The organism is Streptomyces sp. NPDC044002 (assembly GCF_056434525.1).
Window position 1 is genome coordinate 55467 of sequence record NZ_JBWKEZ010000012.1, and the last position, 101246, is coordinate 156712.

The window sequence follows — 101246 nt, forward strand, 5'->3', positions numbered from 1 at the left end:
GGTCTTCACGCCCGGGCGGTGGAAGGCGCCCCGGTAGGCGGCCGGGGTCATGCCGATCTGGCGGTTCAGGTGCTGGCGGAGCGACTCGCCGGAGCCGAGGCCGCTGCGGCCCGCCACCTGGTCGACGGTGAGAGTCGTGGTCTCCAGCAGCTCGCGAGCCCGCAGCAGCCGCTGCTGGAGCAGCCACTGGAACGGGGTCACACCGGTCTCGGCCGTGAAGCGGCGGGTCAGGGTCCGCACGCTGACCCCGGCCTGACCGGCCAGGTCGCGCAGGGCGATCGGCTGGTCCAGGTGCTGCAGTGCCCAGATGCGGGCCGCGTCCAACGAGGAGTCGGTCCTGGCCGGAAGGGGGGTCTGTACGAACTGTGCCTGCCCGCCGTGGCGGACCGGGGTGACGACGGCGGCACGGGCCGCCGCGTTGGCCACGGCCGCGCCGTAGTCGGCGCTGATCAGGTGCAGGCACAGGTCGATCCCGGCGGCCGAGCCCGCACCGGTGATGACCGGTCCGTCCTCCGCGAACAGCCGGTCGGCGTCCACCTGCACCGAGGGGAAGGCTCGCCGCATTTCCTCGGCCAGGGCCCAGTGGGTGGTGGCGACACGGCCGTCGAGAAGTCCGGCCCGGGCGAGGACGAAGGCGCCGCTGCAGATCGAGGCGACGCGCTTGCCCGCGGCGGCCGCCTCCCGCAGGGCTTCCAGCACGGCCGGCTCGGCATCGTGCCGGCTGGCGGTCGAGGGGACGATCACCGTGTCCGCCGCCGCGACCGCCTCAAGGCCGTGCCGGACCACCACCTCGATGCCGCCGGACGCGGCGATCACGCCGGGCGTGGCGGTGCACACCGTCACCTCGTAGCCGGGGCGCCCGTCGAGTTCGGCGGCGCCGAGCAGCGCGGACGGCATGGACAGGTCGAAGGGTTTGACCGCCGGAACGGCCAGGACGGCGACACGGTGCATGGCTGGATCCTTGGAGGTCATGGCTTTCGTGCCACTAACCTACTCCGCGTCCGCACCGCAGAGTTGGGCGTGCGGACGGGCCCTCCGTGAACCACGTGTCCCCCTCCGGGGAGGCGTTCCATGTTTTTTTGACGGTGAACGGAGACAGGACCATGGGTGGATCAGTCGTCATCGGGGCAGGTGCGACCGGGGTCGCGACCGCCAGGCAACTGGCCGAGAGCGGCGAGCGGGTCCGCCTCATCACGCGCAGCGGCAGTGGTCCTGACCACCCCGCCGTCGAACGGGTCGCTCTGGACGCGGGCCGCACGGACGAGCTGGCCGAGGCTCTGGCCGGAGCGGCCACGGTCTTCAACGCCGCCATGACCGCCTACCACACCTGGCCGGAGACCATGCCGCCGCTGTTCGCCTCGATCCTCGCCGCGACCGAGCGGTCCGGGGCCGACTACGTGATGCTCGGCAATCACTACGGTTACCAGCAGACCACCGGGCCGGTCACCGAGCGCACCCCGATGGCCCCGCACACCCGGAAGGGCCGGGTGAGGGCCGAACTGTGGCAGCGAGCGAGGGACGCGCACGACGAAGGGCGGCTGCGGGTCACCGAAGTGCGGGCCGGCCAGTACCTGGGCCCGGGCGCGGTCTCACCGTTCACGCTGCTGGTCGCTCCCCGGGTCCGCGACGGTGAACTGGCTCTCGTCCCCGGCAACCCCGATGCGGCGCATTCGTTCTCCTACACCGAGGACGTCGCAGCGGCTCTGGTGGCGGTCGGCAGCGACGACCGGGCGTGGGGACGCGCCTGGCACGCCCCGGTCATCACCACGACCGTCCGTCAGGCCGCAGCCGACCTCGCCGAACTCCACGGAGCACCCGAACCGCGGTTGGAGCCGCTCACCGAACGGGACTTGGCGCTGCTGTCCTTCACCGACCCTCTGTGGCGGGAGTTCGCCGAGATGGGCTACATGTCCGAGCGTCCGTTCGTCGTGGACGACAGCGATGTCCGCGACACCTTCGGGCTCACGTCTTCGAAGCTCCGCGAAGCGCTGGCGGACTGATGCGGCGGTGGGCGGTGCGGGGGCCTCGGCGGGAGACGGCCACGCCCGCGAGGCAGATCGCGCCGCCCAGCAGGGTCAGCCAGGCCGGGACCTCGTCCAGCAGGGCCCAGGCGATGACGATGACCACGGCCGGCACCGCGTAGGTCGTGGCGCCCATCTTCCCGGCGGTGGTCCTGGAGAGGGCGTACGTCCAGGTGGTGAAGGCGAGGGCGGTCGGGAAGAGGCCCAGGTAGACCATGTTGAGGGTGGCGGACAGGGGTGCTTCGGGGAGCTGTCGCAGGAGCTGGCCGGCGAAGGGCAGGGTGCAGACGGTGCCGACGAAGCAGCCGTAGGTGGTCACCTGGAGCGGGTTCGCGTACTGCAGGGCGGGCTTCTGCGAGACCACCCCGGCGCCGTAGGCGAGCGCGGCCACCAGGCAGAGCAGCACACCGGTGAGGGACGAGCTGCCGCCCTTGGAGGTGGACATCCCCACGACGACCGCCCCCGCGAAGGAGACGCCCATCCCGGCGAGCAGCATCGGCGGGAAGCCCTCCTTGAGCATCCACCCGCTGAGCAGGGCGATCACGATGGGCCCGATGTTGACCACCATGGCGGCGGTGCCGGCGTCGACGCCCTGCTCGCCCCAGTTCAGCGCCACCATGTAGAGCCCGAACCACAGCACCCCGGAAGCCAGGATCCCGGGCCACGCCTGGCGCGGCGGCAGCGGTGTCCGCTTGACCAGCAGTACGGCGCCCAGTGCGAGCGAGGCCGTGAGGAGCCGGCCCAGCGCGAGCGCTCCGGGGCCGAAGTGTTCCGCGGAGGCGCGGATGGAGACGAACGCGGAGGCCCACATCACGACAGTGACGGCGGCGGCCGCGAGGGCACGTTGATCGAGACTGGTTCGGGAGGCACCGGTCGTTTGATCCATGCGGGCCAACGTACCGACGGGCATGGACGCTGCCTAGGTGGTCCCGGGCGTTCCGGCCAGGCCGCAAGGCGGGCGTCCGAGGGCCGTCAGCAGGCGGTCAGCGAGCCCTCAGCACCCCGTCAGAACAGCGCGCAGACGCTCCGCATAGGCCCGCGGGTGGCTGGTGTTGCCGTTGTGCCCGCCCGGGAAGACCCGTATCCCGGAACCCACCAGATCCGCCAGCGCGTGGGCACACGCGACGTCGAAGACGGTGGACGGCGTGGTGGCGCCGACGGCCGGGAGGATGCGGGTCGTGCTCGCGGCCACGGCGGCCGGGTCGAGCGTGTCCTGGAGGATCGCCGAGAAGTCGTGCTCGATGAAGTAGGCGAAATTGGCCCGGCGCTGCTCGCTCATCGGCTGCGGGGTGAGCCCCGGCTCGGAGTCCTTGCCGCTGGTGTCTATGCCGAGGACCCGGGCGGCCTCGCGGGCGGCCGCGGGCAGCCCCTCCTCCCGGAAGGTGTGCTGGAGTTCGACGAGTTCCTCCTCGTGCCGCTTGCGGTCGGCCGCGTCCGGCAGCAGGCGGGGCGCGACCGGCTCGTGTGCGACGAGGGCGGAGAGCTGCCCCGGGTGTCCGGCGGCCACGTGCAGTCCGATGACGGCGCCGAGGCTGCACCCGAGCATGAGGGCCGGCTCGTCGGTGACGGCGGCCAGCAGCCGGTGGACGTCATCGGCGTGCTCGGCGAGCGAGGTGGTCCGGCCGGGCTGCTCCAGGCGGCTGCGGGACAGGCCCCGGCGGTCGTAGGTCAGGACGGTGAAGGTGTCGGTGAGGTGCGGGACCAGGTCCATGGTGCGGTCCGCATCGCCCTCACCGCTCTGCGAGATGAGCAACAGCGGCCCGGAGCCCTGGAGTCGGTAGTGGAGGGTGGCACCGGGAACGGCGAGGCTGGACATGACGGCTCTCCTTCGGCTGGCTGGGCTTCCGGCGCCGGACCCCTCGTCCGCCGCCCTGCAACCAAGGTATTCCATCGATCCCGATACATCAATACCGATGGATCGATTTCGATGAATCGATGCTGATGTATTTTGGACCGGTGGATGGAATCGAACTGTTCCTGCTGGGCCGCGCCCTGATGAAGCTCGGCGAGGAGGCCCTGCCCGAACCCCCCGGCGGATCCGGGCAGTACGCGGGCGGCACCCGCTCCGTGGTGATCGTCGCCGGGGACGTCGCGGCGCACCCGGGCACCACCGTCGGCGAGACGGCGCAGCGCACGGGACTGCCGCAGAGCCAGGTCTCGGGCGCCGTGGCCCGGCTGCGCGAGGCCGGCTCGGTCGAGACGGCCCCCGACCCCGCCGACCGCCGCCGGACCCTGGTGCGCCAGTCCCCCACGGCCTCCGCGCGCGTGGCCGCCGTTCGGGCCGCCGGCAGCTCCAAGGTCGAGGAGGCGCTCGCCCGGGCACTGGGCGAGGCCGGCGCCGAGCGGCTGCCCGAGGTGACGCAGGCCCTGGAGGTACTGGCCCGGCACCTGGCGGTGCGCGGCGACGGGCCAACGGCCTGACCGCCCGACGGCCTGACGGCCTGACGGCCTGACGGTCTCACCGCCCGACGGCCCAACCGCCCCAGGGCCCGACGGCCTGACCGCCCCAGCAGGCCGGGACGGCGTCAGTCCGCCGTGAACCCCGCCAGGTCCTCCGCCACCGCCCGCACCACGGCCGCGTGCTGCCCGCCGGCCAGGTAGAAGTGCCCGCCGGGGAAGAGGCGGAAGCCGAACCCGGCCCCGGCCACGTCCCGCCAGCCCATCGCCTCCGCCACGCTCGCCCGCGGGTCGGAGTCCCCGCACAGCACGCTGACGGGGGTCCGCAGCGGCGGCCCCGGCTCGTGCCGCCAGGTCTCGACCGCCCGGTAGTCGCTGCGCAGCGCCGGCAGGATCAGCGCCCGGAACCCCGGATCGTCCAGCAGCCCGGGATCGGTCCCTGCGAGGGAGCGCACCCGGGCGATCAGGGTGTCGTCGTCCCGCGCGTGGAGGTGCTCCTCCTCCCGCTCGACGAGCGGAGACCGCCGCCCGGAGACGATCAGGCCGCGCGGCGTCCCGCCGGCCGCCTCCAGCCGCCGCGCCAGCTCGTAGGCGAGCACCGCGCCCATGCTGTGCCCGAACAGCACGAGGGGCCGGCCGCGCCAGGGCTCCAGCGCCCGCTCCACCCCGTCGGCCAGCCCGGCGATGGTGTCCGGGATCGGCTCCCCGAGCCGCTCCTGGCGGCCGGGGTACTGGACGGTGAGCACCTCGGCGTGCGCGGCGAGGTCGCGGGAGAGCGGGAAGTAGAAGGAGGCGCTGCCGCCCGCGTGCGGGAGGACGACGAGGACCGGCACGGGCTTCCCCGGCGGCACCGCGGGCGGGTGGAAGCGGCGGATCCAGGGGCTCTCCCCGCCGACGCCGCTCACCGCGCCTCCCCGGGGCCGCCCGCCGTGCCCGGGTCGCCGCCCAGCAGGAGCTTCTTCTGCGGTTTCCCCATGGCGTTGCGCGGGATCGCGGGCACGAAGCGGACTTCGCGGGGCCGCTTGTGCACCGAGAGGTGCGCGGCGACGAAGTCGGTGAGTTCGGGGCCGGTGACCCCGTCCGCGACGACGAAGGCGACGATCCGCTGCCCGAGGTCCGCGTCCGGGACCCCGACCACGGCCGCCTCGGCCACCCGGGGGTGGTCCAGCAGGGCGTTCTCGATCTCGCCCGCGCCGATGCGGTAGCCGCCGGACTTGATCATGTCGATGGAGGCCCGGCCGACGATGCGGTGGACCCCGTCCTGCGGGTCGACGGCGGCGATGTCGCCCGTACGGAACCACCCGTCCTCGGTGTACGCGGCCGCGGTCGCCTCGGGGCGGCCCAGGTAGCCGGAGAACAACGTGGGCCCGGTGAGCTGGAGTTCGCCGATCTCGGCGCCCGGCTCGGCGGCGATCCGGGTCCGGATGCCGGGCAGCGGGGTCCCGACGGTGCCGGGACGGACCTCGCCGCCCGCGCGGCCGCTGACGGTGATCAGGGTCTCGGTCATCCCGTAGCGCTCGACGGGGCGGTGGCCGGTGAGGCGCTCCAGGTCCCGGAAGACGGGTGCGGGCAGGGCGGCGCTGCCGGAGACGAGCAGGCGGGCCCCGGACAGCGCGGCCGCGTGCTCCGGTTCGGCGGCGACGCGGGACCACACGGTCGGCACCCCGAAGTACAGGCTGCCCCCGGCGGCGGCGTAGGCCTGCGGGGTCGGGCGGCCGGTGTGCACGAGGCGGCTCCCGGTGCGCAGCGCGCCGAGCACGCCGAGGACCAGGCCGTGCACGTGGAACAGCGGGAGCCCGTGCACCAGGGTGTCCTCGGCGCTCCACTGCCAGGCTCCGGCGAGGGCGTCGAGGTCGGCGGCGATGGCGCCGGCGGTCAGGACCACGCCCTTGGGCGGGCCGGTGGTGCCGGAGGTGTACAGCACCAGGGCGGGGTCGCCGGGTCCGGCGGCCCGGGCCGGCGCCCCGGCCCGGCGGGCGAAGTCGACGGGGACCTCGACGGCACCGGAGTCGCGCAGGATGTGCCCGCGTTCGGCGGGCCCGGCGTCGGGGGGCAGCGGCACGAAGGGCACACCGGCGAGGAGCCCGCCGACGGCCGCCGCGACGGTCTCCAGTGAGGCGGTCGCCGTCACGGCGAAGGCGGGGGCTCCGGCGACGTCGGCGGCCACGGCCCCCGCCGCGCCGAGCAGTTCCTCGTACGAGGCGGCACGGCCGGCGACGCGCACGGCGTCCGCGCGGTCGCCGTACGTCCCGTCAAGCGCGGTCAGCACGCGGCAACTCCCTGTCGATGGCGGACCCCCAGGCTACGCCGCCGCCCCTGAGCGCCGCCCGAGCGGCCGCCCCGCGCGCGCCCGCTCCCCGGGGTCCTCCCGGTCCTCGGCCGCGGGCCCGCGTTCCCGGTGGGCGGGGGCGCGGACCCGATGCCGACGACGGCGCCGACGACGGGGACGGGGACGGGGACGGGGGCTAGATCACGCCCTGGACCAGCATCGCGTCGGCGACGCGCTCGAAGCCGGCGATGTTGGCGCCCGTGACGTAGTCGCCCGGGGCGTCGTAGCGGGCGGCCGTTTCGTACGCGACCTCGTGGATCGAGCTCATGATGCCCGCCAGTTCCGACTCGACCCGGTCCCGGGTCCAGGCCGTGCGGCCCGCGTTCTGGGCCATCTCCAGCGCGCTGACCGCGACGCCGCCCGCGTTGGCGGCCTTGCCCGGGCCGAAGGCGACGCCCGCCGCCTGGAGGAGGTGGACCGCCTCGGGGGTGCTGGGCATGTTGGCGCCCTCCGAGACCGCCTTGACGCCGTTCCCGATGAGGGCGCGCGCGTCCTCGGCGCCCAGTTCGTTCTGGGTCGCGGACGGGAAGGCGACGTCGGCGGGGACCTCCCAGACGCGTCCGCCCGGCACGAAGCGGGCCGAGGAGCCGCGGCGGGCGGCGTACTCGCTGACGCGGCCCCGCTCGACCTCCTTGATCTGGCGGAGCAGGGCGAGGTCGATGCCCTTGTCGTCGACCACGTAGCCCTGGGAGTCGGAGCAGGTCAGCGGGTTGGCGCCGAGCTGCTGGAGCTTCTCGATGGTGTAGAGGGCGACGTTGCCGGAGCCGGAGACCACGGCCGTCAGGCCGTCCAGGGACTCGCCCCGGACCTTGAGCATCTCGGCGGCGAACAGGACGCTGCCGTAGCCGGTGGCCTCGGGCCGGATGGCGGAGCCGCCCCAGCCCTGGCCCTTGCCGGTGAGGACGCCGGCCTCCCAGCGGTTGGTGATGCGCCGGTACTGGCCGAACAGGTAGCCGATCTCACGGCCACCGACGCCGATGTCGCCGGCCGGGACGTCGGTGTGCTCGCCGATGTGGCGGTGGAGCTCGGTCATGAAGGACTGGCAGAAGCGCATGACCTCGGCGTCCGAGCGGCCGTGCGGGTCGAAGTCGCTGCCGCCCTTGCCGCCGCCGATACCCAGGCCGGTCAGCGCGTTCTTGAAGATCTGCTCGAAGCCGAGGAACTTCACCACGCCGATGTCCACGGACGGGTGAAAACGCAGACCGCCCTTGTACGGGCCGAGGGCGCTGTTGAACTCCACCCGGTAGCCGCGGTTGACGTGGACGTGCCCGTGGTCGTCCGTCCACGGCACCCGGAAGATGATCTGCCGCTCCGGTTCCACGAGCCGCTCCACGAGCCCGGCCTCGGCGTACTCGGGGCGCGCCGCGAAGACGGGGGCCAGGGTGTCCAGGACCTCCCGTACGGCCTGGTGGAACTCGGGCTGGGCGGGGTTGCGGCGCTCGATGTCGGTCCGCAGTGCGTCCAGCCTCTGCTTCGGGTCGGTCACGTCTTGATTCCTCTCCGGCGTCCTGGTGGGGGCGTGCGGGCCCAGCGGGAGGGTACCGCGCACGGGGGGTGCTCCCGGAATTGGTCATCCGGCCTGCGCAGCAAGGGTGTTGGGCCTGTGCAATGACACGGGAGATGGCCTGTGTACGACCGTAGTATCAGCTGGGGACTGCTTGGATCAGGCTCGGAACGGCCCTGGATGGGCGAGAATCCGGCCATCGCGGTGCGGCAGTCCTGCGGCACCCACGTAGGCGGGGGGAACCACGTGGAAACGGCAAGGTTCGCGTCTCTGATCGCTGCGACGATCACCATGGGCCTGGTGAGCGGCCTCTTCTACGGGTTCTCGGTGGCGGTGATGCCGGGGCTGCGCGCCTCGTCCGACCGCACGGTGATCGAGACGATGCAGCGGATCAACGTGGCGATCCTCAACGGCTGGTTCCTGCTCGGCTACATGGGCTCGCTGCTGTTCACCGCCCTGGCCCTGGGCCTGCACCTGCCGGGCGACGGGCGCCACGCGCTGGTGCCGCTGGCGGGCGCGCTCGTCGCGTACGTCCTGGCGATGATCGTCACCGCCCGGGTGAACATCCCGCTCAACAACGCCCTGGAGAAGGCGGGCCCGGTGGACCGGATCGCCGACCCCGGGGCCGTGCGCCGCGCGTTCGAGGGGACCTGGGTCCGCGCGAACACGTGGCGCACGCTGCTGTGCACGGTGGCCTTCGGGCTGCTGGCCTGGGCGCTGGTCCTGCACGGGCAGCACGCCTAGGCCGGCGGCCCGTCCGTCCCGGCGGCCCGTCCGGCGGCCCGCCGGCCGCGGACGGATCAGCGGGCGGTGGCGCGGCCGTGCAGGAGGAGGGCTCGGGCGAGGGCGGCGAGGGCGGCGGTGCAGAGCAGGGTGCGCAGGATGTTCGTGGTGACCCAGGTGCCCTTGAACTTTTCCACCACCGCGAAGTCGGTCAGCTTCGCCGCGTCGCCCGCGGCCGCGAGCTCGTTGTTCAGCGGGATGTTCACCGCGAAGGTGATCACCAGTACGACGAGGTAGGCGACGGCCGCCGCGGCCGCCCACACGGCGGTCCCGCGCCGGCCCTTGCGGTACTCGACGACGGCAGCGGCGGCGGTGGCGAGCAGGGCGAGGACGAAGGCGCTGCCGAAGAGGCCGTTGCCGTCGATGGCCGCGTTGAAGTTCTGCATGGCGGTGACGTAGGTGCGCTCGTCGCCGGCGGCCAGTCCCGGCATCACCGAGACGTCGAAGGCGAAGAACAGGCCCGCCATCAGACCGATGAGGACGGCGGAGAGGCCGAGGAGGAGGCCGGCCACCCTGTCGGTGCCGGTGCGGGCCGCGCCGTGCGGGCCGTGTGCCGGGTTGGTGCCGTATGCCGGGTTGGTGCCGTGTGCAAGGTTGGTGCCGTGTTCCGGGTTCATGGATACGTCCTCGCCTGATGGCCGGTTACCGGCGGGCCCCACGCCCGCGGCGCAGTGATCGTGGCATCCGGGCGGGTCGCGTACCAGCGATTTCACCGAAAACGGGGGAAGGGCCGGGGAGTTGCCCCGGCCCTTCCGAATGGCGGAATACCGACCGCCGGGTCCTGGCTCAGCCGTGGACGTGCAGCGGCTTCCCGGCGAGGGCGAGGTGGGCCTCGCCCAGGGCCTCGGTCTGGGTCGGGTGGGCGTGGATGAGGCTCGCCACCTCCGACGGGAGGGCCTGCCAGTTGAAGATGAGCTGGGCCTCGCCGATCTGCTCGCTGACCCGCGAGCCGATCATGTGGATGCCGATGACGGGGCCGTCGGCGACCTGGACGAGCTTCACGTCGCCCGCCGACTTGAGGATCTTGCTCTTGCCGGTGCTGCCGGCGTTGAACTTGCTGACGACGACCTTGTCCTCGCCGTAGACCTCCTTGGCCTTCGCCTCGCTGAGGCCGACGGAGGCGATCTCGGGCTCGCAGTAGGTGACCCGCGCGACGCCGTCGTAGTCGATCGGGCTCACGGGCAGGCCCGCGAGGCGCTCGGCGACGAGGATGCCCTCGGCGAAGCCGACGTGGGCCAGCTGGAGGGTCGGGATCAGGTCGCCGACGGCCGAGACGGTCGGCAGTCCGGTGCGCAGCAGCTCGTCGACGACGACGTGCCCGCGGTCGAGGGCGACGCCCGCCTCCTCGTAGCCGAGGCCTGCCGAGACCGGGCCGCGGCCGACGGCGACGAGCAGCAGCTCGGCCTCGATCTGCTTGCCGTTCTCCAGGGAGACCCGTACGCCGCTCTCGGTGTACTCGACGCCGGAGAAGCGGGAGCCCAGCTCGAACTTGATCTTCCGCTTGCGGAAGGCGCGTTCCAGGGACTTGGAGATGTCGACGTCCTCGGCCGGCACCAGGTGCGGCAGGCCCTCGACGACGGTGACGTCCACGCCGAAGGACTTCCAGGCCGAGGCGAACTCGACGCCGATGACGCCGCCGCCGAGCACGACCGCCGACTCGGGGATCCGGTCGAGGAACAGCGCGTGGTCGGAGGAGATCACCCGGTCGCCGTCGATGGCCAGGCCGGGCAGCGAACGCGGCTGGGAGCCGGTGGCGAGGACGACGTGGCGGCCCTTGTAGCGGACGCCGCCGGCCTCGACCTCGGTCGGGGAGACGAGACGGCCCTCGCCCTCCACCAGGGTGAGGTTCCTGCGCGACTTCAGCATGCCCTGGAGGCCCTTGTAGAGGCCGGCGATCACGCCGTCCTTGTACTCGTGCACCCCGGCTATGTCCACGCCCCCGAAGGTGGCCTTCACTCCGTAGGACTCGCTGCGGCGCAGCTCGTCGGCGACCTCGCCGGCGTGCAGCAGCGCCTTGGTCGGGATGCAGCCGTTGTGCAGGCAGGTGCCGCCCAGCTTGCCCTTCTCGATCAGGACGACGTCCAGGCCGAGCTGGGTCGCGCGCAGGGCGCAGGAGTAGCCCCCGCTGCCGCCACCGAGGATGACCACGTCGTACACACCGTCGGCGGAATTCTCCATTGCAGATGACCTCTCGTCTTTCGTGGCGTTACGGGCCCTTCCGGCATGCTCTCATCTCCCATCCAAGCAGGCGGATTTGGGGGCTCCCGGGACGCCTCCCACCTGCGGGGCGGCCGGATTCAGCCGTTCTTGAGCCCGCCTCCAGCCAGGGTGCGCACCATCTCCCCCGCATCACCTCGCGTGTCAGGACGGATGGGTGAGAAGAAATGCCTGAAGACGCTCGCGGTCCGCTCCCGGACGTCACCGTGCCCGCCGACCACCGGATCGCGGTCGTCGGCCTGTCCTGCCGCCTCCCGAAGGCCGCTGACCCGGACGCCCCGTGGCGGCTGCCGGACGACGCCGCCGACGCCTTCGACCCGGCCTTCTTCGGGATCTCCCCGCGCGAGGCCGCGTCGATGGGCCCGCGCCGGCGCCTGGTGCTGGAGCTGTGCTGGGAGGCCCTGGAGCACGCGGGGATCGTGCCGGGCTCGCTGCGCGGCGCGCGCGTCGGCGTGTTCGTGGGCGCGGTGCGGGACGGGCACGCCGCGCCCTCGTACCAGCAGGGCCCGGAGACCATCGGCCACCGCACCGGCGGGCTGCTGGGCCTGCGCGGCCCGAGCACGACCGTGTACGCCGGGCGTTCCTCCTCGCTCGTGGCCGTGCACCTGGCCTGCGAGAGCCTGCGCGGCGGCGAGTGCGACACCGCGCTGGTCGGCGGGCTCGGCCCCGAGCCGGTCCCGGGTGCGGCCGGCCCGGCCGCCGGGGCCCGCGGCCGCGGCGCCGTGCGCTGCGAGGGCGGCGGCGTCGTCGTCCTCAAGCCCCTCGCCCGGGCCCTGGCCGACGGCGACCGGGTGCTCGGCGTCATCGCGGGCAGCGGCGTCGACGAGGACGGCGGTACGGGTCCGGGCGCGCCCGGCGGCGGGGGCCGGGAGGAGGCGCTGCGCGGGGGCCGCGAGCGGGCCGGCGTCGGCCCGCGCGGGGTCCGGTACGTCGAACCGCGCGGCGCCGTGGGCATCACGGACCTGATCGGCGCGCTGCCGGGCCTGGGCCCCGACCGCCGGGAGCCGGCGCGGGGCGGGCACGCCGGGGAGTCCGCCCGGCGGCTCGTCGTGGGCCTCGGCTCCGGGGGTACGGGCGGCCCGGACTGCCACGTCGTCCTGGAGGAGGCGCCGCCTGCGGCCCCGGCCGCCGACGCCGGGGCCGACGCCGGGGCCGACGGCGCGGACGGGGCCGCGCACCCGCTGCCCTACACCGTCTCCGGCACCACCCCGGAGGCCCTGCGCGCCCAGGCCCGGCGGCTGCTGGACTGGCTGGGCCGGCACTCCGGTGCGCGGCCGGGGGAGCTGAGCCGGGCGCTGGCCACCACCCGTACGGCCTTCGCGCACCGGGCGGTGGTCGTCGCCGCGGACCGGGAGGAGCTGGCGCGGGGGCTGGAGGCCCTCGCCCGGGACCGGCGGGCCGCGGGTCTGGTGCGCGGGACCGCGGCGCGGCGGCGGGACCTGGCCGTCCTGTTCACGGGCGAGGGCGGGCAGCGGCCGGGGACGGGCCGCGGCCTGTACACGGCCTTCCCGGTGTTCGCCGCCGCCTTCGACGAGGTGTGCGCCGCGCTCGGCGGCGGGGTCCGGGAGGCCGTCTTCGGCGACGAAGCCGACGCCGCGGAGGCCCTGGGCCGCACCGGGACCGCGCAGGCGGCCCTGTTCGCCGTCGAGGTCGCGCTGTACCGGCTGGTCGAGTCGTGGGGGGTCGTGCCGAGGTTCGTCGGCGGGCACTCCGCGGGCGAGATCGCCGCCGCGCACGTGGCCGGGGTGCTGTCCCTGAAGGACGCGGCCGCGCTCGTCACGGCGCGCGGGCGGCTGATGGAGGCCCTGCCCGAGGCCGGGCTCATGGTCGCCGTCCGGACGGGCGCCGAGGAGGTCGTCCCGCTGCTGGTGCCCGGGACGGCGCTGGCCGCCGTCAACGGTCCCCGGGACGTCGTCGTCTCCGGCGCCCGCGAGGCCGTCCGGGCCGTCGTGGGGCGGCTGGCCGAGCAGGACGTCAAGTCCAAGACCCTGCGCGCGGGCCACGCCTTCCACTCGCCGCTGATGGACCCGATGCTGGAGGAGTTCCGGCGGGCCATCTCGGGCCTGGACTTCCGGCGGCCCCGGATCGCGTTCGTCTCCGCGCTCACCGGCGGCATCGTCACCGACGAGGTCGCACACCCCGACTACTGGGTCGGGCACGTCCGCGAGACCGTCCGCTTCCAGGACGCCGTCCGCACCCTGGAGTCCGAAGGCGCCAGCGCCGTACTGGAGTTGGGCCCCGAAGGGACGCTCGCGGCCATGGCCCGGCCCTGCCTCTCCGACGAGGGCGCCGTCGTCGTGCCCGCCCTGTGCCGCCGGGGCGACGAGGTCCGGGCGCTGCTGACCGCGACCGCGACCCTGTACGCCCACGGCGTCCTCGGCCGGCTGCCGCTCGGCATCCCCGCCGGGGCGCCGCTGTACGGCCTGCCCACGTACCCCTTCCGCCGCGAGGACCGCCGGCCGGGCCGGGGCCCCGCGGCCCGGGCCGGGCGGTACCCCGTCGGGGGGTCCGTACGGGCGCGGCGGTCGGACGGGGCCGGCGCCCCCGGGACGGCGGCGACCGGAACGGGCGGAGCGGGCACGGACGGAGCGGGGACGGCCGCGACGGGCACGGTCCCGACGGGCACGGCCGCGACGGGGATGACCGCGACGGGGCATCCGCTGGCCGCGTGGCGGCTGGACCTCCCGGAGGCGGGGGCCGTCCTGTTCACGGGCACGGTCTCGGCGCGCAGCCACCCGGAGTTCGCCGGGGCCGGCCGTGTGCCGGCGCAGGCGCTGGTGGAGGCGGCGCTCGCGGTGGGCGGCGCGATCGGCAGGCCGGAGGTCGAGGAGGCCGCCGCAGAGGCGGCCCTGACGCTGCCCGCACGGGGCGGGGTGCTGCTCCAGCTGCTGGCGCAGGCCCCCGACGAGGCCGGGCGGCGGCGGCTGACGGTGGTCTCGCGGGCCGAGGGCGCCGACCCGGAGGAGCCGTGGGTGCGGCACCTGACGGCCGTTCTGGCCCCGGGCCGGGCACCCTCCTTCGCCCTGGCCGAGTGGCCGCCGGCCGGCGCGGAGCCGCTGGAGGGGGCCGAGGAGCACCCGGCGGTGGAGCGGGCCTGGCGGCGGGGCGAGGAGTTCCTCGCGGAACTCCTGCTGCCGGCCGGGCTGCACGGGCAGCCGTACGCCCTGCACCCCGCACTGCTGGAGGCGGCGCTGCACCCCGTGCTGGCGGCGGCGCCGGAGCCGCTGTCGGCCGGGGAGTGGCGGGGTACGGCCCTGTACGCGACCGGGGCGACCTCCCTGCGGGTGCGTGCCGTGCGCGGTGCGTTCGGGGCGGTGGCCCTGGAGCTGGCCGACGCGGAGGGCGGTCCCGTGGCCGCGGCAACCGTGACCCTGTCCGAGCTGCCGGGCGGGCCGGGCCGGCAGCCCGTCACCCCGCTGGCGCTGGTGTGGGAGCGGGTGGCGGAGGCCGCGGAGCCCGTGCGGGGGCCGCGCCGGGCACTGCTCGGGGTGCCGGGCGGCGGGCCCGGCCCGTCACCGCTGCCGGAGTGCGACGGGGCGCCCGCTTACTCCGGGCCGGCCGAACTGCTCGCGGTCGCGGCGGACGGGCGGCCGGTGCCGGAGCTGGTCCTGGCCCGCCTCGCGGAGCCCGCCCCCGACGCGGAGCTGTACGGGCGGGGCGTGGCGGCGGCGGTGGACGAGGTGCGGGAGCTGGTGGGTGCCTGGCTCGCCGAGGAACGGCTGGCCGGTTCGGTGCTGGCCGTGGTCACGGGCGGCGCCGAGGAGGTGCTGCCCGGGGAGGGCGTCGCCGATCTCACGGGGGCTGCCGTACGCGGCTTCGTGCGCTCGGTGCAGGCGTGGCTCTCCGGTGCGGGCGGGGGCCGCATCATGCTGGTGGACGTGGACGACAGCGACGCGAGCCGCAAGGCCCTGGTGCGGGCGCTGGGCGGCGGGGAGCCGGACCTGGCCCTGCGCGACGGGGTCGCGTACGCGCGGCGGCTGGTGCGGGCGGAGTGCGTGGTGCCCGGGGCGGACGCGGGCGCGGGCGGGCCGGGAACGGTGCGGCTCAGCGGCGCCGTGGAGGGGCCGCGGGCGCAGGAGAGCGCCCGGCACCTGGTGGAGGCGTACGGCGTACGGCTGGTCGGGCCCGGCGAGGAGGCGGCCGCGGTCGTGCACCTGAGCGGTCCGGACGGGCCCTCGCTGGAGGCCTCGGTCGACGCCGCGCTCGCGCTGGACGGGCACCGGACGCCGCTGGCGTTCGTCACCACCGTCGGGGCCGCCGTCGGCTCGGGCGGACCGGAGTGCGACGCGGTCCTGGGCGCCTTCCTCACCGGGCTGGCCGCCCGCCGCCGCGCGGCCGGACTGCCCGCGGCCGTGCTGGGCTGGGGCGCCGGTGCCGAGGGCCTCCCGCAGGGGCTGGCGGTCCCGGCCGGCGGGGACGGGGCGGCCCTGCTGGGGCACGCGCTCGCGCGGAACCTGACCCTGGTGGCGGCCCGCGCCGACGCGGGCGGGCTGCGTGCCGCCGGGGATCCCGTGCCGGCGCTGCTGCGGAGCCTGGCGGTGCAGCGGCCGCGCCGGGCGGCCAACCGGCGGGCCGGTGAAGGGACTTCGCCGGCCGGACCGCTCGCGGTGCCGGGCGCGGAGGCCGGCCCGCCCCGGGCGCCGTCCGCGGCCGGGGCCACCTTCGCGGGGCTGCTGCGCGGGGCGCACGCGCAGGGCCGTACCGCCGAGGGCGCGGCGCTGCTGATGGCGGCGGCCGAGCTGCTGCCCGGCTACGACTCCCGGTCCGGGGTGGCGCGCTGGCCGGCCCCCGTGCGGCTGGCCGGCGGGCCGGAGGGGGCGGCGGGGCTGTTCGCGTTCCCCTCGCTGGGCGCGTCGTCCGGCCCGGAGGAGTTCCTCGCGCTGGCGGCGGCCCTGGAGGGCCGTCGGGGCCTGACGGTGCTGGCGCACCCCGGTTTCGCCGGTGACGCGGTGCTGCCGCGCAGCCGGCAGGCGCTGGTGCGGGCCCAGGCGGAGGCGGTGGCGGAGGCGGCGGGCGCGGCGCGGCCCGTGCTGCTGGGGCACTCGTCCGGCGGGTGGATCGCGCACGCCGTGGCCCGGGAGCTGCTGGAGATCGGCCGTGAGGCGGCGGCGGTGGTGCTGCTCGACACGTACGCGCGGGGCGGGAACCGGCGCGGGCCCGCGGCGCTGACGGAGCGTCTGTTCGACCCGGCCGGCCCGCCGGGGATGACCGACGACACGCGGCTGCTGGCGATGGGCGGCCACCTGAGGCTGTTCACCGAGTGGACGCCGGAGCCGGCTTCGGCGCCCACGCTGCTGGTGCGGGCCTCGGCGTCGGCGGCCTCGGCCACCGCGGGCTGGGAGTACGCGGACCATCTGGCGGAGGTGGCGGGCGACCACCTGTCGCTGCTGGGCGCGGACGCGGGCGCCGTCGCGGACACGGTGGACGGCTGGCTGCGGAAGGTGGCCGGCTGATGGCGGCGACGGCGGCCGGACGGCTGCTGGCCGTGTCCGACCTGCACGTGGTGCACCCGGAGAACCGCCGGCTGCTGGAGGAGGAGATCGTGCCCCGGTCGCCCGGGGACTGGCTGCTGGTGGCGGGGGACGTCAGCGAGACCGCGTCCGAGGTCGAGTGGGCGCTCGGGCTGCTGCGCGACCGGTTCGCGCGGGTGGTGTGGACCCCCGGCAACCACGACCTGTGGACTCCGGCCGACGATCCGGTGCAGCTGCGCGGGGAGCCCCGCTACCGGTACCTGGTGGACATGTGCCGGAGGCTGGGGGTGCTCACGCCGGAGGACCCGTATCCGGTGTGGCAGGGGCCCGGCGGGCCGGTGGTGGTGGCCCCGCTGTTCACGCACTACGACTACTCGTTCCGTGACCCGGCGCTGACGAAGGAACAGTCGCTGGCGGCCGCCCGCGAGTCGGGGGTGGTGTGCACGGACGAGTTCCTGCTGCACCCGGATCCGTATCCGGGCATGGACGGCTGGTGCCGGGCCAGGGTGGCGGAGACGGCGGCCCGCCTGGACGCCGTGGACCCGGCGCTGGGGACCGTGCTCGTCAACCACTACCCGCTGGTGCGGGAGCCCACCGACATCCTGCGCTACCCGCAGTTCGCGCAGTGGTGCGGGACGACGCTGACGGCGGACTGGCACCTGCGCTACCGGGCGGCGGCCGTGGTGTACGGACACCTGCACATCCCGCGTACGACGTACCACGACGGGGTGCGCTTCGACGAGGTGTCCATCGGCTACCCGCGCGAGCGCAGGGGGCGGGGCCTGCCGCGCGGGGTGCTGCGGGACGTCCTGCGGCCCCGGGAGGACGGGGCCTGAGGGGCAGGGCGGCCGTGTTCAGGCGGTGAGGGCGGTGATGTTGCCGTAGGAGGTGGTGGCCTGGATGTTCAGCACGGCGCCCTCACCGCTGTTGCGCAGGGCGTTGCTGATCCGGCCGTAGGACGTACCGGCGTCGAGCGAGGCCGCAGTCCCACGGGCGGCACCGACGCTGATGTCACCGTGCTCGGTCCGCAGGGTCACCGTCCCGCCGGTCGCCTCCGCGATGGTCAGGTCGCCCTTCTGCGTACGGATGTCGGCCGAGCCGCCCAGCCGGCCCACCACGATGTCACCCGCGGCCAGGACCAGCCGCACCCCGGCCGCCTCGTCCAGCTTCACCGTCCCGTGCGCGCTCTCCAGCGACACCTCCCCCAGCCGGCCCACACCCCGGAACTCGGCGCTGGCCGTCTTCGCCTCGACACTGGAGCCCGCCGGGAGCTGCACCGTCACCTCCACCGAACCCGAAGCCCCGAACACCTGGCTCTTCTTCGGCGCGCTGATCCGCAGCACACCGTCCCGGAACTCGACCGCAGTCTCCTGCGCGGCCTTCACATCACGGCTCTTGGAGGCGTTGGCCGGCAGCACCTCGACCGTGGTGTCGGCCCGGTCGGCGGCGATGAAGCGGATGTTCCCGGCGGGGACGTCCAGGACGGCGGCGATCGCGGCGGCGGTGGCGAACTTCTGCATGATGACTCTTCCTTCGGGCTTGTGTCGCTCGGTGTTTCCGATGACCTGAACGCTACGTCGCGTTCACACACCGAGCAACACACCCGTTGCGAAGAAGACACATCACCGCAGGTCACAGCCATACAATCGTTGCAACACCCCTGAATTCAACGCAACGAACACCCCGCCACCGTTGCAACAGACAAAGACTGAACGCTACGCGAAAGGGCCGCCGCGATCCGGTTTTCGGAATTCGGATCGCGGCGGCCCTTCGGGGCATCAGGTGCGGTTCAGCCGGCCTTGCGGCGGAAGGTCCGACCCTGGCCGCTAGGGCCGCTGCCGCCCTTGAGCTTCAGGCCGCCCGCGTTGTGCGCCTGCTGCGAGCGGGCGGCGCGGGCCTTGCGCTCCAGAGCCTCGCGGAACCTGGCCTTGTCGTCGGCCTCGACGGCTTCAGCGCCCTCAGCGGCTTCGACGGGTTCGACGGCTTCGTTCTCCGGCGTATCGGACACGGGGTACCTCCTGTTTCGTTCCGGAACGGACTTATTGTCGGTGTCAGGACCGGTGCCGGTCTTCCGGATTTCCGGCGTCGTGCACGAACAGCGCGATCTGGACCCGGTTGTTGAGGCCGAGCTTGGCCAGGATCGCGGAAACGTGGGTCTTGACCGTGGAGACGCCGAGGTAGAGCGACGCACCGATCTCCGCGTTCGACTTGCCCTGGCCGATGCCGAGGGCCATCGCCCGCTCGCGCTCGTTGAGGACCGCCAGCCGTTCCCCGGAGTCCTGCCCGTGCCCGTCCTCGGGCAGCGCCACGACCTCGTCGATGAGCCGCCGCATGACGGCGGGCGACAGCACCGGCTCGCCGTGCGCCGCCCGCCGGACGGCCTCGACGAGCTCCGCCGGCGGGGTGTCCTTCAACGCGAAGCCGGCGGCGCCCGCGCGCAGGGCGCGCAGCACGTACGTGTCGGCGTCGAAGGTGGTGAGCACGAGGACTTCGGGGGCATCGCTCATCGCGCGCACCGCCTCGGTGGCCGCCAGCCCGTCCATGACCGGCATCCGGACGTCCATCAGCACCACGTCGGGACGGTGGCGGCGGGCCAGCTCGACGGCCTCGGCGCCGTCACCGGCCTCGGCCACGATCCGCAGGTCCGGGGCTCCGCCGAGCATCACCGACAGCCCCATGCGCACGAGCGGGTCGTCGTCCGCGATCAGCACCTCGACCGTGGACCGCTCGCCTGTGATCATGCCGCGAGCATATCCGCAGCCGGGCCGCCGGTCAGCGGTGCGTTCGGCGCCAGTACTGGGACCCGTTCCGGTCGCGCACGACGAGGCCGAGGCGCTCCAGGTCGCGGCGCAGTTCCCCGAGTTCGCCGGCCGCGCCCCGCTGCCTGAGGAGCTGCCGACGGGCCTTGAACAGGGCGTGGGCCTCGGCCGGCAGGTGGGGGCCGTCCGGCACCCAGAGCCGGAACTCCGCCGCGTGGGGGTCCTCGTCCGCCCAGGTGTAGCCGTGCCCGGTGAAGGCCTCGGCGAGCCTGTGCCGGTCCTGGTCGCAGTCCTCGCGGGCGAGTTCCTCGGTGCCGTGGCCGAGCAGGACGAGCTGCTTGCCGTCGCGGAACGCCATGGCTATGCCGGCGCGCGCGAACTCCGCCGGCTCTCCGTTGCGGGTGAGCACCACCCGGGTGTCGGAGACGGTGACGGACAGTTCGGCGAACTTGACGAGGAACCCCCCGACCAGGCCGGCCAGGCCGCCCACGGCGACCGCCCCGATGGTGAGTCCGGGCTCGGGGATCGAGGAGACGAGTTCCGCCGGGCCCTGCATGGGCGCCCAGGGCAGGGTCACCACCCACGCGGCGAGCACCTTGGCGAGCCAGCAGGCCCCGGCTCCGACCAGCCCGAAGACGGCGCAGACGAGCAGTTGGCCCCAGAGCGGTTCCGAGACCTCGGTGGATGCGGCCGCGGCGGGGGTGGACTCGTTCGGCACTGCTGGGCTCTCCTGTCGTCGGGCGGGCGCCGGCCGGGCATACCGCGGCGCGGGGTTCGGTGTCTGCGTGCGTGCGGTGCGCGTGCGGTGCCGGGATCACGGCCAGGGCAGCCGGGCGGTGATCCCCCAGCCGCCGTCCCCGCCGGGGCCGTACTCCAGGCGTCCGCCGGCGAGCGCGACCCGCTCGGCGAGCCCCGCCAGTCCCTGTCCGGCGGGGGCGTGCCCGGGGGCCGCGGGCCGGGTGCCGGGGGCCGGGTTGGTCACCTCGACGGTGAGCCCCTCCCCCGCCCCGCCGGTCACGCGGACGTCGGCGGGGGCTCCGGGCGCGTGCTTGCGTACGTTGGTGAGGGCTTCCTGGACGACCCGGTAGGCCGTGCGGCCCACGAGGTCGGGCACGGCCGACGGGGTGTCCTTGACCAGCCGTACCCGCATCCCGGCCGTGCACGACTCCGAGACGAGCCGGTGCACGTCGGCCAGGGTGGGCTGGGGGCGTCCACCGGTCTCCGGCGCGCGGAGCACCGTCAGGACCTCGCGCAGTTCCTGCAGGGCCTGGTGGGCGCTCTCCCGGATCACCCCGGCGGCCCGGGCCACGTCCCCGGCCGGGGCGTCGGGCCGGTACTCCAGCGCCCCGGCGTGCAGGGCCAGCAGGGACAGCCGGTGTCCGAGTACGTCGTGCATCTCCCGGGCCACTTCCTCCCGGGCCTTCAGCTGCGCCTGCTCCGCCCGCAGCCGCGCCTCGGAGGCCACCCGCAGGAGGAGTTGCCGCCGGTGGTGGACGAACAGCCCCCAGCCGACGGCGCACCCCTGGACGACGGTGCCGAAGACGAAGTACTGGAGCCCGGACATGGACGGCTCCGGCCGCAGCAGCGGGTCGGTGGCCGCCGGCAGGAGACCGGCCGCGAAGACGATCAGGGTGGTGCGGGGCGGGCGGTGCACGGCCACGGAGAACAGCGCGGCGAGCATGGCGCCCGCGGCCGTCCCGAACGGCACCGAGAGGGCGATCAGCGCACAGGCGGTCCCGACGGGCCTGCTGCGGCGCAGCCACAGCAGGCCGCAGGCGAGCGCGCCGGCCACCGGCTCCGGCCGCGTCCAGTCGAGCCCCGGTTCCGGGACCGCCTGGGCGGAGCCGCTCGCGGTCGCCACCGCGTAGGCGACGGCGAGCAGGAACAGGAGGGTGTCCACGGTCCAGTCCCGCGGGCTCCTCCCGACGGGACCGGGCCGGGGAGCTGTCGTGAAGTGGGGCACGGTCCGGACGTTACCTTCGTGATCTCTTCCCGCCGCCGGTCCGGACGGCGGGCGGTACTTTGGTCGGACGGTCCGAGACCAAGGTCCCGGACGGCGCTGGGTGGTTCAGGCCGTCGCCTCGGCGGCGGCGCGGGTGCGGACGGTGCGGCGCAGCTCACCGCGTACGGGCTTGCCGACGGGGGTGCGCGGGACGGCGTCGATCGCCTCGACGCGGCGGATCCGCTCGTAGGGTGCCAGGCGGGTGTTGGCGCGGGCGGCGATCTCCTCCAGGACGGCGGGGCCTGCGGCGGCGCCGTCGCGGAGCACGATGCCGGCCCAGGTGACGGAGCCGTGCACGGAGTCGGGCCAGCCGACGACCGCGCACTCGGCGACCCGCGGGTCGGAGCCGAGGACCCGCTCGACCGCGCTGGGCGAGACGAGTTCGCCGTCGTGCAGGAACACGTCGCCGAGCCGGTCGACGAGGAACAGCTCTCCGCCGGGGCCGGTCCGGCCGACGTCCCCGGTGGAGAACCAGCCGTCCGCGCCGGCGGGCGGTCCGCTCTCGTCGAGGTAGCCGGCCATCAGCTGGGGTCCGCGCACCTGCACCTCGCCGGTCTCGCCGGGCCCCAGCGGCACCCCGGTCTCCGGGTGCACGATGCGGCAGCCGGTACCGGGCACGGGCGTGCCGACGGAGCCGGGCACCGGCCGGTCCGGGCTCTGCGAGTGGGTGAGCGGGGAGAGTTCGGCGAGGCCGTAGCCCTGGAGGACGGGTACGCGGAGCCGCTCGCCCAGGATCCGGGCGGCGTCCGGGGACAGGGCGCTGCCGCCGGACAGCACGGCGCGCAGCCGGGGCCCGGCGGGGACGCCGGGGAGGGCGCCGGGGCCGCACAGCCGCTCGTCGGCGGCGAGCCGGTGCAGGCGGGCGGGCAGCCCGTAGTAGTGGGTGGCCGCGGTGCTCTCGGCGAGCGCGAGCGAGGCCAGCGGCTCCGGGTCGGGGCACAGCACCTGGCAGGCGCCCGCGTACACGGCCGAGTTGAGGTGCATCGGCAGGTAGAGCGGCAGGTGGTTGAGGGTGACGGAGCCGGCGTCGAGCCGGTGCGCGGCGGCGGTCTGCGCGGCGTTGGCGACGAGGCTGCGGTGGGTCAGCCGGACCCCCTTGGGGCGGCCCGTGGTGCCGGTCGTGAACTGGACGCAGACCTCCGCGCCGGGGTCGAAGTCCGCGGGCTCGCCGGGGGCCGCGCGGCGGGTGGCGGCGGCGACGGCGTCCAGGACGAGGTCCACGGGGACGGTGTCCCCGGGGACGGGATCGTCGCCGGCGCCGGTGACGAGGACCAGCGACAGGCAGGGCGGCCGGCCGTCGGCGTCGGCGAGCAGTTCGGCGGTGGCGCGGGGGACGAAGGCGAGTTCCGCTCCGGCCGAGCCCAGCACCTTCACGAGGCGGGCCGGGGAGACGAGGGGGTTGAGCAGGACGACGGTGTTGCCGCTGCGGACGGTGCCGTAGTAGGCGGCGGCGAAGTCGGCGTCGAGGGTGTTGGCGACCCCGACCCGGGCTCCGCGCCGGCCGACCGAGCACTCCAGGAAGGCGGCGATCCGGTCGGCCCGGGCGTCGAGTTCGCCGAAGGTCAGCGTCCGGGCGCCCACGCGGATCGCGGGGGCGTCGGGGGCGCGTTCGGCGGCCCGGCGGAGGAGTCCGTCGAGGGGCAGGTGCGGGAGGTGCGGCGGATCCGGTTGGGCGAGGGCCGGCACGGCTCTGCTCCCCTCTGCGCTGGGCGCTCCCGGTGACAGGGCCCTACCAAGGTCGGCGCCGGCGCTGGAAGCTCCTTCAAGAACCGCTCGAACTCCGCCGGGAGGGTCCCGCGAGGGCCCGCGCGAGGGCGCGGTCGGAGCCGGCGACCAGCACCGGCGGGGCGCTCCAGCCGTACGCGGCCACCCGCCGGGCGGCCTCCCGCGCGAGGGTCCGCGCGCCCGGGTACCCGCCGACGGCGACGGGTTCCCCGGCGGCCAGGGCGGGGGCCAGCGCGGCCAGGACGGCGTCCGGGTCCGGGGCGCAGGTCAGCAGGGCCCGCGTCCCCCGGTGGCGTTCCGCGAGGCGGTCGTAGCAGTCCTCGGCGGCGCCGGGCGGCCGGATCAGGCAGACCGGCCCGGCCCCGGCCGCGGCGGCCGGGCGCAGCACCCGGGCGGCCGGGGCGGGGGCCGGGGCGACCCGGGGTGACGGCGCCCCGTGCAGCGGCACGAGCGCCTCGGCGACGGTGGTGTCGGGCCCGGCCTCCAGCGGCAGCCGCCGCAGCAGCAGGGCGGTCTGCCAGAGCAGTTCGGCGGCGTCCCCGTCCGTGATGCGCGTCCGGTCGTGCACGGCGGTCAGGGTGAGCCCGCCGTCGTGGTCGTGCCGGGCCGAGACGGCGACCGGCATCCCGGTGAGGGCGCCGGCGACCTCGGCGGGCCCGGGCCCCGGCGGCGCCTCGGGCGGGCTGCCGTCGTCCGGCGGGAGGAACGCCAGCACCGACTCCGTGCGCGGGCTGTCGGGGGCCCAGCTGCGGATCTGCCCCGGCGAGACCCATTCGTACGCCGCGAGGTCGACGGCCCGGCCGGCCAGTTCGCCCAGCAGCACCGCCACCGTCGCCCCGGGGTGCACGTCCACGGCCACCGGCAGTGCGTTCCCGAGGGGTCCGGGCAGCTGTCCGGCGCCTTCCAGCGGGATCATCCGCCCGGAGACGGCCGCCGAGAACGCCACCGGCACCGCGCCGGGTGCGCCCTGCGAGCCCGCGCGGTAGAGGAGCAGCGCCCACGCGGCGTGCAGGGCGGTGCTCTCGGCCGCGCCGAGCAGTGCGGCCCAGGCGCGCAGCCGGCCGGCCTCCGCCGGGGTGAGGCGCTGGCTGGTGCGGCCGTGTCCGCTCTGGTGGGTGGGGCCCCGGTCCAGGGCGGGCAGGGTGACGCTCCCGGCGGGCGGGGCGGCCCAGGTCCAGAACGCGCGGGCCGGGGCGGGGTCCTGGGCGCCGACCCAGCGCAGGTGGTCGCGCAGGTCGGGCCGGCGTTCGCCGCCGCGGGGCGGGCCGTCGGCGGCGTAGGCGCGCTGGAAGGAGCCCAGCAGCCGGCGGACGCCGACCGGGTCCAGCAGGGCGCGGTGGTAGGTGAGCAGCACCCGGGTGCCGCCGTCCGCCCCGCCGAGCAGGGCGATGCGCAGCGGGCCGGGCCGGGTCAGGTCGAACTCGCGCATCCGTTCGGTGGCGAGCAGCGCCTCCCAGGCCCGCGGACCGGTGCCGCCGGTGCCGTGGTGGGTGATCAGCGGGGCGGCGTACGCGTGGACGGCGAAGCGGGGCGCGGCTCCCGCGGCCGGCTCGGCGAGGCCGGTGCGCAGGACGGCCTCCTGGCCGGTGACGGTCTGCCAGGCGCGGGCGAACCGCTCGGTGTCGAGCGGGCCGTGCCAGTGCCAGTGCAGCTGCTCGGTGTACAGGCCCCGGCCGGGGTGGGCGAGGCCGTCGAGGAGGACGTCGAGCTGGAGGGGGGTGGCGGGGTGGGTCCACGGCCGGGGGACGGCGGTGGCGCGTGCGGTGGACGGCGGCGGACGGTCGCCGGGGGCGGCGTTCACCGCTGCGGGATCAGGGTGCGCACGGCCGTCTCCGCGTGCCGCCGGGCCAGGTGCAGGACGCGGGTGCTCGCGCCGCCGAGGGTGCGGCGTACGTGGTCGCGGGCCTGGGCGAGGTCGGCGCCGGGGCCGAGCACGGGCTCGATGTCCTCTTCGCGGAGCAGGACCTGGTGGGTGGCGACGGCGGTGACCCCGGTCTCGTCGGGGTTGACGGCCCATTCGCCGGTGTGCGCGGCCAGCAGGCGGGGGGTGCGGGTCTGCTTGAAGACGATCCGGCCGGCGTGCGGGAAGCAGACGCGGACCGATGTGCTGGTCTCGGTGACGCCGTCGGCGCCGAGGGTGTCCATGCCGACCAGCTGGACGCCCTGGCGGTCCTCGGCCACGTCGGCGCGGGTGATCTCGGGCAGGTGGGCGGGCCAGTCGCCGGCCCGGTACAGGAAGTCGTAGACGAGCTCGGAGGGGCCGTGGACGCGTACCGAGTCCTCGAAGGTCAGCAGGAGGCCGTCGAGCTTCGTCCAGAGTTCGGCGGTCTGCTTCAGCTGGTCCAGTTCGGCCCGGCTGTTGGTGTCGGTGGCCCGGGTGAGCCATTCGACGTCGGCCGGGTCGTCGTCGCGGACCTCGAACCGGTGCACGAGGTTCAGCCTGGAGCGGGCGGGGCCCAGTTCCTCGACGGTCCAGCGGCCGCCCATGGAGGTCGCCGGGGGTGCCGGGACCTCCTGGTGGAAGTCGATGGTCCGCAGCCGGGGGTCCAGGGAGCGCCGGGAGACCCAGGACGCGACCGTCCCGTTGGCGGTGGCCCACATGCCGAAGCGGTCCCGGGTCCCGTCGAAGTCCAGCCGCTCGACGTGGACGCTGGGCGGGACGAACAGCGGCCACTGGGTGGTGTCCGCGATCAGCGCGTAGACCACGCCCGCGGGGGCGGCGACGTCCACCGAATACGACGTGTGCTGCACACGCTCACCTGACATCGGATCACACCTCTCTCAACCTCTCTTCCGACCTTCGCGGGCGTCGGCGGAGGAGCACTCGAAGGGTCCTGGACCCCGGCTGCACCGGCCGTCCACGGCCCCTCGGGCGGGGCGGCCCGGCTCAGACGGCGGCTTCGGCCTCCGCCCGCCGGCGCAGGGCGCGGCGCAGCGAGCGGCGTTCCGGCTTGCCGGCGGGGGTGCGCGGGACGGCGTCCAGGACCTCCACGCGGCGGATCCGCTCGTGCGGGGCGAGCTGTTCGTTGGCGGTTTCGACGATCGAGTCGAGCACGTCGAGGAGTCCGGGCTCGGCCGGGTCGGCGAGGACGATGCCGAGCCAGGTGAGGGCGCCGTGGACGGGGTCGGGCCAGCCGACGACGACGCAGTCCTCGACGCGGACGTCGGAGGCGAGGACGGCTTCGACGGCGGTGGGCGAGACGAGTTCGCTGTCGTAGGAGAAGACGTCGTCGAGGCGGTCGGCGAGGTGGAGCTCCCCGTCGGGGCCGATGCGGCCCGCGTCGCCGGTGGAGAACCAGCCGTCGGCGTCGACCGGGGGGCCGCTCTCGCCGAGGTAGCCGGCCATCAGCTGGGGTCCGCGGACCTGTACCTGGCCGGTGTCGCCGGGGCCGAGCGGGACGCCGGTCTCCGGGTGCACGACGCGGCATTCGGTGCCGGGCACGGGCGCGCCGACGGTGCCGGCGCCGGTGCGGCCGTCGGGCCGCTGGGAGTGGGTGAGGGGGGAGAGTTCGACCAGTCCGTAGCCCTGGAGCACGGGTACGCCGATCCGTTCGGCCAGCAGCCGGGCGTCGGCGGGGGCGAGGGCGCTGCCGCCGGAGAGGACCACGGTGAGCCGGCCGGGCCGGCCGGGGACGGGGTGCGGCAGGCCGTCGCCGCGGGGGCCTTCGGCGAAGCGGACGTCGGCGGCGAGCTGGTGCAGGCGGGCCGGGAGCGTGTAGAGGTGGGTGGCTCCGGTGCGGTCGGCCAGTTCGAGGGCGGCGGTGGGGCGGGGGCAGGGGCACAGCACCTGGCGGGCGCCCGCGTAAACGGCCGAGTTGAGGTGCATCGGGTGGTAGACGGGCAGGTTGTTCAGGGTCACCGCGCCGGCGTCGAGGTGGTGGGCGGCGGCGGTCTGCGCGGCGTTGGCGACGAGGTTGCGGTGGGTCAGCCGGACGCCCTTGGGGCGGCCCGTGGTGCCGGTGGTGAACTGGATGCAGGCTTCGGTGTCGGGGTCGAAGGCCTCGGTGGCGCGGGGTGCGGGCCGTGGCGCGGAGTCCAGGGCGACGCAGAGCGGGACGGCGTCGGCGGGCACGATCCCGTCGGGGGCGTCGGTGACGACGACGGCGCGCAGCAGGGGCAGCCGGTCGGCGGTCTTGACGAGCAGTTCGGCGGTGGCGGTGGGGACGAAGGCGGTCTCGACGCGGGCGTCCTCGCACATGTGGCGGAGTCCGGCGGTGCGGACCAGCGGGTTGAGGAGGACGGCGGTGTTGCCGCTGCGCAGGGTGCCGTAGTAGGCGGCGGGGAACTCCTCGTCGAGGGTGTTGGCGATGCCGACGCGGGCTCCGCGCCTGCCGAGGGTGTGCTCCAGGTAGGCGGCGTAGCGGTCGGCGCGGGCGTCGAGTTCGGCGAAGGTGCGCGTGCCGTGGGGGGTGCGGAGGGCGCAGGCGGCGGGGTCGCGCAGCGCGGCCCGGCGCAGCAGCCCGTCGACGGGCGGTTCCGGGTATCTGAAGTTCGGCACGGCGCTGTCCTCCTGATCGCGGGCTGATCCCGGCGTACCACGGTCCTCATGCCCGGTTGAGGCCGCTTGGAAGGCCACTGGAACCGGGCGCGCCGACGGCCGCCGCCGGCCGGGTCCGCGCGTACGCGTGCCCGTGCCGGCGGCGGCCGTGGGTGTGGCGGGGTGTGCCGGGGCCGTGCGGGGGCGGTTCAGCGGCCCCGGAGCACCATGGCCGCGTTGAAGCCGCCCCGGCCGCGGGCCAGGACCAGGGCCGTGCGCAGCCGTTCGGGCCTGCGGACCTCGGTCACCAGGTCGATCGGGCAGTCCTCGGCGGGCGGGCCGGTGTGGACGGTCGGCGGGATGACCCCGTCGCGCAGGGAGAGCAGGGCGGCGGCCAGGTCGAGGGAGGAGCCGCCGGAGGCGAGCCGGCCCGTCATGGTCTTGGGGGCGGTGACGGGGACCGCGTACTCCCCGAAGAGGCCGGCGATGGCGCGGGCCTCGTCCCGGTCGGCGTCGCGGCGTCCGGCCGCGTCGGCGAAGACCACGTCGACGTCGGCGGGGGTGAGTCCGGCCTCGCGCAGGGCGAGCCCGGCGGCTGCGCCGAGGCGGGGGGCGCCGCCGGAGCCGGGCGGCGGGTCGAAGGTGGCGGCGTACCCGGCGACGGTGCCGTAGGGCTCGGCGCCGCGTTCCCGGGCGGCGTCGGCGTCCTCCAGGACGAGCAGGGCGCCGCCCTCGCCGACGACGTGTCCGTCGGCGTCGGCGGAGAAGGGCCGGTAGGCGCGAGCGGGGTCCTCGGCGGTGGTCAGCTCGCCGGTGGCCAGGTGGGCGGCCCAGCCCCAGGGGCAGAGCGAGGAGTCCATGCCGCCGGTGACGAGCAGCCGGATGCCCTTGCGGATCTGGCGGCGGGCCTGGGCGACCGCGTCGAGTCCGCCGGCCTGCTCGCTGACGATGACGCTGTTGGGTCCGCGCATGCCGTTCCTGATGGAGATCTGGCCGCTGTTGACGGCGTAGAACCAGGCGAAGGACTGGTAGGCGCTGACGTACTGGCCGCCCTTGCTCCACAGGGCCTGGAGTTCGCGCTGGCCGAACTCGTAGCCGCCGGCGGAGTTGGCGGTGATCACTCCGGCGGCGAAGTCCGGCAGCTGTGCCGGGTCCACGCCGGCGTCGGCGAGGGCCTCGTCGGCGGCGGTGAGGGCGAGCCGGGTGACCTGGTCGGTCTGCGGGAGCAGCCGGCCGGGGAGGTGCTCGGCGGGGTCGAAGCCGGGGACCTCGCCGGCGAGCTTGGCCGGGTACCGCGCGGCGTCGAAGCGGGTGAGGGGGCGGATGCCGGTCTCGCCGCGCAGGACGGCGGCCCACCAGGCCTCGGTGCCCAGGCCGTTCGGGGCGGCGACGCCGATGCCGGTGACGACCGGTGCGGCGGGGGCGGCGGGTCCGGCGGGGGCGGGGGCCGTGTCGGTGGCGGTGGCGGTGGCGGCGCTCATGCGGCATCTCCCGGACGCGGGCGGGTCAGGATCATGGCGCTCTGGAAGCCGCCGAAGCCGCTGCCGACGCTGAGCACGGTGTCGGTGCGGTGCTCGCGGGCGGTCAGCGGGATGTAGTCCAGGTCGCAGGTCGGGTCGGGGGTGTGCAGGTTCGCGGTCGGCGGGACGGTGTTGTGCTCGATGGCCAGGGCGCTGGCGGCGACCTCCAGGGAGCCGATGGCGCCGAGGGAGTGGCCGATCATCGACTTGATGGAGCTGACCGGGACCTCGTAGGCGTGCTGTCCGAGGCTGCGCTTGAAGGCGGCCGTCTCGTGCCGGTCGTTCTGCTTGGTGCCGGAGCCGTGCGCGTTGACGTAGTCGACGGCGGTGGCGGGCAGGCGGGCCTCGTCGAGGGCGACGGTGATGGCCTCGGCCATCTCGCGGCCCTCGGCCTTCAGGCCGGTCATGTGGTAGGCGTTGCCGCGGCTGGCGAAGCCGGCGATCTCGGCGTAGACGTGGGCGCCGCGCCGGCGGGCGCTCTCCAGCTCTTCCAGGACGAGGACGGCGGAGCCTTCGCCGAGGACGAAGCCGTTGCGGGTGGCGTCGAAGGGCCGGGAGGCGGTCCCGGGGTCGTCGTTGCGCGGCGAGGTGGCCTTGATGGCGTCGAAGCAGGCCACGGTGATGGGCGAGATGGGGGCCTCGGTGGCGCCGGTGACCATCACGTCGGCGCTGCCCTCGCGGATCAGCTCGACGGCGTGGCCGATGGAGTCGAGTCCGGAGGTGCAGCCGGTGGAGACGAGGGAGACGGGTCCCTGGGCGCCGACCCGCCAGGCGACTTCGGCCGCCAGCGAGCTGGGGACGAAGTAGTCGAACAGGTGGGGGACGGCGAGGGTGTGGTCGACCTCCCAGGTGGAGCCGCCCCGGCTGACCGCCTCGTACTCGACGTCCAGGCCGGTGGTGCAGCCCACCGCGCTGCCCAGGGTGACGCCCGTGCGCGTCGGGTCGAGGGCGGCCGGGTCGAGGCCGCTGTCGCGGATCGCCTCGTCTGCGCTGACCAGCGCGAACTGCGCGGCCCGGTCGAGGCGTGCGACGTCCTCGGGGGTGAATCCGTGGGCGAGCGGGTCGAAGTCGACCTCGGCGGCGATCCGGGAGCGGAAGCCCGAGGCGTCGAAGAGGCTGATGGCGCGGGTCGCGGTGCGGCCGGAGGTGAGCCGGGCCCAGTACGCCTTGGCGCCCACTCCCCCGGGTGCGACCACGCCGATCCCGGTGATGACGACGCGTCGGTTCATGGGGTGTCCTTCACGGTGAGTCCTTCTTCTGAGCCGGCTTCGGCGAGCCGTGTCCGCACGGCCCTGCGCAGGGAGCCGATGACGGCGGCCACGTCCTCGTCGCTGAGGCCGGGGTGCAGGGGCAGGCGTACGGTGCGGTCGACGGCCCAGTCACAGGCGGGCAGCCGGGGCGGCGCGTGCTCCCCGGTGGTGTCCTGGGGCCCGAACCGGTGGAGGGGCGCGTAGTGGGAGGTGGTGTCGATCTCCTCGGCGAGGAGGTCGCCGACGACCTTGTCCTTGATGGCGGGGTCGAGCTGCACCCAGTAGAGGCAGTGGGTGGTCTCCTGGCCCTCGGGCAGCGGCGGGGGCGTCAGCAGTCCCTCGGTGCCGGCCAGCTCCCGGTCGTAGCGCTCGGCGATGCGGGTGCGCCGTTCGACCATCTCGGGGAGGCGGCGCAGCTGTACCTGGCCGATGGCGGCGGTGAGGTCGTTGCCGACGATGCCGCGGCCGTACTCGGGCGGGGGCGTCCGGCCGGCCGCGGAGTCCACGGAGGCGTGGCCGAAGCTGGTGGCCCGGACCAGGCCGCGCTGGGCGAGGAGCCTGGTGCGCGCGGCCCGCTCGGGGTCCTTGGCGTACACCATGCCGCCGTCGCCGGTGACGATGACCCGGCCCGGGTCGAAGCTCCAGACGGCCAGGTCGCCGAAGGTGCCGGCGGGTACGCCGCCGACGCTGGAGGCGACGGAGCAGGCGCCGTCCTCGATCAGGAGGACGCCCAGTTCGCGGCAGCGGGCGGCGATGCGGACGACGTCGCCGGTGCGGCCGCCGTAGTGGAGGAGGAGGACCGCCCGGGTGCGTTCGGTGAGGACGGCCTCGATGTCCTCCAGGGACGGGTTGAGCGAGCGGCGGTCGACGTCGCAGAAGACCGGGCGGCCGCCGCGTCCGGCCACGGCCTCGGCGGTGGCGGGCAGGACGATGGAGGGCAGGACGACCTCGTCGCCCTCCCGGAGGTCGAGGGTCTCGACCGCCAGGTGGAGGGCGGTGGTGCCGGAGCTGGTGAAGACGACGTGGTCGGCGGGGATCCCCAGGTGTTCGGCGAAGGCCTCCTCGAAGGCCCTGGTGCGCCGCCCGTTGCCGAGCCGGCGGTCGTGGAACACCCCGGCGACCGCGTCGAGTTCCTCCGCCCCGACCTGGGGCTGAAACAGGTTGATCATGGTCGCCTCTCGCGTACGGGTGTCCGTCCGAGCTTGTGAACAGCCGCTCGACGGCCTCTGGAGCCCCGGTGGTCCCTTCCGCCGGGGTGCGGCCCAGGGCGTTTCGAGCCCCGCTCCATCGGGGTGCCGGAAGCTCCGCGTGCGTCGACATCCGAGATTCGCCGAGGAGTTCACATGCCGGAGCAGGACCAGGGCCAGGGCAAGCGCGTAGCCGTCGTCACGGGAGCGACCAGCGGCATCGGCCTGGAAGTGGCCCGCACGCTGGCCTCTTCGGGGCACCGGGTGTTCATCGGTGCCCGGGACGCGGACAACGTGGCCCGGACCGTGAAGGAGCTGGCCGCCGAGGGGCTGGAAGTCGACGGCGCGAGCCTGGACGTCCGCAGCGGTGAGGACGTGCGGGCCTGGATCGAGGCGGCGGTGGAGCGGTTCGGCACCATCGACGTGGTGGTCAACAACGCCGGCCGTTCGGGCGGCGGGGTCACCGCGGACATCGCCGACGAGCTGTGGAACGACGTCATCGAGACCAACCTCAACAGCGTCTTCCGCGTGACCCGCGAGGCCCTGAACGCGGGCGGCCTGCGGGCCAAGAACCGCGGCCGGATCATCAACATCGCCTCCACCGCCGGGAAGCAGGGCGTGGTCCTGGGCGCCCCGTACTCGGCGTCCAAGCACGGCGTGGTGGGCTTCACGAAGGCGCTGGGCAACGAGCTGGCCCCGACCGGCATCACGGTCAACGCCGTCTGCCCCGGCTACGTCGAGACGCCGATGGCCGAGCGCGTGCGCCAGGGCTACGCCGCCGCCTACGACACCACCGAGGAGGCCGTGCTGGAGAAGTTCCAGGCGAAGATCCCCCTCGGCCGGTACTCCACGCCGCAGGAGGTCGCCGGGCTGGTGGGCTACCTGGCCTCCGACACGGCCGCCTCGATCACCTCGCAGGCCCTCAACGTCTGCGGCGGCCTCGGCAACTTCTAGGCCCCCGGCCCCCGCCCGGCCGGCGCCGTCCGCCCCGTTTCAGGTGCGGGCCGGCGCCGGCTCCCTGCGGAGGGCCGTTCCGAGCAGGCCCGCCTGGAGCCGCTTGAGCTCGGCGGAGGGCTCCAGACCCAGTTCGTCGGCGAGCAGCCCGCGCACCTTCTGGTAGGCCTGGAGGGCTTCCGCGCGGCGGCCGGCGGCTCCGAGCGCGGCGATGAGCCGGCTGTGGAACCACTCGTGGAGCGGGTAGTCGTTGATGAGCTTGCGCAGTTCCGGGATGGACTCGCGGTGCCGTCCGAGGCGCTCCTGCGCCTCGATGCGGGTCTCGAAGGCCCGGATGCGCAGCTCCTCCAGGTGGACGACGTGTCCGGCGAGGACGTCGCCGGCGGGGAAGTTCGACAGGGCGGGCCCGCGCCAGAGGTCGAGTGCCTGGCGGACGGTGCGCAGCGCCCTGGACGGCTCGTCCTCGGCGAGTTCGTGACGGGCCCGGGTGACGAGCCGTTCGAAGATCCGGACGTCGACTTCGGAGTCGTCGACCTGGATGGCGTAGCCGGCCGGACTGGTGACGATCAGGCAGCGGTCGGCGGGGAGCAGCCGCTCCTGGGTGAGCATCCGGCGGGCGTGGTAGACGTACGTCTGGAGCGTGGTGACGGCGCTGCGCGGCGGGTTCTCGCCCCACAGCTCGCGGATGAGGGCCTCGGCCGTGACGATCTCGCCGGGGCGGGTGAGCAGCAGGGCGAGCGTCTGGCAGACCTTGGGGGTTCCGGGCTGGTAGGTCCTGCCGTCGTCGGTGACGATCTCGAAGGGGCCGATGAGATTGAAGCGCATGGAAGATGACTCCTCATCAGCGGGGACGGCTGCCGTCCGAAATTACGAAAAGTCTCTTGTGCGCTGAATATGCCCGTCAACCGCCGTTATGTCAGGACACGGTCAATCTGCGTCAGGTTTCAGCCACCCGCGGCCGGATCCGACCGCCCTCGGACGACGACAACGGCGGCGACGGCAACGCCGCCGCCACGCCGGATGGAGTCCAGCAGCTCCACCCGGCTCCGGACGCAGTCGGCGGGGTCAGGCCCTGTTCTCGGCGTAGGCCTTGGCGTGGCCGAGGGTGGCGCGGCTGTTCGCGCTCACCGCGGTGCGCACGTACTCCCTGGCGTCCTCGACGGTCGCCTGCTCGCCGAGGACCCTGGCGATGTTGGCGGTGTTGAGGGTGATGGTGTGCTGCGAGGACGCCGCCACGCCGTCCTCGTTCTCCGTGAAGGTCCAATAGCCGGTGTGCAGGGCCATCAGCCCGGGCAGGGTCGTCTGCTTGTAGGCGATCTTCCGGTGGGGGAAGGTGACCCGGTAGGACTTGGTGGTGTGCAGCGAGCCGTCCTTGGCCCGGGTGTCCATCTCCAGCTCCTGCAGCCCCGGCGTGTCCTCCACCAGCCGGACCGCCGCCACGTGCGGCAGGCGCTCCTCCCAGCGGTCGGCCTCGTTGACGAAGTCGTAGACGTCCTTCGCGGAGCCGTCGATCCGCACGGTGTCCTCGAAGGAGAACGTCAGTTCCTCCGCGGCGTGCGCCAGTTCGACGTTCGTCTTCAGCGCGGCCAGCTCGGACTTCGAGTTGCGGTCCACGGCCTCGTCGATCCACGCCAGGCCGTCGGCGTCGTCGTCCACGGCCCGGTAGTCGTGCAGCAGGCGCACGCGGGACTCGCCCGCACCGAGGGGCTCGATGATCCAGGTGCCGCCCATGGCGGCGATCGGCGGTGCCGTGACCTCCTGGCGGAAGGTGATCCGCAGGCCCTCGGGGTCCAGGGTGCGGCGGGAGGTCCAGTTCTTGGCCTCGCCGTTGGCCGTCGCCCAGATGCGGATGCGCTCCTCGTTGGGCCCGGTCGGGGTGTGGTCGACGTGGATCGTCGGCGGGAAGATCCGCGGCCAGTTCGTGACCTCGGCGATCAGGCGGTAGACGGCGGCGGCCGGAGCAGAGATCGTGATCTCGTGCTCGACCTCGCGCAGGCCGGGCTGCGGCATGCTCGTGGCTCCTTGGGAGTGGGAAGGGTTCGGACGGCCGCCGCGCCTGGGCTTCGGCGGCCACGGTGCTGCTCCGGTGTGACGCGTCAGGCGTCGACGGAGACCTTGAGGTGCTGGTGCTCGGACAAGGGGGATCCCTTCGCAGGGCAGGGAGAAGGAACCGGCTCGGGCCGTCAGTCGACGGCGCGCAGGAGGGCGGCGGAGTTGAAGCCGCCGTGGCCGCGGGCCAGGACGAGCGCGGTGCGCACGGATGCGGTCCGGGAAGGCCCGGTCACCAGGTCGAAGTCGTAGTGGGGCGAGAGCGGGGAGAGGTATCCGCCGGCCAGATGTGCGGCCCACCCGAACGATCAGACCGGGGCGTCGAAACCACCGGCGCTGCCCTCCCGCTGTGCTGCACCGGATTCCTCGTCCATCCTTGAACCGGGCTCCGGGAACAGCGCACCGGATCCTGATGACAAGGTTCTTCGGCCGCGAGCGACCGTTCAATGCCACCGGATTCAGGAGTAGGTCAGGTTCCACAAGGCCCCGTCCGGCGCCTCGGGAGGCGGCCAAGGAAAGGTCAAATGCCGGTAGAAGGGCCGCATCGGCCCCGGCCGGACGGACACTGCGGGAAGCAGAGCGCGCGGACGCGTCAACGGCGTCAACGGTGCCGCACCGTTAACGCCGTTAACGCCGTTGACGCGTACCCCGGTGGCCGGGCGGGCGGCCCCCACAGCGGGCAGGCGACGGTTCCGGCTTACCCGAAGCCGCTGGACTGGGCGAGGCCGCGGTAGGCGGGGCGGCGGACCCGGTAGACCTGCTCCGGGTCCGTGACGAGGCCCTTCATGGCGTCGAGGCCCCACTTGGCGAGGTCGCCGAAGGGGGCGACGGAGCGGGCGGCGTCCTCGATCAGGACGATGCCGAGCCGGCGGCAGCGTGCGGCGATGCGCTCGATGTAGCCCGGGTGGCCGCCGTCGTGGAGGGCGACGACGGCCCTGGTCCGCTCGGTGACGGCGGCCTCGATGTCCTCCCAGGTCGGGTTGAGCGTGCGCGGGTCCACGTCGCAGAAGACCGGCCGGCCGCCGTGGGCCAGGACGGCGTCGGCCGCGGCGAGGAAGCTCCGGGAGGGCAGGACGACCTCGTCGCCGTCCTGGAGGCCGAGCGCCCCGGCGGCGAGGAACAGGCCCGAGGTGGCCGAGTTGACGAAGGCGACGTGGCCCGGCGCGCCGAAGTGTTCGGCGAAGGCCGCCTCGAAGGACTTCGTCCGTGGTGCGTGCCCGAGCCGCCGCTCCTCGAAGACCCCGGCGACCGCTTCGAGCGCCTCGGCGCCGGCCTGGGGCTGGAATAGGTTGATCATGTGCTGCCTCTCCCGTCGGGTGTCACGGAGAGCCTGCGGACTTCTGCTCGACGTTCGGTCAAGTTCCGGTGGCGCCGCGCTATCCCGGCACTTGAGTCCGCAGCGCACGACAGCGCCCCCAGGGCCTCAGGGGCCTCAGGCGGCCGTGCTGCCGGACGGCGCCGTCTGCCGGGGCTGCGGCCGGGCGGCCGGCGCGGCCTGCCGTGCCGCCCCCGGCTTCAGGAACAGCAGCACGAGCAGCACCAGCGCGCACAGGGCTGCGGCGGCGACGAAGCCCACGGTGATGGAGGTGGCGCCGACCAGGGGGCCGACCACCACCGGCGCCGCGAACTGTCCGGCGAAGTTGGCCGTGCCGGAGAGCGCCATGGCCCGGCCGCGCATCGCGGCGGGCGCGGTCTCGCCGATCCACATGGCCAGGGCGGGTACGGAGATCCCGCTGCCGGCGCCGAAGAGCAGGGCCGCCAGGGCGAGCGGCACGGCGTGGCCCGCCGATGCGCCCACCACGAAGGCCAGGCCCCACAGGACGAGCGCGCAGCGCAGCAGGGCCACGTAGCCCATGGCGGCACGCAGCCGCCCGTAGAAGAGGCCCGATCCGCTGCCCGCCAGCGAGAGGCCCGCCGTGATCGCCGCGATGACGAGCGGGTCCTCCACGCCGATCTGGTCGAACCGCTGCGGCAGGAAGACGATCAGGACGTACAGCAGGAAGGAGGAGACCAGGGAGAGGGCGTACATGCCCAGCAGCCGGGGGGTGGTCCGGAACAGGCCCATGGTGCCGCCGCCCGGGGCGCCGCCGGTCGCGGGGATGCGCGGCATGGTGAACAGCATGGCGATGCCGACGGGGATGCCGACGAGGTAGATGGCGAACGGGCCGTGCCAGGACCGGACCGCGAGCACGCCGGCGATCAGCGGCCAGACCACGCCCCCGAGCCCGATGGCGGTGGAGCGCCATCCGGCGACCCTGTCGCGCTCCGGGCCCTCGAAGAGCGCCATCAGCGCCACCGTGGTGCCGGTGAACACCGCGGCCGCGCCGATGCCGAACACGAACCGGCTGGCGATCAGCACGGCGTACGAGTCGGCGAAGAGGCCCGCTCCGCCCGCGACCCCGTACAGCACCAGCCCGGCGGTCATCGGGGTGCGCAGGCCCCACCGGTCGACCGCCCAGCCGACGAAGGGGCTGGTGATCGCCAGGGACAGGCCGTGGGCGGTGAGGATCAGGCCGGCGGCGGTGCCGCTGACACCCAGGTCGGTGCGGATGGTGGCCACGACGGGGGCGAGCACGGTGCCGGCCATCACGGTGAGGGTGGAAGCGAGGAGGAGCGCGGAGAGCGTCATCGTGCGACGGCCCGCGCCGGGGAACGGCGTGGACGTGGTCGTGTCCAAGGCGGGTCCTCCGGATTTCAGGGTGGTGCGGAGCAGTGTCCCCATGCTTCAAGCTGAAGCACACTTGAGGTCAAGGCCGCCCCCGCGAGCGCCGCCGTGCCGGCCACGAGCCGAAAGCCCAAACCTCGACCATGCGCAGCGACGGTCGAGAAGCGCTCGAACTCCCCCCAACTCCCCCACCCGGATTGACAATTCGACGTCAAGGCGGGTTGTGCGCAGGCCGGGCATGAGTTCCGATGTCGACATTCGAGTCGAGACCGGCCATGACTGCGAGGGGAGAAGTTCCATGACGGCGCGCCTGGACGAGATCGCGGACGGCGTGTTCGCCTACGTCCAGCCCGACGGGGGCTGGTGCCTGAACAACGCCGGGTACATCGTCTCGGACGACCGGCCCGTGCTGATCGACACCGCCGCGACGCACGACCGCGCCCTGGCCCTGAAGCGGGCCGTCGCCGAGGTCGGCCCGGCGCCCCGGTTCGTCGTCAACACCCACTCGCACGGCGACCACACCTTCGGCAACTCCCTGTTCACGGACCGGGCCGTCGTGGTCGCCCACGAGACCACGCGCGTCGAGATGGAGACCGTGGGACTGCACCTGACGACCCTCTGGCCCGAGGTGTGCTGGGGCGACCTGTCGGTGGAGCTCCCCGGGCTGACCTTCCGCGACGGGCTGCGCCTGGACACCGGCACCGCGCAGGTCGAGCTGATCGCGCTCGGTCCCGCGCACACGGCCGTCGACACGGTCGCCTGGCTGCCCGGGCAGAGCGTGCTGTTCGCGGGGGACCTGCTGATGTCGGGGACCACCCCGTTCTGCCTGATGGGGTCGATCTCCGGTTCCCTCGAAGCGGTCGCGGCGATGCGGGCCCTCGGGCCGCGGACCATCGTGGCCGGGCACGGCCCGGTCGGGGGGCCGGAGCTGCTCGACACCGCCGAGCGCTACTTCCGGTGGCTCCAGGACCTGGCCCGCGACACCGCCGCCGCCGGACTGTCGCCGCTGGAGGCAGCGCGCGAGACCGACCTCGGCGAATGGGCGGGGCTGCTCGACTCCGAGCGGCTGGTGCCCAACCTCCACCGGGCGTACGCGGAGCTCCACGGCGCGGAGCCCGGAGCGGCCCTGGACATCGGGGAGATGTTCTCCGGCATGGTCGCCTTCCACGGCCGGCTCCCGGCCTGCCACGCCTGATCGGTGCCCGCGGCCCGAGACGAAGGAGAGCCGGCCATGAGCAGGCGAGCAGTGATCACCGGCATCGGCGTGCGGACGCCGGGCGGCAACGGCCGGAAGGAGTTCTGGGACCTGCTCACCGCGGGGCGCACCGCCACCAGGAGGATCTCGTTCTTCGACGCCTCGGGCTTCCGCTCCCAGGTCGCCGGCGAGGCCGACTTCGACGCCGCGGCCGAGGGGCTGACCCCCGACGAGATCCGCCGCATGGACCGCTCCACCCAGTTCGCGGTGGCGAGCACCCGCGAAGCCGTCGCCGACAGCGGACTCGCGTTCGGCGGCGTCGACCCCCACCGCATCGGCGTCAGCCTCGGCAGCGCCGTCGCCGCCACCAGCCTCGAGAACGAATACCTCGTCATGTCGGACCGCGGCCGCCGGCGGACCGTCGACCCCGACCACCTCTCCCCCCGCCCGCGGCGCCCGGCAGGTCTACGGCGAACTGACCGGCTACGCCGCCGGCTTCGACCCGGCCCCCGGCTCGGACCGCGGCCCCGCCCTGGGCCGGACCGCACGGGCGGCCGTCGCGGACGCCGGGCTCGGCCCGGCCGACATCGACGTGGTGTTCGCCGACGGGGCGGGCGTACCGCACCTGGACGCCGCCGAGGCCGGGGCCCTCACCGCCCTGTTCGGCCCGCGCGGGGTCCCCGTCACCGTGCCCAAGGCGCTCACCGGGCGCCTGTACGGGGGCGGCGGCCCGCTGGACGTCGCCACGGCACTGCTCGCACTGCGCGACGGGGTCATCCCGCCCACGCACGGCCTGTCCGGCCCGCCCGAGGCGTACGGCATCGACCTGGTCCGCGGCGAGGCACGGGAGCTGCCCCTGCGCCACGCGCTGGTCCTCGCCCGCGGCCGGCACGGCTTCAACTCTGCCGTCGTCCTGACGGCCTCCGACGGCTGATCACCCCCGCCCGCCCCCCTCCGACACCAGGAGACCCGACCATGACCACGAGCATGACCACGACCACGACCACGGCCGGCCACTCCGCCGTATCGGCCGACCTCTACCTGCGGGTCCAGCACTTCTACGCGCACCAGATGCAGCACCTCGACTCCGGCAGGTTCGAGGAGTACGCCGCCACCTTCACCGAGGACGGCGAGTTCCAGCATTCCCCGGGCGTCGAGCCGGCCCGGACCCGGCCGGGGATCGTCCGCGAGCTCGTCGCGTTCCACGAGCGGTTCGACAACGACCCGGTGCAGCGCCGCCACTGGTTCAACCACATCGCGCTGGAGCTCCAGGAGGACGGCACCGTCTCCTCCACCGCCTACGCGCTCGTGGTGAACGTCCGCCCCGGCGGCAAGCCCGAGATCACCCGCAGCTGCGTCGTCCACGACACCGTCGTCGACGGCCCGGAGGGCATCCTCCTGAAGTCCCGCCGCGTCACCCACGACGAGGGTTGACCTCAAGTTCACTTGAGGTCCTAAGTTGATCACGAAGGCCCCGACGGGCCGGCTGAACAGCACTTTCCCTGAGGAGCGTTGACGATGAAGGCTGCGGCATTCCACGCGTTCGGCGGACCGGAGGTCCTGGAACTGCTCGACCTGCCCACCCCGGTGGCGGGGCCCGGCGAGGTCCGGGTCCGGGTGAAGGCGGCGGGTACGCAGCCGACCGACTGCGCGGTGCGCACCGGATGGAACCCGCCCGGTGTCACGATCACGTTCCCGCACGTCACGGGCGGCGACTTCGCCGGCGTCGTGGACCAGGTCGGCGAGGGCGTCACGGGCCTCGCGGTGGGCGACGAGGTGCTCGGGTACCGCCTCCAGGGCACGTACGCCGAGTACCTGACCGTGCCGGCGGAGCAGGTCGTCGCCAAGCCGGCCGGTGTTCCGTGGGAGGTCGCCGGTTCCCTGTCCGCCTCGGGTCAGACGGCGCACACCGTCCTGGAGGACCTGAAGGTGTCCGCGGGCGAGACCGTGCTGATCAACGGTGCCTCGGGCGGCGTCGGCACCATCGCGGTGCAGCTGGCCGTGCTGCGGGGCGCCAAGGTCATCGCCACCGGCCGGGAGGACAACCACGCGTACCTGCGCGAGCTCGGCGCGGTGCCGGTGACGTACGGCGAGGGCCTCGCCGACCGCGTCCGGGCCCTCGCGCCGGAGGGCGTCGACGCCGCCCTGGACACGGCCAGCGCCGACGGCCTGCGGGTGGCGGCGGAGCTGGTGGAGGACAAGGACCGGGTCGGCACCATCTTCGCCTTCGGGGTCCACGAGGAGCTCGGCGTGCGGTGGCTGAACAGCCGGCGCAACGCGCAGCGGCTGGGCGAGCTGGCCGCCCTCGTCGACAGCGGGAAGCTGCGCGTCCACGTCCGCCGGACCCTCCCCCTGGCCCAGGCCGCCGAGGCGCACCGCGAGCTGGAGACCGGCCACGGCCGCGGCAAGATCGTCCTGCTCACCGACTGAGCCGGCCGCCCTCCCCGCCCTGCCCCCACCCCCACCCCCACCCCCCTTCGTCATCCCAGCAACGGAAAGAGGTACCCCCATGTCCGGCAGCCCCCTCAAGGTCGGTGTCCTGGTCGGCAGCGTCCGCACCGGCCGTTTCGCCGACAAGGTCTCCCGCTGGTTCGTGTCCGAGGCCGCCCAGCGCGACGACATGGAGATCCACGTCATCGACCTGTCGGAGCCGGCGCTCGTCGAGGAGCTGAAGCTCAGCCTCGACCCGCTCGGCACCTCCACCGCAACGCCCGGCCTGGCGGCCCGGATCGACGCCCTCGACGCGTTCGTCGTCATCACCCCGGAGTACAACCACGGCTACCCGGCCTCGCTGAAGCTCGCCATCGACTACGTCTACGCCGAGTGGCGCGCCAAGCCGGTGGCCTTCGTCTCGTACGGCGGCGTCGCGGGCGGTCTGCGGGCCGTCGAGCAGCTCCGGCAGGTCTTCGCCGAGGTGCACGCCGTGACGGTGCGCGACACCGTGAGCTTCCACAACCCCTGGCAGCGCTTCGACGACGAGGGCCGGCTGCTCGACGACGACGGCGGCAGCTCGAAGGCCGCGTCGGTCCTCCTCGACCAGCTGGCCTGGTGGGGCGTCACCCTGCGCGAGGGACGCGCGGCGCGGCCGTACGGGTCCTGAACCGGCGGGCCGGCGCGGCGGGCGCCGCGACCGGCGCCGTCCGCGTCGCCGGAAACGCGAAAAAGCGGCCACCCCGCCGGATTCCTCCGACGGGGTGGCCGCTACGGCGTCACCTGTCCGCGATCACTCGCCGAGCAGGTAGCGGATGTGCTTGACCAGCTCGCCGATGTCGTCGCGCAGCAGGCTGTAGTGGTCGGCGTCGAGGTCGATGACCGTCGGCGGCTCGGCCGAGTAGCCGCTGCTGTTCTCCAGGAACGAGTAGTCGTCGCCCACGGCCTTGAAGATGCTGATCGGCGCCTGGAGGGTGCGCTCGGCCAGCTCGTGGAAGGAGTACTCGAACTCGTAGGTCTGGCCCACGACCGAGATGATCCGGCGGGCGAGGTCGACGTCGATGCCCTTGAGCTCGCTGATGAACTCGGCGAAGGAGTCCTCGTCCGTCACGGTCTCCAGGCACCGGTCGAGGTCCGGGCCGGAGATGGTGCCGGTGAACACCGAGAAGAGGATCGTGGTGTAGCCGCGGTTGGCGAAGGACGCCTCGCGGCCCCACACCTTGCCGTTCTCGGCGCGCACCTTCGGCGAGCCGGGGGCGATCAGGAAGAGGTTGTCCACCTTCTCGCCGGCCTGCTCCAGCTGGTACGCGGTCTCGAAGGCCACGCGGGCGCCGAAGGAGTAGCCCCACAGGGTGTAGGGGCCGGTCGGCTGGAGCTCCTTGAGGGCCTCGATGTCCTTCTTGGCCATCTCGGTGATGGTCTCGTACGGGGTCTCGCCCTCGTTGATGCCGTAGGACTGGACGCCGTAGAACGAGCGGCCGAGGCCGATCTCGCCGGCCAGGCTGCGCAGGTTCATCGGGTAGCCGCCCAGACCCGGCCAGCAGATCACGGGCCGGGCCTTGCCGGTCTCCGCGTGCAGGCGGACGAAGCGCGAGGACTCCTGGGCGACCTCGCGCTCCAGGCGGCGGGCCAGCTTCTCGATGGTCGGGGACTCCAGGACGCTCTGCAGCGGCAGGGAGACGCCCAGGCGCGAGTTGAGCTCGCGGACGAGGCCGACGGCGATGAGCGAGTTGCCGCCCGACTCGAAGAAGTCGTCCTGGACGGAGGCGTTCTCGCGGCGCAGGGACTTCTCCCAGACGGCGGCGATCTCCTTCTCGGTCTCCGTGCGCGGGGCGACGAAGGGGCGCTCCACGAGCTCGGCGTTGACCTGGTCGGAGACGGAGAGCGCCTTGACGTCGATCTTGCCGTTGGCGGACAGCGGCAGCCGGTCGAAGACCACAACCCGGTTGGGGATCATGTAGTCCGGGAGGAAGCTGACGAGGTCGTCGCGGATCAGCTCGGCCGGACCGCGCATGTGGACGCTGTCCTCGCGCATGCCCTCGTGGCCGAGCTGCTCGTCGCTGACGCGGCCGCCGACGAAGAAGTACATCGGACCGCCCTCGACGCCGTTCTCGGCGAGGACGGCGTCCATGCGGCGCGAGGCGGGCAGCGGGTTGCCGGTCTTGGAGCTGTAGCCGGAGGACATGAAGCCCAGGTTCAGCCCGTTCATCATCAGGTGCTGGAGCTTCTTGCCGAGGGTGATGTACTTCAGCCACTCCTCCTCGGCGCGGCTGTAGACGCTGATGCCGAAGCTGGCGGCCTGGTAGACCGACTGGTTGATCGCGATGACGTGCTTCTTGAGGACGATGTCGTCCGAGAAGCGGGTCAGCGCGCCGTTCTCGTAGCGGTACTGGCCCTCGGGCAGGCCGGCGACCTTGCCGCCGTGCGTCTGGACGTAGACCTCGGCGTGGTCCTCGCGCGGGCCCTCGTTCGGGACCAGCTCGAAGGTGCCCAGGTAGTAGTCCTCGTCGGCGACGTCGAGCAGCTCGCGGACGGCCGGGTCGTAGGCGCGGTCCTGCACGTCGAGACCGTAGGCCGGCAGGATCTGCTCGAAGAGGCCGAGGATGTGGCCGGTCTCGATCTCCAGGACTTCCTGGATGTTGTTCTTGTAGACCGGCTCGATGCCGCTCTTCTTGCCGATGAAGTGGATCTGCGCCGTGGGCCTGCCGGTGGCGGCCCGCTCGCTGATCAGGACGAGCTGGTGGCGGACCGGCTGGTAGTAGTAGTAGCCCGGCTTGAGCCCGCCGACGCCCTCCAGCTCGAAGTACATCTGCGTCGCGTACAGCGCGCCCGGGGAGGCGTAGCCGTACTTCGGGAGCAGGCGCTCCTCGCTGATGTACTGGCCGAACCAGCGCAGGATCTGGCCCAGTTCGGAGGGGGCCAGGTCGGCCGCCTTGCGGGAGTAGGCCGCGGTGACCTTGGAGCCGAGCAGCTTGAGCAGGTCGTCCTGGCTGACCGCGCCGCCCTCGTAGAAGCGGTAGGTCTTGCGGGCGAAGACCCGGGCGCGCTGCTCGGGGGTGGGCTCGGAGCCCTCCAGGTCGAAGGCCGGGCGGGCGGCGAGCTCGGCGTCGTCGCGCAGGCCCGGGTTGGACAGCTGCGCCTTGACCTGGAGCTTGCTCTTCTTCGAGGCGTGGTGGGAGCCGTGGTTGCCCTGGTCCATCAGGGCGGCTTCCTTCTCGCTCAGCTCGATGCAGGCGATCAGGTTCTGGAAGCCGGTGCGGCCGTCGTTCTTGACGATGACGGCGGCGTTGCGGACCCAGTCGTGGTTCTCGATGGCCAGGGATATCTCGTCCAGCTCGACGCGGTAGCCGCGCAGCTTGACCTGGTTGTCGGCGCGGCCGGCGAACTGCACGGTGCCGTCGGCGTTCCACTGGCCGAGGTCGCCCGTCTTGTACAGGCGGACGGGCTCGGCGCCCTCCTCCAGCTCGATCCGCAGGAAGCGCTCGGCGGTCAGGTCGTCGCGGTGCAGGTAGCCGCGGGCCAGCTGGATGCCGCCGATGTACAGCTCGCCGATCTCGCCGACGCCGACCGGCTTCAGGTTCTCCTTGCCGAGGATGTGGTACGTGGTGCCGTGGACCGGGGCGCCGATGGAGATGGACTGCGGGCCCTCGTCCAGCTCGGCGGGGTCGACCACGAACGAGGACGAGTTGATGGTGGTCTCGGTCGGGCCGTAGACGTTGATGAGGGCCCGGCCCGGCATCTCCTGCGTGGCCTGGATCGCCAGCAGGCGGGAGAGGGCCTCGCCACCGGAGAAGATCTGCTGGAGGGAGACGCACTCGGGGAACTTCTCGGTGTCGATCAGGCCCTGGAGCAGGGTCGGGACGCACTGGAGGGTGGTCACGCCGTGCTTGACGATGGTCTCGATGAGGCCCTCGGGGTCGGCGTAGACGCCGGGGGCGCCCATGACGACGGTCGCGCCGTTGGCCGGGGAGAGGATCTCCCACTGGGCGGCGTCGAAGCTCATCGGGGTCTTCTGCAGGATGACCTTGCTGCGGTCGATGCCGTAGGTCTCGCGCAGCCAGCCGAGCTGGTTGACGATGCTGCGGTGCTCGATCATCACACCCTTCGGCTTGCCCGTGCTGCCGGAGGTGTAGATGACGTACGCGAGGGTGTCCGGGCGGGCGTCGCCGCCGGCGACGGGGGCCTCCTGGCCCTCGGGGCGGACGAAGGCCTCGGACTCGCGCAGGGTCACGATGGTGACGTCCTGCGGGGCGAGTTCGCGCAGGCGGGACACCAGGCGCTGCTGCGCCAGGATGATCTTCGCCTCGCTGTTCTCGATCATGTAGCGGAGCCGGTCCTCGGGGTACTCCGGGGACAGCGGCAGGTAGGCGGCGCCGGCGCCCAGGATGCCCCACGCGCCGACCATGAGGTCGAGGGAGGGCTCGACGAAGAGGCCGACGCAGTGGTCCGCCGAGACGCCCAGGTGCCCCAGGTAGTCGGCCAGGGCCGAGCTTCTGGACGCCAGCTCGCGGAAGGTGAGCTTCTCATCCCGGTACGCGACGGCGATCGCCTCGGGGTGCTCGGCGACGCGCTCGGCGAGGAGGCCGGGCAAGGTGGTGGTGCCGCGCAGGGTGGGGTCGAGCACGCTGGTCTCCTGAAGAGTCATTTCCCGCTTCCTTAAGTTCCGTTGTGGAGCAGCGGGCGCCGTCGAACGCCCCCGCGAACCGGGCTCCGCGGAGCGGCGGGCCCGGTGTCAGTGGCCGGGTTGACTGCCCGGCCGGATGAAACCGAAGAACTGAGGGGCGCAAGGCAGAGCCTCACCACCCGGAAGAACCGGAACGGCGCGGTGCGTGCTGCGGCCGCCTCCCCCAACGGACGGACCGGGCCCCCATCGACCCCGCCCGTCCGGGCGATCACCGGCTCCGCAGGAGCCGGGTTACAGATCCGTTCTCGAACACCTCTCGCGAGGCGCCCGCGATGAGCGGGGCGATCGACAGGACTGTCACCTTGTCGAGGCCCAGTGCTCCGGGCACCGGAAGGGTGTCCGTGAAGACGAACTCGCTGACGCGCGAGTTCTTCAGGCGGTCCGCGGCGGGGCCCGAGAGCACCCCGTGCGTGGCCGCCACGATGACGTCCCGCGCGCCCTGGGCGAACAGGGCGTCGGCGGCGGCGCAGATCGTGCCGCCGGTGTCGATCATGTCGTCGACCAGGACGCAGACCCGGTCGCGGACCTCGCCGACCACCTCGTGGGCCGTGACCTGGTGGGCCACGTCCTTGTCGCGCCGCTTGTGCACGATGGCCAGCGGAGCGCCGAGGCGGTCGCACCAGCCGTCGGCCACGCGTACGCGGCCGGCGTCGGGCGACACGACGGTGAGGTCGGCCGGATCCACCCTGGAGGCGATGTGGTCCGCGAGGACCGGCATGGCGAACAGGTGGTCCACCGGGCCGTCGAAGAAGCCCTGGATCTGGTCGGCGTGCAGGTCGACCGTCAGGATCCGGTCCGCACCCGCGGTCTTGAGCAGGTCCGCCACCAGGCGGGCCGAGATGGGTTCCCGGCCGCTGTGCTTGCGGTCCTGTCGCGCGTACCCGTAGAAGGGAAGGATCACGGTGATGCTGCGGGCCGAGGCCCGCTTCAACGCGTCGACCATGATGAGGTGTTCCATGATCGACTTGTTGATCGGGGCCGTGTGGCTCTGGATCACGAAGCAGTCCGCGCCGCGCACGGAGGCCTGGTAGCGGATGTAGATCTCGCCGTTGGCGAAGTCGACCGCCTTCGTCGGGACCAGCTCCGTGCCCAGTTCGGCCGCGATGGCCCGGGCCAGCGCGGGGTGCGCGCGTCCCGAGAAGAGCAGCATCTGTCCGGAGTCGCTCACGCGGCGAGCTCCGCGAGGTGTGCGGAGTGCGCGACGGCCAGGCGGCCGGCGGCTTCGGCGCAGGAGGCGAGGACGGCCATATTGGCCTTGGCGGAGCGGCCGTCCGTGGCGGCGTCGACGGCCCGCATCAGGTACTTGGTGATGGCCTGGCCGGAAACCCCGTCCCGGGCCGCCTCGGCGACCGCGGCGCGGATGGCCGTGTCCACCTCGGCGGAGTCGATGGCGTCCTCCTCCCTGACCGGGGTGGTGATCAGGAAGGAGCTGTTGTTGCCGAGGGCCCAGTGGGCCTCGATGGCGCGGGCGATGACCCGTTCGTCGTCCAGGCGGTGGGGCGCCTTGTGGCCGCTCGTACGGCAGTAGAACGCGGGGAAGTCGTCCGAGCGGTAGGCGACGACGGGGACGCACTGCGTCTCCAGGTACTCCAGGGTCAGGCCGAGGTCGAGGATCATCTTCGCGCCCGCGCAGACGACGGCGACCTTGGAGCGGGTGAACTGGATCAGGTCCGAGGACACGTCCCAGCTCTCCTGGGCACCCCGGTGCACGCCGCCGATGCCGGCGGACGAGAAGAACGGGATCCCGGCGAGCTCCGCCGCCACGACCGAGGAGGCCACGGTGGTGGCGCCCGGGCCGCCCTGCGCCAGTACGACGGGCAGGTCCCGGCTGGACACCTTGGGGATGCCCGGCAGGGAGGCGAAGCGCTCGATGTCGGAGTCGGACATCCCGACGCGGATGGCGCCGGCCTCGATGCAGATCGTCGCGGGTACCGCGCCGCCGGAGCGTACCGCGTCCTCCACCTTGCGGGCGGTGGCGGCGTTGTCCGGGTAGGGCAGCCCGTGGGTGATGACGTTGCTCTCCAGGGCGACGACGGCCTTGCCCTCGTGGAGGGCCTCGCGGACCTCCTCGGTGTAGACGACGGGGACGCCGTTGCTTGCGCTCATCGGGATGTCTCTCAACTCTCGTTCACGTAACCGGGCCGCCTGACCTGCTGGTCCGGGCGGGCCGCTATCTCGGCGAGGACCTGGGCCTGCCAGTCCTCCGGTGTGACCGGCTCCAGGGAGATCGAGACGGCGTCCTCGCCGAGGGCGAAGGTCCGCGTCACGGCGGCCGTCACGGCCTCGTCGATCTCCCTGAGCTGCTCGGCCGTGAAGTCCCTCGGGTAGTGCCGGATGTGGATGTGGGGCACGGACTCGGTCCTTCCACGGTTTCGGGGTCAGGAGGTGGGCGGCACACCGCGGACGGGGGAGGCCACGGTGTGCCACCACCGCTCCCCGCCCTGCTCCAGGGGGCAGGCCGGGCGGGGAGTCGTGGGCGGGGCTCCGTCGCGTTACGCCTTGACGGATTCCCGCGAGGCCGGCCGGACCGGATCCGGTCCGGGCTCGGGCTCGGGTTCGGGTTCGGGTTCTGGCTGCTGCTTGGCCTGCCTCGGCTGGGCCAGGACCACCGACGCGACAACCGTCAGCGCTCCGAGGATCTGGAGCGGCGACAGCGCCTGGTCGAGGACGAACCAGCCGAGCAGGGTGGCCGTGAGGGGCGAGCCGAAGCTCAGGAACGACACGGTGAGCGCGGGCAGCCGCTGCACCCCGCGGAACCAGATCGCGTAGGCGATCAGGGCCCCGATGATGCCGAGGTAGGCGAAGCCCCAGAGGTTCTCCGCGGTGATCTCGCCGGGCAGTCCCTCGCCGATCAGCGCGATCGGCAGCAGGACCAGGCCGCCGACGGTGAGCTGCCAGCCCGTGAAGGGCAGCAGGCCCACCCCTTCGGGGCGTCCCCAGCGCTTGGTCAGCACGATGCCGGAGGCCATGCTGAGCGCGCCCAGCAGACCGGCGATGACACCGGTGAGGTTGAGCCCGGCGTTCGGCTGGAGCACGAGCAGGGCCACGCCGGCCGTGCCGAGGGCACAGCCGATCACGTGGATCCGCTTGATCCGCTCCTTCAGCAGCGCGGCGCCGAGCACCAGCACGATCATCGGCTGGATGGCCATCACCAGCGCCGCGACGCCGCCCGGGAGGTGGTAGGCGGCCACGAAGAGCAGGTAGAAGAAGGCTCCGATGTTCAGCACGCCGAGGACCAGGGCGCGCCACCACCAGATGCCCTTCGGCAGCACCCGGCCGACGAGCAGCAGGATCAGGCCGGCGGGCAGGGCGCGGAGCAGTGCCGAGAGCAGGGGTCTGCCCTCGGGCAGCAGCTCCGTGGTGACCAGGTACGTCGAACCCCAGACCACCGGCGCGAGCACGGTGAGCGCGGAGTCCGCGAGTGAACGGCCCGCCTTCATCAGGCCGCTGCCGAGTCGGTCGTGCCGAAGTAGCGGTCGCCGAAGTCGCCGATGCCCGGGATCATGAACGCGTTCTCGTTGAGGCGCTCCTCGATCGACGAGGTGACGATCTTGACGTTCGGGTGCTCGGCATGGACCGCCGCGATGCCCTCGGGCGCCGCGAGCAGGTTGACGAAGACGATGTTCTCCTCACGCACGCCTGCCTCCAGAAGGACTTCGATGGCCATGTTGGCGCTGCCGCCGGTGGCCAGCATCGGCTCCAGGGCGAGGACGTGCCGGTTGGCGATGTCCTCGGGGAAGTTCTTGTAGTACAGGTGCGGGAGCTTGGTGACCTTGTGCCGCTGGATGAGCAGCTTCCCGACGGTGATGTCGGGGATGACCTGGCGCAGCTCGTCGAGCATGGAGTCACCGGCCCGGATCACGGGCACGGCGCACAGTTTGGTGCCGAACTTCAGTCCGTCGTACGTCTCACCGACCGGCGTGACGGCCGCGTGCTCGTCGAACGGCAGCTGGTCGAGCGCCGATTCGAGCAGGAGGCGGATGATGCGCCGGGAGTAGAACACGAAGTCCGAGCGGGAGGCCCCGCGGTCTCGGATGATCGTGTGCATGGCCCGCAGCTGCTTCGTCTGCGGCAGCGGGTGGACGTTGTGGTGGCCGGTCGCCATGAGAAACCTGCTTCTCGTCGGTCGTGGAGACGGGCTGCGGCCGGGCCCGGGCCCGGAGGGGCCGCGGGGGCCGCAACCGTTTGGTCGGGTCCGAGGTCAGGCGTCGGTTCTCTCGGCGTCGATGGCGGTGCCGGCCTGCACCAGGTCCTTCAGGTCGCTCATGCGCGTTCCTCTTCGGGAGGGTTCAGATGGATCGGAACGGATCCGACAGATACCGGGAGACCGAGTGGACGTGTCCCGGTGTGACGGTTCGTTGCATGTCTCGGGATGCTCACGAGAACCCTCGTCGGTACCCGTCCACGGGGTCAACGGGGTCTATGTCAGATCCGCGTCAACCTTCTTCAGGTCGCCGTCAGAGCCCGTCACGACCCGGCCAACGGCCACGTCGCGGGCGAGGAGGCATTCCTCCAGGAAGGACAGGACCCGCAGGTGGTAGGTGCGGGCCGCCCAGCCCAGGCTGATGTTGTGCCCCGCGTGCGGCTGCCGGGCCACCTCCGCGGGGGCCGCCGTCAGCGGAGTCAGCAGTTCCTCCAGCGCCTCCCCGTCGTGCCTCCACCACTGCTCCTGTTCGGCGAACGTGAAGCGCACCGGCACCCGCACCCCGGCCGCCACGGCGGGGTACATTTCCGGCCACCGCCGCGTCTCCCGCGCCTCGGTCGCGGGGACCGGCCGCAGCAGCCCCTGCCCGAGCCGGAAGGCGTCCGGCGGGTAGAACCGCAGGGCGCCCCAGTGCCGGCGCCACTCGCCCGGCAGGTCGGGGCCGGGCAGCCGGCCGGCCTCCACGGCGAAGCGCCGCCCGATGCCGGAGACGTCCACCCCGATCGGTACGAGGCCGCCCCGGGCCGCGCCCGCGGCCGCGAGCGCGACGCGGCCGCCGCCCGAATGGGCCACGAGGAAGACTCCGGCGCCCAGTTCGCGCCCCTCGGCGAAGCCCTCCAGTGCGGCGAGCACGGCGGCGGTCTGCCCCGCGAGGTCCTGCCCCTCGGGCAGCGCCCCCGCCGAGGCCCCGTACCCGGGCCGGTCCAGGGCGAGTACGGCGTATCCGAGGCCGGCGCCGAGCTCCAGCAGCGAGAGCCCGGGCCGCGCCCGGCTGTCGAAGTAGCCCGCGCTCATCCCCGAGCCGTGCAGGGCCACCACCAGCGCCCGGGGTACGGGCTGTGCGGGCAGGGCCAGCAGACCGGACAGCGGGATCCCGGCGGCGTCGAGGGTGACGGGCCGGACCGGGGGCACGCCGGCAGGTGGCACAGGGACCATGAGGGGCATCTCCAGGAGGGTCAGGACGACCGGGCGGACGGGCTGCGCCGGGCCTTGGCGACGGCCAGCCCCCAGGCGGCCCGGCGGCGCAGCAGGGTGGTCAGGGGCGGTGCGGCGCACGCCCGTGGGAGGCGTACGGCCTCCGGTGCGGGATCCCTGGCGGGGACCCGGTAGCCGGCGGTCTGCACGGCGTTCATCCGGTTCTCACAGCCGGACTCCGGCGAGTTCGGGCAGGCGTGCGCCGGAGTCCCACACGACGTGGAACGCGACGTGGCTCAGCCGCCAGCCGGCCGGCGTGCGCACGGCCCGGGCCTCGGAGTACCCGCCGACCTCGAAGTGGGCCGACGGCCCCCGGCCGGCGTGGTGGACGTGCGTGGTGAGCTGCTGGGCCCGCAGCGTGGCCCGGTCCCCGTCGAGGACGACGGAGTGGTTGGAGCTGGTGTGGTGGATGCGCGCCCACCGTTCCCGGGCCCCGCGCTGGAACGCGGCGAAGGCCTCGATCCCCTCGCACACCCCGATCGGGAAGGAGAAGGTGGCGTCCTCGGTGAAGAGCGAGGCGTACCGGAAGTCCTCCGGCCCCGTCCCGTCGTGGGTGTCGAGGGCGGTCACGTAGCGGTCGAACAGCTCGCGCAGCTCGGCGCGGTCGCTCAGGGCCTGCACCTGCTCGCGCAGTGCCGCGATGTCGTCATGGGTCGATGGCATGGCCTCTCCAGTCGGCGGACTCGGGACACGGGCCGGCGGCCAGGAGCGTCCGCCCGCGAACTCCTGGACCGTGGCACTGGGTTGAAGGGCGGGCGGGCGCGGTGTGCGGACGGGGGCGGGGCCGCGGCCCGGTCAGGCCGACCGGAGCGCGTGCCAGGTCCGCGGGCCGAGGTAGCCACGGACCCGCTCGGGCCGGCGCCGGCCGGCGAGGGCCGGCCCGCCGCCGGCCGTGCCGCCGTGCTCGCCCTCGTACGCCGCCGCCCGCGCGAGCACCACCGCGGTCAGCGCCGCGAGGGCCTCGGCGTCGGGGCGCCCCTTCGCCACGCGGATGAGTTGGCCGGGCTCGACTGTCGTCTCCACAGACTGCTCCTCGTCTCGTGACGTCCCGCCGGCACTGGCTGCGGCGGGTCCGCGTGCTCGCGGGGCGGTACGCCGGCACCGCCGGCGCGCCGCACCCCAGAGAACGGATCAGTACCGTGCGGACCTCGCACGGATCTACGGCCCCGCTCGTGCCTGGGTCAGGCCGGGGTCAGGCCGCCGTCGCGGTGAGCTCGTCCACGGCCAGCGCCAGCCGGTCCGGCGTGTGCGTGCTGTGGACCCGGGCGCCCGGCAGGATCCGCCGGACCAGCCCGCCGAGCACCCGGCCCGGCCCCACCTCGACGAACCGGTCGACGCCCGAGGCGGCGAGCGTGCCGACCGCCCCGGTCCACCGCACCGGGCTGGTGAGCTGGCCGCGCAGGGCGACGGCGGCCTCGGCGGCGCTGGTCACCCACCCGCCGGTGACGCCGGAGACCAGGGGCACCACCGGGTCGCGGAACTCCGTCGCGATGAGCGTCTCGGTGAACTCCGCCTCGGCCTCGCCCAGCAGGCTGGAGTGGAACGGGCCGCCGGTGTGCAGCCATTCCACCCGCGCCCCGGCCGCCCGGGCCGCGTCGGTGGCGCGGGCCACCGCCTCGGCCTGGCCGGACACCACGGTCTGGCGGGGTTCGTTGTCCCCCGCCACCTCGACCACCTGGCCGGTGGCCGCCCGGGCCTCGGCGCAGATCCGGGCCAGCTCCGCACGGCTCGGGCCGATGACCGCCGCGGTGGCACTGCCGACGCGGTCCCCGACGGTGGCGACGAGCTCGCCGCGGAGCCGGACGAGCCAGAGCGCCTCGGTCCACTCCAGGACGCCGGCGGCGACGAGCGCCGCGTACTCGCCCAGGCTGTGCCCGGCCACGGCGTCCGGCCGCAGGCCCTCGCCGCGCAGCACCTCCAGGACGGCCATGCTGGTGAGGAAGATCGCCGGCTGTGCCACGGCCGGGTCGTCCAGGTCCCGCGGCGAACCGTCCAGGCAGACCCCGGCCAGCGGGAACCCGAGCAGGTCGTCGGCGGTGCGGTAGTAGGTGTCGGCGAGGTCGGGCCGCAGGGCGAGCAGCTCCCTGGCCATGCCGGCGTATGCGGAGCCCTGGCCGGGGAAGACGAAGGCGGTGGTCATCCGGTCACGTCCTTATCTGCGGTTCAACTGGCGAGGACCGTGTCACGCGGTCCGGGGGCGGCGCCGCACACGGTGTGGTCCGCGGCCAGCCAGGTGTCGGGCACCCACCTGACGTCGACCACCTTGGGGGCGGCCCCGGCCACCGCCACCGCGGCGGCGTGGGTGGCGTCGGCCGGAACGCCGACCATGGTCCAGCCGTCCGGGTGGCGGCCGTGGTCGGTGCCCAGGTAGTCCTCGGCGGGCGAACGGCTCAACCCCGTACCGAGCCCCTTGAGGAACGCTTCCTTGCGCGTCCAGATCTGTCCGAACAGCTGCCGCCGGTCCTCACCGGTCTCGGCCTCGGAGATCTCCAGCTGCTCGTCCGGGTGGAGCGCCTTGGAGCAGATGTCCACCGTCTCGGCGCCGGGGAGTTTCTCCACGTCAACGCCGAGCGGCGAGGTGCCGACGCCCACCATGGCCACGCCCCCGCTGTGCGAGAGGGAGTAGTGCAGCGGCGGCGGCGGGGGAGAGAGGGCGGGGCGGCCGTGCGGCTCGCCGCAGCCCGGGCAGGGCTCGCGCATGAAGCGGACGTCCTGGGGCAGGGTGGCCGTGTAACGTCCGAGCAGCCGGCGCACCGCCACGTGGGCGGCGGCGTACAGCAGGCCGTCCGACTGGCGGATGAAGGAGTCGGTGCGCTCGCGCTCCTGGTCGTCGAGCTCGCCGATCGCCAGCGCGTCGGCGTCCGCGCCGGTGGGGCGGCGGATCAGCCAGAGGTCGACGCGGTCGGCGGAGAGGGTGAAGTCGGGCCGGTCCAGGTCCTGGTGGTTGACCACCGGGCGGACGGCCGGGAGCAGGGTCGTAGTGCTCATGCCGGCACCGCTGCCCCGTGCAGGTGGGCCTCGGGGCCGAGCTGGCCGGCGAGGCAGTCGATGAGCTCCTGGGCGCTGTTGGCGAGCAGCAGCCGCTGGAGGTTCACGTCGACGCCGAGGGTCGCCTCCATCCGGTACTGGAGCTCGATGCCGGAGATCGAGCCGATCCCGAGGCAGCCCATGGGACGGCCCGTGGTGTCCACGAGGTGGGGCTCGATGCCGAGGATGCGGCCGAGTTCCTCGCGCACGTACTGCTCCAGGATCCGGGTGCGCTCGTGCAGCCCGGCCGTGGCCAGGACCGCCATGTCGGGCCTGGTCATGTGCACCAGGCCGGTGTCTGTCTCGTATGTGTCTGACATGTGGAGTGTGTTCATGATGCTCTCCGGGTTGAGGAGGGGTGGAGCAGGCCGCGCAGGGCCACGCACGCGCCGGCCAGGCCGACGCCGGTGACCAGCCAGAGCGCGGGGCCCCGGCCGGCGGCCGCGTACAGGGCCGACGTCAGCGCGGTCGTCAGCGCCGCGCCCAGCTGTACGCAGGTCTGGTAGAGGCCGCCGGCCGCCTGCTGGAGGGCGGGCGGGACCGTGCCGGTGGCCTGGAGGTGCAGGGCGGTGAAGGCCAGCACGAAGGCGACGCCGACGAAGGACATGGCGGGCAGCAGGTCGGCGTAACCGACCGTCCCCCCGCCGTGCGGGTAGAGGGCGTAGCCGAGCGGGGCGGCGGCCGCCCCGGCGGCGACGGCCCGCGCGGGGCCCAGCCGGGCGGCGATCCGCCCGGAGTGCAGGGCGCTCAGCGCGAGCGGGACGCCGGCCGGCAGGAAGGCCAGGGCCGTCTGCCAGGGGCTCCAGCCGGCCCCCCGCAGGTGCAGGGCCGCCACCAGCAGGAAGCCCACGTACGAGCCGTTGAGCGCGGCCGCCCCGAGCGCGGAGCGCAACAGCGGCTCGTGCCGCAGCAGTTCGGTGCGCAGCAGCGGCCGCGGCGCGGTGCGTTCGGCCCGTACGAGTACGGCGGCCAGCGCCGCGGCCCCCGCGAAGGCCGCGGCGGCGTACCGCCACTGCCCGCCGGGGCCCGCGATGCGGGAGAGCGCGTACACCAGCAGCAGCACGGCTCCGGTCAGGGCGGCGCCCGCGACGAGGGGGTGCCGGCCGAGCGGTCGGCGCGGCCCGTCCCCGTCGCGGGGGACCAGCCGCAGCCCGGCGGCGAGCAGCAGCAGGGCCACGGGCGCGGGGAAGGCGATGGTCCAGCGCCAGCCCGCACCGGTGAGCAGGCCCGAGAGCAGCAGTCCCGAGCAGAACCCGGCGGCGCCGAAGAAGGAGTAGACGGAGACCGCCCGGCGGCGCTCGGCGCCCTCGGGGACGGCGGAGAGGATGATGGCGAGTCCGGTGGGCGCGGTCAGCGCCACACAGAATCCTTTCAGCACGCGGGTGGCCGTCAGCAGGAGCGCGCTGTCGGTCAGCGCGCCCGCCAGCGAGGCGGCGGCGAAGACCGGCAGTGCCGCCAGGTAGACCCGGCGCCGGCCCAGCCGCTCGACCAGTCGGCCGCCGAACAGCAGCAGCCCGCCGAAGCCGGCGGCGAAGCCGCTGACCAGCCACTGGACGCGGGTGACGGACAGTCCCAGGCCGCTGCCGACGGACGGCAGGGCCACCAGGGTCGCGGACACCTCCAGGGCGTCCACCAGCATGTTGGCGGCGAGTACGGACACCAGGGCCCAGCGGGCCCGGGCCCGGCCGCCGGACTGGGTGTTCATCGGGTGGGCACGCTCGCGTTTCGGAGGAGCGGATGAGGAGGGGGCGAGGAGCGGACGAGAAGGGGACGGGCGGCCCGGGGAGGGTTCCCCGGACCGCCCGCCCGCCGCCGGCGCGGCGCGTGGGTTGTGCGCCGGCGGGGTCTTGGGCCCCCGGCTGTGTCTCGTGGATCAGCCGAGGAGGGTGCCGCCGGTGGCGTCGACGAAGGAGCCGGTGATCCAGCGCGCCTCGTCGGTGGCGAGGAAGGCCACCACGTCGGCGACGTCCTCCGGCTCGCCGACCCGGTTGAAGGCGGACAGCCCCGCCATGTACTCGACGGCCTCGGGGACGTCGAAGACCGGGTTGCCGTTGCGGGTGATGCCGGGCGCCACCGAGTTGATGGTGATGCCCCGGGGGCCGAGGGCCTTCGCGAAGTGCAGCGCGAGCTGTTCGAGCGCGCCCTTGCTCATCGCGTACGCGATCTCGTCCGGGTTCGCGAACCGGGTCAGGCCGGAGGAGATGTTGATGATCCGGCCGCCGTCGGGCATGTTCCGCAGCGCCCGCTGGATCAGGAAGAAGGGCGCCCTGGCGTTGACGGCGAAGATCCGGTCGAACTGCTCGGGGGTGACCTGGTCCGCCGGGACCCCGCCCATCACCCCGGCGTTGTTGACCAGGATGTGCAGGTCGGTGGAGCCGGTGCGCTCCAGCAGTTCCGCCTCCAGCGCGGTGAACAGGGTGTCCGCATCTCCGTCGACGCCCAGTTCGGTGCGCAGCGCGAAGGCGCGGCCGCCGTCCTTCTCGACCGAGGCGACGACCTCGTGGGCGGCCGCCTCGTCCTGGTTGTAGTGGACGGCGACGAGCGCGCCCTCCTCCGCCAGCCGCATCGCGGCCGCCCGGCCCATGCCCCGGCTCGACCCGGTCACCAGCGCGGTGCGGCCGGTGAGCCGCTCCGCCCCGGCGCCGGTCCGCGCGGGCACCGCCGCGGGTGCGGTGAGCACTGCCGCGGGGGCGCCGGCGGTGACCGGTGCCGCCGGCCGGACGGTGGGCTCCCCGGTCCGCTCGGGCCCGAACCAGCGGCCCAGCGCCCCGGTGAGCGGGCCCGCGTCCGGACCGTCGGCCCAGACCACGTGCCCGTCGGGGCGCACCAGCACGGCGGTGACCGCCTCCCCGGCGGAGCCGCCCGCGACCGGGGCGGCGGTCACCGAGGCGGCTGCCACGGTGCGGACCCGGCCCGCCCAGGGTGCGGCCGCCTCGGCGAGTTCGGCCCGGCGGGCCTCGTCGCCGGGCGGGAGGAGCAGCAGGCCCCGCCCCGGACGCAGCAGTTCGAAGGTGCCGGTGCTGCCCTCGGCGGTGGTCACCCCCCAGTGCGGCACCCTCAGGCCGAGCAGCCCGGAGCCGCCGCCGTCACCGTCACCGCCGTCACCGCCGTCGACCGCGTGGCGTACCGAGAGGCCCGAGATCAGGCCGGCCAGGTGGGTCCGTACGTTCTCACTGGCGGTGAGCTCGGCGAACACCTCCCGCACCGCGTCCACCTCGGGTCCGCCGAGCAGCAGCATCGCCTGGGTGCGGACGTTGCCCTGGACGGCCCTGCCGACGGGGTGCCGTTCGGCGTGGTAGCTGTCGAGGAGTTCCTCGGTGCCGTGCCCGGCGATCCGGGCGCCCAGCTTCCAGCCGAGGTTGAAGGCGTCCTGGAGCCCGAGGTTGAGGGACTGGCCTCCGATCGGCATCTGCTGGTGGGCGGCGTCCCCGGCGAGCAGGAGCGGGCCCCGGCGGTACTCGGCGGCCTGCCGGGAGGCGTCGCCGAACGAGTTCACCCACAGCGGGGTGCCGGAGCCGATGTCCTCTCCGGTGATGCGCTTCCAGGCGTCGGCGACCTCCTCGAAGACGGGCTGCCCGGCCCGGGGGCGGGCCCCGAACTCGTGCACCATCACCCGGGTCACCCCGTCGGGCCGGCGGGCCGCGATGGCCAGTCCGCCCGCCAGCCGCTGGAAGCGGCGGTTCGGGATGTCGATGCCCGCGACGTCGGCCCGCAGCATTTCGCGTTCGGCGTCGGTGCCGGGGAAGCCGAAGCCCCCCAGGCGCCGCACGGCGCTGTTCTCGCCGTCGCAGCCGACGAGGTACGGGGCCCGGAAGGCCACCTCCCCGCCGTTCTCGGTGCGTACGGTGGCCAGCGCCCCGTCCGCCGTTGTGGTCAGCCCGGTCAGCTCGTGGCCGCGCCGGATGTCCGCGCCGAGGTCGGCCGCCCATTCCCCGAGGACTTCCTCCAGGCGGGTCTGGGCGACCTTCCACTGCCCCGGGTAGGGGCCGGGCAGGCCGAGGTCGAGGGGTATGCCCCCGAAGTGGCCGGCGTTCTCGTGCGGTACGTCGCCGAGGCGTTCCAGCAGGCCGCGGCTGTCGAGGATCTCCACGGTCCGGGCGTGCAGGGACGACGCCCGGGATTCGGCGGTCGGCGCGGTGAGCCCGTCGAGCACCACCACGTCCGCCCCCGCGAGCCGGAGTTCTCCGGCGAGCAGCAGTCCGACGGGGCCCGCGCCGACCACGATCACCTGGGTCTCGGTGCAGTCCTGATCGATGGCCATGGGCGTACTCCCTTTCTGTGGGCTGGGATGGGGGATGTGGTGGCGGGTGTGACGTGACGCGTGACGCGTCAGGCGTCGACGGAGACCTTGAGGTGCTGGTTGACGGCTTCGACGAGGGTGCGCGGGGTGCTGTTGTCGCTGAAGATGTCGTCGTCGAGCGTGATCCCGAACTCGCGCTCGATGCGGCCACCGGTCTCCAGGAGCGCCAGCGACTCGTAGCCCAGGGCCTCGAAGTCGGCGTCGAGGATGTCCCCGTCGAGGTCGACGGCCTCGTCGGCGCCCGCGCCCTCCAGGAGGATGCGCTTGAGGTCGTCGAAGGTGAATTCCTGCTTGGACACGGTGGGTCCTTTCATCGGTCTTCCGCGACCGGGGAGTCCGGCCGCGGGAGTTCTGTCGTACGGGTGGGACAGGGGTGGTCGGTTCAGTCGACGGCGCGCAGGAGGGCGGCGGAGTTGAAGCCGCCGTGGCCGCGGGCCAGGACGAGCGCGGTGCGCACGGATGCGGTCCGGGAACGCCCGGTCACCAGGTCGATGTCGTAGTCGGGCGAGAGTTCGACGTTGGTGGTCGCCGGGATCAGCCCCTCGCGCATCGCCAGGACCGCGCTGACCACGTCGACCGGCGCGCCGCCCGCGCCGAGCCGCCCGGTCATCGTCTTGGGCGCCGTCACCGGCACCCGCCGCGGACCGAACACCGCCGTGATGGCCTCGGCCTCCGCCCGGTCCAGGTCCGGCACACCCGCGCCGTCGGCGAACACCACGTCCACCTCGTCCGGATGACACCCGGCATCCGCCAGCGCCCCCTCCACCGCCCGCCGCAGACCCGGCTCACGCCCACTGCCCGGCCGCGGATCGAACGTGGCCGCGTAACCGGCGAACTCGCCGTACACATTGCCCCCGCCACGCGCCCGGACACTGCCCTCGTCCTCCAGGACGACGATCGCCCCGCCCTCACCGGGCACATAACCCGACGCCGCCCCGTCGAACGGCAGATACGCACGCTCTGCCTCGTCACTGAGGGAGAGGGATCCGCCGGCCAGGTGGGCGGCCCATCCGAAGGAGCAGATGGAAGCGTCGAAACCACCGGTCGCGATCAGCCGGCTCCCCTTGCGGAGCCGCCGCCGTGCGTACGAGAACGCCTCCAGCCCGCCGGCCTGGTCACCGACCACGACCCCGGCCGGGCCGCGCAGGTCGTTGCGGACCGCGATCTGGCCGCTGTTGACGGCGTAGAACCAGGCGAAGGACTGGTACGCGCTCACATGCCTGGCGCCCTGGCTCCACAGCTTGCGCAGCTCCCGCTCGCCGAACTCGAAGCCCCCGGAGCCGGCAGCGGTCACCACACCCATGTCACACGGATGGACGTCCCCCGGTGCGATGCCCGCGTCGGCGAAGGCGCAGTCGGTGGCGATCAGGGCCAGCTGGGTGACCCGGTCGGTCTGCGGCACCAGCCGCCCCGGCAGATGGTCCCCCGCCTCGAAACCGTGGACCTCCCCCGCCAGACGCGCCGGGAACGACGAGGCGTCGAAGCGGGTCACCGGCCCGATCGCGTTCTTCCCGATCCGCGTCGCCGCCCAGAAGTCCGCCACCCCCAGCCCGCTCGGCGCCGCCACACCGATACCGGTGATCAGGGTCCTGCCGCTCACGGCAGCCTCCTGTCCGGCCGGGCAAGCACCATCGCGCACTGGAACCCCCCGAACCCGCTGCCCACCGTCAGCACGGCGTCCGTGCGCTGCTCCCGCGCCACCACCGGCACGTAGTCCAGGTCGCAGTCGGGGTCGCGCGTGCGCAGGTTCGCCGTCGGGGGCACCACGTGGTGCTCCATCGCCAGCACGGACGCCGCGATCTCCAACGCCCCCACCGACCCCAGCGAATGCCCGATCATCGACTTGATCGAGCTCACCGGGATCCGGTAGGCGTGCGGCCCCAGGGCCAGGCGGTACGCGGCCGTCTCGTGGGCGTCGTTCTGCTTGGTCCCCGAGCCGTGCGCGTTGACGTAGTCGAGGTCGGCGGGGCCGAGGTGCGCCTCGTCGAGTGCGACCGTGATGGCCTCGGCGAGCTCCCGTCCGTCGGGGCGCAGGCCCGTCATGTGGAAGGCGCTGGAGCGGGAGGCGTAGCCGGCGATCTCGGCGTAGACGTGCGCGCCCCGGGCGCGGGCGGCCTCCAGCTCCTCCAGCACGAACACCGCCGCGCCCTCACCGAGCACGAAACCCTTGCGGGTCGCGTCGAACGGCCGGGACGCCCGCTCCGGATCGTCGTTCAGCGTCGTCGTCGCCTTGATCGCGTCGAAGCACGCCAGCGTCAGCGGGGTGATCGGCGCGTCTGTCGCACCCGTCACCATGACGTCGGCCGCACCCTCGCGGATCAGGTCCACCGCATGGGCCACGGAGTCGATCCCCGCGGTGCAACCGGAGGAGACCACCGTCACCGGCCCCTCCGCACCCACCACCCACGCCACTTCCGCGGCGAAGGAGCTGGGTACGAAGTGCTCGTAGAGGTGCTGCGGCGCCCGGGTGTGGTCGACGGCCTGGAGCCGGCCGTCGATGCTGGCCGCGCGGTACGCCTTGTCGAGGCTGCTGACGGCTCCCACTCCGGTGCCGATGCTGACGCCCGTGCGGTACGGGTCGAAGCCGGTGGGGTCGAGGCCGCTGTCCTCGACGGCCTCGCGGGCCGCGACCACCGCGAACTGGGCGGCGCGGTCCATGCGGCGGATCTCGTCCTGCGTCAGGCCGTGCAGCTCCGGCAGGAAGTCGGCCTCGGCCGCCACCCGGGAGCGGAACCCGGAGGCGTCGAAGTGGGTGATCTCCCGCGTCGCCGTGCGCCCCGAGCACAGCAGTTCCCAGAACTCCCGGACACCGATGCCTCCCGGCGCCAGTACCCCGATGCCTGTGATGACTACCCGGCGGGCCACGAGCGGTGCCCTCCCGTCATCTGCGCTGATCCGGCGGACATCATTCGGAGGCCGTCCAGTCGTAGAAGCGCGTGGCCATCGCGTCGGCCGGCGTGCGCCAGGTCTCCGGGTCGTACGGCTGGATGAAGGGCTGCAGGTCGTAGCTGATCTTCATGAACCGCGGGTCGTTGCGGGACGCCTGGATGCGCTCGCCGCCGTCGTCCTCGGCGAAGTCCTGGAGGTGGAAGTAGAGGCCGTTGTAGGTGAACAGGCGCCGGCGCAGCGTGCCCATGCGCTGCGGCATGTCCGTGTTGTCGAACTCGGCGAAGAGCTGGGCGACCTCGGCGCTGGAACGGACGTCCATCCGCGCCACGATCAGGTTGCTGTGCATCGTTTCTACTCTCTCCAGGGATCGGCGGGGTCAGCGGGAGGAGCTCGGGCCGTACAGCCGGATGAAGTCGTCGACTCCGTCGGCTATGAGCGCGTCCTCCTCGTGTCGTCCGAGCGGCAGCGCGCCGTGGAAGGAGCGCTGCACGACGGACGAGGGGACCAGCAGGATGAAGCGTTCGGCCGCCTGGTCGGCGTCGGTGATGCCGAGCAGGCCGCGGTCGGCTACCTGGCGCAGCCGGCGGGCGAGCTCGCGGCGGGCCTGGCGGGGGCCGGTGGCCTGCCACTTGTCGACGGCCTCGGCGGGCAGGGTGGTGACCTCGGCGCTGATGTGCCGGACGATCGCGAAGTGCTCGCGGAAGGCCTCCAGCGGCGCCAGCCAGGCCCGGCCCAGGGCGATCAGGTCGCCCCGCAGGTCGGTGATCTCCGCGAGGTGGCTCTCGGCGACGGCCGCGAGGCAGGCCGCGACGGAGGCGGAGCTGTCCAGCAGTACGCCGAGCAGGAGTTGTTCGTGGTCGGGGAAGTGCCGGGCCACGGCGTCCGTGCCCACTGAGGCCTCGGCCGCGGTGGCTTCGGCGGTGCAGCGCCTCCAGCCTTCGCGGGCGAGGACGGCCCTGGCCGCCCGTACGATGTCGCGGCGTTCCCCGTCGTGGCCGGTCGGGCCGGCGGGGAGGCGCTCGATCGTTGCTTGCGGCGTTGCCATGTGTGGTTCCTCCGATTGACGTTCTCGTCCGGCCGCCGGATGGGGCGGCCGTCAGGGGGTGCGCCGGTCGTCAGCGGCCCTGCGGGCCGGGGGTCCCGTCAGGGGGTCCCGAACCAGCGTTCGAGCGCCATCGGCAGGTCGTGGTGGCTGCCGGGCGCGGCCCATGCCACGTACCCGTCGGGCCGGATCAGCAGGGCGGTGGTGTCGTGCAGTCCGCCGGTCGCGGGCGCCGCGCCGCGCGGCCGGGCGGTGACGGTGTCGACCCGTTCCGCCCAGGCCGCGGCGCGCTGGCGCAGCCGGGGGTTGTCCGCCAGGTCGAGGAGCACCCCGCGGGCGGGGCGCAGCAGTTCGGTGCTGGAGGTGGGGCCTTCGGGGCCGGTGAGCTCCAGGTCCGGCATGCGCCGGCCGAGCAGCGGATGGCTGCCCCGCCCCACGTCGTAGCTGATCTCCAGTCCGGTGACCATGGCGGCGAGGTGCCGGCGGACGTCCTCGTACTCCATGAGGTCGCGCAGGGAGTCGCGCAGCGGCTGTACCTCCGCGCCGCTGAGGAACAGCAGTCCCTGGGCCCGGGTGTTCATCAGGAGCCGCCGGCCGACGGGGTGGCGTTCGCCGTGGTAGGTGTCGAGCAGGCCGAGCGGTGCGCGGCCGAGTACGACGGAGGCGAGCTTCCAGCCGAGGTTGACGGCGTCCTGGATGCCGGTGTTCATGCCCTGGCCGCCGGCGGGCAGGTGGATGTGCGCGGCGTCGCCCGCGAGCAGCACCCGCCCGCGCCGGTACTCGGTGACCTGCCGTGCCGCGTCGCCGAAGGCGCTGACCCAGACGGGTTCGGCGGCCGAGATGTCCTCGCCGGTGAGCCGCTGCCAGGCGGCGGCGACCTCGTCGAAGGACGGCGGGCTCTCGCGCCGGCGCGGCGGGGTGCCGCGTTCGCAGACGACGATGCGGGTGGTGCCGCCGGGCAGCGGGCCCACCATGACCATGCCGCCGGGCAGGCTCTCGCCGATCATCCGGGGCTTCAGTTCGATGCCCCGGATGTCGGCGAGGTACATCTCCATGGTGGCCGCCGTGCCGGGGAAGTCGAAGCCGGCCGCCTTGCGCACGGTGCTGCGCCCGCCGTCGCAGCCGACCAGCCAGCCGGCGCGCAGGGTGTGCGTGCCGTCCGGGCCGCGGACCTCGACGTCGACGCCCTCGCCGTCGTCGCGTACGGAGAGCACTTCGTGGCCGCGCCGGATGTCGGCGCCGAGGGAGGCGGCCCATTCCTCCAGGTGCGTCTCCGTGACGGACTGCGGCACGGTCTTGGCGGCCTGGCAGGCGCCGTCGAGCACGCCGAAGTCCAGCGGCAGTCCGCCGAAGTGGCCCTGGGTGCTGCGCTCGATCTCGCCGAAGCGTGCGAGCAGGCCGCGCTGGTCGAAGGTCTCCAGCGTGCGGGTGGTGAAGCCGAGCCCGCGGGATTCGCCCGTACGCCGGTCAAGGCGTTCGAGGACGACTACGGCGACTCCCGCCAGCCGCAGTTCGCCGGCGAGCATCATGCCCGCGGGACCCGCGCCGACGACGATCACAGGGGCGTCCATCACGTCTCCTTGAGTTCGGCCTCCGGAGACAGTGCACCGGATCTTGACTACAAGGTTCTTCGGCCGCGAGCGGCCGTTCAATGGCGCTGGATTCAGGAGTAGGTCAGGTTCCACAAGGCCCGGTGCGGTGCGTCGGACGGTGGAAAAGGGAATGTCAAACACCGGTCAGACGGCCGGATCCGGACCCTGCCGGAGGCCGTGCTGACCGGTGTGGAGTGCTGCTCGGTGTGGTGCCGCGGACCGGGACGGAAGGCTCAGGTCCGCGCGGCCGCCCGGCGGGTGAAGCAGTCCCGGACGTCGCTCTCGTTGTAGTACGTGCGCCCCGCGCGGTTGCGCCGGCGCCAGCGCTGCTCGCTCGCCAGCCGGTAGACGGTACCCGTGGGGGTGTGCCACAGCTGCGCGATGTCGGCGGCGGTCAGCCAGCGCTCGGTGGCCGGCGCGGCCGGGGTGCCGGGTTCCCGGGAGTCCATGGAGCGGCTGAGGCCGCTCCACTGGTCGCTGGTCCAGCGGTGTCCCGGGTCCGCGGCGCACACGATGGCCGGCTCGTCGGCGCGGGCCGCGGCGCGCACCGCGAGGGTGAGGGCGCCGGCGCAGCCGGACTCGGGGCAGTCGCCGAGGCGGATGCTGCGGGCCGGGTCGGGGAAGGCGGCGCGGCGGCCGGCCCGTACCAGCCGGGCGATCTCCTCGGTGGCCTCGCCGGCGGCGGAGTGGGCGGCGAGCCAGTCGGCGTTGCGCAGCAGGAAGGCGGTGAGCGCGGCAACGGTGCGCGGCGGTGCGGCGAGGCCGCGCTGCTGGGCGACGAGCCCGCTCCAGGAGCCGAGTACGGAGACCATCCCGGCCCGTACGTCGGCGGCGGCGCCGTTGAAGGGGAGGCCGGGCAGTACTCCGCCGGTGGTGCGCTCGCGCAGGCTGCCGGGGGCCGCGCCGCCGAGGACGCGGCCGCATTCCTCGTACAGGTGGGCCAGTTCCGCGAGGCCCGCGGCGAGGTGCTCCCGGCAGGGCTTGCAGAGCCGGCTGCCGCCGGTCGTGCGCCTGCGGGTCCCTCCGCCCGACCGCCCGGTGCGGCAACCCTCCCCGTGGCACAGCGCCGTCACTGCCATGCTCGTTCCCCCTCGGCTTGCGTCGTGCTCGGCGGTCGTCCTCCCGCGGCTGCGCGCGGGGGCGGGTTCAGGTGCCCTGGCCGAACCGGAAACCGACGCCGCGGATCGTGATGATCCAGCCGGCGCCGATCTTGTTGCGGAGCGTGCTCACGTGCGTGTCGACGGTCCGGCGCGACCAGGAGTCGCCCCAGACCTGCTGCATCAGCATCTTGCGCGGGATGACGGTGTCGGGGTGGGACGCGAGGAGGTAGAGCATGTCGAACTCCTTGCGCGTGGTCTCGACGGGCTCGCCGTCCAGGGTCACCTCGCGCGTGCCCGCGTCGATCCGCAGCGGACCGCAGGTGATGGTGGCCGCGGCGGGGCGGGTCGGCCGCGCCCGGCGCATGACCGCCTCCATCCGCGCCATCAGCTCGCGGAACCCGTACGGCTTGACCAGGTAGTCGTCGGCGCCCGCCTGGAGGCCGAGGACCCGGTCCAGTTCGCTGCCCCGGGCGGTGACCGCGATCACCGGTATCTCGTGGGCGGCGCGGATGCCGCGGCAGACCTCCAGACCGTCCAGGTCGGGGAGTTCCAGGTCGAGCAGGACGAGGTCGGCGTCGGCGTAGCAGCGCAGGGCGTCGCCGCCGGTGGCGACGATCTCGACCTCGTGTCCGTGCCGGCGCAGGCCGCGGGCGAGCGTCTCCGCCTCGATCGTGCTGCTCTCCACGATGAGGATCCGCCACAGGGCCGACTGGGTCGGCGCTTGCTGTGGCGTTCTGAGCCCCTCGGCCGGCAGGAATCCCCCGTTCACGCCCGCGGCGGCCGTGTGAGGTTCCAGTACAGCAATGGTCCGCTGGTTCATCTGCCCCCCTCCCCTCAAGCTCGGTTGAGCCAACGTCAACGAAGATACAAACCGCTTCGTCGGTTTGTCAAAGCCTGCAAACCCTGGCAAGGACCTCGAAAAAAGGACCAAATCGGGCCACCGCGGGGCAGGAATCGCCGCCAAACCAGCCAGGAACGGGCATCCGGAGCCCATTCCCATACCAACGGCGCGGTTTAATAATGGAAGGAAACTGATACAGGAGCTATGCGTGATGAAACAAGAACGCGCTGTCCGGACCCGTCATGCACTGATTGAGTCAGCCGCGACCGTGTTCGGACGGCGCGGCTACGCAGACGCGACGCTGAGCATGATCAGCGTCGGAGCCGGAGTGAGCCCGGGCGCGCTGCACTTCCACTTCGAGAACAAGGCGGCCGTCGCCCGGGCCGTCGAGGCCTCCGGGGCCGAGGCCCTGCGCGCGGCCGCCCGCGAGGTGTACGCGGGGCGCACGTCCGCCCTCCAGGCCCTGGCCGACAGCTCCCAGGCGCTCGCCGGGCTGCTCCTGGGGGACGTCGTGGCCCGGGCCGGTTTCCGGCTGGGCCGGGAGTCCGCGTACACGTCCTCCTGCGCCCTGCCCCGTGAGTGGCACGAGTACGTGCACCGGCTGCTGGCGGAGGCCTCCGAGGAGGGCACCCTGCTGCCCGGCCTGAACCACCGCAGCGTGGCGGCGACGGTCGTGGCGGCCACCCTCGGCTTCGAGGCACTGGGCCGCGACGACCCGCAGTGGCTCGCGCCGCGCACGCTGGCCGGCTTCTGGCGGGTGGTCATGCCCTGCCTGGCCGTGCCCGCCACCCTGCGCGAACTGGACACCGCCGGGCGGGGGAGCTGAACAGCACGGCGGCCCGCCACCGCGGGGGGAACACGGTGGCGGGCCGCCGCCAGGGGGGAAAGCCGGCGGGAGCCGGCAGGGGTTCAGAGGGCCCGGCAGGGGTCAGAGGGCCCGCGGTGCCTCACACCGAGCGCAGGGTCCGGACCGGGTCGCCCGCGTACCGCGTCGCCGGCTCCAGCACGGCCCGGCTCTCGCGCCCGACCACCTCGCGCACGTACCGCCGCGCCGCGGCCAGTTCCGCGCCCGGGCCGGGGCGCCGCCCCACCGCCCGCTCGTCCAGCAGCACCTCGTGCCGACAGGACACGGTGACCCCCGACACGTCCGGCTCCACGCACCACTCGCCGGCGTGCGCCGCGAGCAGCGGGTGGGGCCTGGTCCGCTTGAAGACGATCCGCCCGGCGGCCGGGAAGCACACCCGCGACCCCTCGGTCGGGTAGGAGGAGCCGTCGTCGGCCAGGTTGACCAGCCGGGTGCGCTGCACGCCGGGCCGGTCCTCGGACACCTCGGCCTCCAGCACGTGCGCGACCCTGCCGGGCCAGGAGTCCACGCCGTACAGGAACTCGTACACCGGCTCGGCCGGGCCCTCGATCCGTACGGACTCCTCGAAGGACACCGTGAGCTCGTCGAGCCGCCGCCAGCGCTCGGCCGCGGTCCGCAGACCGCCCAGCGCGGCCCACGCGCCCTCCTCCGCCCGCGCCACGGCCCGTCCGGCCTCCGCGGTGCGGCCGCCGTCGAGGGTGATCTCCTGTTCCAGGGTCAGCCGCGACCAGCCGGGGGCGAGTTCGTCCACGCACCAGCTGCCGCCGGAGGCGGTGACGGGCGCGTCGGGGCGCTCCTCGCGGAAGAGGACGCGCCGCCCGCCGGCGTCCAGGGTCCGCCGCACGAGCGAGCGCCGCAGTTCCCCGCCCGCGTCGGCCCACCGGACGTACCGGTCGGCGACGCCGTCGAAGTCCAGCCGCTCGACGTGGACGGTGTCCGGCAGGAACAACGGCCACTGGGTGACATCGGCCACCAGGGTGTACAGGGCTCCGGCGGGCGCGGCCGCGTCGACCGCGTATGACATCCGGTGCACTCGCTCGACAGACATCGGGGACACCTCTCTCAACGCTTGGCGCAGAGCCTGTCGGCGTCCGCCGGAGTGCGCGTCGAACGCCGCTGGAGTCTCAGACGGCGGCGCGGCTGCCCAGCACGTCGTTGACCATGCCGAGGAAGAGCCGCGGGGTGTCGCCCAGTTCGAGGATCTCCCGGGCGAGCGGGACGGCGAACTTCCGCTCGATCGACTCGATGGTCTGCAGGATGCAGAGGCTGTCGTAGCCGAGTTCGATCCAGTACAGGTCCTGGACTTCCTCGGTCAGCTCGACGCAGTCCTCCTCGCCTCCCCAGATCCGCAGGATGCGGGTGAGGTCGGCGAGTTCCAGCCGGACCGTGGCTTGCATGGTTTGCCTCTCTCCTCGTCCGCCGGCGCAGCGGCTCATACCGGGTCGCCAGGAGCCTGACCGCCCGCCCTGGAGAGCCCCTCACGCCGGGAACGAGCCCCGCTGGAGCCGCCGCGCCTCCCCTCGGCGGCCTGCTAGGCCGCGTACAGGTCGAAGGTGGAGCTCCGGCGCGGTCCGGCGACGACGTCCAGCGCCGGGTCCACCCGCAGCATCGCCTGGTGCAGGCGCTGCAGCTGCTGCGAGGGCTCGACGCCGAGCTCCCCGATCAGGCGGGCGCGGAGCCTGCGGTAGACGTCGAGGGCGGTGGCCTGCCGGCCCGAACGGTACAGCGCGACCATGGCCTGCGAGTGCAGGCCCTCGTGCTGCGGGTTGCGGGCCATCAGCTCGGTGAGCTCGGCGAGCAGTTCGCTGTGCCGGCCGAGGCGCAGGTCGACGTCGATCCGCCGCTCGGTGGTGACGAGCCGGCTCTCCGCCAGCCGCAGCACCTCGATCTCCAGGATCGGGCCGACGCGTACGTCGACCAGCGCGGGCCCCTGCCACAGGTCGAGCGCCTTGCGCAGCAGGTCGGCGGCGCGCTCGTCGTCACCGTCGTCGAAGGCGTTCTGGCCGGAGGCGACGAGGGCCTCGTACTCGTGGACGTCCACCGACTCCTGCGGGATCTGGAGGAGGTAGCCGCCGTGCCGGGTGGCGAGCACGTCCTTGGCGGTGCCGGGGGCCCCCGGGCCCATCGCCGTGCCGAGCCTGCGGCGCAGCTGGAGGATGTACGTCTGCAGGGTGGTGAGCGCGCTTTCGGGCAGGTTCGTCCCCCAGATCTCCTCCATGAGGGTCGGAACGGGCATCACCCTGCCCGGGTAGAGCGCGAGAAGCGCCAGGATCTGACGCGGCTTGCCCGCCGTAGGAACGATCGATGCCCCGTTGACCTCGGCACTCAACGGACCCAGAACCTGAATCTTCACGGTCTCCCGTCTCCCCTCCATATTTCGTCGAGATACTCTCGGTTTTCAGTATTCGACCCGACGACGGTAAGCCAGCCCAGGGCAACATCACCGGGCATTCAAGCCGACATCGAGCGGACCTCCGAAACAGGCGAACAGACGGCGGATTCGAAAGACAGGATTCCGATTGGACGGTAAACCCCGTGCTCAGCCCACTGATCGGGCTCGTCGTCTTTGTTCCGATCCCCGTTGATGCAAATTAAATCTCAGGTTTTACCCAGCGCTTTCTTAAATCCCCGTGCAGCATTCACCGGGCGATCATCCGAGCGCCCGGCTCAGCCGACCCGGGCGAGCCGCTTGCGGGCGTTCTCCGCGGATTCGGCGGCGGGCACCTCGGGGCCGCTCATGAGGATCGACCGCTGGAGGCTGCGCAGGGCGGCCGAGGGCTCGATGCCGAGTTCGCGCACCAGCGTGGCGCGCAGCCGCTGGTAGACGCTGAGCGCCTCGCCGCGGCGGCCCGAGCGGTGCAGGGCGAGCATGAACTGCCCGTGCAGGTTCTCGTGGATCCGGTAGCGGCTGGCCAGAACGGTCAGTTCCGCGAGCAACTCCCGGTGCCGGCCCAGCTTCAGGTCGGCCTCGATGCGCTGGTCGAGCGCGCACAGCCGGGTCTCCTCCAGGCGGCGGGTCTCCATGTCCAGCTGCACGCCGCCGTCGACGTCGGCGAAGGCCGGCCCCGACCACAGGGCGAGCGCCTCCCGCAGCAGCCGTGCGGCATTGGGGAAGTCCGCGGCGTCCATGGCCCGGTAGCCCATCCCGGCCAGCCGGTCGAACTCGCGCACGTCGCTGGTGCCGCCGCCGCTGTTGAGCATGTACCCGCCGGGCAGCGTGACGAGGACGTCCTTGGCGGTGCGCGTCCCGTCGGTCCCCTCCAGCGCGGTGCCGATGAGACCGCGCAGCTGGAGCACGTAGGTCTGCAGGGTGGTCCGCGCGCTGCGCGGCGGCTCCGTCCCCCACAGCTCCTCTATCAGCGCGGCGACGGGCACGACCTGGTCCGCGTGCAGCGCGAGCAGCGCCAGCACCTGCCGGGGCTTGGCCGCCGTCGGCGTGATGGAGACCCCGTTCTCCCGAACGGTCAGTGCACCCAGTACATCGATGTCCACGCCGTACTCCCCTGCTTCGTCCGTGGATGAGCCCTTGACTTTCGCTGGAACGAGCAAAAAACAGCTCCGCCGGTTTGTCAATACCAAACCGGATGTACCGTTTTTCGCCGCCCGGCCACCGCCGAACCGGGCCGCAACCCATCCTGACCTGCAATTTCATTGGTTCCAGCGCTGCTGGAGGATGGCTTCAAGGTCACCTCAGCCCGGCAAAATACCCGTGAAACCCGTACTGGAGTGGCTTGAATGACCCCTTAACCGACCGGGTGGTTGGCTGATTCGCGCCCACGGCGGGTAGGAAACGGGGACCGGAGCGTGGCGAGCACCACGCTCCGGACGGCCGAGTACGTACCGGACTCCCCAACTACAAACCGCTTTCGCGGTTTGCCGAACGTGAATCCTGGTCGGCTCGTGCCGGAGCCGTGGCGGAAAGGCGCTGGAACCACGCTCGAAGCGGAGGCGGAGGGGTCACCTCGACGGCATGCCGGCCGCGGGGCGTTCGCGCCACGGCCCAGACGCCGCAAGGCCGCCCGGCCGGGCACCGGGCCCGGGGCCGTCGCACCGGCCGCCCGTCGGCCGCTGGCCGGAATCCCGCGGGCCGTCCGGCGCCGCGCACCGGCCGGGAGACAGGTGGGCGACATTCCTCTTCGCGACAGCAATTCCCCGCCGGGTTGCACCGCCCGGCCCGGAGGGCTCCCCTCCCACCGCCGCGGCCGCACCCCGCCCGCTCACCGCCGAATCCCCGGCCGCGGGAACAGCGTCCGAGGTGAGCGGCATGGTCCGAGCTCCCGTACGGCCCGCCGGCGGAGCACCCGAAGCCCTGCCGGCCGCCCGGCGGGGCGCCGGACCCGGCCCGGGCGAGGAACGGCACACCCCAAAGGTGCGAAGCGAATCGTCCTGAGCGAATCGACGCACGGGCTTCACCACCCCTTTACCGGTGGGGCATCGGCCGACTAAAGGATCACTCCTGGCACACTTGAGATCGTTCGCGGCCGATGGCGGAGATTCGACGCCACCCAAGGGCCGGAGACCTGGGCAAACACGGAGCCGCAGCGTGGCCGGAAGGAATTCCTCCGCATATTCCGGAGCCAATCCTCGGACATCCCCTGGATAAAAAACCGGTTGGTATATATTTTTCTCGGCAGTCACACCTGTAACTGGCCAGCGCTGTCTAGGGGGAACAATGAGCGCGAGCACGTTTCATGTCGAGCGCGCAGCCATCTACGACCCGGCTTGGCGGTCCGCCACTACGACGTCGGAGCAGAACGGCTTCCGCTTCCCGTCTCTCACCGCCACCGTTCCGAAGGAGCTGGTCCACCGCGCCTCCGTGGCAGAGGTCCTGCTCACGAACTGGCACCGGCTGGACGAGGCCCACTTCACGGTGACGGCGCAGTGGCCGCGCAGCCACAGCTTCTTCACTCCGGTCGCGGGCGGCTACTACGACCCGCTCATCTGCGCCGAAACGATCCGCCAGATCGGCAGCCTGCTGGGACACGCGGAGTTCGGTGTTCCGTTCGGGCACCACTTCCTCATGTGGGACCTCAACCTCACGGTCCACCCGGAGCACCTCCAGGTCCGCCAGACCCCGGCCTCGCTCGACATCGAGGTCACGTGCACGACGATCAGCCGGCGGGGGGGCCGGCTGACCGGGCTCGGCTACGAGGCGGTCGTCCGCCGCGAGGGGCACGTCGTGGCGACGGGCGGGGGCTCCTACACCTGCACCAGCCCGTCCGTGTACCGGCGGGTGCGCCCCGCGCACACCCTCGAACCCGGCCACCGCGCGCTGCCCCTGACGGCTCCCGCCGCGCCGCAGAGCGTCGGACGGCTGTCGCCGACCGACGTGGTCCTCTCCCCCATAGGCGAGCCGAACCGCTGGCAGCTGCGGGTGGACACCCTGCACCCGGTCCTCTTCGACCACTGGGTCGACCACGTCCCGGGCATGGTGCTCCTGGAGGCCGCCCGGCAGGCCTCGGCGGCGGCACTGGGGCGCTCGTCCTTCCTCCCGCTCAGCATCTCGGGCGACTTCAAGCGGTACGCGGAGCTGGACGTCCCCTGCGTGATCGAGGCCGAGCGCCTGTACTCCGACGTCCCGGGCGCGGAGGAAGCCGTACGCGTGACGGGCCGCCAGGAGGGTCAGGTCATCTACACCGCCGTCGTCACGGCGGCCGCCTACGGGCACTGAGCCCCGCGGCGGCCACCGGGCCGGGCGACGGCGGCCTCAGGGCCGCGCGAAGGCGGCGAGATGGTCGCCTGCCCACGCCCGGAAGGAGCCCGCGGGCCTCCCGGTCAGTTCCTCGACCGATCCCCCCACACCCGCCTTGGCTCCGCGGCGCTGCCGCTCGGCACTGCTCAGCAGCGCCTCGACGACGGCCTCCGGGTGGCGCGCGCTCCACTGGGCGCGGGCCTGCGCGGGATCCAGCTCCTCGAAGCGCAGCGGACGGCCCAGCAGCTCGGCGAGCTGTGCGGTCTGCTCGGCGGCGGTCAGCGCCCGCGGCCCGGTCAGGGCGTACGCCCGGCCGGCGTGCCCGGGCGCGGTCAGCGTGCGCACGGCGGCCTCGGCGATGTCGCGCGGATCGACGCAGGAGTTGGCCGACGCCCCGTACAAGGCCCGCACGACGCCGTCCGAGCGGATGGACGACGCCCAGGACAGGGCGTTGGACATGAAGGAGCGCGGACGCAGCAGCGTCCACTCCATCCCCGAGCCGCGCAGGAGGTCCTCGTTCTCCCGCTGCCAGCGCGTGATCAGGTCGTCGGCGTCCCCGTCCTCCACGGCGGCCGCCGAGAGCTTCACGACGTGCCGCACCCCGGCCGACCTCGCGATCCGCAGGAACCGCGCGTCGTCGTCGCGCCCGACGCGGCTGGTCACCAGGAAGACGCTGTCCACGCCTTCGAGGGCGAGGGCGAGCGACTCCGGGTCGTCGTAGTCCCCCCGAACGGTCTCGGCCGTTCCGTTCTGCTGCGCCACGCGTGCCGGCTGCCTCGCCATCGCCCTGACCCGAAGGTCCGGTGACAGCCGTCGCAGCACCTCACGCCCCACCGTCCCAGTGGCGCCGGTCACAAGAATCATCGTCCGTCCTCACTCATTTTTGGTCCTCGGGGGTGGCTGCATGGTTGGCGTCGGAGTTACCCGCTGTAAGATACGTACGGGACGGACGGTTTGCATCAGGGCTTCCGACGCTCCGACGAAACCTGATGAAGGAGGAGCCACCGTGGCTGAACAGGTCCGAGCCATCCGCACGCGCCAGGCCATCCTGAGCGCTGCCGCCAAGATCTTCGAGGAGCGGGGCTACCAGGCCTCGACCATCTCCGAGATCCTCACGGTCGCCGGCGTGACCAAGGGGGCGTTGTACTTCCACTTCCAGTCCAAGGAGGACCTGGCCCTCGGCGTCCTCAACGCCCAGAACCAGAACCTCCCGCTCCCGGAGCGCGCCTCCAAGCTCCAGGAGATCGTGGACATAGTCATGCTCCACACCTACCGGCTGCAGACCGACCCCATGGTCCGCGCCGGCGTACGGCTGACCATGGACCAGCGCGCCGAGGGGCTCGACCGCAGCGGCCCGTTCCGCAACTGGGCCGTACCCGTCGGCGAGCGGCTGAACATCGCCCAGCTCCAGGGCGAGCTGCTGCCGCACGTGGACCCCTCCGAGACCGCCGACGTGATCGTGGGCGCCTACGCCGGCATCCAGTCGATGTCCCAGGCCCTCACCGACTACCGGGACCTCGTGGTCCGGGTCAGCGCGCTCCTGCGGCACCTGCTGCCCAGCATCGCCCAGTCCTCGGTCCTCGCCTCGCTGCACCTGGGCGAGAGCCGCGCCGCCGAGGTCTACCACGAGGCGCTCCTGCTGGCCCAGGAGCGGGAGGCCGCCGGCTCGCTCAGCTGAGCCGGATCCCACGCCCGCCTCCCGGGGCCGCACCCGCGGCCGCGGGTGCGCAGGCCCCGCCGCCGAAGTACGCCGACAGCGCGCCGCCCAGCGCGCTGCCGCCCGGCGACCAGGCGACATAGCCGTCGGGCCGTACCAGCAGCGCTTCGTGCGCCGCGCCGGGCACCGGCCCGGTCCGCACCACGCGCAGGAGCGGCGACCACGGGCGCGCCTCCTCCTCGTGGCGCGTCCCGCCCTCCCCGGACAGGAGCAGCAGCGGCCGGCCGTCCCGCAGCAGGGTGACGAGGTCGTCCGCCCCCGCCCCGGCCGGCAGCCGGAAGTTCGACAGGAACCGGCCCTCCCACGAGGACGGCCGGTCCGTGTACGCCGGGAGCACCGTCCCCTGCGCGCTGATCATGTCGGCGAGCCCGCCGGCGTCCCGGTCCGTGGCCAGCAGTCCCGTGAACACCTCGCGCAGCGCGTCGACGTCCTCCCCGGGCCGCATCAGCGCGAGCTGCGCCCTGGTGTTGTCGACGACCCCCTGCGCCACGGGGCGGCGCTCCAGGTCGTAGCTGTCGAGCAGCCGCTCCCCCGCCGCGCCGCGCACGGCGAGCGCCAGCTTCCAGCCGAGGTTCAGGGCGTCCAGCACCCCGGTGCTCAGCCCCTGCCCGCCGATGGGGAAGTGCAGGTGCGCCGCGTCGCCCACCAGGAAGGCCCGTCCCGCGCGGAAGGTCCGGGCCAGGCGTGTGAAGTCGCTGAACCGGGTGATCCAGCGCGCTCCCGCCATCGGGATGTCGCGGCCGATGATCCGGGACACCTCGCCCTGCAGTTCCCGCGGCGTCGGCGGCCGCTCCCGGCCCTCGTGCGCGCCCGCGCAGTCCAGCGTCCGGATGTGCGTCTCGCCGCCGGGCGTCCGCTTGGAGACGATCCAGCCGCGCGGGGTGCGCAGCCAGCCCTGCTCCAGGGCTTCCGGGTCCTCCAGCGTGGCCAGCCCGGCCAGGGCGGAGACCGAGGCCGGTGCCGTGTCGGAGGCGATGCCCAGCCGTTCCCGTACCGTGCTGCGGGCCCCGTCCGCGCCGACGAGGTACTCGACGCGGCAGACCGCCGGGCCCCCGGGCCCCTCCACGTCCAGCCGCACGCCGTCCGGCTCCTGGGCGATCCCGGTCACGCGGTGCCCGCGCAGCACCCGTGCGCCCGCCGCCCGGGCCCGCGCCTCGAAGAGCCGCTCCAGCTCGGCCTGCGGCCGCTTGAGGACCGGCTCCGGCTCCCCTTCGGGCACGGTGATGACCAGCCCGTGGATCCCGGCGAAATGGAACACTGCCGAGGTTCCGCCGGGGGCGTCCCCTGGCAGGTACCCGCGCCGGGCGAGGCTCTGCACCGCCCGGGCGTGCAGCGTGGTGGCCTTGGGGCGCTCGGAGACCTCCGTACGCTCCTCCAGGACCACCGTGTCGACCCCGTACCCGGCCAGCTCGGCCGCGACGAGCATGCCGACCGGCCCCCCGCCGACGACGGCCACTTGTGCCCGCAAAGCCTTCCCCTTCCCCTCCTGATGCACTGCGGGCAGAAAATATACCGGCTGTCCCGTTCTTTTCAATCGTCTCGGCCGGTCTAAGCTGCGCGCATGATCAGCTCATCCCTCCGCCTGGTGCCGGTGACCCCGGACAACTTCGAAGCGGTGACCGCCGTCCGCGTCCGTCCCGACCAGGAGCACCTCGTCGAGTCCGTCGCCCAGTCCCTCGCCGAGGCCTACGTCCACGGCGAGCCCGCCTGGCCCCGCGCCGTCCTCGACGGCGACGAGGTCGTCGGCTTCGTGATGGCCTTCCTGGACATCGTCTGGAATCCGGCGAAGGACCCGGAGCACCGCCGCTCCGGCATCTGGCGCCTGAACATCGCCGCCGAGCACCAGGGCAAGGGCTACGGCCGCTTCGCCGTGGAGGCCGTCACGGAGGAGATCCGCCGGCGCGGCGGGACCCGGGCGTACGTCACCTGGCACGACAGCGACGACAGCCCGGCGCCGTTCTACCTCGGCCTCGGCTTCCGCCCCACGGGCGAGTTCAGCGGCCCCCAGCCCGTCGCCGTGCTCGAACTCGCGTAGCGGGGCAGGCGCCCCTTCGCGGACACCCCCTAACCGAGCACCACGGTGCCGGACACCCCCGGCACCGTGCCCGCTCCCGCTCCCTCCCGGAACTGCTGCGGGCTCACCCCGCGCACCCGCTTGAAGGCCGCGGACAGCGCGAACGCGCTCCCGTAGCCGACCCGGCGGGCCACCGTCGCCACCGTGGCGTCCGGCTCGCGCAGCAGGTCGGCGGCCAGGGCGATCCGCCAGCCCGTCAGGTAGGCGACCGGCGGCTCCCCGACCAGCTCGGTGAAGCGCCGGGCCAGCGCGGCCCGCGACACCCCGGCCCGGCGGGCCAGTTCCTCCACGGTCCACCCGTACGCGGGGTCCTCGTGCAGCAGCCGCAGCGCCGCCCCGACGACCGGGTCGCCCTGGGCGCGGTGCCAGGCCGGCGCCCCCGAGCCGGGGGCGGCGAGCCAGGCCCGCAGCACCCCGATGAGCAACAGGTCCAGCAGCCGGTCCAGCACGAGCTCCTGCCCCGGCTCGTCCCGCGCCACCTCCGAGGCCAGCAGGGTGATCAGGGTGGCGTCGGCCGCCCGCACCGGCCGTACCAGCACCGCGGGCAGCGCCCCCAGCAGCCGGCGGCCGATCTCGCTCGGCGCCTGGTAGGTCCCGCTGAGCAGCACCACCGAGCCTGCGCCCTCCCGCGCCGGGCCCCAGGTCCGCACCCCGAGCGAGAACCGCTCGGTTACGTCCTCGCCCTGCGCACTGCACCGCTGGTCGGGGCCGATCCTGACGCCCACCGGGGTGTCCGCCGCGTCGGCGAGCGTGTACGGCACGGGTCCCCGTACGACCGCCACGTCACCCGGCCCGATCCGCACGGCCTCGCCGTCGTCGGGCAGCAGCCACGCCGAGCCGCGCACGAGCGTCATCACCGACAGCGGGGCCCGGTCCTCGACCCGCATGGCCCACGGCGGGTCGAAGACGGACTTCATCAGGAAGGCACTGCGGGCCCTTGGCCCTTCGAGGAGTCCGGTCAGCGTGTCCATGACCTCATCCTCGGGCGTCCCAGACCCCGCTCGCGGCCGCTTCGCGCGCGTAGTCGGCGAAATCCCTGGCGGGGCGCCCCAGCACTTCCTCGACCCCGTGGACCAGGTGCGCGTTGCGCCCGTCCGAGATGAGGGTGAACAGGTCGGCGAACTCCTCCGGGAGGCCGTGCTCGCTCAGCACCGCCCGGTACTGCGCGTCCGTGACCGGGACGTACGCGATCTCGCGGCCGGTCGCCTTGGACAGCTCGGCGGCCACCTCCGCGAAGCCGAGCAGCCGCGGCCCGGACAGCTCGTACGTCCTGCCGATGTGCCGGTCGTCGGTGAGCGCGGCCACCACCACGTCGGCGATGTCGTCGGCGTCCACGAAGGCCTCCACCGCGTCCCCCACCGGCAGGGCGATCTCCCCGGCCAGGACCGAGTCCAGGAAGAAGTACTCGTCGAAGTTCTGGTTGAACCAGCTGGCGCGTACGACGGTCCAGTCGGCCCCGGAGTCCTGCAGCCGGCTCTCGGCGAGCCGGGCCGCCTCCTCCCCGCGCCCGGACAGCAGCACCAGGCGCCGCGCCCCGGCGGCCACGGCGGCCTCGGCGAAGGCGCCGATGCGGTCGGCCGCCCCGGGGAAGGCCAGGTCGGGGTGGTAGGTGACGTACGCCCGGTCCACGCCCTCCAGCGCCGGGCCCCAGGTCTCGGGCCGGTCCCAGTCGAAGGCCGGCTCGCCGCGGCGGGAGCCGATGCGTACCGCGCGCCCCTGGGCCTCCAGCCGCTCGGCGACCCGCCGGCCCGTCTTGCCGTTGCCCCCGATGACGAGGGTGAGCGTGTTCTGCGCCGTCTGCGTCTCGTTCTGCGTCTCGTTCGTGTTCTTCGTCATGACACCCAGTCAAGCCGCGTCCGGCGAGAGTGGACATGGCTCAGACGCTCTCCCGCATGCGCGAGCGTCTACTTCTCCGTGAGGGTGTGCTTGACCAGGGCGTTGGCGTGGCCGTGGCCGATCCCGTGCTCGGTCTTCAGCCAGGAGACGAGCTCCATGTGCCTGGTCAGCGGGGAGGACCGGATGAGGTCCACCCATTCCGCCACCGGGCGGCCGTACTTCTTCTCGATCGAGGGGAAGTAGCTCGCGGGGCCCTTCACCGGCTGCTCGCTCATGTCGTGTCGCTCCTCGTACCTGGTGCCTGTCGAACGGGAAAGGTGAATCGGAGTGCGGGGACCGCTCAGCCGGCGGCCAGGGGGACGTACGCGTGCACCTGCGCCCCGCTGTCGCCGAGCACGGTGGTGCCCACCGGGCGCAGGGTCCTGACCGGCGAGTCCTCGCCGAAGAGCCGGCGTCCCTTGCCCTGCACCACCGGCAGCGTCCACAGCCGCAGCTCGTCGAGCAGGTCGTGCTCGATCAGGGCGTTGACCAGCCGGCCGCTGCCGTAGACGAGCAGGTCGCCGCCGTCCTGCCGCTTGAGCGCGGCGATCTCGGCAGCGAAGTCACCGGTCAGGAAGGTGGCGTTCCACTCGGGGGCGGCGGTGCTGGAGCCGACGACGTACTTCGGCAGGGCGTTCATCCGCTCGGTCCCGGCGTCGGCGCCCTCGGCGCGGGCCGTCCAGGCCGGCGCCATGCCCTCGTACGTCACCCGGCCCAGCAGCAGCGCGTCGGCGGCGGCGAGCTGCTTGCCGGCGAACTCCTCCGCCTCGGCGTTCCAGAACGGCATGGACCAGCTCGGGTCCTCGAAGACGCCGTCGACGGAGATGAAAACGGAGGCGATGACCTTGCGCATGATGCTTCCCCTAACAATGTGTACGGCGTCCACATCCGGACGCTCCGCAGCCTATCCAGAAAAGTGGACGCTGTCCACATCCTGGTTCGCGGCCCGATTCCCGCTCTTCACAGGGGTAGACCGGCCCCCTCCCCGAAACTCATCGCCGACGCCGCCAGAAATTTCCGGGCGCCCCTCCCCACCACCCCCCCACCTGCGTAAACAAGGTGCGGACCGGCCGGTGCGCCCCGTAGGCTCGACCCCCGTGGAACCGCTCACCGAACAACAGATCCGCTCGTCCTTCGTGAACTGCACCAAGGGCGAGGCCGCACGCCTGCGCCTGCCCCTCGGCTTCGCCGAACTGCCCTGGCAGGACCTGGACTTCCTCGGCTGGGTGGACCCGGGCGCCCCGCTGCGGGCCCACCTCGTCATCCCGCGCCCCGACGGCCCGGTCGGCATCACCCTGCGGGTGCCCGCCGCGACCCGCACGAGCGCGGTGAAGTCCAGCCTGTGCCAGATCTGCCTGACGGGGCACGCCTCCTCCGGCGTCACCCTGCTCGCCGCCCCGCTCGCGGGGGCCCGCGGCCGCGAGGGGAACACGGTCGGCACGTACATCTGCGCCGACCTCGCCTGCCCCCTCTACGTACGCGGCAAGCGGCAGCCGAAGCTGCGCGCCGGGCGCCACGAGGAGTCCCTGACCGTGGACGAGCGCCTCGCGCGGATGTGGGACAACCTGGACTCCTTCGCCGGCAGGATCACCGCCCCGACGGCGGCCTGAACCGAGCAGCCGGACCCTCAAGGAGAGTTGGGGACCGGGAATGTGATCACATAACAGCATGACGAGGACTCTCTACCTGTTCTGCTCCGCCGCCCCGCCCGTCTTCGACGTGGCCCATGTGATCGAGGACGCCCAGTCGCGCGGCTGGGACGTGTGCCTGGGCCTGACCCCGACGGCGGCACGGTGGGTGCAGGAAAGCCTCGACGGCCTCGCCGCCCTGACCGGCAACCCGGTGCGCTGGCAGTACAAGCTCCCCGGGGAGCCCGACGTGTGGCCGGCCGCCGACGCCGTCCTCTTCGCCCCCGCCACCTTCAACTCCGTCAACGCCTGGGCCCTCGGCCTCACCGACCGGTTCACCGTCGGCGTGGCCGCCGAGGCCCTCGGCAAGGGGACCCCGGTGGTGGCCATGCCGTGCACGAACGCCGCGCTCGCCGCCCACCCCCAGTTCGAGCAGTCCCTGGCCGTCCTGCGCGGCGCCGGCGCCGAACTGCTCTACGGCGAGGGCGGCTTCCTGCCCGGCCCGGCCGGCCCCGACGCCCCGCCGCACTTCCCGTGGCAGATCGCCCTCGACGCCGTGGACCGGGCCGGTACGGTCTCCGTCTGACGGTCCCCGTCCGGGGACTACTCCCCGGTGACCCCGTCGATGGCCTCGCGCAGCAGGTCGGCGTGCCCGTTGTGCCGGGCGTACTCCTCGATCATGTGGGCCAGGACGTAGTGCAGCGAGTACGCCTGGTCGCCGAAGTGCCCCCGTACGTCGAGGGACTCGGCGGCCGCCACGATCGCCCGCGACCGCTCGCAGCTCTCCTCCCAGATCCGGAAGGACTCGGCGGGGTCCGCGTCCTCGACGTGGAACTCCGTCCACTCCCCGGCGTCGTTCTTCGGGAAGTAGCCGCGCACGTCCTCACCGTTGACGACGTTGCGGAACCAGCCCCGCTCCACCTCCGCCAGGTGCCGGACCAGCCCCAGCAGGCTCAGTCCGGACGGCGGGACGGCCCTGCGCCGCAGCTGCTCGTCCGTCAGGCCCGCGCACTTCATCCGCAGGGTGTCGCGCTGCCACTGGAGCACGCTGGTCAGGGTGGAACGTTCGTCGCCGGTCAGTACGGGCGGGGTGCGCTGTTCGAGGTCCATCGGCCGATGATCACAGCGGTACGCGACTCCCACCGACCGTTTCACATGCCGGACACCCGCTCCGCCCCGGCCGCCGCCAGCGCCCGCACCCCCTCCAGGCTGCTCCCGTACCGCGGCTCCCAGCCCAGCTCCCGCCGCGCCCTGGCGTTCGAGAGCCGCAGCGAGCTGCCCATGATGGCGTGCGCCAGCGGGGCCGCCCGCAACACCCACAGCGGCACCCTCATCGGCGCGGGCGCCCCGAACGCGTCCGCCACCGCCCCCATGTGCGCGGCCCAGCCCACCGGGGTGTCGTCGGCGATGTTGTACGCCCGCCCGGCCCGCCCCGACTCCAGCGCGAGCACCACCGCCCGCGCCGCGTCCCCCGCGTCCACCCAGCTCAGCGCCCTGCCCTGGTCGGCGACCACGGGCAGCTTCCGCCGCCGCAGCAGCGGCACGAGGTGCGTGTCGGTGGTGCCGGCCCCGTAGAACAGGCCGAAGCGCAGGCTGACGCCCTCGATCCCGTCGGCGGTGAAGGCCAGTTCCTCCTTGGCCCGCATGGCGCCGACGTGCCGCTCCAGCGCGGCGTTCGCCCCGCGCGGCCCGAAGCCGTCGTCCTCGCCGATCAGGGCCGCGCCGTGGTCCCCGTAGCCGTAGCCGAACATCATCGACTCGACCAGGAACCGCCGCGCCCCCGTCTCCCGCGCGGCGGCCAGCAGGTTCACCGTGCCCTCGGTGCGCAGCAGGTTCGTGGCCGCCATGTCCCGGTGGTTGGCCATGGCCTTGCCGGAGAGGGCGGTCGCGGCGTGCACCACCGCGTCGAAGCGCCGACCGTCGACGGCCCGCAGCAGCCCCTCCCGGTCGAGCAGGTCGGCCCGTACGTCCATCCCCGCGCCCCGGCCCAGCCCGGCCACCTCGTGGCCGGCGGCCCGCAGCGCGGCCGCCGTCCGCCGCCCCAGTACTCCGCTCGCGCCCGCCAGCAGCACCAACATCCCGGCCTCCTCCGTCGTGTTCTCACCCAGAGGACAGACGGGCCCTGCCAGATGTGACACCTTCCCGGAAGGAACCGAAGAAACTTCTGACGTCATCCACGAGCAGCTCCGGCACCTCCATCGCGGGGAAGTGCCCGCCCCTGTCGTACGAGGTCCAGCGCACGATCCGGTCGGTCCGCTCGGCGATGTGCCGCAGCGGAACGAAGTTGTCGCGGGGGAAGTCGGCGAGCGCGGTCGGGGTGTGCGAGACCTCCGGAGGCTGCCCGTGGTAGTCGGCGTGGGCCCGCTCGTAGTAGATGCGCGCGGCCGACCCGGCCGTCCCGGTCAGCCAGTACAGCATCACGTTGGTCAGCATCTGGTCCCGGTCGACGGGGGTCCGGGGGTCGCTCCACTCGGTGAACTTCTCCCCGATCCAGGCGAGCAGCCCGGCCGGCGAATCGTTCAGCCCGTACGCGAGGGTCTGCGGCCGGGTCGCCTGGATGTCGGCGTACCCCTGCCGCTCCCGCGCCCACACCCGGTACCGCTCCCAGGAGGCCAGCGTCCGCTCCCGCTCGGCGGGCTCCAGCGCCGCGAGCTCCGCCTCCCCGGGCTCTGCGGTGGCCCCGGCCCCGGGCAGCAGGTTCAGGTGCACCCCGACCACGTTGCCGGGGCGGACGCGCCCCAGCTCCCGCGAGATTGCGGCGCCCCAGTCACCGCCCTGCACCCCGTACGCCTCGTACCCGAGCCGCTCCATCAGCACCCCGAACGCCCGCGCGACCCGCTTGAACTCCCAGCCGGTCTCGGTGGTGGGCCCGGACGGCCCGAAGCCGGGGATGCTGGGCAGCACCAGGTGGAAGGCGTCGGCCGGATCCCCGCCGTGCGCCCGCGGATCCGTCAGCGGCCCCGCCACCTTGAGGAACTCGACGTACGACCCCGGCCAGCCGTGCGTCATCAGCAGCGGCAGGGCGTCCGGCTCGGGCGAGCGGACGTGCGCGAAGTGCACCCGGGCCCCGTCGACGACGGTGGTGTACTGGGGCCATTCGTTCAGCCGCGCCTCGGCGGCCCGCCAGTCGTACTCCTCGCGCCAGTACCGTACGAGTTCCCGCAGCTCCGCCGGGGGCATCCCGTACGCCCGCCCCACGCCGTCGAGCCCGTCGGGCCACCGCGTCCGCCGCAGCCGCGCGTCGAGGTCGTCGAGCTCCTCCTGCGGCACGTCGAGCCGGAACGCCGTCACACCATGATCGTCCATACCCCCACGATGTCAGTCCTGACCGGGGCGGTGAACCTGGGTGTTCTGGCAGGCGGTCAGCAGCCAGCGCCCGTCGTCCTGCCGGGAGACCACGTACAGCGGGGCCCCCTCGCTCTCCTCGCCCGCGCCCAGGTACTGCTGGCGGACCTTGACCGCGGCGACGTCGTCCCGGATGAAGAACACGTGCCCGACCTCGTAGGAGACCTTGCCGTCCCAGTTCGCGGCGGGCAGCACCTGCCGGGTGAACTCCGCGATCGCGTCGAAGCCGATGAGGACCTTGCCGTGGGCCGTGGTCCATATCGCGTCCGGGTGGAAGAGCCCGAGGAACTCCTCGGGATCCTTGTTCTGCTGGGACCGCTCGACGGTGGCGACGAGCTCGGTGATCGCTGCGAGGTCCGCCGCGCGCGGCGTGGTGTCGTTGTCCATGCGCACCATCCTCATACCTCAACCATGCTTCAGATCAAGCGGCATAGAGATCGAAGGTGGAGCCCCGCCGGGGTCCGGCCACCACGTCGAGGGCCGGGTCGACCGTCAGCATCGCCTGGTGCAGCCGCTGCAGCTGGGGCGACGGCTCCACGCCCAGCTCCCCGATGAGCCTGCCGCGCAGCCGCCGGTACGCGTCCAGCGCGGCGCCCTGCCGCCCGGACCGGTACAGCGCCACCATCAGCTGGGAGTGCAGCCCCTCGTGCTGCGCGTGGCGTGCCGTCAGCTCGGTGAGCTCGGCGAGGAGTTCGGTGTGCCGCCCGAGCCGCAGGTCGACGTCGATCCGCCGCTCCACCGCGACCAGCCGGCTCTCCTCCAGCCGCATGACCTCGATCGCCAGCACCGGCCCCACCCGTACGTCGACCAGCGCGGGCCCCTGCCACTGCGCGAGCCCCGCCCGCAGCCGGGCGGCGGCACCCTCGTCGTCACCGCCCTCGAAGGCGGCGAGGCCCCGCGCGACGAGGTCCTCGTACGCGTGGACGTCGACGGCCTCCTGCGGCACCTGCAGCAGGTACCCGCCGTGCCGGGTCGTGAGGACGTCCTTGGCCGCCCCGGGCCGGCCCGGCCCCATGGCCGTTCCCAGCCTGCGGCGGAGCTGGAGGATGTAGGTCTGCAGGGTGGTCAGCGCGCTGTTGGGCAGGTCCTGGCCCCAGATCTCCTCCATGAGCGTGGGCACCGGCACCACGCGCCCGGGATACAGCGCGAGCAGGGCCAGGATCTGCCGCGGCTTGCCCGCCGACGGCATGATCGACTCCCCGTCGACCTCTGCACTGAACGGTCCCAGAATCCGGATCCTCATGGTCTCCCCCTCCGCAGTTCGTCGATGCACCTCGATGACGCCGGAAACCCCGGCCCGCCACTCCCCACACCACAACCGCAACCCGGCCACCCACACCGGTCCGCCGGCCGGTCCGCAGGCCAGTCCGCTCTCCGGCGGGGGCACGGCACGACGGACCGGGAGACCCCGGGGTATCCGGCGGACCGTGCCCGCCCCGGACCCTCCCCGGAGGGGGAACGCCCCGGACACGGCCTAGACCGCACTCCCGAGGAACTCGTACCTCCGCTCCCCACCCGGCTCCCGAGCGGCAGCGGTATCGGCAGCGATCCGGTACTCCCCCACCCGCTCCACGCCCACCAGGCTCGGCAGCAGCAGCCCCCACAGGGCCGCCACCTTCCGCTGGAGCTCCTCGTACGACAGCCCCGTCCCGGCCAGCACCTCGATCCCGCAGACGGCCGCCGCCACCAACGCCTCGGCGCTCTCCCACCGGTCGGCGGCCGAACCGGCGTCCTCCGCACCGTCGGGCACCCCGACGGCCGGCCGGTCCAGCGGCAGTTCTCCCACGTCCCGCGCCATCCGCAGCAACTCGCACACCGCCGACAGCCACGCCCCGTGGAAGTCGACCGAGGCCGGCTGGTGCCCGGCGCACTCCTTGGTGATCCGGAAGCTTGCCGGGATCGCCGGATCCTCGTGCAGCGTCCGCGCCAGCCAGTGCGTCGTGTCGATCAGCGCCTGCAAGGGCGAGGCTCCGCCCTCCCTCAGTCCCCGGACCGCCTCGTGCAGCAGACCGCAGCCGCGCTGCTGCACCGCGTCCGCCAGCTCGTCCTTCGAGGCGAAGTGAAAGTACAACGCCCCCTTCGTGACCCCCGCCGCACCGGCGATCTCACCGAGTGTGGCGTTGGCGTACCCGTTGCGGTGGAACAACTCGGCCCCGGCGAAGACCAACCGCCTGCGGGTCCGCTCCGACCTCTCCTGCACCGCTCCGTCTCCCTTTCGCCCCGCTCCGTCCCTGCACCTACCGCCGGCCGGCCCGCCCGGCGCCGGCCGCCCGCGGGTCAGGCCCGTACGAGCCGCTCGGCCCGCACAGCCGCCCCGGTGCCCGCCCCGGCCACCACCGCCGGCTTGCCCACGCCCTCCGGACCCGCCATCAGGATCGACCGCTGGAGCCTGCGCAACGCGGTGGACGGCTCCAGCCCGAGGTCCCGTACGAGCGTGGCGCGCAGCCGCTGGAACACGTCGAGCGCCTCGCCGCGCCGGCCCGAGCGGTGCAGGGCGAGCATGAACTGCCCGTGCAGGTTCTCGTGGGTGCGGTACCGGCTCACCAGCACCGTCAGCTCCGCCAGCAGCTCGCGGTGGCGGCCCAGCTTCAGGTCGGCCTCGATGCGCTGGTCCAGCGCGCACAGCCGGGTCTCCTCCAGGCGGCGCGTCTCCATGTCCAGCTGCACCCCGCCCTGTACGTCGGCGAATGCGGGCCCGGACCACAGGGCGAGCGCCTCGCGCAGCCGCTGCGCGGCGACGGGGTAGTCGCCCGCGTCCATCGCCCGGTAGCCCATCCCGGCCAGGCGGTCGAACTCGCGGACGTCACTGGTGCCGCGGTCGCTGTTCAGCAGGTAGCCGCCGGGCAGCGTCACGAGGACGTCCTTCGCCGTGCGGTCCTCGTCGCCGTTCCCCTCCAGGGCGGTCGCGATGAGCGCGCGCAGCTGGAGTACGTACGTCTGCAGGGTGGTGCGCGCGCTGCGGGGCGGCACGGACCCCCACAGCTCCTCGATCAGCGCCGACACCGGCACGACCTGATCGGCGTGGAGGGCCAGGAGCGCCAGGACCTGCCGGGGCTTGGGGGCGGTGGGCGTGATGGAGATCCCGTTCTCCCGCACGGCGAGTGCGCCCAGTACATCGATGTCCACGTCGTACTCCCCTGTCCTTTGGATGAGGTCGCAGTAGCCAGTAGAAAACAGGACGGACGGTTTGTCAATGCGTCCCCGTCCGAGCAGTCCTCGGCCTGGCGAAATCTCGGCGCCACCCAGAAATCCCCTCTGACCTGGGTTTTTGAGAGCAACTCCCTCACCCACGACAGCTTGGAGCCCTTCAGCCGCCTCATAACAGGGGTCATATAACACCCATCAGGGCCCTAAAATCAAACCATTCAGTCTGTTTCTTGCTCCGTGGTCGCCGTCCCGTCCGGCGAGAGCCCCGGCAGCACCACCGTCCAGATCCGGCCCAGCGCCTGACGGGGGGTCCACTCCGGTTCCACGGCCCCCAGCGCCTTCAGCCCGGCCGTGAAGGCCACCACCACCCGTGCCGCGTCCTGCGGGGCCAGGCCGTCGGCGAGGAGCCCGGCCCGGTCGGCGCTGGCCATCAGTTCCTCCGCCCACACCCGGCACTGCCCGCGCAGATCCACCAGGCTCTGGTGCGCGGCGTCGGCGCCGAGCGCGAACCCGGCCCGCACGACGACGTCCGCCGCCAGCAGTTCCAGCAGCGCGTACGTCGCGTCGACGAGTACCTTCAAGGGGGCGCCGGCCCGCTCCGGTTCGCCTTCCGCTTCGGCGATCCGCCGCAGCGCCCGCGCGGCCCGGGCCTCCACGGCGCGGGCGAGGGCGGGCTTGCCGTCGAAGTGGAACTGCACCGCGCCGGAGGTCACTCCGGCCCGCTCGCTGATCGCGGCGATCGACGCTGCGGCGAAGCCCTCCGCGGCGAACACCTCCGCCGCGGCGAGCACGAGAGATTCCCGCGTGCGTGCCGCACGCTCCTGCTTGACCATGAGGGGCTCCACACCGCAATCGCCGCGCATCCGCGGGTCGCCCCACATCCAGGGGGTACGAGATCCTGGGCCACAGTCGACGCCCGCGCCGGAGCCGGACCGGACTCCCGGCGGAGCCGCCCCCCACCGTTAACGCCGTTAACACCAACGGCTCACACCCCGGCCGCCAAGGGCCCCGCCAACGGCGCCCGCACCCGCAGTCCGCCCCACCGCTGTTAACGGCGTTAACGGCGTTAACGCCCACCCCGCACCCCGGACCAGCCACCGCCACCGTCCGCCGGCATTAACGCCGTTAACGCGGTCAACGCCGTCAACGCCCCACACCCGCCCCCCATGCCCCCAGAGCCCGCACCACCGGCCCCGTCGCGGCGGTCGTCACCAGGGCCATCAGCACCAATACGGTGAACAGCTCCACCCCGATCACCCCCAGCCCGAGCCCCACGTTCAGCACCACCAGCTCCGTCACCCCCCGGCAGTTCATCAGCGCCCCCAGCAGCACGGCGTCCTTCCGCCGCACCCCCACCGCCAGCGCCGCCGCCGTCCCCGCGCCCCACTTCGCCACGACGGCCAGCCCCAGCACCCCCGCCGCCCACCACCAGGCCCCGCCGCCCCGCAGCGCCCCCACGTCGGTCCGCAGCCCGCTCCCCACGAAGAACAGCGGCAGCAGCACCGGCACCGCGAACTCCCGCATCCGCCGCGCCGCCGACTCCACCGCCTTCACCCCCCTCGGCACCACCGCGCCAAAGACGAACGCCCCGAACAGCGCGTGCACCCCCAGCGCCTCCGTCGCGTACGCGGCCAGGCAGACCCCGCCGAACAGCGCCACCACCCCCGCCCCCGGCGACGGCCACCACCACCGCCAGCAGACACCAGGCGACCACGTCCACCACCGCCGCGCAGGCCATGGCCAGCGCCCCCACGGGCGTCCCGTACAGCCCCTGTTCGGTGAGGATCCGCGCCAGTACGGGAAAGGCGGTGACGCTCAGGGCCACCGCCACGAACAACACGAACTCCGCCCGCCCCACGCCCTCCGGCGCGAAGGTTCCGTACAGCCCGAGCGCCAGCAGCCCCCCGAGCCCCAGCGGTACCCACACGCTCGCCTGACTCACCGCCACCACGGCCCGCCGCAGCCCCCGCAGCATCCCCACGTCGAGCTCCAGCCCCACCAGGAACATGAAGACGACGAGCCCGAGGTTCCCCAGCTCCGCCAGATGCGGGACCACCTCACCCGGCAGCAGCCACCGCTGCCCCTCCGGCCACACCCACCCCAGGAACGTGGGCCCGAGCAGGATCCCCACGGCGATCTCGCCGACCACCGCCGGCTGCCCGGCCTTGCGGGCCAGCGCCCCGCCGGCCCCGCACGCGAGCACGACCACCGCCACGGCGCCCAGCACACCACCCGCCACGGCCCAGTCCTGCCCCGGCCCCCACCCCCCGGAACCAGAGGGCGTCCGACTTCAGGAGGTCGCCCGCCGCTCCACGAACAGCCCGATCCCGTCGAGGATCCGCTCCAGCCCGAATTCCAGGGCCTGGTCCTGCCCCCCGTGCGCGGCGACGGAGGCCAGCGCTCCGGCGAGCGCCGGATACTCCTCTCCCCTCGTCCCCACGACCTCCGCGAGCACGGCCCCGAGTTCCTCGTCCGGGCCCCCGGCGCCGGCCGTCGCCCGTTCCTGCTCGGCGATCCCCCGCACGTGTCCGGCCACCAGCACCACGGCGTCCATCGCCTCGGCCCCGGTCAGCCCGCAGCCCTCCAGCGCGGCCAGCGCCCGCTCCAGCCACCCGACCTCCCGCGGCCCCATCGCCCGCGCCCCCACCGTCGCGTCCAGCAGCCACGGATGTGCCCGGAACCCGGCCAGCAGCTCCCGTGCCCACACCCCGAGCCGCTCCCGCCAGCCGTCCCCGGCCCCCGCCAACGCGGCGTCCAGTGCCCCGGCCGGATCCGGCATGGCGGCCTCCGCCATCAGCGCGACGACCTCCGCCTTCCCCGGCACGTAGCGGTAGAGCGCCATCTTGGTGACCCCCAGCTCCCCGGCCACCCGCTGCATGGACACCCCGCCGAGCCCCTCGCCGTCGGCGATCCCCACGCCGGCCGACGCGATCTGCTCCAGGGTCAGCCCGCGCCGCGGCCCCCGCGCCGGAGTCACCGGCGGCCCCCACAACAACCGCACCGCCGCAGCCCACTGCCCGTCCGCCACCGGATCCCCTTGCCCTCGCGCCAAAACCGCGTCTACCGTACACACAAGAAACAGCATCCACTGGACGCAGTAAAACCCATCCCCACACTCCCGAAGGGCCAACCCACCATGCCCACCCCCAAAACCGTCCTGATCTCCGGAGCGAGCATCGCCGGCCCGGCCCTCGCACACTGGCTCGCCCGCCACGGCTTCCACCCCACCGTCGTCGAGATCGCCCCGGCCCCGCGCCCCGGGGGCCGGGCCGTCGACTTCCGCGGCGAGACCCACCTCCACGTCCTCGACCGCATGGGGATCCTCGACGAGCTCCGCCGCGTCCGGACCGGCGGCACCCCGATGACGTTCGTGGACGCCGACGACCGGGAACTCCTCCACCTCCCGGCCGCCTTCGCGGGCGGCGACGTGGAGGTCCTGCACGGCGACCTCTCCCGGATCCTCCGCGAGGCCTCCCGCGCCTCCACCGAGTACGTCTTCGGCGACACGGTCACCTCCCTCACCGAGACCCCGGCCGGAGTGGACGTCACCTTCCGCCACGCCCCGCCCCGCACCTTCGACATCGTCATCGGCGCCGACGGCCTGCACTCCACCGTCCGCCGGCTGGCCTTCGGCCCCGAGGAGCGGTACGTCTCCCACCTCGGCTACTACGCCGCCACCTGGAGCCTGCCGGGCGACCCGCACCCCACCGGCCCCGGCTCCGTGGGCTTCAACGCCCCCGGCCGCCTCGCCTCCGTCGCCGCCCCACCCACCGCTCCCGGCCGGGCGGGCGCCTTCTTCCTCTTCGCCTCGCCCGCGCTGCCGTACGACCGGAACGACCCGGCCGCCCACAAGGCACTCATCACCCGCGCCTTCGCGGGCCTGCCCTGGCGGGTGGGCCCGCTCCTCGACTCCCTCACGGCCGCCGACGACCTGTACTTCGACTCGATCAGCCGCGCCGACGTCGGCACCTGGTCCACCGGCCGGACGGCCCTCCTGGGGGACGCCGCCTGCGGCGCGACGATCGGCGGCATGGGCACCGGCACCGCCGTCGTCGCCGCGTACGTCCTGGCGGCCGAACTGGCCCGCACCCCCGAAGACCCCCGGTCCGCCTTCCGGCGCTACGAGTCCCTCGTCCGCCCCTACGCCCGGGCCTGCCAGCGGGGCGGCAACCGCACCGGCCCCTTCCTCGCCCCCGCCACCACCCTCGGCCTCCGCCTGCGCAACACCCTCCTGAACCAACCCCGCGCCCTGACCTGGCTCCTGAAACAGGGCCGCACCACGGCCACCCTCCCCCTGCCCCTCCTCCCCCGCCCCCGTTAACGGCGTTAACGCCGTTAACGCCCCCTCCCCCGCCCCCTCCAGCAAAAAGTAACAACCCAAACCGCCCCAACCGACCCCAAACCCCCACCCCCCAAGCCCCTTAAAAGTACTGGTCGACTGGTTTTCTTTCGTCGGCCCCCACTAGATTGACCTTCCCCACATCGGACGTAACCGGCAATCAGGAGCACACGTGGCGAGGGTCAGGCAGGAACGGGCCGAGATCACCCGGCAGGCGATCCTCGACGGCGCGGCCGTCGCCTTCGACCGCGCGGGCTTCGGCGGCACCAGCCTCAGCGACGTCGTCAAACGAGCCGGAGTCACCAAGGGCGCCCTCTACTTCCACTTCCCCTCCAAGGAAGCCCTCGCCCGCACCCTGATCGACGAGCAGTTCCAGGTGTCCAAGGACGTCCCGGCCCTGGAGGACCCGGGCCTCCAGACCGTCATCGACCTCACCCACCAGATGGCGTTCGGGCTGCGCACCAACGCCCGCATCCGCGCCGGCATCCGCCTGGTCATCGAGTTCGGCTCGTTCACCAGCCCGGACCCGTCCCCGTACAACGCCTGGATCGAGACCTGTCGCAGCTGTCTGACGCCGGCCCAGGAACGCGGCGACGTCATGCCCTCGCTCGACGTGCAGGACCTCTCGACCTTCCTCGTCGGCTCGTTCACCGGCGTCCAGGTGACCTCGCACGTCCGTGCCGACCGCGAGGACCTGCACGCCCGGGTCGTCGACCTGTGGAACTACCTCCTGCCCGGCATCGTGCCCGCCCCCCGCATCGGCCTCTTCGATCCGGCGGGCTCCGCCGCCTGCCGCGCCGAACTCGGCCTGCCCGCCCCGCAGGCACCCGTACCGGTCGGCTGACGGAGCGTCCAGGGCGGCCTCGCACACACCGTGGTGAACCACGGGGGTGCTCGCTACGGCGGGTGCGAGGCCGCCCTGCCGCGTTCCCGGGCACCCCGACACCTATTTCGTTAGCAAAACCCAAGCGTGGCGCCCACACGCACCCAAGAACGTTAGTAAAGTCCCTCTCATGACTTCGCCCTCGTCCCAGAACGACCGAGAGAAGGTCGTCTCCAAGCTCCCCCCGTGGCTCCGCCAGGAGTTGAAGATCCGCACCGCCCAACTGCGGGTCGACATCCAGGACGCCGTCCACCAGGGCATCGCACACTGGAGCGCCCTCGCATCCGCCCCCTCCCCCGTCGACACCTCCGGCGCCGAGTCGTTCTCCACCTGGCTGCCCGCCGGCCAGTGGGAGTCCTTCCGCACCGACTCCAAGGACCGCGGCGTCTCCCTCATCCAGGGGCTCGCCCAGGCGGTGCACCTCTGGCTGGAGCTGAACCCGGCCCCCACGGTGAAGCGGCCGTCCGTCGTCCGCCGCATCGTCGTGTGCAACCAGAAGGGCGGAGTCGGCAAGACGGCCATCACCGCCGGCACCGCCGAGGCCCTCGCCGAAGACCCGGCCAGCCTCCACCCGGTCCGCGTCGCCCGCCAACTGGCCCGCCGCACCACCCCCGAGGAAGCGGACGCCGGACACCCGGCTGCCTCCGCCCTCGACCTCGAAGACCTCCCGGGCCTCGGCATGCGCGTCCTGCTCGTCGACTTCGACCCGCAGGGCCACCTCACCAAGCAGCTCGGCCAGCAGCCCCTCCCCATCGGCGGCGACAGCCTCACCTGCCACATGGCCGGCGAGGCCAAGGGCCCCCTCCAGGACCTCATCGCCCCCATCGAGCACGACCGGTTCGGTGACCGCCTCCACCTCCTGCCTGCCTGCACGGACGCCTTCCTCCTCGACGTCCGCCTCTCCACCGTCCGCGCCCGCGAGGCCGCCCTCGAACGCGCCCTCGCCCCCGTCGAGTCCGACTACGACGTCATCCTCATCGACTGCCCGCCCAGCCTCGGCCTGAGCATGGACGCGGCGATCTACTACGGCCGCCGCCGCGACACCGAACAGCCGGGCGCCTCCGGCGCGCTGATCGTCGTCCAGGCGGAGGACTCCTCGGCGGACGCCTACGACCTCCTCACCTCCCAGATCAACGACCTGCGGGACGACCTCAGCCTCGACATCGACTACCTCGGCCTCGTCGTGAACCTCTACGACGGCCGCCGCGGCTACATCGCGACCTCCTCCCTCCAGGCCTGGATGGACATAAAGGATCCCCGGGTCGTGGCGATCGTCCCCGACCTCAAGGAACAGCGCGAGTCCGTCCGCCTCAAGCAGCCCCTCTTCGTCTACGCCCCCAACGGCGACCAGGCAGTCGCCCTGCGCGCCCTCGCCCGGGAGATCTCATGAGCAGCAAGGCAGACAAGCTCGGCGTCTCGGCTTCCTTCGCACGGGCCCAGCCCGTCGGCGTCAGCTCCCGCCGCGCCGCCATCGCCGAGGCCACGGGCGCCCCCACCTCCGGCGTCGTCCCGCCCTCCGAGGTTCCCATCGAGGCCCTCGCCCACAACCCGTTCAACCTCCGCGAGGACCTCACCGACCTCGACGAGCTGGCCCAGTCCCTGACCGTACGCGGCCAGCTCCAGCCCCTCGCGGTCGCGACCCGGCTGGCCTTCATGGAGGCCCACCCGGGCCAGACCGATGGCCTGGGCCGCGCCCCGTACGTGGTCATCGACGGCAACCGACGCCTCGCCGCCGCCCAGCTGGCCGGGCTCAAGACGATGCACATCCACGTCAACGACGCCCTGTCCGCCTCGGCCGCCGACATCCTCGAATCGGCGCTCATCGCCAACGTCCACCGGGTCGACGTGGCCCCCATGGACCAGGCCCGCGCCCTTCAGGAACTGGTCGACGTCCACGGCTCCCAGGCCCAGGTCGCCAAGCGGATCGGCAAGACGCCGGCCTGGGTCTCGCAGCGCCTGACCCTCCTCAACCTGACGCCCGACCTCCAGGAGAAGGTGGAGACGGGCGAGCTGAAGGTCGAGCCGGCCCGCCGCATCGGCCGCCTCCCCCAGGAGGAACAGACGGCCGCCGCCGCCGAGACCATTAACGCCGTTAACCCCCCGCGCCAGCGCACCCGCCCGACGCCCCCGACCGTTAACGGCGTTAACGCCGTTAACGCCCCGAAGCCCGCCCCCGCTGCCCCCACCGCCGCCACCCCCCGCATCACGATCTCCACGAACTCCCCGGAGACCATCGCGGACGCCCTCACCGCCCACCTCACCCCGGACGACCTGAAAGCCGTCACGGAACTCCTCATGCAGCGCATCTGAGCTGCCGCACCCACGCCGGGGGCGCTGACGGCGTTAACGCCGTTAACGCCCCCACGTGCGTTTCATGTGCGTTCAAGCGTGCGATTCACATATGGTGCTCCTGGAGGTAGTACCGATGAGCGAGACGAACGAACAGACCACCCTCTTCGCAGCGGTCGACGCCCTGCTCGAAGAAGCGGCAGCCCAGGACGGGCTCCCCCACCCCGACGAGCGCAAGCGCCTGCGCGAGGCCGCCGGCCTGAGCCAGGACCAGATCGCCAAGGCCCTCTCCGTCCGCCGCGAGACCGTCACCTCCTGGGAAACCGGCCGCACCGCCCCCCGCCCCCCCAAGCGCGCCGCGTACGCCCGCCTCCTCGAAGGCCTCGCCGCCCTCCACCCGGCCCCCGCCGCCGGCATTAACGCCGTTAACACCGAACCCCCCACCGCACCTGCCGCGGCCCCGACCGTTAACGCCGTTAACGCGGAACCGGCCCCCGCACCCACCCCGGCACCCGCACCCACCCCGGCACCCACACCCTCCCCCACCGTTAACGCCGTTAACGCCGTACCCGCCCAACCCCCCACCACCCCCCGCCGCCCGCCCCGACGCCCCACCCCCGCTCCCGCCCCCCTGGAAGGCCACGGCCCCCTCGCCGTCCTCGACGGCACCGGCCAGGCCCACGCCGCCGGCGGCCTCCTCCTCCCCCACCCGACCTCCGACCTCCCCGCCCTCGTCGCCTGGGCCCTCGGCCCCGACGCCGACCTCCGCGCCCCCCGCCTCCACCACAACGGCCGTGACGGCGACCCCCTCCTCGTCCTCACCGCCCCCGCCGCCGAGCAGTTCGGCCTCCCCCTCGCCCTCGAAGACCGCCGCGCCCTGCGCCTCCCGGACAACCACCCCGTCATCAAGCAGCTCACCAAGGCCAAGTGGCAGCTCACCCGCCGCGGCTTCGGCCCCTGGCCCCGCATCTACCGCCCGGCCTCCCCCACCACCGGCCGCCAGTGCGTCCAGCTCGCCGTCCTCCCCTGGGGCGCCCTCGACCCCCGCGCCTGGGGCGAGGACACCGCGGACCTCCCCGCCCCCGAGCTCGCCGAGCTGCTCACCACCTACGCCGCCCGCGTCCTCACCCCGCGCGGCTCCACCGCCGTCACCGGCCTGGAGCTCATGACGGCCCTGCGCCCGCCGACCCGCGCCGCCCGCAACCCCCAGACCGGCACCTGGGAGTCCGCCCCCGTCCCCGGCTCCCTCACCCGCCCCGTCGACCCGGCCCCGCCGGAGGCCCCCGACGAGCACCCGGTCGTCGCCGCCCTCTACCCCCGCGCCCACCAGCGGACCCCGGACGAGGTCCTCGACGAGGAGGCGTACGACTGGATCCGCGACCCGGAGCTCCTCACCGACGCCGAGTGCGCCCGCACCCACGCCGTCGGCATCGACGTGAACATGGCCTTCGCCGCGGCCGCGAACCGCCTCACCGTCGGCATCGGCCCCGCTGTGCACACGACGGCCCCCCGCTTCGACCCCAAGCTCCCCGGCTGCTGGCTCGCCGACCTCTCCTCCCTCACCCTCGACCCCCGCCTCCCGAGCCCCTTCACCCCCCACGGCAAGCCCCCCACCGGCCCCGCCTGGTACGCGACCCCGACCCTCGCCTACGCCCAGGAGCTCGGCCACGAGGTCCGCCCCGCCGAGGCCTGGACCCGCCCGGACAACGGCCCCTACCTCGACGCCTGGTACACCCGTCTCCGCGACGCCTACATGGCGACCATGGCCGACCTCGGCGTCAGCCCGTCCCTCACCGAGTCCGAGTTCCTCACGGCCATGACGACCTACAAGGAGAACGCCCCCCACACCTCGACGGCGGTCCTCTCCGCCATCAAGTCGACGGTCAAGGGCGGCATCGGCAAGCTCCGCGAGCGCCCCCAGGGTGCCGCCTACCGCCCCGGCGAAGCCTGGCCCGCCCTGGAACGCCCCACCTGGCGCCCCGACATCCGCGCCGCCGTGATCTCCACGGCCCGCGTCAACATGCACCGCAAGATGCGCAAGCTCGCCACCGAGGCCGGCCTGCACCCGATCGCGGTGCTCTCCGACTGCGCGGTCTACCTCTCCGACGGCCCCGGCCCGCTGGACTTCCTCCCCCACACCCCCGAGGGCAAGCCCCTCCCGGGCGGCTTCCGCCTCGGCGTCAGCCCCGGCATGGTCAAGCACGAGGGCACCCAGCCCCTGCTCTGGGCCGTGCAGCTCCTCGACCAACACCTCAACCCGGCCCGCCACATCAAGGGCCACGACGCGGCAGCAGACGGCGAGTAACCGATGTCCGACATCTCAGACGGCCTCACCAAGGCCGACGAACTCCACTTCACCCGCCCCATCCCGAAGTCCGCGGGCGCCCAGATGCGCTTCCTCCTGAAGCAGCTCAAGACCACGAAGGCCGTGGCGGCCACCCTGGGCATCTCCCAGCGCACGGTCGAGCGCTACGTGAAGAACGAGATCAAGCAGCCCAAGCCGGCCCTCGCCGCCCGCCTGGAAGCCGAAGTACGCCGCCGCTGGCAGCCCCTGGTCCGCAAGCGCGCCCGCGAACAGGCCGCCCGCACCACCGGACTCGTCATCGAGACCCGCGCCCGCTTCGGCTTCACTGCCGCCCCCGGCACCACCGACGACGGCCGCATGCGCCGCATCACCCAGCACCTCCCCCCGGAGTACGCACAGCGCCTCTTCGCGGCCCAGGAGACCGGAGCCACCGAAGCCCAGCTCCGCCACATCACGGCCGAGGCCCTCCAGGAGATCTACTTCAAGGACAACGGCGCCCGCGCGACGTCCCTCCTCGTCGAGTTCACGGACATCGACTACGTCGACTTCGCCTTCTGACGAGAACCGCCCCCTCCCCCCACCCCTCACCACCCCACATACTAGCCATGTACATAATAGCCATGTACGGTATTCCCCATGAGCACAGCACCCGAGAACGCCACGGCCGGCTTCCTGGTCTGGCGCCTGTCGATGAAGTGGCGGGTGGCCGTCGACCGGGCGGTCGCACCGCTGGGCATGACGCACGCGCAGTACTCCCTGATGGCCTCGCTGTACGGCATGTCCCGCTCCGGAACACGCCCCAACCAGCGCCAGCTCGCCGACCACACCGGCCTCGAACCGCTCTACGTCTCCAAGCTCGCCCGAGCCCTGGAGACCTCCGGCCTGATCGCCCGCACCCGGGACCCCGACGACCCGCGCGCCATCCAGCTGTCGCTCACCGAGCAGGGCCACGACGTCACGAAGCACGCCGTCAAGGCGGTCCAGGGCCTCCTGGACCAACTCCTCGAACCACTCGGCGGCCAGGACAGCCCCCGCACGTCCCGGTTCACCCGCGAACTGGTCACCCTGCTCGACGCACCCCTCGACCCAGCACCTCTTGACCGGACGACCGAGAACGAGAACGAGAAGGAGCAGTCATGACCACCACCGCCCCCACCCTCAACTCCCGCGTCATAGCCCTCGCCCACCACGCCGCCCGCGCCCTCGCCGAAGGCGTCCTGGACCGCCACGGCATCACGTTCCACCAGAGCGTCACGCTCCGGGCCGTCACCGTCGCGGGCGGCTCCGTTCCGCGCGGCGAACTGGTCGCCGAGATCCAGAACTCCCTCAAGACCACCGAGACGCTCGTCCAGGCCGTCATCGAGGAACTGCTCACCGCAGGGCTCCTGGCCCGGGAGGACTCCCTCCTGCGCCTCACCGGCACCGGCCGCGACCTGTACGAGACCACCGCCGCCGCGACGGCCGAGGTCTCCGCCCGCCTGTACGCCGGGATCGCCGCCGAGGACCTGGCGGTGGCCGGCCGCGTACTGACCCTGATCACGGACCGCGCCAACACCGAACTGGGCACCGACTGAGCCCCACCCACCCAAAGCCACAGGAGCCCGCCCAGGCCCCTGAAACCCTTTGAGGGCCCCGGGATACCCCGGGGCCCTCAAAGGCTCTTGAAACACCCTCAGAAGCCCTCTACGGGCCCCTTCTCAAGCATGTCACCCAACAGCGTGCAGCGTCCTCCGCCGCTTCGACTCCGCGGCCTTCTTCGCGGCGGCCTGAGCCGCACGCTTCTTCCGCTGCTCCGCCAACTGGTCCTGGTACTCCGCCACCGCCTGGTGGTAGCTGGCCACGTACCCGCGCGCGTCCAGCCGCTCGTCGGCGGCCATGTCGTTCACCGCCGCGACGGCGTCCTCGAACGAGTTGTAGCCGGCCAGCATCGGATTGATCTGGTAGACCCCGTTCCTGACCTTCCGCACGAGCTTGGCCAGCTCCAGGCTGCGCAGGGCGGCATTGACGCTCGGCCTGCTCAGCTCCAGCAGCCCCCCGATGGTGGCCTGGTCGATGAGGATCCGCCCGCCGGGCTCACTCAGCGAACGCAGCTTCAGCAGCACACGGTACGCGGCAGGCGGAAGGTCCAGGTCGGAGAGAAGCCCATCGGCGTTGACCGCAGCGAATCGCAAGGTGCTCACTGAGCTGTCCCTTCTTCCTTGCGCTGCGCCCGGCTGAGCCGGCGCGCAGCGCGCTCTTTGGACCGTTCGGCCCGCAGTTCCTCGATTGCCTGCCGCATGTGGTCCAGCGACGGGAACCGCACCAGGTCCGGCAGGCTCGTGTCGCTGCGAATCTGCGAGATGGTGCTGTGCTGCTCCACCTTCACGAACTCACCCGCCGTCTCCGTCCCCGGGATGAACTCGGCCACCCGGTAACTGTAGGGCGGGTTGAACTGGTACACACCCCGCCGCACCTTGAAGACGATCCCATGAGACATGACGGTGTGCAGCGCCTCCGAGGTCTTTGTCCGACTGACGTCGAGGATCGTAGCCATCTCCTCCTGCGTAAGTGGAATCCGCCCTCCCGCCCGCTGGCACGCGATCAGCAGCAGGATGAGCCTCAAGGGCAAGGCTTCCCTGAAGTACTGGGCAATCACCAGGAAGAACTCGAGGCTGTCCATCGAGAACGCATTTGGCTGACTCTGCGTCCCGTAGAACTCCAGCGGCTTGCGCTCACCGTCCAGCGTGAGCTTCCGGCTGGGGTACCGCTTCGCCAGGCTGTCCAGATCCTTGACCGGAGCCAGAGGCTGACTCCACGCCGAGATCGCGTCATCAACGGGGAGATCAGGACGCGGCGCGCGCGACGGACTCGGCCGGCGGCGCTGTGCTTCTGATGACACGAGGATGCTCTCCACTTCGTTGATCTGGAGAGAGAGTATGTCAACAAGGGTGACACTAATGTCACGCTCGTTGACGTTCGGCGTGTCTTGTGTCCCCCCAGGAGGGACACATCTCGGCCAAGGCCCCTCTCCGGCCCCTCTCGGACCCCCACACCCAACGCCTCCCCGCCCTCGCGCAGTTCGGCGACACATCTCCGCAGGAACGTCAGTATCCCCGACGTTTTGGCCCAAAAAGCGTCAGTCTCGCTGACGTTTTGCAGGAGTTCTGTCCCCCTACCAGCGACACATCCCCCGAGTTATGTCCCTTCTGAGGGGACATAACTTTCCCCGCGCACCCCCTCTGACCTGCGGCAACGCATATCCGTACCCTCTATAGGCCGTCCCCTGCCGCGCTGCGCGCACTCAACGCCGTCTCCAACCCGTGCGCAGACACAACTTCCTGACGCTGCGGCACCTCGGCCACAGAACCGACGGCCTCCGGACACGGTGTCCATAACCACGCAGAATCTGACTGATTCCTATCTCTATCCCGACATCACTTTGAATCAGCACCCCATCGACCCATTAACGGCGTTAACACCGACCTCAGGTTCGACCACCCCTCCAGCGGTCCAGGGGTGCTCCTCCGTCGGCATTGGTCAGGAAGGAGCGTTCTGAGCGACAGCAACCCTTCACACTCTGTCCACATCAGCAACCCATCGAACAGGCGGAACGAACATGAACAGGAGGCCTGAGTCCGTGGCTAGGGGTACTTGAGTGGGAGTGTGGGGGAGCCCAAGGCAATGGTCAGCTCTTGGGCAACTGGCATTGGGCACCTGGCCGTCACCGTGGGGCGGGAATATTCACGAGATGCGACAGCACCCCACTCTAGGAATCGGGTTTACTCCGGCACGGTCTGGGTGATGCGCCACAGCCTTCGCGGCAGGCCGCCCTCTTCGAAGGGGTGGACCTCCTCAAGGCGCCAGCCCTCTGCCAGGGCGTCGACCAGGTCGCGGGGGAAGAAGTGGACAGCGAAACCTCCGTGCTCCCAGATGTCATCCCCGTGGTTGGTACCGGCTCGGTAGTGCGCGTCTCCGGTGTGGCGGACGGTGTAGACGAAAACGCCACCCGGCCGGAGCACACGGCGGACTTCCGCGACCAGGGTGTGGATCTCTTTGGTGGACAGCGCCATGCACAGCAGCATGTGCGCGAACACCGCGTCCACCGAGGCGTCGGCAAGGGGAAGCGGCTCGCGTGCATCGTGGACGACCGTGGTGACCTGCTCGGCCACCTGTTGCACGGCACTGGCCGCGCGCAGCTGCTCCAGCCCCACCGGGCTGAAGTCTGTGGCCAGCACGGACAATCCCTCGCGGGCAAAGTACAGGGCATCGCGCCCATGGCCGGCGCCCAGCTCCAGCACCTCGCGCGCACCCGCGGCCCGGAACACCAGAACTGCGTGCACAGCTGGCGCAGACGGCTCCTCGCCATACATCCAGGGATGCTCTCCGTAGGTCTGCTGCCAGTGCGCACGCTGCACCTCTGCCAGATCCTCCTGCCCGCTCTCCGACACGCTGACGCCCTTCTCTCCACTCACCAGGTACGGGGCCAGCCTAGAAGCCTCCGAGCAGTCCTCGCGGGGCGCCCAGAATCGGGTGCTGTCCGTTCTCATGAACATCGAGCACAGTTCAGAAGAGGTGACTCCCGAAGTGCTGAACAAACGCCGTCGTAACTCGCGAATAAAGCGACTCCGCTGCATTGTCCGGAGCGCAGCGGAGCACCCTGCTTTAGCGGAGCGGGGGGATTTTCGTTTTGTTGTCCGTAGCGGAGCGGAGGGCAACCGGCTGAGCATTGGGCACGGGCCCGCGGAACGGGTCGGCACTGAGCTGGGCTGGTTCAGCAGAGCTAGCGAGCTTCGAGCCGAGTGGGTCTGGCTGGAGGACAGTGGAAGGCCCTGGTCTTTGGTTGGGGCTGGTTTTTGGTTGGGGCTGGCTGCAGAGCGGCCTGCCTCGGAGCGGAGCTAGCTCATTGGCGAGCGGAGCTCGCCCGCTCCGAGCGGAGCGAGGATGCCCGCAGCGGAGCGGAGGGCTCTCGCCGAAGGCGGGCTTTGGGCGGCGGAGCCGCCCTCCGCCGAGCGGAGCGAGGCGGTTCACGAGCGGAGCGAGTTCCTCTGGCCAGCGGAGCTGGCCCTCTGCGAGTGGAGCGAGCCTTCTGCCAGCAGAGCGAGCAGGCCCGGAGCGGAGCGGAGGGCCCCGGCCGAAGGCCGGCTCTGGGCGGCAGAGCCGCCCGCCGCCGAGCGCAGCGAGGCGGTTCACGAGCGGAGCGAGTTCCCTGGCGAGCGGAGCTCGCCCCCTGCGAGCGCAGCGAGCAAACCCGGAGCGGAGCGGAGGGCCCCCGGCCGAAGGCCGGCTCTGGGCTGCGAAGC

The 101246-nt window shown here is 73.3% G+C and carries 94 protein-coding genes and 3 pseudogenes (1 of these 97 only partly in view); 26 read left to right on the plus strand and 71 right to left on the minus strand.

The genetic code is table 11. The features are described from left to right. On the minus strand, nucleotides 1–951 hold the 5' portion of the coding sequence (locus tag AC07A6_RS11965) for a GlxA family transcriptional regulator (protein ID WP_478777019.1). It extends 45 nt beyond the left edge of the window; 951 of the gene's 996 nt are visible here — the first part of the coding sequence; its start codon is at nucleotides 949–951; its stop codon lies off the left edge, out of view. A 152-nt stretch (nucleotides 952–1103) separates the two neighbouring features. Here AC07A6_RS11965 and AC07A6_RS11970 point away from each other — a divergent pair, with 152 nt between their 5' ends. Then, nucleotides 1104–2000 carry an NAD-dependent epimerase/dehydratase family protein gene (locus AC07A6_RS11970; protein WP_478777020.1) on the plus strand — a complete coding sequence of 299 codons (897 nt, stop codon included), beginning with the start codon at nucleotides 1104–1106 and terminating at the stop codon, nucleotides 1998–2000. On the opposite strand, the gene AC07A6_RS11975 is transcribed toward AC07A6_RS11970, so the two are convergent. Together AC07A6_RS11975 and AC07A6_RS11980 are read right to left on the minus strand one after the other, a co-directional pair. After that, on the minus strand, nucleotides 1963–2907 hold the full coding sequence (locus AC07A6_RS11975; protein ID WP_362464184.1) for a DMT family transporter: 945 nt from the start codon (nucleotides 2905–2907) through the stop codon (nucleotides 1963–1965). The genes AC07A6_RS11970 and AC07A6_RS11975 overlap by 38 nt on opposite strands. A gap of 108 nt (nucleotides 2908–3015) precedes the next feature. After that, the gene (locus AC07A6_RS11980; RefSeq protein WP_478777021.1) at nucleotides 3016–3837 is read right to left on the minus strand and encodes an alpha/beta fold hydrolase; all 822 of its coding nucleotides are present in this window, start codon (nucleotides 3835–3837) and stop codon (nucleotides 3016–3018) included. A 119-nt stretch (nucleotides 3838–3956) separates the two neighbouring features. Here AC07A6_RS11980 and AC07A6_RS11985 point away from each other — a divergent pair, with 119 nt between their 5' ends. Then, nucleotides 3957–4442, plus strand: coding sequence for a MarR family transcriptional regulator (locus AC07A6_RS11985; protein ID WP_362464179.1), 486 nt, complete (start codon nucleotides 3957–3959; stop codon nucleotides 4440–4442). A gap of 104 nt (nucleotides 4443–4546) precedes the next feature. Here AC07A6_RS11985 and AC07A6_RS11990 read toward each other — a convergent pair whose 3' ends face one another. From AC07A6_RS11990 to gdhA, 3 genes are all read right to left on the minus strand, one after another. Then, nucleotides 4547–5323 carry a thioesterase II family protein gene (locus AC07A6_RS11990; RefSeq protein WP_478777022.1) on the minus strand — a complete coding sequence of 259 codons (777 nt, stop codon included), beginning with the start codon at nucleotides 5321–5323 and terminating at the stop codon, nucleotides 4547–4549. Further along, nucleotides 5320–6687, minus strand: coding sequence for an AMP-binding protein (locus tag AC07A6_RS11995; RefSeq protein ID WP_478777023.1), 1368 nt, complete (start codon nucleotides 6685–6687; stop codon nucleotides 5320–5322). Before AC07A6_RS11995 ends, AC07A6_RS11990 begins: the two co-directional genes overlap by 4 nt. A gap of 196 nt (nucleotides 6688–6883) precedes the next feature. Continuing rightward, entirely contained in the window at nucleotides 6884–8233 is a 1350-nt protein-coding gene (gene gdhA / locus AC07A6_RS12000; RefSeq protein ID WP_386274163.1) for an NADP-specific glutamate dehydrogenase, read from the minus strand. A gap of 264 nt (nucleotides 8234–8497) precedes the next feature. Between gdhA and AC07A6_RS12005 the strand changes: the two genes are divergently transcribed. After that, nucleotides 8498–8995 (plus strand): anthrone oxygenase family protein, encoded by a 498-nt coding sequence (locus AC07A6_RS12005; protein ID WP_478777024.1) that lies wholly within the window; start codon nucleotides 8498–8500, stop codon nucleotides 8993–8995. Between the two features lie 56 nt (nucleotides 8996–9051). Here the strand turns inward: AC07A6_RS12005 and AC07A6_RS12010 are convergent, their stop codons facing one another. Both AC07A6_RS12010 and lpdA read right to left on the minus strand, forming a co-directional pair. Continuing rightward, nucleotides 9052–9651 carry an anthrone oxygenase family protein gene (locus AC07A6_RS12010; RefSeq protein WP_478777025.1) on the minus strand — a complete coding sequence of 200 codons (600 nt, stop codon included), beginning with the start codon at nucleotides 9649–9651 and terminating at the stop codon, nucleotides 9052–9054. A gap of 169 nt (nucleotides 9652–9820) precedes the next feature. Beyond that, entirely contained in the window at nucleotides 9821–11212 is a 1392-nt protein-coding gene (gene lpdA, locus AC07A6_RS12015) for a dihydrolipoyl dehydrogenase (protein WP_362464162.1), read from the minus strand. A 206-nt stretch (nucleotides 11213–11418) separates the two neighbouring features. Here lpdA and AC07A6_RS12020 point away from each other — a divergent pair, with 206 nt between their 5' ends. Next, complete coding sequence (locus AC07A6_RS12020; RefSeq protein WP_478777026.1) at nucleotides 11419–16704, plus strand: acyltransferase domain-containing protein; 5286 nt, start codon at nucleotides 11419–11421, stop codon at nucleotides 16702–16704. Then, nucleotides 16704–17558 (plus strand): metallophosphoesterase family protein, encoded by an 855-nt coding sequence (locus tag AC07A6_RS12025; RefSeq protein ID WP_362464157.1) that lies wholly within the window; start codon nucleotides 16704–16706, stop codon nucleotides 17556–17558. The genes AC07A6_RS12020 and AC07A6_RS12025 overlap by 1 nt, the downstream gene beginning before the upstream one ends. 18 nt (nucleotides 17559–17576) lie before the next feature. Here AC07A6_RS12025 and AC07A6_RS12030 read toward each other — a convergent pair whose 3' ends face one another. From AC07A6_RS12030 to AC07A6_RS12085, 12 genes are all read right to left on the minus strand, one after another. Next, entirely contained in the window at nucleotides 17577–18242 is a 666-nt protein-coding gene (locus tag AC07A6_RS12030) for a DUF4097 family beta strand repeat-containing protein (RefSeq protein WP_478777027.1), read from the minus strand. Between the two features lie 269 nt (nucleotides 18243–18511). Continuing rightward, entirely contained in the window at nucleotides 18512–18730 is a 219-nt protein-coding gene (locus tag AC07A6_RS12035; RefSeq protein ID WP_478777028.1) for a DUF5302 domain-containing protein, read from the minus strand. A gap of 43 nt (nucleotides 18731–18773) precedes the next feature. Further along, complete coding sequence (locus tag AC07A6_RS12040; protein WP_478777029.1) at nucleotides 18774–19463, minus strand: response regulator; 690 nt, start codon at nucleotides 19461–19463, stop codon at nucleotides 18774–18776. Between the two features lie 31 nt (nucleotides 19464–19494). Further along, a complete protein-coding gene (locus tag AC07A6_RS12045) occupies nucleotides 19495–20199 on the minus strand; it encodes a YqeB family protein (RefSeq protein WP_478777030.1) in 705 nt (234 codons plus the stop codon). A gap of 96 nt (nucleotides 20200–20295) precedes the next feature. After that, nucleotides 20296–21381 carry a sensor histidine kinase gene (locus tag AC07A6_RS12050; protein ID WP_478777031.1) on the minus strand — a complete coding sequence of 362 codons (1086 nt, stop codon included), beginning with the start codon at nucleotides 21379–21381 and terminating at the stop codon, nucleotides 20296–20298. A gap of 168 nt (nucleotides 21382–21549) precedes the next feature. Then, on the minus strand, nucleotides 21550–23169 hold the full coding sequence (locus tag AC07A6_RS12055; RefSeq protein ID WP_478777032.1) for a class I adenylate-forming enzyme family protein: 1620 nt from the start codon (nucleotides 23167–23169) through the stop codon (nucleotides 21550–21552). 76 nt (nucleotides 23170–23245) lie between these two features. Further along, nucleotides 23246–25009: a condensation domain-containing protein gene (locus AC07A6_RS12060; RefSeq protein ID WP_478777033.1), complete on the minus strand. Its 1764-nt coding sequence runs from the start codon at nucleotides 25007–25009 to the stop codon at nucleotides 23246–23248. Next, nucleotides 25006–25974 (minus strand): aromatase/cyclase, encoded by a 969-nt coding sequence (locus AC07A6_RS12065; RefSeq protein WP_362464136.1) that lies wholly within the window; start codon nucleotides 25972–25974, stop codon nucleotides 25006–25008. The genes AC07A6_RS12060 and AC07A6_RS12065 overlap by 4 nt, the downstream gene beginning before the upstream one ends. A gap of 121 nt (nucleotides 25975–26095) precedes the next feature. Next, the gene (locus tag AC07A6_RS12070) at nucleotides 26096–27706 is read right to left on the minus strand and encodes a class I adenylate-forming enzyme family protein (protein WP_478777034.1); all 1611 of its coding nucleotides are present in this window, start codon (nucleotides 27704–27706) and stop codon (nucleotides 26096–26098) included. A gap of 188 nt (nucleotides 27707–27894) precedes the next feature. Beyond that, nucleotides 27895–29166: a ketosynthase chain-length factor gene (locus AC07A6_RS12075; RefSeq protein ID WP_478777035.1), complete on the minus strand. Its 1272-nt coding sequence runs from the start codon at nucleotides 29164–29166 to the stop codon at nucleotides 27895–27897. Next, nucleotides 29163–30434, minus strand: coding sequence for a beta-ketoacyl-[acyl-carrier-protein] synthase family protein (locus AC07A6_RS12080; RefSeq protein WP_362465472.1), 1272 nt, complete (start codon nucleotides 30432–30434; stop codon nucleotides 29163–29165). The genes AC07A6_RS12075 and AC07A6_RS12080 overlap by 4 nt, the downstream gene beginning before the upstream one ends. After that, nucleotides 30431–31624, minus strand: coding sequence for a DegT/DnrJ/EryC1/StrS family aminotransferase (locus tag AC07A6_RS12085; protein ID WP_362465469.1), 1194 nt, complete (start codon nucleotides 31622–31624; stop codon nucleotides 30431–30433). Before AC07A6_RS12085 ends, AC07A6_RS12080 begins: the two co-directional genes overlap by 4 nt. Before the next feature lie 174 nt (nucleotides 31625–31798). Between AC07A6_RS12085 and fabG the strand changes: the two genes are divergently transcribed. Beyond that, nucleotides 31799–32596 carry a 3-oxoacyl-ACP reductase FabG gene (fabG, locus tag AC07A6_RS12090; protein WP_478777036.1) on the plus strand — a complete coding sequence of 266 codons (798 nt, stop codon included), beginning with the start codon at nucleotides 31799–31801 and terminating at the stop codon, nucleotides 32594–32596. A 39-nt stretch (nucleotides 32597–32635) separates the two neighbouring features. Here fabG and AC07A6_RS12095 read toward each other — a convergent pair whose 3' ends face one another. The 5 genes and pseudogenes from AC07A6_RS12095 to AC07A6_RS12115 all read right to left on the minus strand — a co-directional run bounded on the left by AC07A6_RS12095 (nucleotide 32636) and on the right by AC07A6_RS12115 (nucleotide 37322). Beyond that, nucleotides 32636–33421 (minus strand): AfsR/SARP family transcriptional regulator, encoded by a 786-nt coding sequence (locus AC07A6_RS12095; protein WP_362465463.1) that lies wholly within the window; start codon nucleotides 33419–33421, stop codon nucleotides 32636–32638. Nucleotides 33422–33661: 240 nt separating this feature from the next. After that, a complete protein-coding gene (locus tag AC07A6_RS12100; protein WP_478777037.1) occupies nucleotides 33662–34606 on the minus strand; it encodes an aromatase/cyclase in 945 nt (314 codons plus the stop codon). A gap of 173 nt (nucleotides 34607–34779) precedes the next feature. After that, nucleotides 34780–34905 (minus strand): annotated as a pseudogene (locus tag AC07A6_RS12105) (ketosynthase chain-length factor); the annotation flags it as partial. Between the two features lie 437 nt (nucleotides 34906–35342). Continuing rightward, nucleotides 35343–35942, minus strand: coding sequence for an aminotransferase class I/II-fold pyridoxal phosphate-dependent enzyme (locus tag AC07A6_RS12110; RefSeq protein WP_362465458.1), 600 nt, complete (start codon nucleotides 35940–35942; stop codon nucleotides 35343–35345). A gap of 135 nt (nucleotides 35943–36077) precedes the next feature. Continuing rightward, nucleotides 36078–37322, minus strand: a complete 1245-nt coding sequence (locus tag AC07A6_RS12115; RefSeq protein WP_478777038.1) for an MFS transporter — start codon at nucleotides 37320–37322, stop codon at nucleotides 36078–36080. A gap of 286 nt (nucleotides 37323–37608) precedes the next feature. On the opposite strand from AC07A6_RS12115, the gene AC07A6_RS12120 reads away from it, so the two are divergent. The 6 genes and pseudogenes from AC07A6_RS12120 (at nucleotide 37609) to AC07A6_RS12145 (ending at nucleotide 41605) form a co-directional block, all read left to right on the plus strand. After that, the gene (locus AC07A6_RS12120) at nucleotides 37609–38505 is read left to right on the plus strand and encodes an MBL fold metallo-hydrolase (protein WP_478777039.1); all 897 of its coding nucleotides are present in this window, start codon (nucleotides 37609–37611) and stop codon (nucleotides 38503–38505) included. A 36-nt stretch (nucleotides 38506–38541) separates the two neighbouring features. Next, nucleotides 38542–38946 (plus strand): annotated as a pseudogene (locus tag AC07A6_RS12125) (beta-ketoacyl synthase N-terminal-like domain-containing protein); the annotation flags it as partial. Nucleotides 38947–38980: 34 nt separating this feature from the next. Continuing rightward, complete coding sequence (locus tag AC07A6_RS12130) at nucleotides 38981–39439, plus strand: beta-ketoacyl-[acyl-carrier-protein] synthase family protein (protein ID WP_478777061.1); 459 nt, start codon at nucleotides 38981–38983, stop codon at nucleotides 39437–39439. A gap of 41 nt (nucleotides 39440–39480) precedes the next feature. Then, nucleotides 39481–39939: a nuclear transport factor 2 family protein gene (locus tag AC07A6_RS12135; protein ID WP_478777062.1), complete on the plus strand. Its 459-nt coding sequence runs from the start codon at nucleotides 39481–39483 to the stop codon at nucleotides 39937–39939. Nucleotides 39940–40023: 84 nt separating this feature from the next. Then, entirely contained in the window at nucleotides 40024–40935 is a 912-nt protein-coding gene (locus AC07A6_RS12140) for an NADP-dependent oxidoreductase (RefSeq protein WP_362465443.1), read from the plus strand. A gap of 79 nt (nucleotides 40936–41014) precedes the next feature. Continuing rightward, nucleotides 41015–41605 carry an NADPH-dependent FMN reductase gene (locus AC07A6_RS12145; protein ID WP_386271023.1) on the plus strand — a complete coding sequence of 197 codons (591 nt, stop codon included), beginning with the start codon at nucleotides 41015–41017 and terminating at the stop codon, nucleotides 41603–41605. Between the two features lie 123 nt (nucleotides 41606–41728). Here AC07A6_RS12145 and AC07A6_RS12150 read toward each other — a convergent pair whose 3' ends face one another. The 23 genes from AC07A6_RS12150 to AC07A6_RS12260 form a co-directional block, all read right to left on the minus strand. After that, nucleotides 41729–45580, minus strand: a complete 3852-nt coding sequence (locus AC07A6_RS12150) for an amino acid adenylation domain-containing protein (protein WP_478777040.1) — start codon at nucleotides 45578–45580, stop codon at nucleotides 41729–41731. A 247-nt stretch (nucleotides 45581–45827) separates the two neighbouring features. Further along, complete coding sequence (locus AC07A6_RS12155; protein ID WP_362465478.1) at nucleotides 45828–46769, minus strand: ribose-phosphate diphosphokinase; 942 nt, start codon at nucleotides 46767–46769, stop codon at nucleotides 45828–45830. Nucleotides 46770–46783: 14 nt separating this feature from the next. Then, nucleotides 46784–47725, minus strand: a complete 942-nt coding sequence (locus tag AC07A6_RS12160; protein ID WP_362465435.1) for a pseudouridine-5'-phosphate glycosidase — start codon at nucleotides 47723–47725, stop codon at nucleotides 46784–46786. 11 nt (nucleotides 47726–47736) lie between these two features. Continuing rightward, a complete protein-coding gene (locus AC07A6_RS12165; protein WP_362465432.1) occupies nucleotides 47737–47970 on the minus strand; it encodes a tautomerase family protein in 234 nt (77 codons plus the stop codon). 141 nt (nucleotides 47971–48111) lie between these two features. Continuing rightward, nucleotides 48112–49059: an EamA family transporter gene (locus AC07A6_RS12170; protein ID WP_478777041.1), complete on the minus strand. Its 948-nt coding sequence runs from the start codon at nucleotides 49057–49059 to the stop codon at nucleotides 48112–48114. Next, nucleotides 49059–49724, minus strand: a complete 666-nt coding sequence (gene upp / locus AC07A6_RS12175) for a uracil phosphoribosyltransferase (RefSeq protein WP_362465427.1) — start codon at nucleotides 49722–49724, stop codon at nucleotides 49059–49061. Before upp ends, AC07A6_RS12170 begins: the two co-directional genes overlap by 1 nt. A 315-nt stretch (nucleotides 49725–50039) precedes the next feature. Beyond that, entirely contained in the window at nucleotides 50040–50987 is a 948-nt protein-coding gene (locus AC07A6_RS12180) for an alpha/beta hydrolase (RefSeq protein ID WP_362465424.1), read from the minus strand. Between the two features lie 11 nt (nucleotides 50988–50998). Beyond that, nucleotides 50999–51175 carry a hypothetical protein gene (locus tag AC07A6_RS12185; RefSeq protein ID WP_478777042.1) on the minus strand — a complete coding sequence of 59 codons (177 nt, stop codon included), beginning with the start codon at nucleotides 51173–51175 and terminating at the stop codon, nucleotides 50999–51001. Nucleotides 51176–51182: 7 nt separating this feature from the next. Further along, nucleotides 51183–51680, minus strand: a complete 498-nt coding sequence (locus AC07A6_RS12190; RefSeq protein ID WP_478777043.1) for a nuclear transport factor 2 family protein — start codon at nucleotides 51678–51680, stop codon at nucleotides 51183–51185. A 132-nt stretch (nucleotides 51681–51812) separates the two neighbouring features. Further along, complete coding sequence (locus tag AC07A6_RS12195; protein WP_362465416.1) at nucleotides 51813–52040, minus strand: acyl-CoA carboxylase subunit epsilon; 228 nt, start codon at nucleotides 52038–52040, stop codon at nucleotides 51813–51815. A 169-nt stretch (nucleotides 52041–52209) separates the two neighbouring features. Further along, nucleotides 52210–53157, minus strand: a complete 948-nt coding sequence (locus AC07A6_RS12200; protein WP_362465413.1) for an ACP S-malonyltransferase — start codon at nucleotides 53155–53157, stop codon at nucleotides 52210–52212. Between the two features lie 23 nt (nucleotides 53158–53180). Beyond that, nucleotides 53181–54005 carry a 4'-phosphopantetheinyl transferase family protein gene (locus AC07A6_RS12205; RefSeq protein WP_362465410.1) on the minus strand — a complete coding sequence of 275 codons (825 nt, stop codon included), beginning with the start codon at nucleotides 54003–54005 and terminating at the stop codon, nucleotides 53181–53183. Next, nucleotides 54002–54364 (minus strand): acyl carrier protein, encoded by a 363-nt coding sequence (locus AC07A6_RS12210; protein ID WP_362465407.1) that lies wholly within the window; start codon nucleotides 54362–54364, stop codon nucleotides 54002–54004. Before AC07A6_RS12210 ends, AC07A6_RS12205 begins: the two co-directional genes overlap by 4 nt. Before the next feature lie 11 nt (nucleotides 54365–54375). Further along, nucleotides 54376–55749: an MFS transporter gene (locus AC07A6_RS12215; RefSeq protein ID WP_478777044.1), complete on the minus strand. Its 1374-nt coding sequence runs from the start codon at nucleotides 55747–55749 to the stop codon at nucleotides 54376–54378. A 168-nt stretch (nucleotides 55750–55917) separates the two neighbouring features. After that, entirely contained in the window at nucleotides 55918–58305 is a 2388-nt protein-coding gene (locus tag AC07A6_RS12220; RefSeq protein ID WP_478777045.1) for an SDR family oxidoreductase, read from the minus strand. 68 nt (nucleotides 58306–58373) lie between these two features. Continuing rightward, nucleotides 58374–58643: an acyl carrier protein gene (locus AC07A6_RS12225; RefSeq protein ID WP_185911021.1), complete on the minus strand. Its 270-nt coding sequence runs from the start codon at nucleotides 58641–58643 to the stop codon at nucleotides 58374–58376. 83 nt (nucleotides 58644–58726) lie between these two features. Then, the gene (locus AC07A6_RS12230; protein ID WP_478777046.1) at nucleotides 58727–59944 is read right to left on the minus strand and encodes a ketosynthase chain-length factor; all 1218 of its coding nucleotides are present in this window, start codon (nucleotides 59942–59944) and stop codon (nucleotides 58727–58729) included. After that, nucleotides 59941–61209 (minus strand): beta-ketoacyl-[acyl-carrier-protein] synthase family protein, encoded by a 1269-nt coding sequence (locus tag AC07A6_RS12235; protein ID WP_478777047.1) that lies wholly within the window; start codon nucleotides 61207–61209, stop codon nucleotides 59941–59943. The genes AC07A6_RS12230 and AC07A6_RS12235 overlap by 4 nt, the downstream gene beginning before the upstream one ends. 40 nt (nucleotides 61210–61249) lie before the next feature. Further along, complete coding sequence (locus AC07A6_RS12240) at nucleotides 61250–61579, minus strand: TcmI family type II polyketide cyclase (protein WP_385760275.1); 330 nt, start codon at nucleotides 61577–61579, stop codon at nucleotides 61250–61252. Nucleotides 61580–61609: 30 nt separating this feature from the next. Next, nucleotides 61610–62278 carry a TetR/AcrR family transcriptional regulator C-terminal domain-containing protein gene (locus AC07A6_RS12245; RefSeq protein WP_362465388.1) on the minus strand — a complete coding sequence of 223 codons (669 nt, stop codon included), beginning with the start codon at nucleotides 62276–62278 and terminating at the stop codon, nucleotides 61610–61612. A gap of 98 nt (nucleotides 62279–62376) precedes the next feature. After that, a complete protein-coding gene (locus tag AC07A6_RS12250) occupies nucleotides 62377–63846 on the minus strand; it encodes an FAD-dependent monooxygenase (protein WP_478777048.1) in 1470 nt (489 codons plus the stop codon). A 254-nt stretch (nucleotides 63847–64100) separates the two neighbouring features. Further along, nucleotides 64101–64946: a hypothetical protein gene (locus AC07A6_RS12255; protein WP_362465382.1), complete on the minus strand. Its 846-nt coding sequence runs from the start codon at nucleotides 64944–64946 to the stop codon at nucleotides 64101–64103. A 67-nt stretch (nucleotides 64947–65013) separates the two neighbouring features. Continuing rightward, nucleotides 65014–65787, minus strand: coding sequence for a response regulator transcription factor (locus AC07A6_RS12260; protein WP_362465379.1), 774 nt, complete (start codon nucleotides 65785–65787; stop codon nucleotides 65014–65016). A gap of 232 nt (nucleotides 65788–66019) precedes the next feature. On the opposite strand from AC07A6_RS12260, the gene AC07A6_RS12265 reads away from it, so the two are divergent. Further along, nucleotides 66020–66634, plus strand: coding sequence for a ScbR family autoregulator-binding transcription factor (locus AC07A6_RS12265; RefSeq protein WP_478777049.1), 615 nt, complete (start codon nucleotides 66020–66022; stop codon nucleotides 66632–66634). 121 nt (nucleotides 66635–66755) lie between these two features. Here AC07A6_RS12265 and AC07A6_RS12270 read toward each other — a convergent pair whose 3' ends face one another. The 4 genes from AC07A6_RS12270 to AC07A6_RS12285 form a co-directional block, all read right to left on the minus strand. Next, a complete protein-coding gene (locus AC07A6_RS12270) occupies nucleotides 66756–67721 on the minus strand; it encodes an SRPBCC family protein (RefSeq protein WP_362465373.1) in 966 nt (321 codons plus the stop codon). 76 nt (nucleotides 67722–67797) lie between these two features. Next, nucleotides 67798–68070 (minus strand): actinorhodin polyketide synthase, encoded by a 273-nt coding sequence (locus AC07A6_RS12275; protein ID WP_362465370.1) that lies wholly within the window; start codon nucleotides 68068–68070, stop codon nucleotides 67798–67800. 134 nt (nucleotides 68071–68204) lie between these two features. Next, a complete protein-coding gene (locus AC07A6_RS12280) occupies nucleotides 68205–69026 on the minus strand; it encodes an AfsR/SARP family transcriptional regulator (RefSeq protein ID WP_362465367.1) in 822 nt (273 codons plus the stop codon). 314 nt (nucleotides 69027–69340) lie between these two features. Continuing rightward, nucleotides 69341–70165 (minus strand): AfsR/SARP family transcriptional regulator, encoded by an 825-nt coding sequence (locus AC07A6_RS12285; RefSeq protein ID WP_362465364.1) that lies wholly within the window; start codon nucleotides 70163–70165, stop codon nucleotides 69341–69343. Nucleotides 70166–71345: 1180 nt separating this feature from the next. Here AC07A6_RS12285 and AC07A6_RS12290 point away from each other — a divergent pair. Continuing rightward, nucleotides 71346–72344: a ScbA/BarX family gamma-butyrolactone biosynthesis protein gene (locus AC07A6_RS12290; RefSeq protein ID WP_362465361.1), complete on the plus strand. Its 999-nt coding sequence runs from the start codon at nucleotides 71346–71348 to the stop codon at nucleotides 72342–72344. 36 nt (nucleotides 72345–72380) lie between these two features. Here AC07A6_RS12290 and AC07A6_RS12295 read toward each other — a convergent pair whose 3' ends face one another. Continuing rightward, nucleotides 72381–73229, minus strand: a complete 849-nt coding sequence (locus tag AC07A6_RS12295; RefSeq protein ID WP_478777050.1) for an SDR family oxidoreductase — start codon at nucleotides 73227–73229, stop codon at nucleotides 72381–72383. Between the two features lie 142 nt (nucleotides 73230–73371). Between AC07A6_RS12295 and AC07A6_RS12300 the strand changes: the two genes are divergently transcribed. After that, nucleotides 73372–74043 (plus strand): ScbR family autoregulator-binding transcription factor, encoded by a 672-nt coding sequence (locus tag AC07A6_RS12300; protein WP_362465356.1) that lies wholly within the window; start codon nucleotides 73372–73374, stop codon nucleotides 74041–74043. On the opposite strand, the gene AC07A6_RS12305 is transcribed toward AC07A6_RS12300, so the two are convergent. Next, nucleotides 74036–75550 carry an FAD-dependent monooxygenase gene (locus AC07A6_RS12305; protein WP_478777051.1) on the minus strand — a complete coding sequence of 505 codons (1515 nt, stop codon included), beginning with the start codon at nucleotides 75548–75550 and terminating at the stop codon, nucleotides 74036–74038. The genes AC07A6_RS12300 and AC07A6_RS12305 overlap by 8 nt on opposite strands. A gap of 93 nt (nucleotides 75551–75643) precedes the next feature. On the opposite strand from AC07A6_RS12305, the gene AC07A6_RS12310 reads away from it, so the two are divergent. Next, complete coding sequence (locus AC07A6_RS12310) at nucleotides 75644–76117, plus strand: GNAT family N-acetyltransferase (RefSeq protein ID WP_385760311.1); 474 nt, start codon at nucleotides 75644–75646, stop codon at nucleotides 76115–76117. 29 nt (nucleotides 76118–76146) lie between these two features. On the opposite strand, the gene AC07A6_RS12315 is transcribed toward AC07A6_RS12310, so the two are convergent. The 4 genes from AC07A6_RS12315 to AC07A6_RS12330 all read right to left on the minus strand — a co-directional run bounded on the left by AC07A6_RS12315 (nucleotide 76147) and on the right by AC07A6_RS12330 (nucleotide 78884). Beyond that, complete coding sequence (locus AC07A6_RS12315) at nucleotides 76147–77127, minus strand: AraC family transcriptional regulator (RefSeq protein ID WP_362465348.1); 981 nt, start codon at nucleotides 77125–77127, stop codon at nucleotides 76147–76149. A 4-nt stretch (nucleotides 77128–77131) separates the two neighbouring features. Beyond that, on the minus strand, nucleotides 77132–77992 hold the full coding sequence (locus AC07A6_RS12320; RefSeq protein WP_478777052.1) for an NAD(P)H-binding protein: 861 nt from the start codon (nucleotides 77990–77992) through the stop codon (nucleotides 77132–77134). 68 nt (nucleotides 77993–78060) lie between these two features. After that, nucleotides 78061–78267, minus strand: a complete 207-nt coding sequence (locus AC07A6_RS12325) for a DUF4287 domain-containing protein (protein ID WP_362465342.1) — start codon at nucleotides 78265–78267, stop codon at nucleotides 78061–78063. 65 nt (nucleotides 78268–78332) lie between these two features. Then, nucleotides 78333–78884 (minus strand): dihydrofolate reductase family protein, encoded by a 552-nt coding sequence (locus AC07A6_RS12330; RefSeq protein ID WP_362465339.1) that lies wholly within the window; start codon nucleotides 78882–78884, stop codon nucleotides 78333–78335. Nucleotides 78885–79128: 244 nt separating this feature from the next. On the opposite strand from AC07A6_RS12330, the gene AC07A6_RS12335 reads away from it, so the two are divergent. Together AC07A6_RS12335 and AC07A6_RS12340 are read left to right on the plus strand one after the other, a co-directional pair. Further along, nucleotides 79129–79641 carry an FBP domain-containing protein gene (locus AC07A6_RS12335; RefSeq protein ID WP_362465336.1) on the plus strand — a complete coding sequence of 171 codons (513 nt, stop codon included), beginning with the start codon at nucleotides 79129–79131 and terminating at the stop codon, nucleotides 79639–79641. Nucleotides 79642–79699: 58 nt separating this feature from the next. Further along, nucleotides 79700–80245, plus strand: a complete 546-nt coding sequence (locus AC07A6_RS12340; protein ID WP_478777053.1) for a flavoprotein — start codon at nucleotides 79700–79702, stop codon at nucleotides 80243–80245. Nucleotides 80246–80262: 17 nt separating this feature from the next. On the opposite strand, the gene AC07A6_RS12345 is transcribed toward AC07A6_RS12340, so the two are convergent. From AC07A6_RS12345 to AC07A6_RS12390, 10 genes and pseudogenes are all read right to left on the minus strand, one after another. Next, entirely contained in the window at nucleotides 80263–80769 is a 507-nt protein-coding gene (locus tag AC07A6_RS12345; RefSeq protein ID WP_362465330.1) for a DinB family protein, read from the minus strand. 41 nt (nucleotides 80770–80810) lie between these two features. Further along, nucleotides 80811–81737 (minus strand): NAD-dependent epimerase/dehydratase family protein, encoded by a 927-nt coding sequence (locus AC07A6_RS12350; RefSeq protein WP_386271038.1) that lies wholly within the window; start codon nucleotides 81735–81737, stop codon nucleotides 80811–80813. 22 nt (nucleotides 81738–81759) lie between these two features. Next, a complete protein-coding gene (locus AC07A6_RS12355) occupies nucleotides 81760–82965 on the minus strand; it encodes an epoxide hydrolase family protein (protein ID WP_478777054.1) in 1206 nt (401 codons plus the stop codon). A gap of 12 nt (nucleotides 82966–82977) precedes the next feature. Then, complete coding sequence (locus tag AC07A6_RS12360) at nucleotides 82978–83391, minus strand: SgcJ/EcaC family oxidoreductase (RefSeq protein WP_385760332.1); 414 nt, start codon at nucleotides 83389–83391, stop codon at nucleotides 82978–82980. Nucleotides 83392–83425: 34 nt separating this feature from the next. Further along, nucleotides 83426–84247, minus strand: a complete 822-nt coding sequence (locus AC07A6_RS12365) for an AfsR/SARP family transcriptional regulator (protein WP_362465317.1) — start codon at nucleotides 84245–84247, stop codon at nucleotides 83426–83428. Between the two features lie 231 nt (nucleotides 84248–84478). Beyond that, a complete protein-coding gene (locus tag AC07A6_RS12370; RefSeq protein ID WP_362465314.1) occupies nucleotides 84479–85204 on the minus strand; it encodes a ScbR family autoregulator-binding transcription factor in 726 nt (241 codons plus the stop codon). 77 nt (nucleotides 85205–85281) lie between these two features. Beyond that, on the minus strand, nucleotides 85282–86130 hold the full coding sequence (locus tag AC07A6_RS12375; protein ID WP_362465311.1) for an AfsR/SARP family transcriptional regulator: 849 nt from the start codon (nucleotides 86128–86130) through the stop codon (nucleotides 85282–85284). Between the two features lie 239 nt (nucleotides 86131–86369). Next, nucleotides 86370–86984: a TetR family transcriptional regulator gene (locus AC07A6_RS12380; RefSeq protein ID WP_362465308.1), complete on the minus strand. Its 615-nt coding sequence runs from the start codon at nucleotides 86982–86984 to the stop codon at nucleotides 86370–86372. Nucleotides 86985–87294: 310 nt separating this feature from the next. Further along, a pseudogene (locus AC07A6_RS12385) lies at nucleotides 87295–88390 on the minus strand (cation:proton antiporter domain-containing protein). 51 nt (nucleotides 88391–88441) lie between these two features. Then, nucleotides 88442–89179 (minus strand): TetR/AcrR family transcriptional regulator, encoded by a 738-nt coding sequence (locus AC07A6_RS12390; protein ID WP_478777055.1) that lies wholly within the window; start codon nucleotides 89177–89179, stop codon nucleotides 88442–88444. A 108-nt stretch (nucleotides 89180–89287) separates the two neighbouring features. Between AC07A6_RS12390 and AC07A6_RS12395 the strand changes: the two genes are divergently transcribed. From AC07A6_RS12395 to AC07A6_RS12430, 8 genes are all read left to right on the plus strand, one after another. Then, nucleotides 89288–90472 (plus strand): FAD-dependent monooxygenase, encoded by a 1185-nt coding sequence (locus tag AC07A6_RS12395; RefSeq protein ID WP_478777056.1) that lies wholly within the window; start codon nucleotides 89288–89290, stop codon nucleotides 90470–90472. Nucleotides 90473–90662: 190 nt separating this feature from the next. Next, nucleotides 90663–91334, plus strand: a complete 672-nt coding sequence (locus AC07A6_RS12400) for a ScbR family autoregulator-binding transcription factor (RefSeq protein WP_362465296.1) — start codon at nucleotides 90663–90665, stop codon at nucleotides 91332–91334. Nucleotides 91335–91503: 169 nt separating this feature from the next. After that, entirely contained in the window at nucleotides 91504–92763 is a 1260-nt protein-coding gene (locus AC07A6_RS12405; protein WP_125815133.1) for a ParA family protein, read from the plus strand. After that, a complete protein-coding gene (locus AC07A6_RS12410) occupies nucleotides 92760–93683 on the plus strand; it encodes a ParB/RepB/Spo0J family partition protein (RefSeq protein ID WP_362465292.1) in 924 nt (307 codons plus the stop codon). Before AC07A6_RS12405 ends, AC07A6_RS12410 begins: the two co-directional genes overlap by 4 nt. A gap of 115 nt (nucleotides 93684–93798) precedes the next feature. After that, nucleotides 93799–95967 carry a telomere-associated protein Tap gene (gene tap, locus AC07A6_RS12415; protein ID WP_478777057.1) on the plus strand — a complete coding sequence of 723 codons (2169 nt, stop codon included), beginning with the start codon at nucleotides 93799–93801 and terminating at the stop codon, nucleotides 95965–95967. 3 nt (nucleotides 95968–95970) lie between these two features. Continuing rightward, on the plus strand, nucleotides 95971–96525 hold the full coding sequence (gene tpg, locus AC07A6_RS12420; protein WP_362465286.1) for a telomere-protecting terminal protein Tpg: 555 nt from the start codon (nucleotides 95971–95973) through the stop codon (nucleotides 96523–96525). Between the two features lie 78 nt (nucleotides 96526–96603). Beyond that, complete coding sequence (locus tag AC07A6_RS12425; RefSeq protein ID WP_362465283.1) at nucleotides 96604–97107, plus strand: MarR family winged helix-turn-helix transcriptional regulator; 504 nt, start codon at nucleotides 96604–96606, stop codon at nucleotides 97105–97107. Continuing rightward, a complete protein-coding gene (locus tag AC07A6_RS12430) occupies nucleotides 97104–97541 on the plus strand; it encodes a MarR family transcriptional regulator (protein WP_386275195.1) in 438 nt (145 codons plus the stop codon). Before AC07A6_RS12425 ends, AC07A6_RS12430 begins: the two co-directional genes overlap by 4 nt. Before the next feature lie 132 nt (nucleotides 97542–97673). Here AC07A6_RS12430 and AC07A6_RS12435 read toward each other — a convergent pair whose 3' ends face one another. From AC07A6_RS12435 to AC07A6_RS12445, 3 genes are all read right to left on the minus strand, one after another. Then, nucleotides 97674–98147, minus strand: coding sequence for a helix-turn-helix domain-containing protein (locus tag AC07A6_RS12435; protein WP_125605596.1), 474 nt, complete (start codon nucleotides 98145–98147; stop codon nucleotides 97674–97676). Further along, the gene (locus AC07A6_RS12440; protein ID WP_260614478.1) at nucleotides 98144–98860 is read right to left on the minus strand and encodes a hypothetical protein; all 717 of its coding nucleotides are present in this window, start codon (nucleotides 98858–98860) and stop codon (nucleotides 98144–98146) included. The genes AC07A6_RS12435 and AC07A6_RS12440 overlap by 4 nt, the downstream gene beginning before the upstream one ends. Before the next feature lie 865 nt (nucleotides 98861–99725). Beyond that, nucleotides 99726–100418 carry a class I SAM-dependent methyltransferase gene (locus AC07A6_RS12445; RefSeq protein ID WP_478777058.1) on the minus strand — a complete coding sequence of 231 codons (693 nt, stop codon included), beginning with the start codon at nucleotides 100416–100418 and terminating at the stop codon, nucleotides 99726–99728. Nucleotides 100419–101246: the final 828 nt, after the last annotated feature.

What these genes read in the sequence shown, in the direction of transcription:
- AC07A6_RS11970 (WP_478777020.1), top strand. Translation starts at nt 1,104, where the DNA reads ATGGGTGGATCAGTCGTCATCGGGGCAGGTGCGACCGGGGTCGCGACC.
- AC07A6_RS11975 (WP_362464184.1), bottom strand. Translation starts at nt 2,907, where the DNA reads ATGGATCAAACGACCGGTGCCTCCCGAACCAGTCTCGATCAACGTGCC.
- AC07A6_RS11980 (WP_478777021.1), bottom strand. Translation starts at nt 3,837, where the DNA reads ATGTCCAGCCTCGCCGTTCCCGGTGCCACCCTCCACTACCGACTCCAG.
- AC07A6_RS11985 (WP_362464179.1), top strand. Translation starts at nt 3,957, where the DNA reads ATGCTGATGTATTTTGGACCGGTGGATGGAATCGAACTGTTCCTGCTG.
- AC07A6_RS12010 (WP_478777025.1), bottom strand. Translation starts at nt 9,651, where the DNA reads ATGAACCCGGAACACGGCACCAACCTTGCACACGGCACCAACCCGGCA.
- lpdA (WP_362464162.1), bottom strand. Translation starts at nt 11,212, where the DNA reads ATGGAGAATTCCGCCGACGGTGTGTACGACGTGGTCATCCTCGGTGGC.
- AC07A6_RS12020 (WP_478777026.1), top strand. Translation starts at nt 11,419, where the DNA reads ATGCCTGAAGACGCTCGCGGTCCGCTCCCGGACGTCACCGTGCCCGCC.
- AC07A6_RS12025 (WP_362464157.1), top strand. Translation starts at nt 16,704, where the DNA reads ATGGCGGCGACGGCGGCCGGACGGCTGCTGGCCGTGTCCGACCTGCAC.
- AC07A6_RS12030 (WP_478777027.1), bottom strand. Translation starts at nt 18,242, where the DNA reads ATGCAGAAGTTCGCCACCGCCGCCGCGATCGCCGCCGTCCTGGACGTC.
- AC07A6_RS12040 (WP_478777029.1), bottom strand. Translation starts at nt 19,463, where the DNA reads ATGATCACAGGCGAGCGGTCCACGGTCGAGGTGCTGATCGCGGACGAC.
- AC07A6_RS12065 (WP_362464136.1), bottom strand. Translation starts at nt 25,974, where the DNA reads ATGTCAGGTGAGCGTGTGCAGCACACGTCGTATTCGGTGGACGTCGCC.
- AC07A6_RS12075 (WP_478777035.1), bottom strand. Translation starts at nt 29,166, where the DNA reads ATGAGCGCCGCCACCGCCACCGCCACCGACACGGCCCCCGCCCCCGCC.
- AC07A6_RS12080 (WP_362465472.1), bottom strand. Translation starts at nt 30,434, where the DNA reads ATGAACCGACGCGTCGTCATCACCGGGATCGGCGTGGTCGCACCCGGG.
- AC07A6_RS12085 (WP_362465469.1), bottom strand. Translation starts at nt 31,624, where the DNA reads ATGATCAACCTGTTTCAGCCCCAGGTCGGGGCGGAGGAACTCGACGCG.
- fabG (WP_478777036.1), top strand. Translation starts at nt 31,799, where the DNA reads ATGCCGGAGCAGGACCAGGGCCAGGGCAAGCGCGTAGCCGTCGTCACG.
- AC07A6_RS12095 (WP_362465463.1), bottom strand. Translation starts at nt 33,421, where the DNA reads ATGCGCTTCAATCTCATCGGCCCCTTCGAGATCGTCACCGACGACGGC.
- AC07A6_RS12100 (WP_478777037.1), bottom strand. Translation starts at nt 34,606, where the DNA reads ATGCCGCAGCCCGGCCTGCGCGAGGTCGAGCACGAGATCACGATCTCT.
- AC07A6_RS12110 (WP_362465458.1), bottom strand. Translation starts at nt 35,942, where the DNA reads ATGATCAACCTATTCCAGCCCCAGGCCGGCGCCGAGGCGCTCGAAGCG.
- AC07A6_RS12120 (WP_478777039.1), top strand. Translation starts at nt 37,609, where the DNA reads ATGACGGCGCGCCTGGACGAGATCGCGGACGGCGTGTTCGCCTACGTC.
- AC07A6_RS12135 (WP_478777062.1), top strand. Translation starts at nt 39,481, where the DNA reads ATGACCACGAGCATGACCACGACCACGACCACGGCCGGCCACTCCGCC.
- AC07A6_RS12140 (WP_362465443.1), top strand. Translation starts at nt 40,024, where the DNA reads ATGAAGGCTGCGGCATTCCACGCGTTCGGCGGACCGGAGGTCCTGGAA.
- AC07A6_RS12145 (WP_386271023.1), top strand. Translation starts at nt 41,015, where the DNA reads ATGTCCGGCAGCCCCCTCAAGGTCGGTGTCCTGGTCGGCAGCGTCCGC.
- AC07A6_RS12150 (WP_478777040.1), bottom strand. Translation starts at nt 45,580, where the DNA reads ATGACTCTTCAGGAGACCAGCGTGCTCGACCCCACCCTGCGCGGCACC.
- AC07A6_RS12155 (WP_362465478.1), bottom strand. Translation starts at nt 46,769, where the DNA reads ATGCTGCTCTTCTCGGGACGCGCGCACCCCGCGCTGGCCCGGGCCATC.
- AC07A6_RS12160 (WP_362465435.1), bottom strand. Translation starts at nt 47,725, where the DNA reads ATGAGCGCAAGCAACGGCGTCCCCGTCGTCTACACCGAGGAGGTCCGC.
- AC07A6_RS12170 (WP_478777041.1), bottom strand. Translation starts at nt 49,059, where the DNA reads ATGAAGGCGGGCCGTTCACTCGCGGACTCCGCGCTCACCGTGCTCGCG.
- upp (WP_362465427.1), bottom strand. Translation starts at nt 49,724, where the DNA reads ATGGCGACCGGCCACCACAACGTCCACCCGCTGCCGCAGACGAAGCAG.
- AC07A6_RS12180 (WP_362465424.1), bottom strand. Translation starts at nt 50,987, where the DNA reads ATGCCCCTCATGGTCCCTGTGCCACCTGCCGGCGTGCCCCCGGTCCGG.
- AC07A6_RS12185 (WP_478777042.1), bottom strand. Translation starts at nt 51,175, where the DNA reads ATGAACGCCGTGCAGACCGCCGGCTACCGGGTCCCCGCCAGGGATCCC.
- AC07A6_RS12190 (WP_478777043.1), bottom strand. Translation starts at nt 51,680, where the DNA reads ATGCCATCGACCCATGACGACATCGCGGCACTGCGCGAGCAGGTGCAG.
- AC07A6_RS12200 (WP_362465413.1), bottom strand. Translation starts at nt 53,157, where the DNA reads ATGACCACCGCCTTCGTCTTCCCCGGCCAGGGCTCCGCATACGCCGGC.
- AC07A6_RS12205 (WP_362465410.1), bottom strand. Translation starts at nt 54,005, where the DNA reads ATGAGCACTACGACCCTGCTCCCGGCCGTCCGCCCGGTGGTCAACCAC.
- AC07A6_RS12210 (WP_362465407.1), bottom strand. Translation starts at nt 54,364, where the DNA reads ATGTCAGACACATACGAGACAGACACCGGCCTGGTGCACATGACCAGG.
- AC07A6_RS12215 (WP_478777044.1), bottom strand. Translation starts at nt 55,749, where the DNA reads ATGAACACCCAGTCCGGCGGCCGGGCCCGGGCCCGCTGGGCCCTGGTG.
- AC07A6_RS12220 (WP_478777045.1), bottom strand. Translation starts at nt 58,305, where the DNA reads ATGGCCATCGATCAGGACTGCACCGAGACCCAGGTGATCGTGGTCGGC.
- AC07A6_RS12240 (WP_385760275.1), bottom strand. Translation starts at nt 61,579, where the DNA reads ATGCACAGCAACCTGATCGTGGCGCGGATGGACGTCCGTTCCAGCGCC.
- AC07A6_RS12245 (WP_362465388.1), bottom strand. Translation starts at nt 62,278, where the DNA reads ATGGCAACGCCGCAAGCAACGATCGAGCGCCTCCCCGCCGGCCCGACC.
- AC07A6_RS12250 (WP_478777048.1), bottom strand. Translation starts at nt 63,846, where the DNA reads ATGGACGCCCCTGTGATCGTCGTCGGCGCGGGTCCCGCGGGCATGATG.
- AC07A6_RS12255 (WP_362465382.1), bottom strand. Translation starts at nt 64,946, where the DNA reads ATGGCAGTGACGGCGCTGTGCCACGGGGAGGGTTGCCGCACCGGGCGG.
- AC07A6_RS12260 (WP_362465379.1), bottom strand. Translation starts at nt 65,787, where the DNA reads ATGAACCAGCGGACCATTGCTGTACTGGAACCTCACACGGCCGCCGCG.
- AC07A6_RS12265 (WP_478777049.1), top strand. Translation starts at nt 66,020, where the DNA reads ATGAAACAAGAACGCGCTGTCCGGACCCGTCATGCACTGATTGAGTCA.
- AC07A6_RS12270 (WP_362465373.1), bottom strand. Translation starts at nt 67,721, where the DNA reads ATGTCTGTCGAGCGAGTGCACCGGATGTCATACGCGGTCGACGCGGCC.
- AC07A6_RS12275 (WP_362465370.1), bottom strand. Translation starts at nt 68,070, where the DNA reads ATGCAAGCCACGGTCCGGCTGGAACTCGCCGACCTCACCCGCATCCTG.
- AC07A6_RS12290 (WP_362465361.1), top strand. Translation starts at nt 71,346, where the DNA reads ATGAGCGCGAGCACGTTTCATGTCGAGCGCGCAGCCATCTACGACCCG.
- AC07A6_RS12295 (WP_478777050.1), bottom strand. Translation starts at nt 73,229, where the DNA reads ATGATTCTTGTGACCGGCGCCACTGGGACGGTGGGGCGTGAGGTGCTG.
- AC07A6_RS12310 (WP_385760311.1), top strand. Translation starts at nt 75,644, where the DNA reads ATGATCAGCTCATCCCTCCGCCTGGTGCCGGTGACCCCGGACAACTTC.
- AC07A6_RS12315 (WP_362465348.1), bottom strand. Translation starts at nt 77,127, where the DNA reads ATGGACACGCTGACCGGACTCCTCGAAGGGCCAAGGGCCCGCAGTGCC.
- AC07A6_RS12320 (WP_478777052.1), bottom strand. Translation starts at nt 77,992, where the DNA reads ATGACGAAGAACACGAACGAGACGCAGAACGAGACGCAGACGGCGCAG.
- AC07A6_RS12325 (WP_362465342.1), bottom strand. Translation starts at nt 78,267, where the DNA reads ATGAGCGAGCAGCCGGTGAAGGGCCCCGCGAGCTACTTCCCCTCGATC.
- AC07A6_RS12330 (WP_362465339.1), bottom strand. Translation starts at nt 78,884, where the DNA reads ATGCGCAAGGTCATCGCCTCCGTTTTCATCTCCGTCGACGGCGTCTTC.
- AC07A6_RS12340 (WP_478777053.1), top strand. Translation starts at nt 79,700, where the DNA reads ATGACGAGGACTCTCTACCTGTTCTGCTCCGCCGCCCCGCCCGTCTTC.
- AC07A6_RS12345 (WP_362465330.1), bottom strand. Translation starts at nt 80,769, where the DNA reads ATGGACCTCGAACAGCGCACCCCGCCCGTACTGACCGGCGACGAACGT.
- AC07A6_RS12350 (WP_386271038.1), bottom strand. Translation starts at nt 81,737, where the DNA reads ATGTTGGTGCTGCTGGCGGGCGCGAGCGGAGTACTGGGGCGGCGGACG.
- AC07A6_RS12355 (WP_478777054.1), bottom strand. Translation starts at nt 82,965, where the DNA reads ATGGACGATCATGGTGTGACGGCGTTCCGGCTCGACGTGCCGCAGGAG.
- AC07A6_RS12360 (WP_385760332.1), bottom strand. Translation starts at nt 83,391, where the DNA reads ATGGACAACGACACCACGCCGCGCGCGGCGGACCTCGCAGCGATCACC.
- AC07A6_RS12365 (WP_362465317.1), bottom strand. Translation starts at nt 84,247, where the DNA reads ATGAGGATCCGGATTCTGGGACCGTTCAGTGCAGAGGTCGACGGGGAG.
- AC07A6_RS12380 (WP_362465308.1), bottom strand. Translation starts at nt 86,984, where the DNA reads ATGGTCAAGCAGGAGCGTGCGGCACGCACGCGGGAATCTCTCGTGCTC.
- AC07A6_RS12395 (WP_478777056.1), top strand. Translation starts at nt 89,288, where the DNA reads ATGCCCACCCCCAAAACCGTCCTGATCTCCGGAGCGAGCATCGCCGGC.
- AC07A6_RS12405 (WP_125815133.1), top strand. Translation starts at nt 91,504, where the DNA reads ATGACTTCGCCCTCGTCCCAGAACGACCGAGAGAAGGTCGTCTCCAAG.
- AC07A6_RS12410 (WP_362465292.1), top strand. Translation starts at nt 92,760, where the DNA reads ATGAGCAGCAAGGCAGACAAGCTCGGCGTCTCGGCTTCCTTCGCACGG.
- tap (WP_478777057.1), top strand. Translation starts at nt 93,799, where the DNA reads ATGAGCGAGACGAACGAACAGACCACCCTCTTCGCAGCGGTCGACGCC.
- tpg (WP_362465286.1), top strand. Translation starts at nt 95,971, where the DNA reads ATGTCCGACATCTCAGACGGCCTCACCAAGGCCGACGAACTCCACTTC.
- AC07A6_RS12425 (WP_362465283.1), top strand. Translation starts at nt 96,604, where the DNA reads ATGAGCACAGCACCCGAGAACGCCACGGCCGGCTTCCTGGTCTGGCGC.
- AC07A6_RS12430 (WP_386275195.1), top strand. Translation starts at nt 97,104, where the DNA reads ATGACCACCACCGCCCCCACCCTCAACTCCCGCGTCATAGCCCTCGCC.